This is a genomic window from Kocuria tytonicola (assembly GCF_003687175.1).
Lineage (GTDB): Bacteria > Actinomycetota > Actinomycetes > Actinomycetales > Micrococcaceae > Kocuria > Kocuria tytonicola.
Genome location: NZ_RDEX01000001.1, coordinates 455,268 through 569,620, shown reverse-complemented (window position 1 = coordinate 569,620; position 114,353 = coordinate 455,268). Strand labels below are relative to the sequence as shown.

Genomic DNA, 114,353 nt, shown 5'->3' with positions numbered 1-114,353 from the left:
CGCAGGGTGCGCTCCGCCCGGGCGACGTCGTCGCGCCAGGTGTCCCGGAGCATGCGCACGGACTGCAGGGCCACCGCGCACGCGAGGGGGTTGGCCATGAACGTGGGGCCGTGCATGAGGGCCCGCTGCTCGGAGTCCGTGATGACCGCGCCCACCGCCTCGGACACGAGCACCGCCGCGAGCGACATGTAGCCCCCGGCCAGCGCCTTGCCCACGCACATCACATCCGGGACCACGTCCGCCCACTCGCTCGCGAACCACCGTCCGGTGCGTCCGAACCCCGTGGCGATCTCGTCCACGATGAGCACGAGGTCCAGCTCGTCCGCCAGTTCCCGCAGCACCCGCAGGCACCGGGGGTCGTAGGTGCGCATCCCGCCCGCGCCCTGCAGCACGGGTTCCACGATGATTCCCGCGAGCTCGTCGCTGTGCCCCCGGGCCGTGGCGCGCACGTCCGCGATCCACCGCTGCACCGCCGCGTCGTCGGACTCCCAGGTCCGCCCGTCCGGGGTGGCCGCCGCGGGCGGGGGCGCCACGAACAGCTGCTCGGCCACGAGCCCCGAGAACTCGGCGTGCATCCCGCCCTCCGGGTCGCACACGCTCATGGCCCCGGTGGTGTCCCCGTGGTAGCCGCCGCGCACCGTGAGGATGCGGCGCCTCTCGGGGCGCCCCCGGGCTGCCTGGTACTGCACCGCCAGCTTCAGCGCGACCTCCACGCTCACGGACCCGGAGTCCGCGAAGAACACGTGCTGCAGCTCGGGAGGCGTGACCTCCACCAGCAGCTCCCCGAGCTCCACCGCGGGACGGTGCGTCAGACCTCCGAACATCACGTGCGAGAACTCGGTGATCTGGTCCACGGCCGCGCGATCCAGCTCGGGGTTGCGGTAGCCGTGGACCGCGCACCACCAGGACGCCATCCCGTCCAGGGCCTGCACCCGCTCCCCCTCCGGGGTCACGAGCGTGAGCGCCACGCCCTGCGCGGCCTCCACGGTGTACGGCGCGGGGCCGTCGAGCGCCTCGTAGGGGTGCCACAGCAGACCGCGGTCCCGCTCGGCAAGACTTTCCCCCGCAGGCATGTTGTCCGCCGTGCCGGGCTCAGGCATTCGGTGCCACCGACGTCCCGGCACCACGACGCCGCACGGTCGGGCTCAGCTCGAGCCTCACCCGGGTCTCGTCCTCGTCGCGCTCGGGACCGTCGCCGGAGCTCAGCAGGGCGGCGAGCGCCGGGGAGACCTTTGCGGCGGTCGGCACCGACGACGCCGCCGCGCCGCGTTCGGGAACCGTGCCGTCCGCATCACGGGAACCGCGGCTGGTCAGGCCGTCAGCGGTGGGAGCGGCTCCCTTCACGGACGCTTCAGCGGAGGCGTTCTCCCCACGGGGCGCGGCGCCGCTGTCGGCAGCCGTGGTGGACCCGTCAGCGGAGGAACCCACCCCGCCGGACACAGTGGCGCCCCCGGAACCGGGGGCCGAGCCGCACGCGGAACCGCACGGCGTCGTCGTCCGCTCCGCCCTGCCCTGCTCCGCACCGGCCCCGTGGGCGGCGCTTGCGGGCACGGCGTCGGAGGCCCGCTCAGCATCCGGGCGGGCGCCCAGGACGGTGAACCCGGCGTCGGCGATCATGTCCAGGTCCGCCTGCGCGGCCTGGCCCTCGGAGGTGAGGTAGTCACCCAGGAAGAGGGAGTTGACCACGTGCAGGGCGAGGGGCTGCAACGAGCGCAGGTGCATCTCGCGGCCACCGGCCATGCGGATCTCCTTGTCCGGGCACACGAAGCGCACCACGGCGAGGATCTTCAGGCACTTCTGGGGGCTGAGCTGCCACGTGCCGGCCAGGGGCGTGCCCTCGAACGGCATGAGGAAGTTGACGGGCACGGAGTCCGAGCCCAGGTCCCGCAGGGCGAACACCGCCTCGATGAGCTGCTCGTCCGTCTCCTTCATGCCCACGATCAGCCCGGAGCACGGGGAGAGCCCCGCGTCCTTGGCGCGCTCCACGGTGTCCACGCGGTCCTGGTAGGTGTGGGTGGAGCAGATGGACTCGTAGTTGGACTCGGCGGTGTTGAGGTTGTGGTTGTAGGCGTCCACGCCCGCGCCGCTGAGCGTCTCCGCCTGGCCGTCCTTGAGCAGACCCAGGCACGCGCAGACCTCCACGTCCGGGTGCTGCTCCTTGAGCGCCTCGACCGTGCGGGTCACGTTGCCCACCTCACGGTTGGAGGGGCCGCGTCCGCTGGCCACCAGACACACGCGGCTCGCGCCACCCTTGATGCCGTACTCGGCCTGCTCCACGGCCTGCTCGGGGCTCAGCCACGAGTACTTGAGGATGTCCGTTCCGGCGTTCAGACGCTGCGAGCAGTAGCCGCAGTCCTCGGCGCACAGCCCGGACTTCAGGTTGACCAGGTAGTTCACCTTCACGGTCATGCCGAAGTGCTCGCGGCGCAGCCGACCCGCGGCGGCCACGAGATCCAGCATGCCGGGGTCGTCGGTGTGCAGCAGCTCGAGGGCTTCGTCCGGGGTCACGGGGTGGCCGGCGAGAACGCGCTCAGCCAGCTCGGCGGGGTTCTTGAACATTGTTCAATTATTGAACGGTGTTCAGGAAAGTCAATTCTCGGTGCGCTCCGCGTGCCGCGCGCGACTCCGCCGACGCCGCTCCGCCGGGCCGGTGGGAATCCGCTCGGTAGAGTTTCCGCGTGACCCGCTCCGGGCACACGAGCAGGGAGGAACGCCGTGGCACTGGACCGCGCTCAGGTGGTGGATGCCGCGTGGCACATCCTGCAGACCTACGGCCTGGGTGACCTCTCCATGCGACGCCTGGCCCGGGAGCTGGGGGTGCAGCCCGGAGCGCTCTACTGGCACGTGGCCAACAAGCAGGAGCTGCTGGCGGTGCTGGCCCAGCGGATGGTCGGCCCGCTTGAGACCTCCTCGATTCGCCCCGCCGGAGCCGCGGGCGACGACGCCGCAGCCCTCCTCCTCGTCGCCCGGTTCCGTTCCCTGGTGCTCGCCGTGCGGGACGGTGCCGACGTGGTGAGCGTGGCCCACGCCCTGGACCCGCTGGGGATGCAGCCCGTGCCCCTGCTCGTGACGGCCCTGACCAGCCAGGGCAGGAGTCCGGAGAACGCCGAGACGGTGGCCCTCACGCTGACCCGCTTCACCCTGGGCTCCGTCACCGCTCAGCAGACCCGTGAGTCCATGGAGCTGCCCACCGCCACCATGAGGGAGGAGTTCGAGGCGGGCGTGCGCGCGATCCTGGCGTAGCGGCGTCGTCACCCCCGCGCACAGGCTGTGGGGTGGAGCAAGAGCGGACCGGCGGGGCGCCAAACGGCCTTTGCTCCGTCAGTGCAACGGGACGAGCAGGCCTGCGACACCCTCTCGCAGCAGACGTCAGTCACAGGGGCTGGCGTGCGGGCACTGTGAAGTGGAGCAAATGCAGCACGGCGGCCTCAAAACCGCATCTGCTCCGTTATTGCACGGGGGGGTCGGGGGGGCGGCAGCTCCGTTCCGCACCGGGCACGGGTTGCAGACGGGGGTGTCCCACTGGGCGGGCAGCGGCCAGAATGACCGCATGACCACCGATACACCTTTCACCCTGCGGACACCCACGCCCGAGGACACCCTGGAGATCGCGGCGGTGCACGTGCAGACCTGGCGGGAGACCTACGCGGGGCTGGTCCCCGAGCGATTCTTCGGTGACGCGGCCCGGCAGGCCCGGCAGAAGCTGTGGACCCAGCTGCTCGCGGACCCAGCCGTACGCAGGGGAATCCATGTGGCCGAGGCGAACAACGCGGTCATCGGATTCGCGGGCACCGGGCGCCCCGCTGAGCCGGACCCCGCCCGCGAACGGGCCCTCCGCATGCTCTACGTGCTCCGTGAGCACCACGGCACGGGCGTGGGGCAGGCGCTGCTCGACGCTGCGCTCGGTGACCAGCCTGCCCAGCTGTGGGTGGCGGAGGCCAACCCGCGCGCCATCCGCTTCTACCAGCGCAACGGCTTCCGCGCGGACGGAACCGACCTGGTGGACCCCGCACTGGAGAACCTGCGAGAGATCCGCCTGGTGCGCTGAGACAGGACCCCGCCAGGGGCAGAACAACACCACTCGCCCCTGGCCGCGTCCCGGCCACCGGGCGCCGCGCCGGGACCGGAACCGGGACCGCCGTCCAAGGTCGCAGGCGCACCACGCCGCCCCTCCGACGTCGCCAGCCGGGCCACTGGCACAAACCTGCTCCCGGACTGTCAACGGTCCTGCCGGACGTGACATGCGACTGCACGCTGCCGTGATGTGCCGGGCGATGAGTCCGCCGCGTGCCACACTGACCGTGATCAACATCACATGGCCAGCGGCAAGGAGCACGAGATGAGCACAGCGGACGGGGCAGCCCCGCCGGTCGACCTGGACCCCAACGACAACGCGGAGACCCGCAGCGGTCTCAAGCGCGTGGTGCTCGCCTCGATGGCGGGCACGGTGGTGGAGTGGTACGAGTTCTTCCTCTTCGCCACGGCCTCCACCCTGGTCTTCGGGCCGCTGTTCTTCGTGGACACGGGCAACCCGTTGGACGGGATCATCAAAGCGTTCCTGATCTACGCGGTGGGATTCATCGCGCGCCCACTGGGCGGCATCGTGTTCGGGCACTTCGGGGACAAGTTCGGCCGCAAGCACCTGCTGCAGGTGGCCATCCTCCTGGTGGGCACCACCACGTTCCTCATGGGCTGCCTGCCCACGTTCCACCAGGTGGGCTACTGGGCGCCGGCACTGCTCGTGGTGCTGCGCTTCGCGCAGGGCTTCGCCGTGGGCGGCGAGTGGGGCGGTGCCGTGCTGCTGGTCGCAGAGCACTCCCCCAACAAGGAGCGCGGCTTCTGGGCCAGCTGGCCCCAGGCCGCCGTGCCCATGGGCAATCTATTCGCCACCGTGGTGCTGCTCATCCTGTCCCGCACGCTGAGCGACGCCCAGTTCCTGTCGTGGGGCTGGCGGGTGGGCTTCTGGCTGTCCGTGGTGATCGTGGCCATCGGCTACTACATCCGCACCCGGGTGACGGACGCCGCCATCTTCACGGAGACCCAGGAGGAGCTGATTGAGGAGAAGGGCGCCTCCTATGGAGTGGCCGAGGTCTTCCGCCGCTACCCCCGCGGAGTGTTCGGCGCCATGGGCATCCGCTTCGCGGAGAACATCCTGTACTACATCGTGGTCACGTTCTCCATCACGTACCTCTCCACCCAGCTGAAGATGAACACCTCCAACATCCTGCTGCTCCTGCTGATCGCACACATCGTGCACGTGATCATGGTGCCGCTCGTGGGTCGGCTCTCGGACCGGGTGGGTCGCCGTCCGGTCTATGCCGCTGGCGCGCTGCTTGCCATGGGCTGGGCGTTCGTCGCGTTCCCGCTGTTCGACACCCGCAACCAGTGGTTCATTCTCTCAGCGATCATCCTGGGTCTCGTGATCCACGCGTTCATGTATGCCGGGCAGCCCGCCATCATGGCCGAGATGTTCCCCACCCGCATGCGCTACTCGGGCGTCTCGCTGGGCTACCAGGTCACCTCGATCGTTGCCGGATCCCTGGCCCCCATCATTGCGACGTCGCTGCTGCGCCGCTTCGACTCATGGGTCCCCATCGCGATCTACATCGCTCTCGCGTGCGTGATCACCCTCGTCTCGGTGCTCACGCTCCGCGAGACGAAGGGCGTGTCCCTGCACGTGATCGACGCCGAGGACCGACGCCGCCTGGACGCCGAGCGGACCGGGGCCACCGCTTCCTGAGCCGCACCGCAGCCCGGACCTCGACGTCGGGCCGGCACCACCCCTCGAACCGCACCACGGAAGGACCACCGTCATGAGCACCATCACCTGGATCGGCCTGGGCCACATGGGAGCCCCGATGTCCGCCAACCTCGTAGCAACAGGCCACGAGGTGCGCGGCTTCGATCTCAGCGAGGCCGCGATGGCCACTGCCCGTGAGGGCGGCGTACAGACTTTCACCACCATGGCAGAGGCCCTGGATGGCGCCGAGGTGGTGATCACCATGGTCCCCAAGGGCGAGCACTCTCGAGCGGTCTACCTCGGGGAGAACGGTGTCCTCGCCCTGGCTCCCCGGGACGCACTTCTGATCGACAGCTCGACCATCGACGTGGCCACCGCCGAGGACCTGCACCGCGCAGCGTCCGAGGCCGGCTTCGCCTTCGTGGATGCCCCGGTCTCCGGCGGCATCAGCGGCGCGGCGGCCGGAAGTCTCACGTTCATGATCGGCGGGGAGGACGAACCCGTCCGGCGGGCTGCCGAGATCGTGGAGCCCATGGCCGGCCGTGTGGTGCACACCGGTGCGGCGGGATCCGGCCAGGCCGCAAAAATCGTGAACAACATGATGCTGTTCATCTGCCTGGAGGCCTGCTCCGAGGGCTCCGTGCTCGCGGACCGACTGGGCTTGGACCCGAAGGTCTTCTGGGAGATCGCCTCGGCCTCCTCCGGCAACTCGTGGGCCCTGCAGACCTGGTACCCCGTGCCGGGAATGACGGACTCCGCAGCCGCGAACAACAACTTCGACGCCACGTTCTCGGCCGCGCTGGCCACAAAAGACATCGGGCTGGCGCTGGCCGCCGGTGAGCAGACGGGCGTGAACCTGCCCGCGGCGGAGGTCGTGGCGCAGCGCTTCCAGCAGCTCGTCACGGACGGACTGGCGGACAAGGACTGCAGCCTGATCGCCAAGTACGCCGCTCCGGACGGCACCATCCCCGGGTGGGACCCCGAGAAGGACTGACCCCCGCCGAGGCACCTCAACGCCCAGAACGAACGGACCCGCACGATCCTCGAACCGGGCGGGTCCGTTCGTTGTGCGGCACAGGTAGTTTCGGGGCGGCGCGCGTCCGACGCCGCCTTCTGACGGAACCGGCCACGGCTCGCCAGGACCCTCGATTGGCACGGTGCCGCCCGGGCAGCAGGGGTGACGGCGCCCACCGGAGCGGCCCGGCGGTGTCGTCAGGCCCCAGCGCCCACCACGAGCATGGTGGCGCCGAAGACCACACCGGAAACGAGCAGCACCACGGTGGTGTATCCCAGGATGTCCCGGATCTTGAGCCCGGCGATCGCCAGCAGGGGCAGGGCCCAGAACGGCTGGATCATGTTGGTCCACTGGTCGCCGTACGCCACGGACATGATGATCACGGAGGGGTCCACGCCCAGACGGGCCGCGGCGTCGAGGAGGATGGGCGCCTGGATGGCCACCTGGCCGCCGCCGGACGGGACGAAGAAGTTGACGAGCCCGGCGGACAGGAACGCGAGGAGCCCGAGGGTCTGCGGGGTGGCCACCGCGACGATGGAGTCCGAGAGCACCTGGATGAGCCCCGTGGCCGTCATGATGCCCATGATCCCGGCGTAGAGCGGGAACTGCAGCAGGATGTCCCCCACGTTCGCGGCGGCGTTCTTCACGAGAGCCATGACCTCGAACGTGTTGCGGGACAGCAGGAAGATCAGCGCCAGGAACATCCAGTTCACGATGTTCAGGGTCACGGTGCCGCCACCGGTGAAGTGGATGACCAGGTACGCCACGAGCGCCAGGCCCACGAAGAGGGTGGGAATCCGCGAGGCGTCCAGGCGGTCGGCCGGGGCCTCGATGGCGGGCTCGGGGATCTGCTGCTCGGACTGGGCGAGCGCCTCGGCGGTGATGGTGTGGGAGGCGGGCACCGAGCGCGGGGCCACGAGCCACAGGGCGAGCGCCACCAGCACCACGGTGGCCACCGCGGCCGTCATGTTCCACCAGGAGAACGTGGTCTCGGAGATGGGGATCACGTGCCCCACCTGCTTCTCGATGAACGACCCGGGGGTCGCGGCCGTGAGGGGGCCGGAGCCGGAGTAGCCCATGTGCCACACGACCATGCCGGAGAAGCCCGCGGCCACCAGCATGGGGAAGCTCACGGGCGCGCGTCGGCGGGAGAACTCCGCCGCGACCTCGCGCGCGAGGAGCCCGCCCACCACCAGGCCGAAGCCCCACGTGATGAGGCAGGCCACCGCGGACACCACGAAGACGAACACGTATGCGGCCAGCGCGGTGCGGGGAACGGCAGCGAGCCGTCCGAGCAGCGCCCGCACGGGCCGGGTGCTGGCCAGCGCGTGGCCCAGCAGCAGCACGAGCGCCATCTGCGTCATGAACTCCAGGAGCCCGGAGAGCCCCTTGCCCCAGCCCTCGACCACGGTCACCGGGCCGGCGTCCGTGAGGAGCAGCGCCATCACGCCCACCACCCCGGTCAGCACGATCGCGAAGATCAGGGCCGAGGGGATGAAGCGCTCCACCACGTAGTTCACGGGTCGCATGGCGCGGGCCAGTGCAGGTTCGGAGGCCGGTGCGGGTTCCACGGTCACGGTGCGGGCGGACGACGCCGCGGGGCGAGGGGCGCGCTCGGGAGAGCTCATGGGGTCACCTCGGGGGACGGGTCGGGATCGAATGGTGCTGCCCCAGACACTAGCGAACGTGACGTGCGTTACATGCGAGGCGCGCTGGATGCCGTCTTGACCCTCCCGGACGTGCGCGGCGCCGTGGCGTGGTGGTGCCCCAGGAACAGCAGGACGATCAGGGCCACGTCCACCACGTCCCCGCCGTAGTACATGAGCTGGGCTCCGACCCGCACGTCGTCGGCGGGAACCCCCACCGGAGGGTGCGCGTACAGCCACTTGGCCAGCACCGAGTGCGCGGCCATGAAGACCACGAGCACCGCGGCGCGCACCCGGAACGAGGACCTGTGGGGGTCCGGGTCCGGACCGGCAATGGCGGCCGTGAACACGTACCCGGCCAGGAAGATGTGCGCGTGGACCACCGCGTGCCCCAGCGCGGAGGCATGCATCCAGGGGAACAGCCCCGTGGTGTAGAGCAGCCACAGCCCGCCCACGTTGAGCACGGCGGCCACCACGGGGGTCGTGACGAACCGGAGGAGCGGGAACCGCAGCACCCGGGTGACCCGCCGCGCCGCCGCGGTGGACAGCCCGCGCAGCAGCACGCGCACCGGCGCTCCCAGCACCAGCAGCAGCGGGCCGAGCATCCCCACCAGCAGGTGCCCCACCATGTGGGCGGTGAAGCTCGCGTGGCCGGCCTGGGCCACGGGCCCCACGAGTCCCACCCCGGTGCACAGCAGGCCCGCGGAGAAGCTGACCGGTCGCCAGGGGCTCACGCGGCGTCGTCCGCGGCCCGCCCAGAGGGACCAGCCGTATCCGACGGCGCCGGCGGCCAGGAGCAGGAGGACGAGCCACTCGAAGGCCGACCACTCGGCCAGGGGCCAGGGCACCGGCAACCCGGACCCGGCGTGGCCGGACCCGTGGGCACCTCCGTGGTCCCCGGGTCCGGCGGGGTGCGCGTGTCTCGGGCCCGCCGCGAGTGCCTGCAGCGGGGACGCCGGGGGCACGGAAAGGCCCGCGAGCCACACGGCCGAGGCGGGCGTCATGCGCGCGGGTGGGCCCTGCCGCCCCGCCGCATCAGCACGTACCCCAGGAGGATCAGCAGCACCGCCGTGCCGTTCCACACGAGGTCGTAGGGCAGGAGGTCCACGCCGTAGCGGATCTGGTGGATCCCGAGCAGCTTGTGGTCCACGATGCCGTCGAAGAGCTGGAACGCCCCCACGCCCAGAACCACCGCACCCGCCCAGTACGGCCAGTGGACGCCGCCCCGGCGGCGCACGTCCGCGAGCAGGAAGAGCCCCCACACGGTGATGAACCAGCCGAACGCGTGGAAGAACCCGTCCGTCACGAGCGCCACCTCGTGCGTGGAGAGGTCGTAGAAGTGGTGCCACTGCAGGCCCAGGTGGAAGATGAACAGGTCGATCATGGCCGCCGCGATCCCGCAGCCGAACAGGAATCCCGACAGCCCCGCGCGCCTGCGGGTGCGGGCGGCGTCGGCGCCGGACGACGCGTGCGCTGCCGCGTGCTCGCCCGCCGGGGGTCCTGCGGGCGGCGTGGAGTGCGTTGCGGGCGTGGGTTCTGGGTGTGCCATGTCCCCTCCTGGAAGCTGTCCCTACCCGGCCCTCGGGGTTCGGCGCCCGGCCCGTACGAAGCCGAGCGGTGCCGCCCCGTGGGCCGCGTGACGTCATCAGCGTACTGAGCTGTCGAGCAGGGCGCACGGGGCCGCCCCGTTCTCAGCGGAGATGACCTCGGGCCGTGCCGGGGAGCCACGCGGCGGGGCCCGGGGCGCGCCGCGCCGCGCCGGGACACGACGCAGGGGGTGACCCGCCGCTCGGACGGGTCACCCCCTGGGGTGCACAGCGCCGCTGCACCGACCGTGCGGTCGCCGCAGCGGGATCCGCGTCAGCGGCTCAGCAGCAGCGCCTCGCCCTGACCACCGCCGCCGCACAGCGAGACGGCGGCCTTGCCGGATCCCCGCCGGGCGAGCTCCATGGCCGCGTGCAGCGCCAGCCGTGCACCGGAGGCCCCGATGGGGTGGCCCAGGGCAATGGCACCACCGTGGATGTTGACCTTGTCCATGTCCACGCCGAGGTCCCGCACGGACTGCACGGAGACTGCGGCGAACGCCTCGTTGATCTCGATGAAGTCCAGATCCGCCGCGGTCCACTCGGAACGGGACAGGGCGTGCTCGATCGCACGCGACGGCTGGGAGTGCAGGGATGTGTCGGGACCGGCCACCTGCCCCGGCTTGCCCACCACGGCAAGCCAGTCCAGGCCGTGCTCCTCCGCGTAGCCGCGCGTGGTCAGCACGAGGGCCGCGGCGCCGTCGGAGATGGGGCTGGAGTTGCCCGCGGTGATGGTGCCGTCCTTCGTGAAGGCGGCCCGCAGCTTGCCGAGCCCCTCCGCGGTGGACTCCGGGCGCACGCCCTGGTCCTCGGAGACGGTCACCGGGTCACCCTTGCGCTGCGGGATCTCGATCGGCGCGATCTCGTCCGCGAAGACCCCGTCCTGCTGCGCCCTGCCCGCGAGCTGGTGGCTGCGGGCGGCCACCTCGTCCTGCTCCTGGCGCGTGATGGAGCGCTCGGCGTTGCCCGTCTCGGTGAGCTCTCCCATGGGGATCTGCAGCTCCACGTCCACCAGTCCGTCGTGGGCCAGCGAGTCCGCGAGCGTCATGTCCCCGTACGCCTTGCCCTTGCGCGCTCCCAGGGCCAGGTGCGGCGCGTTGGTCATGGACTCCATGCCGCCGGCGACGACGACGTCCGCCTCGCCCGCGCGGATCATGCGGGCTCCCTCGGTCACGGCCACCAGCCCGGACAGGCACACCTTGTTCAAGCTCATGGCGGGGACGTTCAAGGGCAGCCCCGCGGCCACGGCGGCCTGCTTGGCGGGGTTCTGGCCGTTGCCGGCCTGCACCACGTTGCCCATGTAGACGTAGTCCACATCCTCGGGAGCCACCCCGGCACGCTGCAGCGCGTGCTTGATGGCGTGCGCGCCCAGGTCCACGGCGCTCTGCGAGGCCAGTGCCCCCAGCAGCTTGCCCTGCGGGGTGCGGGCCCCGTTGACGATCACGATGTCATTGGCGTTCTCGGTCACTGTTCCTCCTGAACGGGTACGGAATCGGGGGTCACGTCCACCAGTTCCACCCGGTAGTTCGCTTCGGTCTTCTCGGCCACTTCTGCTTCGGTCACGCCCGGGGCCAGGGTGCGCAGCACGAGCCCGGCGTCCTCGACGTCGAACACGCACAGGTCCGTGATGATCCGGTCCACCACCCCCACCCCGGTGAGGGGCAGGTCGCACTCGTGCCGGAGCTTCGGGGAGCCGTCCTTGGCCACGTGCTCGGTGAGCACGAGCACGCGCGGGGTGCCGGCCACGAGGTCCATGGCGCCGCCCATGCCCTTGACCATCTTGCCCGGGATCATCCAGTTGGCCAGGTCCCCCGTCTCGGAGACCTGCATGGCCCCCAGGATCGCCATCTTCACGTGCCCGCCGCGGATCATCCCGAAGGACGTGGCGGAGTCGAAGATCGCGGCCCCCGGCCGCAGCGTGATGGTCTGCTTCCCGGCGTTGATCAGGTCCGGGTCCTCGTCCCCCTCGTACGGGAACGGGCCCATGCCCAGCACACCGTTCTCGGACTGCAGCACCACGCTCACGCCCGGTGGCAGGTTGTTGGCCACGAGCGTGGGGATCCCGATCCCCAGGTTCACGTAGTCGCCGTCCGCCAGTTCCGACGCCGCAATGGCCGCCATCTCGTCCCGCGTCCAGCTCACGACGCCGCTCCTTCACTCTCGCGCGCACCCTGGGTCGCCGGTCGCGGGCGGGTGGTGCGCTGCTCGATCTCCTTGGGCGCCCCCGAGTACCGCACCACGTGCTGAACGTACACGCCGGGGGTCACGATGTGGTCCGGGTCCAGCTCGCCGGGGGCCACGATCTCCTCGACCTCCGCGAACGTGACCCGGCCGGACGCCGCGCACACCGGGTTGAAGTTGCGGGAGGTGCGGCGGTAGACCAGGTTGCCGTCCGTGTCCCCGCGCCAGGCGTGCACGAGCGCCACGTCCGCGACGATCCCGCGCTCCTGGAGGTACGTGCGGCCGTCGAACTCGGCGGTGGGCTTGCCCTCCGCCACGGGGGTGCCCACGCCGGTGGCGGTGTAGAACGCCGGGATCCCGGCACCGCCCGCCCGCAGCCGCTCGGCCAGGGTGCCCTGCGGGGTGAACTCCACCTCCAGCTCGCCCTCCAGGTACTGGCGCGCGAACTCCCTGTTCTCCCCCACGTAGGAGGACACGGCCTTGGCCACCTGCCGGTTCTCGAGCAGCAGCCCCAGCCCCTTGCCGTCCACGCCCATGTTGTTGGAGACCACGGTGAGGTCCTTCACGCCGCTCTCCCGCACGGCCTCGATGAGGTCCCGGGGGACGCCGGACAGCCCGAAGCCTCCCACCGCTATGGTCATGCCGTCCCGCAGGGTCTCGGCAAGGAGCCCCGTGACGTCCTCTCTGACTTTGGACATGGCCGCCCTTCCCGTTGTCTCCACCGTGTGATCTGCCTCTCAGGGTAGAGCAGTTCCCCTCCTGGTCAAAGATGGCGCGGACTCCGCCCGCCCGGCCAGGGGCGGAGGAGACGGTGGACGGGCGGGCGGCGTCGGCTCAGGACGCGGTCCAGCCGCCGTCCATCGTGTACGCCGCGCCGGTGACCATCCCGGCGAAGGGGCCGGCGAGGAAGGCGATCAGCTCTCCCACCTCCTCGGGCTCCACGAGCCGCTTGATGGCGGACTCGGTGAGCATGATCTTCTCGACCACCTCGTCCTCGGGGATGCCGTGGGTGGCCGCCTGGTCCGCGATCTGCTTGTCCACCAGCGGGGTGCGCACGTAGCTGGGGTTCACGCAGTTGCTCGTGACGCCGTGCGGCGCCCCCTCCAGGGCCACGGCCTTGGACAGTCCTTCCAGACCGTGCTTGGCGGCCACGTACGCGGACTTGAACGCGGAGGCCCGCAGTCCGTGCACCGAGGACACGTTGATGATCCGCCCCCACCCCTGCTCGTACATGTGGGGCACGGCGGCCCGGACCAGCAGGAACGGGGACTCCAGCATGAGCGTGAGGATCCGGTGCAGGTCCGCGGGGTCGACGTCCTGAATGGGTGCCACCTTCTGGATCCCCGCGTTGTTCACGAGCACGTCCACGTCCAGGCTCAGCTCCGCGAGGGCGGCGGTGTCCGTGAGGTCCACGGCCCACGCTTCCCCGGACACCTCGGCGGCGAGGCGCGCGGCGGCGTCGTGGTCGATGTCGGCAATGGTCACGTGCGCGCCGTGGGCTGCGAGCGCCCTGACGGCGGCGGCGCCGATGCCGCTCGCGCCGCCCGTCACGAGGGCCTTCCTGCCGGTGAGTGTGGCGTCGGTCATCGGGTGCTCCTTCACGCGGGTACGGCTTCCAGACGGAAGTATGCCCGGATTCCGCGCGCGGCGTGCGAGGTGCGCGCCGCGTAACATATACGATTTTGTACACGACGTGGGTGACGCGGTTCACATGCTCTCGTACACTCCGTACCAGAACGCTCGGTCGGTAAGTCCCCGAGCACCTCGCCACTGGCACCCCACGGACCCTGTCCGACGATCCTGGAGACACCGCATGGCATCCACCACCGCAGCGCCCGCGCAGGGCCACACCATGTCACGAGAAGAGCGCAAGGTCCTTGCGGGCACCCTCGTGGGCACCACCATCGAGTGGTACGACTTCTTCATCTACGCCCAGGCGGCCGCGTTCATCCTGGCCACCCACTTCTTCAAGCCCCTCAGCGCGGACAACCCCCAGCTGGCCCAGATCGTCACGTGGGCCACCCTGGGCATCAGCTTCCTGTTCCGCCCCCTGGGCGCCATCGTGGCCGGGCACATCGGTGACCGGTTCGGCCGCAAGATCACCCTGGTGATGACCCTGTTCGGCATGGGGGTGGCCACCACGCTCATCGGCCTGCTGCCCACCTACGGCCAGATCGGGGTGGCCGCACCCATCCTCCTGATCCTGCTGCGCGTCCTGCAGGGCTTCTCCGCCGGCGGCGAGTGGGGTGGCGCGGCGCTGATGTCCGTGGAGCACGCACCCGTGAACAAGCGCGGCCTGTTCGGTGCCTACCCGCAGATCGGCGTGCCCATCGGCATGCTCATGGCCACCCTGTTCATGTTCACGCTGACCACCACGCTCACCCCGGAGCAGTTCGAGTCCTGGGGCTGGCGCGTCCCGTTCCTGTTCTCCATCGTGCTGATCTTCGTGGGCTGGCTCATCCGCCGTTCCGTGGACGAGTCCCCCGTGTTCCTGGAGATGCAGCAGCGCGCCAAGGAGTCCTCCGCGCCCCTGGGCCAGCTGTTCCGCAAGAACCCCCGCGAGGTGGTCCTCGCGGCCCTGATCTTCGCGGGCAACAACGCCGCGGGCTACCTGGTGATCGCCTTCTTCGCGGCCTACGGCACCAAGGCGCTGCACATGTCCCGCCCGGAGACGCTCATCGCCTCCCTGGTGGGCGGCATCGGGTGGCTGATCTTCACCATGCTGGGCGGGTGGATGTCGGACAGGATCGGGCGCAGGCTGACCTTCCAGATCGGCTACGGCATCATCATCCTGTGGGCCATCCCCATGTGGTGGATGCTCAACACCGCGTCCCTGCCGCTGTTCGCGCTGGCCATCTTCATCCTGACCATGGGCCTGGGGCCCTCCTACGGTCCGCAGTCCGCGATGTACGCGGAGATGTTCCCGGCCCGCGTGCGCTACTCGGGCGTCTCCATCGGCTACGCCCTGGGCTCGATCATCGGCGGCGCGTTCGCCCCCATGATCGCCGAGCTGCTGCTGGGCCGCACGGGCCAGGCCTGGACCATCGGCCTCTACATCTCCCTGCTCTCCCTGGTCTCGTTCGTCGCCGTGTGCTTCGTCAGGAAGTCGGACCAGGGCAAGGACCTGCACGTGGCCGAGGTGCACGAGGAGTACGTGAAGTCCCACCCCGGCGAGATCGTGCCCCCGGTGGCCGGTGAGCCCGAGGACACCGCCCCCACGGGCACCACCCGGCACTGATCCGCACCCCGCACCCCGCGGGCGGCCCGCACGGGGCGGGTGACCCGCACGGGGCGTTCCCCGCTGGGTGATCCGCGGAGAGATGCCCCGCGACGGGGCGAACGCGCACCACGGACGGGCCCGGCATCCACAGCGATGCCGGGCCCGTTCGCCTCCGCACCGGATCCCGGAGCACTCCGCACCCGGCACCCCGCGCCCGGGCGGCACGTCACCAATTGACGTGGCTCACACGATCGGGGAACCTGAGCTTGAACGAACGGTCAGTTATTCCACACGGAGGAGACGCCATGTCCGAGATGCCGCAAGCCTTTCTCGTCGGAGGAGCCCGCACTCCCGTGGGCCGCTACGGAGGGGCCCTGTCCTCGGTGCGCCCGGACGACCTCGCCGCCCTCTGCATCCGCGCCGTCGTGGAGGACTCGGGCATCGACCCGGCACTCGTGGACGAGGTGATCCTGGGCAACGCGAACGGCGCGGGCGAGGAGAACCGCAACGTGGCCCGCATGGCGTGGCTGCTCAACGGCTACCCGGACACCGTTCCCGGCATCACCGTGAACCGGCTGTGCGCCTCGGGCATGTCCGCCATCACGATTGCCTCGCAGATGATCAAGTCCGGCGCGGCGGACATCGTGGTGGCCGGCGGCGTGGAGTCCATGTCCCGCGCCCCGTGGGTCATGGAGAAGCCCGCCACCGCGTTCGCCAAGCCCGGAGAGGTCTACGACACCTCGATCGGCTGGCGGTTCGCCAACCCCGCGTTCGTGGACGGCCCGCTGTCCCGCGACGGCAAGATGACCTACTCCATGCCGGAGACCGCCGAGGAAGTGGCCCGCGTGGACGGCATCTCCCGTGAGGACGCGGACGCGTTCGCCGCCCAGTCCCACGAGAAGGCGCTGGCCGCCATTCGCGCCGGGCACTTCGAGAAGGAGATCGTCCCCGTGGAGGTCAAGGGCCGCAAGGGCGCCGTCACCGTGGTGGACACGGACGAGGGCCCCCGCGAGGGCTCCACCACCGAGGTGCTGGCCAAGCTGCGTCCTGTGGTCAAGGGCGGTTCCGTGGTCACCGCGGGCAACTCGTCCTCGCTCAACGACGGTGCCTCCGCCGTGATCGTGGCCAGCGAGCGCGCCGTGACCAAGTACGGCCTCACCGCCCGTGCCCGTGTGGTGGACGGCACCTCCGCGGGCCTCGCCCCGGAGATCATGGGCCTGGGCCCGGTCCCCGCCTCGGAGAAGGTCCTCGAACGCGCCGGCTGGTCCGTGGGGGACCTCGGCTCCGTAGAGATCAACGAGGCCTTCGCCACCCAGTCCCTCGGTTCCATCCGCCGCCTGGGCCTGGACCCCGAGATCGTGAACCGGGACGGCGGGGCCATCGCCCTGGGCCACCCGCTGGGCTCCTCGGGCTCACGCATCGTCATCACGCTCATGGGCCGCATGGAGCGCGAGCGCGCCGGCAAGGGCCTCGCCACCATGTGCATCGGCGTGGGCCAGGGCGCCGCCCTGCTGATCGAGCGGGTGTGATCCGGCCGTGACGGACACGAGCTCCACCCACGACGACGCCGCACGCGACGCCCGTGCGCACGGCACCCCAGAGGCGTCGGCCCCCCACAACGGGAGCGCCATGAGCGGAGCCTCCACCGGCACCCCCGCAGGGAGCGAACCCCCCGCGCAGGCGACCCCCGAGGGCCGGACCCCCTCGTGGGCCGCGGACTTCGAGGCGCTGCGCGTGAGCGAGCACCCGGACCGCCTGCACGTGGCCCTGGACCGCCCGGAGGTGCGCAACGCGATCGACCAGGTCATGGTGGACGAGCTGCACACCGTGTGCGGGCACCTGGAGCGCGAGCCCAGGATCCTGGTGCTGAGCGGCACCCGCGTGAACGGCAAGGGAATCTTCGCCTCGGGTGCGGACATCGCCCAGCTGCGCGAGCGGCGTCGTGAGGACGCACTGCGCGGGGTGAACTCGCAGATCTTCGACCGGATCGCCAAGCTGCCCATGCCCGTGATCGCAGCACTGGACGGCTACGCCCTGGGCGGCGGAGCGGAGCTCGCGTGGGCGGCGGACTTCCGGATCGGCACCCCCCGCGTGAAGGTGGGGCAACCGGAGGCGGGGCTGGGCATCATCGCCGCGGCCGGCGCTCTGTGGCGGCTCAAGGAGCTCGCCGGGGAGGCCCTGGCCAAGGACATCCTCATGGCGGGTCGCATCCTGTCCGCCCAGGAGGCCCTGGACGCGCGGCTCATCACCGAGATCCACGAGCCGGACGAGCTGCTCGCCGCGGCGGACGCGCTCGCGGACCGGATCGCCGCGCAGGACCCGCTGGCGGTGCGCGTGAGCAAGCGCGTGTTCGCCATGCCCCGTGAGGCCCACCCGCACGTGGACGAGCTCGCGCAGGCCATCCTGTTCGAGTCCCAGGCCAAGTTCGACCGCATGCAGGCGTTCCTGGACTGCAAGAAGGAGTCGAAGAAATGAGCGAGAGCACCGCAGCAACCGTTCCCGGGACCGTGGGGGTGCTGGGCGGCGGGCGCATGGGCGCGGGAATCGCCCACGCGTTCCTGATCTCCGGCGCCCACGTGACCGTGGTGGAGGTGCACGCCCAGGCCGCCGAAGCCGCGAAGGAGCGCGTGGAGTCGGACCTCGCCAAGTCACTGGAGCGCGGGAAGATCGACGGCAACCTGGACGTGTGGACCGAGAACTTCGCGGTCAGCGTGGACTACACGGACTTCGCGGACTGCGAGCTGGTGGTCGAGGCCGTCCCGGAGATCTGGGACCTGAAGGTCTCGTCCCTGCAGAACGTGGAGGCCAACCTGCGCGAGGACGCGTGGCTCGCCTCGAACACGTCCTCGCTGTCCATCGACGGTCTCGCCGCCGAGCTGCAGCGCCCCGAACGGTTCTGCGGCATGCACTTCTTCAACCCGGTGCCCGCCTCCCAGCTCGTGGAGATCGTGGTGGGCGAGCGGACCGGCCAGCAGCTGCAGGACCTCACCCAGCAGTGGGTCGCGGGGATCGGCAAGACCCCGGTGACGGTCAAGGACGCACCCGGTTTCGCGTCCTCCCGCCTGGGCGTGGCGCTGGGCCTCGAGGCCATCCGCATGGTCGAGGAGGGAGTGGCGTCCGCCGAGGACATCGACAACGCCATGGTCCTCGGCTACAAGCACCCCGTGGGCCCGCTCGCGCTCACGGACATCGTGGGCCTGGACGTGCGCCTGGGCATCGCGGAGTACCTGGAGAAGGAGCTCGGCCCCCGCTTCGCTCCCCCGCAGCTCATGCGGGACATGGTGGAGCGCGGAGAGCTCGGCAAGAAGTCCGGCAAGGGCTTCTACGACTACTCCTGAGTGTCCCTCCTGGCCAGACCAGGAAAGCACGGCTGCGACCCGCTCCCCGGCACCCCCGGGCGGCGGGTCGCCCCACATCACGATTCGGTCACGCCTGATTGCAGTAGCAAAGACGGGTGGGCAGGGTGGGGGGTGTTGGCAGTCACACGGAACCACCCGAGAGGTGATCACGATGAACACCACCCAGCACACCCTCAAGACTCTTGCCGCCGTCGCAGTGGCCGCCCCGCTCCTCGTGGGCTGCGGGCAGGGCGGGCAGTCCGCCGAGGCGAGCACGCCGGCCACGTCGGGCGTCACGAGCGCGGCGGCGTCGTCCGCGCGGGCTCAGAGCCAGGCGGCACCCACGGCGGGCACCACCACCCCCGCCGCAGCCCCGGACGGCACCGCCACCGGCACCCCGTCCACCTCCCCGGGCGGCACGGGAGCCCCCGGAGCAGCCCTGCCCGCCGTGGATGACCCGTGCGCGGGGACCTGCACGGAGACGGTCCGCGTGCCGGTGAGGCACCCGACGTACGGGGCCATGGAGATCGTGGCCTACGAACGGGTCACCCAGCCGGACACCGCGCCCCAGGGCAAGCAGCCCAGCTACGCCGTGTACCAGGCCGGCAAGGCGGTGGGCTACGTGGCCTCCCCGCCCGAGAACCACGTGGTCTCGTTCGGCCCCGGCCCCGTGCTCGGCGACCAGACGTGGGAGGTGGCCGACGAGCCGAGGGACAGGTACGGCAACGTCTACCTGTCCGACGGCAGCGGTGTCACCGTCATCACCCCCTCCGCCGAGGGCTACGACTCGCACGGCACCATGCCCAACGTCAACCTCGTGCCCGACTACCCGTTCCAGCGCGCCGGGCTGAAGATCGACGCCGCCGGCGAACCCACGGTGGTGGTGCGCCAGGTGGACGAGAAGGGCACGGAGACGGGCAAGACCGTGAACTGGAGGTGGGAGGGCGGGAAGTTCGTGGCGCAGAAGTAGCCCGCCCCGGGCGCCCGGCCCGCCCCGGGACGGGGCGCTCAGCGCTCCACGAGGATCCCGTCCTCGTCCGCCCACAGGGTCTTGCCGGGGCGGAAGACCACACCGCCGAAGGTGACGACCACGTCCGTCTCGCCGTAGTCGTTGGGCGAGGACTTGCGGGGGTTGGTGCCCAGCGCCTTCACGCCGATCTCCAGCGTGCCGAGCTCCACGCGGTCCCGCACCGGGGCGTTGATCACGAGCCCGGCCCAGCCGTTCTCCATGGCGGTGCGGGCCACGTTGTCACCCAGTAGCGCGCAGTTCATGGAGCCCTGCCCGTCCACCACGAGCACCGCACCGTCCCCCGGGGTGGCCACGAGCTTCTTGACGTCCACGTTGGACTCGAAGCAGCGCACCGTGCGGATGGGCCCGGTGAAGCGGTGGACGCCGCCCACGGAGATGAACTGGGTGGTCACGGACTGCAGCTCGTCGCCGCGCTCGTCGTAGAGCTCGCACGTGGAGATGGTCATGGGTATGTCCTTTCGTCGTCCGGCCGGAGGCCGGGAGGGTTCCGTGGTGCCCGGAACCGGGATGGGTGCGGAGAGCGTCCGGTGCGGGCGAGGACGCAGGCAACGCCGGAGCCCTCCGCGGACCACCGCGCGCCGAACCCCGCGACGGTCTGCGCCACCGGCCACGATGCACGGCACGGGGACGCACGTTCAGGAACGGGCCGTGCGGCGTCGTCGTGGGGTGCCGCACCCCGCCGGGAACGGCGATCCGCCGCGATGCCGGGCTACGCGGCAGTAGGAACGTGATGGACGTTACGCGAGGTCCCCGTCCAGTTCAACGGTGGGCGCGTGGCGCTGCAGGAAGCGGAAGACCTCGGTCTCGTCCACCCCGGGGAACGCCCCGGCGGGCATGGCCGCGAGCATGTGCGTGGCGGGGCGGGCCGAGGGCCAGGCCTGCCCGTCCCACTGCTCGGCGAGCGCCGGGGAGGGCTGCTGGCAGCACGCGGGGTCCGGGCACGTGGAGGTGCGCCGGTAGGAGGTGGCGCGGCCGCGGAACCACTTGACGTGCTCGTAGGGCACGCCGAAGGAGATGGAGAACTCGCCGTGCTCGGAGCCCTCCACACGCGCCGAGCACCAGAACGTGCCGTGCGGGGTGTCCGTGTACTGGAAGTGGGAGAGCAGCCGGTTGGTGCCGGAGAACGCCTGGCGCGCGGAGAAGAACCGGCACGCCCGCTGGCCCTCCACCGCGCCGCTGTGGTCCGTGGGGAAGTGCAGGCCGTCGTTCTGCCAGGCCTTGTGGATGATCCCGGAGGAGTGCACCTTCTCGAAGTGCGTGGGGATGTCGAAGTGGTGGGTCATCAGGTTGGTCATCCGGTGCGCGGCCGTCTCGTGGGACACCGCGAACGCGTCCCGGAGGTCGTCCACGGACAGCTCGCGCTGGGACTTGGCGCGCGCCAGCAGGTCCACCGCGGAGGTCTCGGGGATCATCAGCGCCGCCGCGAAGTAGTTGGTCTCCACGCGCTGCTCCAGGAACTCGCCGTAGTTCGCGGGCCGGCGGTGCTCCAGCAGGTGGTGGCCCACGGCCTGCAGCAGCACGGACCACGGCGATCCCGCCCCCGCGCTGGAGGGCAGGTAGAACCGGCGGTTGCGCAGGTCCGTCACGGAGCGCGTGGAGTGCGGAAGGTCCGGGACCTGGTGGATCTCGAAGCCCACGTGCTCCACGAGCCGGGAGATGTGGTGCTCGGACAGCGGACCGCCCGTGTGCTGGATGGCCGTGAGCAGCTCCGCGGCCATGGTCTCGATCCGCTCGAAGTAGTTGTTGACCCCCTGCATGCGCGCGCGCAGCTGGGTGTTGGCGCGCCGGGCCTCCTCCGGGGTGGCGGCCTGCTCCTCGAGCCGCTGGCCGAGCTGCTGCTGCAGGGCCGCGAGCGCCTCCAGCGTCTCGGTGCTCATCCCCGGGCCCACGCGCACCGTGGGCAGCCCGAGGGCCGCGTACATGGGCCCGCGCTGCACGCGCTCCACCTGGATCTCCAGCTCCATACGGCGTGACGGCGCCTTGGACCCCAGCAGCTGCTCCACACCCATGTCCAGGGCACCGGCCAGGGCGGAGAGGGTGCTCAGCTTCGGCTCCCGCTTGCCGTTCTCGATCAGGGACAGCGCGGAGGGCGCCATCCCCACCGTGCGTGCGAGCTCCTCCAGCGTGATCCGCAGCCGCTTGCGCCGGTACCGGATGCGCCGTCCCAGCACGATCGGGTCGGTGGGGTCCCCCGCCTCGTCCTCGGGCACGGCGGATCCGGTGCGGCTCTGCGCGGCGGCCGCGGACCGTGCCCCACGACCACCGGACGACGACGCCGCCGCGCCACCGGGTGCCCCGCGGCCCGCCCCGCGGCCCGCTCCGGGGGCCGCCCCGCCCGGGGCGTGAGCGGCGGCGGACGGGGTGGGAGCGGCGTCGGGGGTGCGACGGCGCCTGCGGGGGCCTGTGGTGGGGGTCATAGGCCGAGTTTAGGACGATTTTTCTCATACGTGAAGAAAGTCATTTCTTCACACGGAAAACCCCTATGCGGGGATGCAGATCCCGGCAAAAGTAGAACTCATCAAGTTACCCGTGCGGAGCTTTCCCCGAGTCCGCCGGCTCGACCGATCGAAGGAGACCGAGATGAGCAACGACAGCAGCAACCTCCGCAGCGCCGCCGAACTGGCCCGTGACTGGGAGGAGAACCCCCGCTGGGCGGGCGTGACCCGTGACTACTCACCCGAGGAGGTCCTGCGTCTGCAGGGCTCGTTTCGAGAAGAGCACACCAACGCCCGGCGCGGCGCGGAACGACTCTGGCACCTGCTCAACTCGGAGGATTACATCAATGCTCTGGGCGCTCTGACCGGCAACCAGGCGGTTCAGCAGGTCAAGGCCGGTCTCAAGGCCATCTACCTCTCCGGCTGGCAGGTGGCCGGTGACGCCAACCTGGCGGGCCAGACCTACCCGGACCAGTCCCTGTACCCCGCGAACTCCGTCCCCCAGGTGGTGCGCCGGATCAACAACGCGCTCAAGCGCGCGGACCAGATCGAGCACGCCGAGGACGTCCACACCGTGGAGAACTGGATGGCGCCGATCGTCGCGGACGCGGAGGCCGGCTTCGGCGGACCGCTCAACGCGTTCGAGCTCATGAAGTCCATGATCGACGCCGGTGCGGCCGGTGTGCACTGGGAGGACCAGCTGGCCTCCGAGAAGAAGTGCGGCCACCTGGGCGGCAAGGTGCTGATCCCCACCCAGCAGCACGTGCGCACGCTCAACGCGGCCCGCCTCGCGGCGGACGTGGAGGACGTCCCCAGCATCATCATCGCCCGCACGGACGCCGAGGCGGCCACGCTGATCACCTCGGACGTGGACGAGCAGGACGCCGAGTTCATCACCGGCGAGCGCACCGCGGAGGGCTTCTACAAGGTCCGCAACGGCATCGAGCCCTGCATCGCCCGCGCCAAGGCGTACGCTCCGTACTCGGACCTCATCTGGATGGAGACCGGCACGCCGGACCTGGAGCTGGCCCGCAAGTTCGCGGAGGCCGTCCACGAGGAGTTCCCGGACCAGATGCTGGCGTACAACTGCTCGCCGTCCTTCAACTGGAAGAAGCACCTGGACGACGACACCATCGCCAAGTTCCAGCGCGAGCTCGCCGCCATGGGCTTCCGCTTCCAGTTCATCACCCTGGCGGGCTTCCACGCCCTGAACTACTCCATGTTCGACCTGGCCCACGGCTACGCCCGCAACCAGATGAGCGCGTACGTGGAGCTGCAGGAGCGCGAGTTCGCCGCCGAGGAGCGCGGGTACACCGCCACCAAGCACCAGCGCGAGGTGGGCACCGGCTACTTCGACCTGGTCTCCCAGGTGGTCAACCCCAACTCCTCGACCATCGCGCTCAAGGGCTCCACCGAGAGCGCCCAGTTCTGATCCGCACCGCGGTCACGAACTGACCCCGAACCCGTGGGGGTCGCGGCACGGTCACTGGGGCCGGTGACTCCGCGACCGCGACCCCCGCGTTCACGTCGTCCGGTGGAGGGGCTCCTCAGCCCTCCCACGGACGCAGAACCGCCCCGGCACCGCTCTCCAGCGGCGCCGGGGCGGTTCTGTGCCACCCGCCCGGCGCGTCCGGGCCCACCAGTCCGGCCGAGCCCACCGGTCCGTCCGGGCCCGGCGGCCCCGGGGAGCCCGCCGTGTCCCGCCCCGGTGAGGGAGCGGGCCCCGGCGGGGCCGCGTCACTCGCCCGGCGCGTCCTTGAGGTAGTTGGTGATCCGCACCGTGCACAGGCGGCGGCCGGTGTCGATGTGCGTGATGACCACCTCGTGGCTGGTCATGGTGCGGCCCAGCCGGATGGCGGTGGCCACGCCGCGCACCCGCCCGCTCGTGGCGGAGGCGTGGTGGGTGGCATTGATGTCCGTCCCCACGGCCACCTTGCCCATGGTGGAGCCGTGGATCACCGCGGCCCAGGACCCCAGCATCTCCCCCAGCGCCACGGACGCGCCGCCGTGCAGCAGACCCAGCGACTGCCGGTTGCCCTCCACGGGCATGGTGGCCACGATCCGCTCGGCGGACTGCTCCTCCACCTCCACACCCATCTTGCGGTCCAGCTCGCCCAGCTCGATGTTCCAGGGATCGAACGCCCTCCCCTCCTGCTCATCCGGCGACGCCGCGCGCCGTCCGTTCTCCACGCGTGCGTCCGCGGGGGTCGGGTCCTCGTGCATGGTCTGCTCCTTCGTTCCGTGTCTCTCGTCGTTGTCGAGCCGTTGCCGTTCCCGGCCTCCGCGCCGCCACGGGCGCTCCGTGGCCGCCACAGCTGCGCGGGTGCCGCCGACGGGGCCGTTCTCCCGCGAGCTCGCAGGGCGGGCGACGCCGCTCGGGTGCGTTCCGCACGGCAGGCCGCCGGGCGGCGTCGTGGGCCGGATGCCCGGGTGACGGCCATGGTGCCCCTGTGTGACCTAGGTTATCCTGGGGTCAATACTGACCGATCGTTCGGCTTGAGGCCGCGACCGTCCGGAGGACCCCGCGTGAGCACCCAGAACCAGGCATCCGAAACCCAGCAGCCGCAGCTCCTGCCCAGCTTCGTGAAGGGGCAGTGGTGGCGCCCGGAGGACCCGCAGAAGGTCGCGGAGGTGCGCGATGCCGCCACCGGGGAGCTCGTGGCCCGCGTGTGCGCGGACGGGATCGACACCGCCGGGGCCGTGGAGCACGCGCGCACCGTGGGGCAGGCGTCCCTGGGAACCCTGCGGATCCACGACCGTGCGCTGATCCTCAAGCAGCTCGCCCAGTACCTCGGGGAGCACAAGGAGGAGCTGTACGAGCTCTCCTACGCGACCGGTTCCACCGCCAAGGACCACCTGATCGACGTGGACGGCGGCATCGGCACCCTGTTCACCTTCTCCTCGAAGGGCCGCCGCGAACTGCCCAACGCGAACGTGATCGTGGACGGGCCCGTGGAGCAGCTCTCCCGGAACGGCTCCTTCCTGGGCGAGCACGTGTACACGCGGCTGCCGGGCGTGGCCGTGCAGATCAACGCGTTCAACTTCCCCGTGTGGGGCATGCTCGAGAAGTTCGCGCCCGCGTTCATTGCAGGGGTGCCCACCATCGTGAAGCCCGCGACCCCCACCGGGTACGTGACCGAGGCGTGCGTGCGGCTCATGCTGGACTCCGGCCTGCTGCCCGAGGGCTCCCTGCAGCTGATCTCCGGCTCCGCCCGGGACCTGCTGGACCACCTGGACGCCCGTGACCACGTGGCGTTCACCGGTTCCGCGGCCACCGCCCAGTCCCTGCGGGCGCACTCGAACGTCCAGGAGAAGGGTGTGCGGTTCACCGCGGAGACGGACTCCCTCAACGCCGCGATCATGGCGCCGGACGTCACCGAGGGCTCCCCCGAGTTCGAGGCGTTCGTGAAGTCCGTGGTCCTGGAGATCACCGCCAAGGCCGGGCAGAAGTGCACCGCCGTCCGCCGCGTGATCGTGCCCCAGCAGATGCGGGGGGCCGTGGTCGAGGCGCTCAAGGAGCGTGTGGCCGCGCGCGCCGTCGTGGGCGATCCCCGCGACGCCGCCACCACCGTGGGCCCCCTGGCGTCCGAGGACCAGTACTTCGAGGTGCTGCGTTCGGTGCGCACCTTGATCGACGCAGGGGCCCGTGTGGAGGTGGGTGGGCCCGAGGAGCTCTCCGCCGTGCCCCAGAACGGCGCGTTCTTCCCCGTCACCGTGCTCTCGTTCGACGACGCCCGCACCCCCGCCGTGCACGAGGTCGAGGCGTTCGGCCCGGTCACCTCCGTGCTCGGCTACTCGGGCGACGTTGCGGACGCCGTGGAGATCGCCGCGCTGGGCGGCGGCTCCCTGGTGGCCACCGTGTGCACCCACTCCCCCGAGCTCGCGGCGCAGTTCGCGTCCGGAATCGGCGCGTACCACGGCCGCGTGCTGTTCCTGGACCGCGACGACGCCAAGACCTCCACGGGCCACGGCTCCCCCGTGCCGCATCTGGTGCACGGCGGCCCCGGCCGCGCCGGAGGCGGCGAGGAGCTGGGCGGCGTGCGCGCCGTGAAGCACTACATGCAGCGCACCGCCGTGCAGGGCTCCCCGGACCTGCTGACCGGGATCACCGGCCAGTGGCACTGGGGCGCGGCCGCCAACACCGTGACCCGCGAGGACGTCGAGAACGGCACGGGCGAGCACCCCTTCCGGAAGTCGTTGCAGACCCTGCGGATCGGGGACCAGTTCGTCTCGGACCTGCGCACCGTGACGCTCGAGGACATCCTGGAGTTCGCGGAGAAGACCGGGGACACGTTCTACGCGCACACGGACGAGGAGGCCGCCACGGCCAACCCGTTCTTCCCGCGCCGGGTGGCCCACGGCTACCTGCTGGTCTCGTGGGCCGCCGGGCTGTTCGTGGAGCCCGCCCCGGGGCCCGTGCTCGCCAACTACGGGCTGGAGAACCTGCGCTTCATCACCCCGGTGACCTACGACGACGCGATCCGCGTGACCCTCACCGCCAAGAAGATCACCCCGCGCGTCACGGACGAGTACGGAGAGGTGGCGTGGGACGCCCGCCTGACCAACCAGAACGACGAGATCGTGGCCACCTACGACGTCCTCACCCTGGTGGCCAAGCAGTGGCCCACACCGGAGGTGTGAGCGGACGCCGAGCAGGACCGTCCGCAGCGACCTCGACAGCACGGAAGCCCCACGACATCGCGTCGCGGGGCCTCCGCCACCATCACCGCATGATCGCCAGCGTGGTGCCGCCCAGGTCCGGGGTGGGGCGGAAGCCCAGGGAGCGGTAGAGCTTCACCACGTGGCGGTTCCAGTCGGCGTCGTCCGTGGAGATGTAGATCTGGCGGATGTGGGACGTCTCGGCCAGCACCTCGGTGAGCAGCGCGCGGCCGATGCCACGTCGCTGGTGCGCCGGGTCCACCAGGAGATCCTGGATATAGGCCGCCGTGGCGCCGTCGCCCACCACGCGCGCCAGCCCCACGAGCTGGCCCGCGGCCCACGCGGAGAGCACCAGCCACGCATTCTCGATCATCGGCCCGAAGTCCTCCGGGCGCCGTGTGTAGGAGCTCCACCCCACGGCGTCGTACAGGCGGATCAGCGCGGCCCGGTCGAGGGTGCGGGTAGGTGAGATGTCCATGGGCACACCCTAGGCGGGTGCGCGGGCACGGCTCCGGCTACGCGCGCAGGCCCGCGAAGACCATGGTCACCACGGTGTCCGCGAGCTGGTCCACCGTGCCGGAACGCCCGGGCTGGTACCAGTCCACGATGGAGTTGACCATGCCCAGCATGAGGCGCGGCGCGGACTTCCCGGAGATGTCCGTGCGCAGCTCGCCACGCTCCTGCGCCTGGCGCACCAGGTCCTCCACGGTGTGGGTCAGGTGGCGACGCCGCTGCAGCGCCGCCTCCTCGACCTCCGAGTTCCCGCGCAGCCGCAGCAGCAGCGTCACGTACGGCATCTGCGCCACGAGCACCCGCACGGAGCCGTCCAGGATCTGCTCGAGCTTGTTCACCGGCCCGCTGCCGTTCGCGAGCACCTCCGAGAACACCGCTTCCAGCGCGTCCAGCGCGCGGTCCAGGGCCTGGCCCAGGATGGCCTCCTTGGACTCCACGTGGTGGTAGATCGCGGACTTCGAGATCCCCAGGTGCCTGGAGAGCGTGCCCATGGACGTGGCGTCGTAGCCGTAGCGGTTGAAGACCTCCACGCACACCGACAGCAGGGTCTCGCGGTCGTAGCCGGGACGGCCGCGCCGGGGTGCGGCAGCGGCGTCGTCGGCGGGGGCGTCGTCGGGGAGGAACTGCTGCTCGGTGGGCATGGACGCGGGCCTCGATCTTCCGGGGGGACGGGGTCTCCAGGCTACCGGCTCGTCACCTGGGCCCGTCCCCGCGGAGGACCGGGTGCCGCGCGGGACACTACTTGTCGCGGCGGTCGTACACGCGGCGCAGCTTGCCGGAGGAGCGCTCCAGGGTGCCGGGCTCGGCGATGTCGATCGCGGCACTGGAGCCGATCTTCGTCTTGATCTCGTGCTGCAGCCGGCGCCCGCCCTCCTGGGCGTCCTCCACCGTGGCGTCCTCGCGGCGCTCGATGTGGATGGTCATCTGGTCCATGCGGTTCGGCCGGGTGATCTCCAGCGTGAAGTGCGGGGACAGAGCCGGGATCTTCAGCGCGAGCTCCTCGATCTGCGAGGGGAACAGGTTCACGCCGCGCAGGATGATCATGTCGTCCGAGCGCCCCGTGATGCGGCCCATGCGCCGGTGACCGGGGCGGGCGGTGCCGGGCAGCAGCCGGGTGAGGTCGTGCGTGCGGTAGCGGATGATCGGCAGCGCCTGCTTGGTCAACGCGGTGAACACCAGCTCACCGGGGCGTCCGGTGGGCAGCACGGTGTCGTCGAAGGGGTCGATGATCTCCGGGCGGAAGTGGTCCTCCCAGATGTGCGAGCCGTCCTTCGACTCGCAGGACTCGCCGGCCACACCGGGGCCCATGACCTCGGACAATCCGTAGATGTCGCACGCGGTGATGTTGAACGTCTTCTCGATCTCGTGGCGCATCTCCTCCGTCCACGGCTCGGCCCCCAGCACGGCGTGCTTCAAGGAGGTCTCGCGCGGGTCCAGACCGAGTTTGCGGAACCCGTCCGCAATGGTCAGCAGGTAGGTGGGCGTGGAGAGGATGGCCTGCGGCTCGAAGTCGCGGATCAGCTGGACCTGCTTCTCGGTCTGCCCGCCGGACATGGGGATCACGGCGCACTTGAGCCGCTCGGCACCGTAGTGTGCACCCAGGCCGCCGGTGAACAGTCCGTAGCCGTACGCGTTGTGCACCTTGTCCCCCGGGGCGATCCCGGAGAGCCGGAAGCAGCGGGCCACCAGGGTGCCCCACGTCTGCAGGTCCTCCTCCGTGTACGCCACCACGGTGGGCTGGCCGGTGGTGCCCGACGACGCGTGGATCCGCCGGACCTCGGACATCGGCGTGGCCAGGGACTTGAACGGGTACGCCTTCCGCAGGAACTCCTTGTCCGTGTACGGGAACGTGGCGAGGTCCTCGAGCTCGTGGAAGTCGTCCGGGTGCACCCCGTGCTCATCGAAGAGCTCCTTGTAGGCGGTGACGTTCTCGTACGCGTAGTGCAGGGTCCAGTTCAGCCGCTCGGTCTGCAGCGCCTCGATCTGGTCCCGGCTCATCAGCTCCTCGGGATCCGGCTGCGATGGGTCCTGCGAGTCCACGGGGCGGTACGGGTTGGGCACGGAGCAGGTGGTCATGGCATTCACGCTTTCTGACGGCGGGGCACGGTGCGGCTGCGGCCGCGGAACTGGGCCACGAGCTCGCCGTCCGCGGTGGTGACGGTGATGTCGCACAGGCCGCTGCGTCCCGTGGTGGCGATCTGGCGGCCCTCCGCCACCAGGGTCTGCCCGGGCTGCGCGGAGCTGAGGAAGTTGATGTCCACGCCCTGCGCCACGGTCATGGTGGCGCCGTCCGGGTCCGGGTCGTTGCAGGTCATGGCGAAGCACGTGTCTGCCAGGGAGAAGATCATCCCGCCGTGGACGATCCCGAAGCCGTTGACCATCTCCTCCCGCACCACCATGGAGATCTCGCAGTGGCCAGGGTCCGCGCGCAGCACGGTGACGCCCAGCCACTCGGAGGCTCGGTCCCCCGTGAGGACAGGATGGTGTGGCACGGCGCGCTCCTCGAAACTTTTGTGAACGATCGGTCAGTAGACAACCCCGAAATGTGACGTGTGTCAATGAGTGGCGGCCGCGTTGCAGGGCCGCCGCCATTGACGGCCTCCTCCCCCGTGGGCGGAAAATGTGTTGACGGCCACACCGGGGGTCTATATTCTGAACGAGCGGTCAGTTATTATCGTCGGCAGCGTACAGAGTTCACCCTCCGCTCCCATCTCACCCGTGAACCGAGGACACACCATGACTGAGCAGACCACCACTGCGGACCAGGCGGCCACCACCGCCGAGCAGCAGCACTTCGAGCACCTCATCAGCGAGGACTCCCGCGTGGAGCCCCGCGACTGGATGCCGGAGGCCTACCGCAAGAGCCTGACCCGTCAGGTCTCCCAGCACGCGCACTCCGAGATCATCGGCATGCAGCCGGAGGCCAACTGGATCACCCGCGCCCCGAGCCTCAAGCGCAAGGCCGTGCTGATGGCCAAGGTCCAGGACGAGGCAGGCCACGGGCTGTACCTCTACTCCGCCGCGGAGACCCTGGGCACCCCGCGCTCCGTGCTCAACGAGCAGCTGCTCAGCGGCAAGGCCAAGTACTCCTCGATCTTCAACTACCCGGCCCGCACGTGGGCGGACATGGGCGCCATCGGCTGGCTCGTGGACGGCGCCGCGATCTGCAACCAGGTCCCGCTGTGCCGCGCCTCCTACGGCCCGTACGGCCGCGCCATGGTGCGCATCTGCAAGGAGGAGTCCTTCCACCAGCGCCAGGGCTGGGAGATCCTCTACGAGCTCTCCCACGGCACCGAGGCCCAGAAGCAGATGGCACAGGACGCCGTGAACCGCTTCTACGGCCCGGCCCTGCAGATGTTCGGCCCCCCGGACGCCGACTCCCCCAACTCGCAGCAGTCCATGCAGTGGAACATCAAGCGCTTCTCCAACGACGAGCTGCGCCAGCGCTTCGTGGACATGATCGTCCCGCAGGCCGAAGCCCTGGGCCTGACCCTGCCGGACCCGGACCTGACGTGGAACGAGGAGCGCGGGCACTACGACTACGGCCAGCTGGACTGGGACGAGTTCATGTCCGTGATCAAGGGCTCCGGCCCGTGCAACGTGCAGCGCATGAAGCGCCGCCGCGAGGCACACGCGCAGGGAGCCTGGGTGCGGGAGGCCGCCGAGGCCTACGCCCAGCGGCAGGCGCGCGAGGCCGCGGAAGCTGCCGCGGCGGCGTCGGCGACGGATGCCGAGGCCACCGAGGAATTCACCGTCGTGGCGGGCCGCGGCTCCGCCGAGCTGATCGGAGCCTGAGCATGAGCGAGAACCAGACTGGCAACTGGCCCCTCTGGGAGGTCTTCGTGCGCTCCTCGCGCGGGCTGTCCCACGTGCACGCGGGATCCCTGCACGCCCCGGACGCCACCATGGCCGTGCGCAACGCGCGTGACCTCTACACGCGCCGCAACGAGGGCACGAGCGTGTGGGTGGTCCCCGCGGACGCCATCACGGCCTCGGACCCGGACTCCAAGGGCGGGTACTTCGAGTCCGCGCAGGGCAAGAGCTACCGCCACGCCACGTACTACACCAAGAGCGAAGGGGTGAAGCACCTGTGAGCGCGTTCGCCTCCCACGACTCCGCCACCAAGCAGTCCGCGGGCGTCGCCATCACCGCCGAGGAGATCGCGGAGACGGGCGGCCGGGCCCCGGAGGCCGTGGCCCAGTACGCGCTGCGGCTCGGCGACGACGCCCTGATGCTGTCCCAGCGTCTGGGCTGGTGGATCTCGCGGGCCCCCGAGCTCGAGGAGGACATCGCGCTCGGCAACATCGCACTGGACCTGATCGGCCACGCACGGTTCCTGCTGACCTACGCGGGTTCGGCATGGGGCAAGACCGAGGACGAGCTCGCGTACTTCCGCAACGAGGAGGAGTTCCGCTCCGTGCGCCTCGTGGAGCAGGAGAACGGGGACTTCGGGCAGACCATCGCCCGCCAGCTGCTGTTCTCCTTCTACCAGTACGAGCTCTACTCGGCGCTGCAGTCCTCCACGGACCAGACGCTCGCGGCCATCGCGGACAAGGCCCTCAAGGAGGTGGAGTACCACCAGGACCACGCGGCCCAGTGGATCCTGCGCCTGGGGCTCGGCACCGAGGAGTCCAAGCGGCGCATCCAGGACGGGCTCTACTACATGTGGCCCTACCTGGACGAGCTGTTCGCGGACGAGCCGCTGCACGACGAGCTCGAGGGCATTGTCGTGCGCCCCTCCACGCTGCGCGAGCGGACCTTGGAGCGCGTGACCGCACTGCTGGCCGAGGCCGAGCTGGAGGTCCCGAACGTGGCCCAGGCGCGGCTGTCCGCGGCTCCGAGGGACGGCGCCTACTCCGAGTACCGCGGGTACATCCTCGCCGAGATGCAGTGGCTCGCCCGCCAGCATCCCGGCGCCACGTGGTGAGCACCGTGTTCTCCCGCGTTCCGCCCCGCTCGCTGCCGCCCACGGGTGGCGTGGCGCCCCGCGAGGTGCCCCTCGGCCCTTCGCAGCGACCGGACGATCCGCGCGACGCCACCCTGTGGGACGTCGCCGCCACCGTGTGCGACCCCGAGATCCCCGTGCTCACGCTCGAGGACCTCGGGGTGCTGCGGGACGCGGTGGCCGGGGAGGACGAGACGGTGGTGGTGATCACCCCCACCTACTCCGGGTGCCCCGCCATGGACACCATGGCCGCGGACCTCGAGGCCGCCGTCACCGCCGCGGGCTACGAGAACGTGCGCGTGGTGCAGGTGCTGCGCCCGGCGTGGACCACGGACTGGATGTCCCCCGAGGGCCGGGCGAAGCTCAGCGAGTACGGCATCGCCCCGCCCACCGGACGGACCGCCGCCGGGCACAACTCCGGGCCGGTGCGGCTGAGCCTCGCGGTGAAGTGCCCGCGGTGCGACTCCCTGCGCACGCACGAGATGACCCGCTTCGGGTCCACGTCCTGCAAGGCCCTGTGGGTCTGCGACGACTGCAAAGAACCCTTCGACTACTTCAAGGTGCACTGATCATGAGCGAAACCGCGGACACCTCCGCCCTGGAGGACGCCACCGAAGCCAGCGCGGGGGGCGGCAGGCGCCGCGCCACGTTCAACACCCTCACGGTCTCCGAGGTGCGCAAGCTGACCTCGGACTCCGTGGAGGTCACGTTCGACGTCCCCGAGGACCTCGTGGCGGACTACGACTACCTCCCGGGTCAGTACGTGGCCATCCGCGCCATGATCAACGGGCACGAGGTGCGCCGGTCCTACTCGATCTGCGCGGACCCCACCCCGGGCGAGATCCGCGTGGCCATCAAGAAGGACATGGGCGGCGTGTTCTCCACATGGGCCAACGAGCAGCTGGCCGCCGGGGACACCCTGGACGTGATGAACCCGCAGGGCGCGTTCACCTCCAAGGTCAACATCACCTCCATGAACGACCCCGAGAAGCTCGCGGAGAAGGAGGTGGCCAAGAAGCGCAACGTGCACCTGGTGGCCTTCGCCGCCGGTTCCGGGATCACGCCCATCATGGCGATCGCCCGCGCGCTGCTGCGCGCCTCGGACACCGCTCAGATGGACGTCGTCTACGCCAACCGCTCGTCCATGGACGTGATGTTCGCGGAGGAGCTGGGCGACCTCAAGGACAAGTACCCCGCGCGCCTGGCCGTGCACCACGTGCTCTCCCGCGAGCAGCGGATCTCCCCGCTGATGTCCGGGCGGATCGACCACGACAAGCTGGAGGAGCTGCTGGAGCACGTGATCCAGGTGGACTCCGCGGACGAGTGGTTCCTGTGCGGGCCGTTCGAGCTCGTGCAGCTGTGCCGGGACGTGCTCAAGGAGCGCGGCGTGGACGAGTCCCGTGTGCGCTTCGAGCTGTTCACCACGGGCAAGCCCACCGCACCCCAGGGCCAGCAGGGCCGCCCGGTCGTGGCGGACCCCAAGGGCGAGAACTACAAGATCGTCTTCACCCTGGACGGCACCTCCGCGCAGGTGGAGTCCCCGAAGTCCGCCGCGGAGACCGTGCTGAATGCCGCACTGCGTGTGCGCCCGGACGTCCCGTTCGCGTGCGCGGGCGGGGTGTGCGGCACGTGCCGCGCCAAGGTCACCAGGGGCGGGTTCGAGATGGAGGAGAACTTCGCGCTCGAGAAGGACGAGGTGGACGCCGGCTACGTGCTCACGTGCCAGACGCGCCCCACCTCGGACGAGCTGAGTGTGGACTTCGACGCCTGACCCACGTGCCGCCCTGTCGGCCGCACCGCTGCCCGGGTCCCGGCGCGCTGCCGGTGCGTGCTGCGGATTCCGCTCGCACCCACACCCCGCGGCAGCGCCGCCACGCACCCACGGCGACGACGCCGCACCGGCACCCGGGCGGCGCCGTCGCCGTCTCTGCCTGCCCACCCAGGCCACCGGCCCTGCCGCGCGCACGTCGCCCGGACCGCGCGGCCCGAACCGAAACCGCAAGGAGAACGCCGTGATCGAGCTGACCATCGAGGACGAGATCGCCCGCGTGGTGCTCAACGCGCCCCAGAAGATGAACTCGCTGGACGAGGACGCGCTGCGCGGGCTCGCCGCCGCGTACACCGAGGCGGAGGGGGCAGGGGTCCGTGCGCTGCTGCTCACCGGTGAGGGCCGGGGGTTCTGCGCCGGACGGGACATCTCCGGTGTGGACCCCGCCACGGACGACACCCAGGGGTACCTGGACGGGACCCTCGCACCCCTGCTGCGGCAGATGTCGAGCTTCCCGGCACCCACCTTCGCCGCGGTGCAGGGGGCGTGCCTGGGCGTGGGGCTGGGGCTGGCGATTGCCACGGACGTGGTCTACGTGGCGGAGAACGCGAAGATCGGCTCACCGTTCGCGAACCTGGGGGCCACGCTGGACTCCGGCGGGCACGCGCTGTTCACCGAGCGCCTCGGCGCGCATCGCACGCTGGACCTGATCTACACGGCCGAGCTGATGAGCGGCGCGGAGGCCGTGGCGGCGGGGCTGTTCTCCCGTGCCGTGCCCGCGGCCGAGCTCCTGGACTTCACCGTGTCCCGGGTGGAGAAGGTTGCCCGCGGTGCCACGCAGTCGTTCGTGGCGTCCAAGCAGCTCGTGGCGCAGATCCGGGACGAGCGGATCGGACTGTGGGAGTCCATGACCGCCGAGAACGCCGCCCAGACCGCACTGTGCGCCACCGCCGACTACCGCGAGGGCTTCAAGGCGTTCCAGGAGAAGCGGACACCGCGCTTCACCGGCAAGGGCTGACAGCGGAGGCTTCCGGGAGTTGCGCCGCTACTTTTGCTCCGTTGATGCAGCTTTTCACTGCCATGGGCTGCGTTTGCTCCGCTATTGCACCCTGCGGACCTCCGGGCCGCGTTTGCTCCGTTATTGCGGTGCCCGGCACCCCGGAGCTGCATCTGCTCCGACACTGCCGCGTGCAGGTTACCGGGCTGCATCTGCTCCGTTTCTGCAGCTTTCCGACGCCGCGGCCTGCACTTGCTCCGCCAGGCAGCAACTTCTGCGTGGGCGGGCGGGCGCACCCCGTGCCCTACGCTGAACCGCATGGCAGAGACCCGCGACAGCGAGACCGCACGGCGTTCCTCCGGGCGCACGGACCAGCCCCTCGAGGACGAGCTGGTCGAGGAGTTCCAGAACACCGTCCAGGAGGGTGCGGACCGGCTGCACCGCACCTGGCGAGCGCTGGTGGTCACGGGGCTGTTCGGCGGGATCGACGTGGGGCTCGGCATCATGGCCATGCTCGCCGTCATGGATGCCACCGGCTCCAAGCTGCTGGCAGGCACGGCGTTCGGCGTCGGCCTGCTGGCGCTGCGGCTGGCCCACTCCGAACTGTTCACCGAGGACTTCCTGCTGCCCATCAACGCGGTGGTCGCGGGGCACGGCACGTGGTGGTCCCTGCTGCGGCTGTGGGTTGTCACGCTGGTGACCAACCTCGTGGGCGGCTGGGCGTTCATGTGGGTGGTCGTGGCGGCGTTCCCGGACTTCTCCGCCACGCTCGTGGAGGTCGCCACAGGGTACGTCTCGGACGGCTTCGGCATGGAGACCGTGTGCCTCGCGCTGTTGGCCGGGTCCACGATCACCCTGATGACCCGCATGCAGCAGGGCACGGGCAGCGACATGATGACCGCCGTGATCTCGCTGATCGGCGGCTTCCTGGTGGTGGGCCTCGGGATGCTCCACGGCGCCCTGAACTCCATCGTGATGTTCGGCGCCATGCACGCCGGGTGGGACTACTCCTACCTGGACTGGCTCGGCTGGTTCGCGTGGGTGATCCCGTTCAACATGCTCGGCGGGCTGCTGATCATCTCGTTGCCCCGGCTCTTCCGCACGTGGGAGCTGCTCATGGCCGAACGACGCGGGGAGAAGATCTCGGGCGCGTCCTCCGGGGATGCCTGACCCCCTACGACGACGCCGCTCCGCCCACGTGTGCCCGCTGCGTCCGGACGGCGCCCCCTCCGGACGCGCAGCTCCCGTGGTGCGCCGCGACATGCGCCCTGGGACGCTGCGGGGTGGAGCAAAGGCACAGATCCGACCGCTGAACCGCATCTGCTCCGTTGTTGCAGCCGACCGAGAGCACGGGGCCGGCAGCAGAGGCCGACGCCGCCCCGGCCCGGTGCCGCGCGGGTGACGCCTGCCCCGCTCCGGCCCTCACCCGTTTAGCTGTCCGAAAAAGCCCCGCGCACCCGTGGAGCCGCACCGCGCGCGTGGTTAGCATGTGATCATGACAACTTCTGTGTTCGACCTCGACGCCTTCGACCCCTCGGTCCGCCCGCAGGACGACCTCTTCCGCCACGTCAACGGCACGTGGCTGCGCACTGCGCGGATCCCCGACGACAAGCCCGGCACCGGCGCGTTCGTCGAGCTGCGGGACCAGGCGGAGCAGGCGGTGCGCGAGATCATCACGGGCGCGAGCGCGGAGGGTGAGCAGGCGGCGTCGTCCGGGGAGCAGAGCGCGGAGACGAAGATCGCGCTGCTGTACCGGTCCTTCATGGACACCGAGCGGATCGAGGCGCTGGGCACCGAGCCGCTGCGCGAGGACCTGGACGCCGTGGCCGCGATCGACTCGCCGCGCGCGCTGTCCCGGTGGTTCGGCACGGCCATGCGCCGCGGTGTTGGTGCCGCGCTGGACATCGACCTGGACTCGGACCCGGGTGACCCGCAGCGCAACCTGGTGTTCGTGGGCCAGTCCGGGCTGGGCCTGCCGGACGAGGAGTACTACCGCGAGGAGCAGTACGCGCCGATCCGCGAGAAGTACCTGGCGCACGTCCAGAAGATGCTGGAGCTCGCCGGGTTCGACGACGCCGCGAGCCAGGCCCGCGCGGCCGTGGACCTGGAGACGCGCATCGCCTCCCACCACTGGGACAAGGTCACGGTCCGGGACCTCACCAAGATGTACAACCCCATGGAGTACACGGAGCTCGCGGGGCAGGTGCAGAACCTGGACTGGGACGCCGTGCTGGAGGGCGTGGGCCTGACGCCGGAGCACCTGGCCACCGTGGTCAACGCGCAGCCCAGCTTCTTCACCGGCCTGGACGGGCTGCTCACCCAGGACGAGCTGGAGGCGTGGAAGTCCTGGGCCCGCTGGCACGTGGTCTCCGCGCGCGCGGCATACCTCCCGGAGGCCTTCGTGGCGGAGAACTTCGCGTTCTACGGCACGGTGCTCTCCGGTACCCCGCAGCTGCGCGAGCGCTGGAAGCGCGGCGTCGGGCTGGTCAACGGGGCCCTGGGGGAGGCCGTGGGCAAGCTGTACGTCGCGGAGCACTTCTCCCCCACCGCCAAGGCCCGCATGGACGAGCTCGTGGCCAACCTGCTGGACGCCTACCGGGACTCCATCGAGCACCTGGACTGGATGACCGAGGACACCCGGGCGGAGGCCCTGAAGAAGCTCTCCGGGTTCACCCCCAAGATCGGCTACCCGGAGAAGTGGAAGGACTACTCCGCGCTGGAGATCCGCGGGGAGGACCTCGTGGGCAACGTGGTGCGGACCACCGAGTTCGCCGTGGCGGAGCTCGCACGCAAGGCCGGCAGGCCCGTGGAGAAGCACGAGTGGCTCATGACGCCGCAGACCGTGAACGCCTACTACCACCCGCTGCGCAACGAGATCGTCTTCCCCGCAGCCATCCTGCAGCCCCCGTTCTTCGACGAGGCGGCCGACGACGCCGTGAACTACGGCGGCATCGGCTCCGTGATCGGCCACGAGATCGGCCACGGCTTCGACGACAAGGGCTCCACGTGCGACGGCGAGGGCAAGCTGCGCAACTGGTGGACGGACGCGGACCGCGAGGCCTTCGAGGAGCGCACGGCCCGTCTGGTGGGCCAGTACGCGGCACTGTCCCCCGCCCAGTTCGGGGGCGCCGACGACGCTCCCCACGTCAACGGCGAGCTCACCCTGGGCGAGAACATCGGTGACCTGGGCGGCCTCTCCATTGCCTACAAGGCATGGAAGCGGGCCCAGGGGAAGATGACCACACCGGACACCGAGAGCATCGACGGGTACACCCCAGCGCAGCGCCTCTTCATCTCCTGGAGCTACGTGTGGCAGGAGAAGTCCCGGGACGAGGCCCTGCGCACGCGCATCGCCACGGATCCGCACTCCCCCGCGGAGTTCCGGGCAGGTCAGACCCCGCGCAACGTGGCGGCGTTCTACGAGGCGTTCGACGTCACCGAGGGCGACGGCATGTGGCTCCCCGAGGAGGAGCGCGTCACCATCTGGTAACACCCGCCCGCGCACGACGACGGCGGCCGACCACCTTATCGAGAGGGGGTCGGCCGCCGTGCGTCGCGGTCCGTGCTGGAGGGGGCGGACGCCCGGTCAGGTGTTCACCACGCCCTCGTTCACGATCTGCGTGAACATCACGCCCCAGAGGGTGAAGATCAGCACGAGCCACACGACCATGAGAACCAGCATGACGATGCCCACCCAGCCCAGGACCTTGCCCGCGGTGGCCCGGCCACCGAGCTCCTCCGCCTTCGTGGCCTGCCACAGGGCGAAGGGTCCGAGGAACGGGAGAACGGTGACGCCCAGGATCCCCAGGATGAGGGAGAGGTCGGTGCTCCTGGAGGCCTCGGCGTAGCGCTGGGCGTCCTGGGGGCTGCCAGGGACGTACTCCCAGCGACCGGCCGGCGGGGTGTACTGCTGCGTCTGCTGGCGGGCCCGGGGGTCCTCGGCCGACTGGTTGCTCGAGCTCACGATCTGGCCTCCGTGTGGTGGGGGGGGGAACGAGTCCAGCCATCCTCTCCCAGCCCGTGCCCAGGGACAAGGAGCCGCGGGGTCGGCAGCCTGCCGCCGACCGCCCCTCCAGCGCATACGATCGGGGAACAACCACCCCGAGGAGAACCGTGAGCGACCCCCAAGACCCGGCCGAGCGGCGTCGTGGTGCGCTGAGCGAGCGGCTGCTGCGCGGCGGAGCGGAACCCGACCCCCGCTTCACGCTGGCCAACGAGCGCACGTTCCTGGCCTGGATCCGCACGTCCCTGGCCTTCCTGGCGGGAGGCATCGCCGTGGAGGCGTTCACCGGCGACATCTTCGACGTGGCCGTGCGCACGTTCCTGGCAGTGGTGCTGCTCCTCCTGGGCATGCTGCTGAGCGCGGGTGCCGCCGTGCGCTGGCTCAACGTGGAGCGCTCCATGCGGCACAGTGCTCCCCTGCCGCTGCCCCTGATCGCGCCGCTCGTGGCCGTGGGCGGGGCCATTGCCTCGGGGGTGCTCGTCGTGGTGGTCCTGACCCAATGAGCCCCGCCCCGGCCCCGGCCGGTCGCGGGCACGAGGACCCCGGACTGCAGCCCGAGCGGACCGTCCTCTCCTGGGGCCGCACCATGCTGGCCCTGTGCACCGCGGCCGCCGTCTACCTCAAGTGGCTGCCCATGCACGGGGTGTTCGTGCTCTGCCTGTTCACCGTGGCCCTGTGCCTGGCCGGTGGCATCTATGCCACCCAGCGCTTGCGCTACCGCAGGTCGGCCACGGGAATCGCCGGGGAGCGGATCACGCCGGACGCGGTGTCCGTCCTCCTGACCTCCGGGGCGTGCGTACTCTTGGGGGTGCTGGGGATCACCACCCTGCTTCTTTTCTGAGGAGTTGTCGCCATTTCGGCGGCTGCTGCCGTGGAAACGACCCGTTCAACCGGCGAACACCGCATAATTGCGGTCAGTCGCAGCACACCTGCTCGGCACCGGACCAACACTTCCTGGGAGGACCCAGTGACTCCATCTTCGTCCGGTCGGGGACGCGCGGAGGCGGCCACCGCCCCGCCCCGCGCGAGTGATTCCCACCTCTCCGACCCGCAGCGCGCCCGTCATGACGGCCCCGACGACGGTTCGCTCCAGCGCACTCTGAAGTCCCGCCACCTGACCATGATCGCCATGGGTGGGGCCATCGGCACCGGCCTGTTCGTGGCCTCCGGCAACTCCATCAACACCGCCGGACCGGGCGGCGCACTGGTGGCCTACGCCGCGATCGGGCTGATGGTCTTCCTGCTCATGCAGTCCCTGGGCGAGATGGCCACGCACCTGCCCGTTGCGGGCTCCTTCGAGGAGTACTCCACCCGGTACATCAGCCGCTCCTTCGGCTTCGCCATCGGCTGGAACTACTGGTACAACTGGGCGATCACCGTGGCCGCGGAGCTGGTGGCGGCCGCCCTGGTGATGCGGTACTGGTTCCCGGACGTGCCCGCCTGGATCTGGTCCGCAGCGTTCCTGGTGATCCTGTTCGCCCTCAATGCGCTCAGCGCGCGCGCCTACGGCGAGGGCGAGTTCTGGTTCTCGCTCATCAAGGTGATCACGGTGGTGGTGTTCCTGGTGCTGGGTGTCCTCATGATCCTGGGGATCCTGGGCGGGCCCTCCCCCGGCTTCCACAACTGGACCGCGGGTGAGGCGCCGTTCGTGAACGGTTTCACGGGCATCATGTCCATCTTCATGGTGGCCGGCTTCTCCTTCCAGGGCACCGAGCTGGTGGGTGTGGCCGCCGGTGAGGCCGAGAACCCCGGCAAGACGGTCCCCAAGGCCATCCGCACCGTGTTCGTGCGCATCCTGCTCTTCTACATCGGTGCGATTGCCGTGATCGGTTTCCTGATCCCCTACACCGATCCCCACCTGCTGGCGAGCGAGGTGGAGGACGTCTCCATCTCCCCGTTCACCCTGGTCTTCGAGCACGCGGGCGTGCTGGCCGCGGCGTCCGTGATGAACGCCGTGATCCTCACCGCCATCCTCTCCGCAGGCAACTCGGGGCTTTATGCCTCAACCCGCATGCTCTACGCGCTGGCGAAGACCGGCAAGGCCCCGCGTTTCCTCGCCCGGGTCAACCGACGCGGCGTACCCATGTACGCCCTGCTGGCCACCACGCTGATCGGCATGTCCTGCTTCCTCACCACCCTGATCGGTGAGGGAGAGGCCTACGTGTGGCTCATCAACGCCTCGGGCCTGGCGGGCTTCATCGTGTGGATGGGCATTGCGTGGAGCCACTACCGCTTCCGCAAGGCCTACGTGCTGCAGGGCGGGGACCCCAAAGACCTCACCTACCGCGCCCGGTTCTTCCCCGTGGGGCCCATCGTGGCGCTCGTGATGTGCGCCATCGTGATCGTGGGCCAGGGCTACAGCATCTTCACCTCCGGGGACGTCAACCCCCTGAGCCTGCTGTCCTCCTACCTGGGCCTGCCGATCTTCCTGGCCCTGTGGCTCGGCCACAAGCTGGCCACCAAGGACAAGCCCGTGGACCTGCGCACCGCGGACGTGACCCCCGGGCACTGACCCCGGCACCCGGCGCGCCGTGGCACTGCACGGTGCGCGGGCGTCGTCGTACGACGGCGGCCGCGCACCCACCCGGGCCGCGCACCCACCCAGCCCGCTCATCCGCTGGGCTGCGCACCGGCCCCGGGGGAAACGTCCCGTCACAGGGGAACCGCCCCGCTCTCCCGGGGGAGAGCGGGGCGGTTCCGTGTCCGCGGGCGGACGGGTCAGTCAGCGATGAGGTCCCGCACCACGATGGTGTCGTCGCGGTCCGGGCCCACACCGATCGCGGAGATCCGGCACCCGGACATGGCCTCCAGCGCCTGGACGTAGTCCCGCGCATTCTGCGGCAGGTCCTCCAGGGCGCGCGCGCCGGTGATGTCCTCGGTCCAGCCCGGAAAGGTCTCGTAGACCGGCTTGGCATGGTGGAAGTCGGACTGGGTCATGGGCATCTCGTCGAAGCGCTGGCCGTCCACCTCGTAGGCCACGCACACCGGGATCTCCCGCAGCCCGGTGAGCACGTCCAGCTTGGTCACGAACAGGTCCGTGAAGCCGTTGATCCGGGCGGCCTGGCGCGCCATCACGGCGTCGTACCAGCCCGTGCGGCGCGGGCGGCCGGTGTTGACGCCGAACTCGCCGCCCGTGGTGCGCAGCCGCTCACCCATCTCGTCGAAGAGCTCCGTGGGGAACGGGCCCGCACCCACACGCGTGGTGTACGCCTTCTGGATCCCGATCACACGGGTGATGCGCGTGGGGCCCACACCGGAGCCCACGGACGCGCCGCCCGCAGTGGGGTTCGAGGAGGTGACGAACGGGTAGGTGCCGTGGTCCACGTCCAGGTAGGTGGCCTGGCCGCCCTCCATGAGGACCACCTCGTCCCGGTCCAGCGCCTCGTTGAGCAGCCGCGTGGAGTCCACGATCATGGGCGCCAGCCGGTCCGCGAAGCCCAGGAAGTACTCGGCGATCTCGTCCACCTCGAACGCGCGGCGGTTGTAGAGCTTCACCAGCAGCTCGTTCTTCTGCCGCAGGGCCCCCTCGATCTTCTGGCGCAGGATGGACTCGTCCAGGATGTCCTGCACGCGGATGCCCAGGCGCCCCACCTTGTCCATGTAGGTGGGACCGATGCCCCGGCCCGTGGTACCGATGGCGCGCTTGCCCAGGAACCGTTCGCTGACCTGGTCCAGCGTCTGGTGGTACGGGGCCACCAGGTGCGCGTTGGCGGAGATCCGCAAGTGGGAGGTGTCCGCTCCGCGCGCCTCGAGGCCGTCGATCTCCTCGAACAGGGCCTGCGGGTTGATGACCACGCCGTTGCCGATCACGGAGGTGGCGTTGGGGCTGAGGATGCCCGCCGGGAGGAGCTTGAGCTCGAACTTCTCCCCGCCCACCACCACGGTGTGCCCCGCGTTGTTGCCGCCGTTGGGCTTGACCACGTAGTCCACGCGGCCACCCAGGAGATCCGTGGCCTTGCCCTTGCCCTCATCGCCCCACTGGGCGCCGACGATCACGATTGCTGGCATGGAAGCACTCTCTATCCGGGTGTGGCCCGATGGGTGGAAGGAACCGAGAGCCAAGTCTACCCGGCGCCGTCCGCGGCGATCCGGTGGCCACGGTACTGAGTTCGGGGAACGGGACGGACCTCCGCGGGGCGCGAGATGGGCCGCCGGAACGGCGGCCACCACCGGGGGCCTGGCGGTCAGAGCCGGAGAACAGTAGCGGATGACCTGCTCAAACGTCCCGTGCCCACCGTTTCCAGGTGCAACACAGGGACTTTTGACGAAATCGTTGCTTTTCAATGATTCAGGGCTCAGGCTGAGGCCATTGTGATGCGCCTCACGGCATCCCCCGAATGTCAAAGGAAGACCCATGAATCACGAGACACGCCCCGGGCGAGGCAGGGCCGTCAAGACCTGCCTGGCCACCACACTGGGCCTCACACTGGCGCTGGGCACGGTGCTGCCGGCCAGCGCCGTGGAGATCCCACCCGCCCCCACCACGGATGACCTCAACCCCCAGAACCCCGACAACCTCATCGACTCCGAGCTGAAGAAGGCGGAGGGGCAGGTGGCGGTGTTCGTGCAGCTGAAGGGCCCCGGTGCGTTCGAGGCCACTCAACCGGCGGGCGTCCGCTCCGGGGTCCAGAACCCGGTGCAGGCCGCTGCGCAGGTCAGGGCCATCCGCCAGTCCGTGGACCAGGCCGCCACGTCCCTGGCCTCCGAGTCCCGGGCGAACCTCATGTACACCACGGCCAACGCGATGCGCGGCGCAGCCCTCAAGGGCGACGCCGCGCAGCTGCGTGAGCTGGCCAAGCGCTCCGACGTGGTCAAGATCTCCAAGATCGTCCCCAAGTACCGCAACAACGCGGGTTCGGTCATCGACACCAAGGCCCTCAACGCGTGGACCCAGACCGGCCAGACCGGCAAGGGAGTCAAGGTCGCCGTCATCGACTCCGGTCTCGACTACACCCACGCCGACTTCGGCGGGCCGGGCACCGCGGACGGCTACAAGAAGGCCAAAGCCTCGACCGACCTGCCGGCCAAGGACTCGGGTCTGTACGACCCCGCCAAGTTCCTGGGCGGCTACGACCTCGCCGGCGACGACTACGACGCCCGGGTGGCCAGCAGCACACCGAAGCCGGACACCAACCCCCTGGACTGCGAACTGGGCGGCCACGGCACCCACGTGGCCGGCACCACGGCGGGCTACGGCGTGGGCGCGGACGGCAAGACGTTCAAGGGCGACTTCACCAAGCTCACCGCCGAACAGGTGGGGAAGATGAAGATCGGCCCGGGCACCGCACCCGAGGCCCAGTTGATGAGCTTCCGCGTCTTCGGCTGCGAGGGTTCCACCAACCTGACCATGGAGGCGCTGGACCGCACCCTGGATCCCAACATGGACGGGAACTTCGCGGACAAGGCGGACATCGTCAACATGTCTCTGGGCTCCGACTTCGGACCGGCCGCGGATCCTCAGAACGACCTCATCGATGCCCTGTCCCGCCAGGGCATCCTCTCCGTGATCGCCGCCGGCAACGCCGGGGACTTCCACGAGATCTCCGGGTCCCCGGGCAGCGCCCGCTCCGCTCTGACGGTTGCCAACTCGCAGGGCAGCACCGCTGTGCAGGACAAGGCCGAGGGCCTCTCCCCGGACAGCGCCAAGGGTGAGCTGACCGGTTCCTACAGCGGCAGCTACGACTACCGGGGTGCCAAGCCCGAGGACCTGCAGGGTGACGTGGTGGCGGCACCCGCCGACAACAAGTTCGGCTGCACCCCCTTCTCGCAGAACTTCGCGGGCAAGTGGGTCATGCTCGACTGGGAGGACAACGGTCCGTTCCCGTGCGGCTCGAAGGTCCGCTTCGACAACGTGGCGGCCGCCGGCGGCAAGGGCGTCGTCCTCGAGTCCGACTACACGGTGGACCCCTCGGCCATCGCGGGCAACGCCAAGATCCCGGGGCTGCTCATGGGCAAGAAGTCCGTGGACAAGATCAAGCCCGCGGTCCAGGCCGGCGGGGCGAAGATCAAGCTGGCCCCCGAGTGGATCGGTGCCGCCCGGGCGGAAACCGGTCACAAGGACCAGGTCAACGACTCCACCTCTCGCGGCCAGCACGGCAGCAACGGCGTCATCAAGCCGGACGTCGCGGCTCCCGGCACGAACATCGGCTCCGCCGGTGTGGCCCAGGGCAACGGCGTGGCGGTCATGACCGGCACCTCGATGGCCACCCCGCACGTGGCGGGCATCGCCGCGCTGGTGCAACAGAAGCACCAGAACTACAGCGTCCAGAACGTCAAGGCCGCCATCATGAACTCGGCCGTCCAGGACGTGCACGCCGCGAACGGCAAGACCTCCGCCGTGGACCGCGTGGGCTCCGGCCGCGTGGATGCGCTGCGCGCCGTGAACCAGGACGTGATGGTCTACGACAAGGCGGACGCCTCGGTGGTCTCCTCGACCTTCGGGGTCACCGAGATCAAGGACGGCAAGGAGACCTTTGCCCGGGAGCTGGTGCTGGACAACACCGGCGCTGCCGCCCACACCTACAAGGTGCGCTTCGACGCCTCCACGGACGTCCCGGGAGTGACCATCTCCGCTCCCGCGTCCGTGACCGTGCCCAAGGGTGGCAAGACCACCGTCAAGGTGACGGCCACCGTGGACCGGGCGCAGCTCGAGAAGACCCACGACCCCTCGGAGGCCGTGACCCAGCTGGGTCTCGCACGCCAGTTCCTGGCCTCCGAGTCCGGCCGCCTGGTGCTGACCGAGAACGGGCAGGACATGCGCCTGCCCATGTCGATCGCCCCGAAGCCCGCCGCGGACATGCGCGTGGACAACGCCAAGCTGGACCAGTGGGACAAGGACGGCAAGACGTCCGTGTCCCTGAGCGGCACCGGGCTGGACCAGGGTGGCTGGAAGTCCGCCGTGGGTGCCTTCGAACTGGGTGGGAAGTCGGACCGTCTGGACTCCACCAAGCTGGCGGGCGGCAACTCCCAGTTCGCCGACCTGCAGTACGTGGGCGCCTCCTCCAACCTCCCGCAGCTGAAGGCGGAAGGCGGGGACGCCGCCAAGAACGGCATGATCAACTTCGGCATCTCCAGCTGGGGCAACGCTTCCACGATGAAGCCCGACACGGAGATGGAGATCGCCATCGACTCCACCGGTGACGGCCGGCCCGACAACTACGTGGCCCTGGGCCGAGTGGACGGTCTGGACTACCCGGTGGCGAACCTCTACGGCTTCGTCAACGGCGAGCTCAAGGTGATCGACCGCCAGCCGGTCAACGGCTCCTGGGGCGACACCGACACCAACACGTTCGACACCAACGCCGTGGTGCTGCCGGCCAGCGCCTCGAAGCTGGGCATCGACCCCGCCAAGAAGGACACCAAGCTGAGCTACCGGGTGGCCACGTACTCCGCGAACATCGACGGCGCGGTGGACCGCTCGAACACGATCAGCTTCAACCCGGTCAACCCCAAGGTGTCCTTCACCGGCGAGAAGTTCAACGACTCCCTGTTCACGGACCTGCCCGGCAAGAAGCTGACCGCGCAGCGCGGCTCGGCCACCGCCGAGGGCGAGGCCCTGTTCCTGCACCTGCACAACGGCACCGGTGACCTGGCCGGTATCCACAAGGGTGAGGACGGCGCCAAGGCCGAGGTGAAGCGCATCGAGCCGGCCGCGAAGGCCCCCGACACGCAGAACCCCATGTTCAAGGACGTCCCGAAGGACTACGTCTTCTACTCGGAGATCTCCTGGCTGGCGAACAAGGGCATCACCAAGGGTTGGCCGGACGGCACCTTCCGCCCCACCCAGGCTGTGCAGCGTGACCAGATGGCCGCGTTCCTCTACCGCATGGCCGGTTCCCCGCAGTACACCGCTCCCTCCAAGTCCCCCTTCAAGGACGTGCCCACCAACCACGTGTTCTACAAGGAGATCTCCTGGCTGAGTGAGCAGGGCATCACCAAGGGCTGGTCGGACGGCACCTTCCGCCCCACCCAGCAGATCAGCCGCGAGCAGATGGCGGCGTTCTTCTACCGGATGGCGGGCTCCCCGGCGTACACCGCCCCGAAGGTCTCCCCCTTCAAGGACGTGCCCACCCACCACGTGTTCTACAAGGAGATCTCGTGGATGAACAGCCAGGGCATCGCCAAGGGCTGGCCGGACGGCACCTTCCGTCCCACCCAGGCCGTGAAGCGCGACCAGATGGCCGCGTTCCTCTTCCGCTACGACCAGCTGAAGTAGGCACCGTGGGTGGGAGTCGGCCGCACCGCTGACTCCCGGTCGCCAAGGGCCCCGTTCCATCCACAGTGGATGGAACGGGGCCCTTGTTCGTGCCCTGCGCTGCGGGCGCACCGGCTTCCGGGGTCCCCGAGCGACGGCGCCCCCCTGCCCCGGTGCGGCGGCGCCCCGTCAGCGGCTCGACGGCGCTGCATTGGCCCGGGGGCTTGAGGCTCGAGGCTTGAGGCTTGAGGCTTGAGGCCGCAGCGTCCCGGTGACCCGTCAGCGGCCGTAGAGGGTGACCGCCTCGTCCCGCTTGGCCCGCACCGCCTCGGCGAATCCCGCCGGGACCCGCAGCCGCTCCAGGCCCACGGTCGCCATCTCCGGGCCGGCGTGGACCACGGACCAGCGGGAACCGGCATCGACCACGGAACGGTGCTTGACGTCGTAGTACCCGGGCTTGCCGCTGAGCGCCACACCCCGGGCCCCGTGCAGTGCACCCACCAGGTGGTGGTGGAAGCGCGTGGTCAGCCACACCTGGTGCGGGCCGAGGGTGAAGTCCCCGTCCCACGCGGCCTGGAAGGGGATGAAACCGTCCGGGGCGACGACGTCGCGCAGCCGGTCGTAGCCCACGTGATCGTCCCCGGGGATCGCCTCCAGGTAGCGCACGGACTCGCGGGGAAGGTCCCACTGCCGCAGCTGGGCCCTGGTGAAGTCCAGCATGCGCTCGAAGGCTCCTTCACCCAGGGTGTTGGACTGCACGCACACCACCACCTCGCTCGGCGTGCCCCCGGCAGCGCGCCGGTGGCGGGAACCGGCTCCCCGGTGCCCGGCGAGCATGCCGTGGGCGCGTGCGTGGCGCGGGTCCTCGGCCAGGAGGAAGGCGTCGTCGAAGCCCAGGGGAACTCCCGCGGCCTCCGCGCTGGGGCTGTCCCGCACGCTGAGGTGGTCCAGGTCCGAGAGGGGATCCCCGGCGAACGGCATGAGCCCCTGGCCGGTGGCGAACAGCCGTGCCCCGGTGAGATCGCGCACCGCGCGCATGGCCTCCACGATCCGCAGGTTCTTGGGCCAGTCCCGGTGCAGCACCCCGCCGCCCAGCAGGTGCAGGGTGCCGGCCGCGCGCAGGGCGAGCAGCCCGGCGTCGTACTTGGGGGAGCCGAGGTCCTCGACGAGGCTGCGCAGGGAGCGCTCCGAGCCGTGGTCCATCTCGTGCAGGGCGCGGAAGAGCGTGTTGACCACGTGCAGGCGCGGGTGGAGGCCGCGCAGCAGGGCCGTGACGGTCCCCGGTTCGCGCACGTCCAGCCAGACGTCCGTGGTGGGTGCGACCTTCGCGAGGTGGTTGACCCACGTGGCCGCGATCAGTTCGTCCCCGAAGTTCGGGAAGCCCGCCCACGAGATCAGGTAGACGGGGGGCTTGCGGGTGGGAGGCACGCGCCGGTGGTCCGGGAGGAGGTTGCGCATGGACGCAGGGTACCCGTGGGCCGGTGTGCCCGGACGAGGATGACGAGCCACCGCCCGGACGGAACAGCTCGGCGACGGCGCCGCGGCACGGCCCACGGGTGCGTCCCGCTCCCACGCGGAGCCGGGATGTGGCTGCCCCGGGTGAGTCCGCCAGGGCCCCGGGCAGCCGGTAACCTTTTCTCCCATGACCACGCCCCATTCCTCCCAGGACGCCGCCCCCGCCCACGGGTCGTCCAGTGTGACCCAGGGAGGCAACCGCGAGCACACCCCGCACGTGCCCCCGAAGCCCGAGCAGGGCAACTACCTCAAGCCCCGTCACCTGGTGATGATGGCACTCGGCTCCGCGATCGGCACCGGGCTGTTCGTGGGCACGGGGGCCGCGATCAGGACGGCGGGCCCCGCGGTGCTGATCTCGTACCTCGTGGCGTGCACGCTGCTGGTACTCGTGATGCGGGCCCTGGGCGAGATGGCGGCGGCGGACCCGTCCTCCGGGGCGTTCTCCACCTACGCGGGCAAGGCGCTGGGTCCCACGGCCGGCCGCGCGCTCGGGTGGCTGTGGTGGGCGCAGATCGTGGTGGTCGTGGCCGCGGAGGCCACCGCCGCCGCCCAACTCGTGACGGAGCTGTGGCCCGGCCTGCCCCAGTGGGCGTGGGCGCTGGTCTTCATGGTCGGGTTCACCGTGGTCAACCTGGTGCGCGTGGGCACCCTGGGCGAGGCCGAGTTCTGGTTCGCCCTGCTCAAGGTGGCCGCCGTGGTGGGCTTCCTGCTGGTGGGCATCCTCTTCCTCGTGGACGTGCTGCCCGCCCCCAGCCCGGGGCTGTCCAACCTCACGGCGCACGGCGGGTTCATGCCCAACGGACTCACGGGGGTGGCCTCCGCGCTGCTCGTTGTGGTCTTCGCGTTCGGGGGCACCGAGCTCGTCACCATTGCCGCGGCGGAGACCGAGGACCCACAGAAGAACGTGGCGGATGCCATCCGCACCATCCTGGTGCGCATCCTGATCTTCTACGTGGGCTCCGTGTCCGTGATGGTTCTGGTGCTGCCGTGGAACAACGAGGGCCTCTCCTCCAGTCCCTTCGTGGCAGTCCTGGCGGAGGCCGGGATCCCCGGCGCGGACGTCCTGATGACCGTGGTGATCATCCTGGCGCTGCTCTCGGCGCTGAACGCCAACATCTACGGCAGTTCGCGCATGCTCTTCTCCCTGGCCCGCCGCGGCTCCGCCCCGCGCCTCCTGGGCGCCACCACGGACCGCGGTGTGCCCCGCGCCGCCGTGGTCACGTCCGTGGTGTTCGGCTTCGTCGCGGTGGTGCTCAACTACCTGTGGCCGGAGACCGTGCTGAATGCGATGCTCAACCTGCTCGGCTCCACGTGCCTGGTGGTCTGGGGCGTCGCGCTGGTCTCCCAGATCATTCTCCGCAGGCGTGCGGACCGCGCCGGGGTCTCCTCACCACTGAAGATGTGGGCCTTCCCGTGGCTGTCCTACGTGGCCCTGGCACTGCTCGCGGCCATCGTGGTGCTGGGCCTGCTGGACTCCGCGGTGCGCATCCAGTTCATCGCCACGTTCATCCTGGTCTGCCTGATCGCGCTGGCCTGCAAGCTGCTCATCCGGGGTGACGACGACGCCGCGGCGCCCCGGAGCGCGACGTCCGTCGAGGACGACGTCGCACCCCGGGTCTAGCGGAGCATCACCCGGCGGCAGGCAGATCCGGGAAGGCCGCGGCCACACCCGGCGAGTGGAGCCGGCCGGCGCGGGTCGAGAGCCCGGTGGCGAGAGCGGCGTCGTCGGCCAGGGCGGCGTCGATGCCGCCTGCGAGGCGCATGACGTACGGCGTGGTGGCGTGCGTGAGCGCCTGCGTGGCCGTGACGGGGACCGCGCCCGGGAGGTTGGCCACGCAGTAGTGACGGATGCCGTCCACGGAATACACGGGGTCGTGGTAGGAGGTGGGCTGCGTGGTCTCGAAGCAGCCACCCTGGTCCACGGCCACGTCCACCATGAGGGCGTGGGGCTTGAGCAGGGGCAGGTGCTCGCGCCGCACGAGCTTGGGTGCGGCGGCGCCGGGGATGAGGACGGAACCCACGACCACGTCCGCGCGCGGCAGCTCCTCCTCGATCCGGTGGGCGTCGCTCATGAGCACGCGGGCGTTCGGGAACAGCGCATCGAGCTGGCGCAGGCGGTCGCCGTTGGCCTCCAGGATGGTGACGTCCGCGCCGGCGCCCACCGCGGCCCGGGCGACGTGCTCGCCCACCGTGCCGCCGCCGATCACCAGGACCGTGGCGGGCACCACGCCCGGCACGCGGCCCAGCAGGATGCCGGGCCCGCCCGCGTGGAACTGCAGGTGGTGCGCGGCGTTCGCAATGGCCAGGCGCCCCGCGATCTCGGACATCGGGCGCAGCAGCGGCAGTGTGCGGCCCACGCGGACGGTCTCGTAGGCGATGCCGGTGACGCCGCTGTCCAGCATGGCCTCCGTGAGGGGCCTGCTCGCGGCCAGGTGGAGGTAGGTGAAGAGGGTGAGGTCCGGGCGGAGGAAGCCGTACTCGGGGCCCACCGGTTCCTTGACCTTGACCAGCAGCTCGGCCCGGGCCCAGGCGTCCTCCTGGGTGGTGAGCCGGGCGCCGGCGGCGGTGTAGTCGTCGTCGGAGAAGCCCGCGCCCAGACCGGCGCCCTCCTCCACGAAGACCTCGTGGCCCTGCGCCGTGAGGGAGGTGACCATGGTGGGCGTGAGGCCCACGCGGGCCTCCTCGGGCTTGATCTCGCGGGGTACGGAGATTCTCATGAGTGCGTGCTCCTTAATGGGGCGCGCGTACCCGAGGGGATGTGCTCGGGCTCGGCGGTGAGCCCCGTGCGGTGTCCCCATTGTCTCGCGCGGCACCGGGCGCTGCCAGGGAGCGCGCGAACATGACCGGGCGCCCGTCCTCGTGAGGTCGGGCGCCCGGGAGTGCGGTCTGAGGCTCAGCGGGCCTGGATCTGGGCGGCGGCCTCCGGGTCCGAGTCGTTGAGGAACTTCTCGATCCGCGCGGCCTCGTCCGTCTCGCCGATCTGCGCGGCGGCCTGGCCGAGCGCGGCGAGCGCCCGCAGGAACCCGCGGTTGGGCTCGTGGGCATAGGGCACCGCACCGTGGCCCTTCCAGCCGTGGGCCCGCAGGGAGTCCAGGCCGCGGTGGTAGCCCACGCGCGCGTACGCATAGCCCTCCAGGGTGCGGCCGTCCGCGAGCGCCTCCTCCGCGAGGATCGCCCACGGCAGCTGCTCCTTGGGGAACGCGGCGGCGAGGTCCTCGGCCTCGTCCCCGGCCTCGAAGCGCGCGGTGAGCTCCTGGTTCTCCTCCAGGTGGGTGGGAGCGGGTTCGTCCAGCAGGTTCTTGCCGAGCAGTGCCACGGTGGTTCCTTTCCACGGTCGTGCGGGGTTCGCTGCCACTGTACGCACGGCGGACGACGCCGCTCCACAGCACAGCGGTGCCCCGCACGACGTCGTGCGGGGCACCGGGTGTGGCGCGGAGCGGGACCTACTTGATGGAGGTGCCCGCCGAGCCGAGGTTCTGGCAGGCCTCCACCACGCGGGCGGCCATGCCGGCTTCGGCGTCGGCACCCCACACGCGGGGGTCGTACTTCTTCTTGTTGCCGACCTCGCCGTCGATCTTCAGGACGCCGTCGTAGTTGCTCAGCATGAAGCCGGCCACGGGGCGGGTGAACGCGTACTGGGTGTCCGTGTCCACGTTCATCTTGATCACGCCGTAGGACACCGCGTCCGCGATCTCCTGGGCGGTGGAGCCGGAGCCGCCGTGGAACACGAGGTCGAACGGGCGGTCCTTGCCGATCTGCTTGCCCACCTCGTCCTGGATCTCCTTGAGCAGCTCCGGGCGCAGGCGCACGTTGCCGGGCTTGTAGACGCCGTGGACGTTGCCGAAGGTCAGGGCGGTGATGTAGCGGCCCTTCTCACCGGCACCGAGCGCCTCGATGGTCTTCATGCCGTCCGCCACGGTGGTGTAGAGCGAGTCGTTGATCTCACCGACCACGCCGTCCTCCTCGCCGCCGACGGCGCCGATCTCCACCTCCAGGATGATGTGCGCCTTGTTCGTGCGCTCGAGCAGCTCCTGGGCGATCTTCAGGTTCTCGTCCAGGGCGATCGCGGAGCCGTCCCACATGTGGGACTGGAAGATGGGGTCCTCGCCGCGGGCCACGGCCTTCTCGGACTCGGCCAGCAGCGGGAGGACGAAGCCCTCGAGCTTGTCCTGCGGGCAGTGGTCGGTGTGCAGGGCGATGTTGACGTCGTACTTCTTGGCCACCTCGCGGGCGAACGCGGCCATGGCGAGCGAACCGGTGACCATGTCCTTCACGGAGGATCCGGACCAGTACGCGGCGCCACCGGTGGACGCCTGGATGATGCCGTCCGAGCCGGCCTCGGCGAAACCGCGGATCGCGGCGTTGAGCGTCTGCGAGGAGGTCACGTTGATGGCCGGGTACGCGAAGCCCTTCTCCTTGGCCCGGTCGATCATCTCGGAGTAAACGTCAGGGGTTGCGATGGGCATGGAGTGCTCCTTCTTCTGGGTTCCCGATGCACGGTTGGACCGTGGCCTGAGGCCTCTTCCCAGTCTAGTGCGCGGGTCTGCTCACGGGCCGGGAGGGCACCGGGAACCGCAGTGATTTCCTGGGCGGGGACCAGCCGCGGACCGGGGCCGAGTGGCTCCGGTCCGCGGCGTCAGCTCCGGTCAGAGCCGCCAGCACGAGCTGGTCTGAGGGATGCCGTTGAAGCGGGCGTCCAGGTAGGCGAGCATCGAGGGGATGCCCTCCACGTAGCCGCCCAGGTGGGTGGGTGTGGCGAGGGTCTGCATCGAGACGTTGCTCCCGGAGGCGCACCAGTCCTTGGCGAGGTTACGTCCCGCCTGGTAGGGCACGACGTCGTCGGTCAGGCCGTGCGCGATGCGCACCGGGACGCGCGGGTGGCGGCCCGCCGCGCCGTTGGTCTGCTCGTCCAGGTACGCCTTCAGCTCAGGGTCACCCAGCAGCTGGGAGAACGAGCGGCCGTCCGTGGTGAGCTTCGTGGAGCGCACCAGGGCCTCCCCCAGGACGGTGCCGATCACACAGCTGTCCTGTGCCTTGTCGTAGCGCCGCTGGCCGTCCGCGTTGAGCTTGCCGCGCACGTCCACCCCGGAGTCCTGGGCGGCGCCCATCACGTAGAGGGACAGGCCCGTGAACAGGGTGGAGTCGATCTTCTTGCCGGTGGCGGCCAGGCCTGCCGGGGGCGCACCCACCCACGCGCTCTTGAGCTGCAGCTCGGGCGCGTACTCGGAGGCACTCTCCACTGCCGACGCCGTGGCCCCGCCGCCCTGCGAGTACCCCACCGCGGCCACGGGGGTGGTGGCGTCCATGCCCTTCACCCCGAGGCGTTGCGCGGCACGCACCGCGTCCAGGACGGCGTGGGCCTGGTCCACGCGGTTCATGTAGGTGTGGGTGCCCTCGGTGCCCAACCCGATGTAGTCCGGCACCACCACGTTGTACCCGGCGTTGACCAGCCCGGAGACATTGATGCCCTCGTAGTTGGTGCCCATGGCGAGCTGGCGGGAGGGCGCACACGAGTCACCCATGCCCTGGGTGCCCGGGGACAGCACCACGAGCGGGCGCGGGCTGGACTTGCGCCACGCGTTCTTGGACTGCAGCACGGTGCCGCTCGCGGGCACGGCCTGGTTCTTGCTGTTCGTGGTCTTGTACATGACGCGCGTGGCGGACGCATTCGGCTTGATGAGCTTCACCGGGTCTACGTAGAAGGTGGAGGGCTCGGAGCGCACCACGTCCCCGTTGGTGGCCGGCAGCTGGGCCGGGGTGCTGTAGAAGTCCGCGTCCGTGGAGCCGCGCAGCTTCTGCAGGGCGTCCTCACGGGTCACGTCCCCGCGCGTGAGGCCCTCGTCCTTGAGCACCTGGTCCTGTTCGCTGCGGGGCAGCTCGGAGAAGCCCCCGTCCGGGGTGGTCTCCGCGTGGGCGGGCTGCAGTCCTGCGAGCAGCAGCCCGGCGCCGAGCGCCAGCGCACCCGCCGATCGTCGAAGGGGCAGGGGCCGTGTGGTCGATCGTGACATGGTCGTGTGACCCTTTCGTAGTGTGATGCGACTCACAGGACCCTACGGTAACTTCCCACCCCTGGCCATAGCCGCTCGGGCAGGCCTGCCCGCAACCCCCGCGCCGGTGACGTGGCACGACGCCGCCTCTCCCCACCGCCCGCACGCCACCATCCGCCCGTCCTGGGCGCGACGCACGGGCCATCCGCCGGTTCCAGTGCCACCGTCTGCATGTGCTGATGGTGAAGTAAGTACGGCCACTGACGTCCCAAAAATCCCGCTTTTCTTGTGCTTTCTGCCCCGGGGGCATGGAGGCATGACCTCGACACAGACCGCCGCCCCGTACCTCAACCCCCGCGCCGCCCAATGGCGTACATCCGCCACGACGGCCTGCGCCCTCGGCCTGCACCGGAGCATGACCGGCTACGCCCCCACCACCCTGCGCGAGCTGCCCGGGCTCGCGCGGGAGCTCGGCGTGGGCCGCGTGGTCGTGAAGGACGAGTCCGACCGGCTGGGACTGCCGGCGTTCAAGATCCTCGGGGCGTCCTGGGCGGTGTGCCGCGTCGTCGCCCGGCGCATCGACCTCCCCGCCGCGCACCTCACCGTGGAGTCCCTGCGCGCCGCGCTGGACGCCGCCGGCTCCCCGGAGCTCACCGTCGTGACGGCGACGGACGGCAACCACGGCCGCGCCGTGGCCCGCATGGCCTCGATGCTGGGGCTGCGGGCGCGCGTGTACATCCCGCGCGGCGTCGGCGAGTCCGCCGTCCGGGCCATCGAGGCGGAGGGCGCCCCGGTGCTGCCCGGCGGGCCCACGTACGACGACGCCGTGGCCACCGCCGCCGCCTCGGCCACCGGCCCCGACCAGTTGCTGGTGCAGGACACCTCCTGGCCCGGCTACGAGGAGGTGCCGCGCTGGATCGTGGAGGGCTACACCGCCCTGTTCGCGGAGGCGGACGAGCAGCTCGCCGCCCTCGGAGCCCACGGCGCGGACCTGGTGGCCTGCCCGGTGGGTGTCGGAGCACTCGCCCACGCCATGGTGGAGCACTACCGGGGCACCACCCGCGGCGGCGCGGCACTGCTGACCGTGGAGCCGCGCACCGCGGACTGCGTGGCCCAGTCCCTGAAGGCCGGGGAGCCCGTCACCGTGGACACCTCCGCCCACACGGTGATGGCCGGACTCAACTGCGGGACCCCCTCCGGCATCGGGTGGCCCGCACTGCGGGACGGCGTGAGCGCGGCCGTCTCCGTGACGGAGGAGGAGTGCCGCCGCGCCGTGGCCGACCTGCAGGAGCTGGGGCAGGACTCGGGACCGTGCGGAGCGGCGTCGTTGGCGGGGGTGCGGGAGCTGCTGGCCACCCCCGGTGCCCGGGAGGAGCTGGGGCTGGACGGCGGCTCCACCGTGCTGCTCATCAGCACGGAGGGCCTGAGCGCCAACCCCCTGCCCGCCGCGTGACACACTGACCGGGACCGTTTCCCACGAAGGAGGTCCGCCGTGCTGAATGCGGACCGGCTCAGGATCCTGGCCGAGCTCAGCCGCCGTGGCACGCTGCGCGCCGTGGCCGAGTCCCTGTCCTACAGCACGTCCGCGGTTTCCCAGCAGCTGCACCAGCTCGAGAAGGACGTGGGGGTCCCGCTCGTGGCGCGCGCGGGACGACGCCTCGTGCTCACGGACCAGGGCACGGTCCTGGCCGCACACGCCCGCACGATCCTCGCGGACATGGAGCGCGCGGAGGCCGATGTCCTCGCCGCCGGCACCGAGCCGCGCGGCACGGTGACCGTGGCCGGGTTCCAGTCCGCCGCCGTGACCCTGGTGCCCGCCGCGCTGAGCGATCTGCACACCCGGCACCCCGGGGTGGACGTGGTCTTCCGGCTCGGGGAGACGGACGAGGCGCTCGCAGCCCTGCCCGGTGCGGGCGTGGACGTGGTGCTCGCGGAGAGCTACCCGGGGGCGGTCGTCCCGCCCGCGCCCGGTGTGGTGCTGGTGCCGCTGCTGCGCGACCCGCTGCGGCTGGCCGTGGGGGCGGAGCGCGCGGCGTCGTTGGACCAGGAGGGGGACGTCCTCGCCCAGCTGGCCGACGCCGCGTGGGCCGCCGACCCGGAGCACACCCCGCCGCGCGCGTGGCTGGGCGAGCAGTGCCGACGCCGCGGCTACGAACCGCGCGTCACGTGCGTCTCCGAGGACCTCGCGGTGCAGGCGGCGTTCGTGGCGGGCGGTCACGCGGTGGCCGTGCTCCCGGAGCTGGCGCTGGACTCCGCCCCCGAGGGGATCGTGACCCTGCCCCTGGGCGATCCCCCGCCGTGCCGCACGGTCACGGCGGCGTGGCGGGAGAGTGCGCGGAACCACCGCGCGGCCCAGGCGGTGCTGGAGGCGCTGCGACGGGCGGCTGACGCGGTCGCGGGACCGGGTGCGGCACCGGTGCGGACACCCCGCACCGTTCCGGAGCGCTGACGGTCGATGATGAGAGCCCCGGGCCCGGGGTTCGCGTCAGCGCGGTGGGCCCGCGCCATCCAGCGCCGTGCTGCACCCTGCCGCGCCATGCCCCCCCCCCGCGCCGTCTCGTGCCGCGCCCCACCCAGCGGTGATGTGCCGTGCCGCGGCGGGCTGCTCAGTCCTCCGCCACCCGCTGGCCGAAGACGTGCCGCCGGATCCAGGCGTGCATGGTCACCGCGGCGGCCGCGCCCGCGTTGATGGAGCGGGTGGAGCCGAACTGCTCGATGGCCAGAACGGCATCCGCCCGCGCCACCAGCTCCTCCGAGACCCCCGGGCCCTCCTGGCCGAACACCAGCACGCAGTGCTCGGGGAGGTCGAACGTCTCGATCAGCTGCGAGCCGGGGACGTTGTCGATCGCGAGCACCGCCAGCCCCTCCCCGCGGGCCCAGTCCATGAACTCGGCGACGCTCGCGTGGTGGCGCACGTGCTGGTAGCGGTCCGTGACCATGGCCCCGCGGCGGTTCCAGCGGCGCCGCCCGATGATGTGCACCTCCCGCGCCAGGAACGCGTTCGCGGTGCGCACCACGGAGCCGATGTTGAAGTCGTGCTCCCAGTTCTCCACCGCCACGTGGAACGCGTGCCGCCGGGAGTCCAGGTCCGCGATGATCGCGTCCATGCGCCAGTAGCGGTACCGGTCCGCCACGTTGCGGCGGTCGCCCTCGCGCAGCAGCTCGGGGTCCCAGTGCTCCCCGGTGGGCCAGTCACCCTGCCACGGGCCGACCCCGACCACGCGGTCCGCAGGCGCGGGTCCGGGGCCCAGGGGCTCGCCCGGCGCCCGGTGGGCCGCAGCGGCGTCGCCCTCGGCCGACCGTGGGCCGGACACGTGCGAGCGGTCCGGGTCAGTCAAGCCCCAGCTCGTCCTTGGAGTAGGCGTACAGGCACGGGACGCCCGCGGTCTCCTCGATGCGCTCCTTGGCGCCGGTGCGGCGGTCCACGATCACGGCCACGGCCACGACGTTCGCGCCCGCCTTCTGCAGCGCCTCCACCGCGGTGAGCGCGGAACCGCCCGTGGTGGAGGTGTCCTCCACGACCACCACGTTGCGGCCCACCACGCTGGGGCCCTCCACCTGGCGGCCCATGCCGTAGGACTTCTGGGCCTTGCGCACCACGAACGTGTCGATCGCCCGGTCCTGGTCCCCGGCGGTGCGCATGATGGCGTTGCCCACGGGGTCCGCGCCCATGGTGAGGCCGCCGGCGGCGTCGAACGCGATGCCCGCCTCGTCCAGCAGGCCCAGCATCACCTGGCCCACGTACCGGGAGGCCTCGTGGTGCAGGGTCACCCGCCGCAGGTCCACGTAGTAGTCCGCCTCGATGCCGCTGGCCAGCGTGACCCTGCCCCGCACCACGGCGAGGTCCTTGATGAGGTCGCGCAGGTGCTCGCGGGCGGTGTCCAGGTCCACGGGGGTGAAGTCGGTGCTCATGGCTCCAGCTTACGGGGCGGCAGGCCAGGACAGCGGGGACGACGACGCCCGGTCACCCCGCGCGGGCCCCCGCGGCCGCCACGGTGCCGGGTTCCGGGAGCGGCCCCGTGGCGGGGCCAGGGCGAGACCGCACACCCGCCCCGCGGGGAGGTGCCGTGCCCGCGGACCCGGCGCAGCGGCGTCGTCAGCGCGGGTCTCAGCCCAGCCGGCCGCCGGACTCGCGCAGGTAGCACGCCGCGCACAGCGACTCGTAGGTCACGGCCACGCCGTCGATGGCCACTTGGTCCCCCTCGAAGACGAAGTCCTCGCCCACGCGCCGCGTGTTGAACAGGGCCTTGCGGCCGCAGCGGCAGATGGTCTTGAGCTCCTCGAGCGAGTGGGCGAGCTCCATGAGGCGCTCGGAGCCCGGGAACGAGCGGGTGCGGAAGTCCGTGCGGATGCCGTACGCCATCACCGGAACCTCCAGGAGCACGGCGATGCGCAGCAGGTCGTCCACCTGCTCGGCTTCCAGGAACTGCGCCTCGTCCACCAGCAGGCACGCCACGGGCTGGGCCGCCACGTGCTCGAGCAGGGCATCGGGGTCATCACCCAGGGCATGACGCTTGAACAGGCCCATGGCGCTCTCACCCGGCGGAATCAGGAAGTCCACCGTGCGGGTGACACCCAGCCGGGAGAGGATCTGGTCCTCGCCCTTGGTGTCCACCTGGGGCTTGGCCAGCAGCACGCGCTGCCCGCGCTCCTCGTAGTTGTAGGCGGCCTGGAGCAGCGCCGTGGATTTCCCGGAGTTCATCGCGCCGTAGCGGAAGTAGAGCTTGGCCACGGTCGGTCAGTCTATCGGCGCCGCGGCCACGACCCCGCCCCGCCCCGCCACCGCGGGGACGACGCCGCAGGGCCGGGTTCCGCGGCCCCCGCACCGGGTGCGTCGGGCCACGCACCCGCCCGCGCGGGAGGCTGTCTGCGAGGCCTCAACCACGCGACGTCGCCCGCAGCCACGCGTCCGACGGGCGCGGCCAGCGCTGCACCCGGCCGTCCTCGGTGCGGACCTCCACGGCGTAGTCGAGCGCCTCGGCGTCCGGCGTGAACGGCAGGTGGGCCGTGTGCTCGCCGTTGAGTGCGGTCTCCGGCATGGGGGTGCGGGTGGTCTGCGTGCCCCCGGTCCGAGCGGCGTGGGGCTCCCGGCTCAGCAGCATCACCGCCTTCACCCGGGTGCCGCCGCAGCCCTCAGCGCGCACGCGCACCAGGGAGGGGTTCTCGGGCCCGGGGCGGCGCACGGAGACGTGCACCATCCTCGGGTCGAACACCCCGCGGACCCGGCAGTGCAGCACGTCCCCGTCCCGCCAGCCGGTGGGGCCCGGGTTGCGCGGGTTGCGCACCGCGTGGGGCTCCTTGTCGACGGAGAACGTGTACCCGCGGACCTCGTACCCGGGCATGGCGGCACGCCACTGCTCGAGGGCGGTCTCGTCCTCGGGGATGCCGTAGGACGGCACGTAGACGATCTTGTTGAGGATCACGGAGTTCACGTAGGGCGCCAACCCGCCGTGGGGGCTGATGCCGGTGTCCATGCGCAGGATCTCGAAGGGACGCCCGTACCGGGTGAGCAGGGGTTCCAGGTGCTCGGTCACGATCGCGTCGTAGCGCTCCCGCAGCGGGTGGTCCGCGGGCGGGCGCAGCACCAAAAGCCGCTCCTCGTCCAGAACCTTGAGCAGGCAGTCCGCGTGCTGGATGCCCCAGTTCTCGTAGTCGGGCAGCACCACGTGCTCGCTCATGCCCGTGGCCGCGGAGGCGTCCTGGCGCACCTCGTCCCACGTGGCGCCGTCGAACGCGTTCTCCGCGGCGAGCACCTCGGTGCTGAGGAGCATGTCGTGCCCGTCCGAGAGCACGTTGCCCCCGGTGAAGGCGTGCGGGAGCCGCTCGAACGGCAGCCCCAGGGCCCTCGCGAGGGCGGGCTGGGCGCGCTGGTCGAGCGGTTCGTACTCCAGGGCCGCGAGAGGCGCACGGTCCGCGGTCTCCAACGGCGCCCCCGGCTCGTGGGCGGTGAACGGTGTGGCGTACACGTACCGCGGGCCCACGCACCACAGCTGCCCGTGCTCGTCCATCACGGGGTGCGGGCCCCAGTCGCGCACCCACACGGCGTCGTCGCCCTGCGGGGCGCGCACGAACGTGACCCGGTCCGGGGCCACACCCTGGGACGCGAACCACGCGGCGGCGTCGGTCTCCGAGGCGGAGTCCGTCACGAGGACCCACAGGTGCTCGTCCAGCGCGAGGTCCCGCAGCAGGGCCCCGGGCAGCGCCGCGGGCCAGGTGACGAAGGCCCCGAGCGCGGGCTCCCATTCGGCAACGAGTCGTTTCTTCACAGTGCGGCCTTCCGAAGCGGTCGTCGTGCGGTTCGACGGAGGGATCGGCCACAGCGGCGCGACGCCCCGGCGCCTGAGCACCCCTCGACCTTACAGGCGCCGCCCGCTCCCGGGGGAGCGGGCGGCGGGACCGTCACCGAGGACCTCAGACGCGCGGTCGGCCGGTCGGCGAGTGGCGGCGCCGTCCCACGACCACCAGGACGACCGAGCCGATGATGAACATGACCAGGGGAATGACGGAGCCCTCCAGGCCGAAGGGCCCGCCGGTGAGCAGGGCGGAGCTGGCCTCGTCCGGGGTGTAGTGGCCCACGGCGGTGCCCACGCGGGTGTGGGAGACGGGAGCCCCCCACAGGTTGCCCTGGCTCCAGTTCCAGACGGTGTGGAAAGCGCAGGCACCCCACAGGCTGCCGGAGACCCACACCCAGAGGCCCAGGAACACGGAGACGCCGCAGAGGTTGGCCCAGGCCACCCAGGTGAGACCGCCGTTGGCGCCGTGCAGCACGGCGAACACCACGGTCTGGACGACGATGGCCGCCACCAGGCCCCAGCGGGGTGCCACGGCCTGCATGAGGTAGCCGCGATCCGCGATCTCCTCGGTGGAGGCCTGGATGGCGAAGCCGATGAGCAGCACCAGTGCCGGCAGCAGCATGCCCCACGTGGGGGTGCCGAGGGTCGCGGTTCCCATGGCCACGTTGACCAGTACGGTGACGGTGGTCATGACAAGGCCCAGGGCCGCCCCGAGCACGACGCCGCGGCCCAGCCCACCCCGGAAGCCGAGGGAGGAGACGGGACGCTTCTCCTTGAACTTCACCCAGGCGAAGAACAGCAGCATGGGGATCAGGAAGGACGAGGTCAGCAACAGCTGCCCACCGAACGAATCCGTGGGCAGCATGGTGGCGAGGGGCGCCACGGGAAGCTGGCCGAGAAGCATGATGAGCAGCGTGACCACGATCGCCAGGATCGGGCCGGTGGGGCGCCGGGCTTCGGACATGCCCTCCAGCGCGGGACGGGCGGGGCGGGACCGCAGGGGCGGTTCCGTGCTCCGGGCACTTTCAGCGGGGGATGCGGGCATGGTCTGCTCCTGAGTTGTCGGTGACACGGCAAGTACTCGACGCTGATCATAGAGGACCGGCGCCCACCATCCCCAGGTGGCGCGGGTGAGGCAGAGCAGCGCGCCGGACTGGTCTGTGAGCGCCCCCCTCAGAAACCCGCCTCGCAGGTCAGGCCTCCGCGTCCGCCTGCCCGGTCGCGGACCTCTTCCGGCGCGCCGCGAGGCCCGCGAGCAGCAGCGAGACGAGGGCGACGCCGAGCATCGTGACGGCCCAGGCCCAGGAGGCGGCGGAGGCGGGGAAGGCGATGAGCGCCGTCGTCAGCGCGCCGGCGAGGAACTGGGTGGCGCCCAGCAGTGCAGAGGCCGCACCCACGTTCTCGATGGCCGAGGACATGCACAGGGACATGAACGCGGGTTCGCACGCCCCCAGGCCCAGCAGCCCGAAGCCCACGCCGAGGGCCAGCAGGAGCAGCGAGTCGGTGAAGAGGGCCGCGGCGGTGGAGAGGACGCCACCGGCCACCATGACGAGCACGCCGAGCACACCGAGCCTGCCCGTGCTCATCCGGTACGCCAGCCGGTGGCCCATGACCGCGCCCAGCACCGAGGCGATGCCGGTGACCCCGAAGATCATGCCGAACTGCGCCTGCCCCACCCCGTAGTGGCCCTGGTACACGTAGGAGGCCCCGCCCAGGTAGCAGAACAGGTAGACGAAGCTGCCGGCGAGCGCCCCCAGCGGCAGCAGCATGCGCCACGAGCCCAGGTGCCCGGCGTACGCGCGCAGCACGGGGCCGAAGTTCAGGGCCACCCGCCGCTGCGGCGGCAGCGACTCCGGCAGCCACCGGAGCACCACGCCCAGTGCGGTGAGCCCGATCAGCGCGAGCACCAGGAAGACCGGGCGCCACCCGAAGAACTGGCCCACCCAGCCGCCCACGGCCGGGGAGATCATGGGCACCACCGAGGTCACGGTGACGAGGACCGCGAAGGCCTGGGTGGCGGCGTCGCCCGTCACGCGGTCCCGCACGGCGCTGTTGATGACCACGAACGCCATGGCGGCACCCGCGCCCTGCAGCATGCGGGCGACCACCAGGACGGCCATGCTCGGGGCCGCCGCCGCCAGCAGGCAGCTCGCGATGAACACCGCGAGGCCCAGCAGCAGGGGACGACGCCGCCCGAACGCGTCCGTCACGGGCCCCGCCACGAGCTGCCCGGCACCGAGCATCACGAGGTAGCCGGTGAGGGTGAGCTGCACGGTCCAGGACGGGGCGGCGAAGTCAGCGCCGATCTGGGGAAGAGACGCGAGGTACATGTCGATGGCGAACGGCCCCACGCCCAGGACGGCGGCGAGGGAGAGCAGGAAGGAGCGCGAGGCCCCGTCCTGGGCCGTGCTCTCCTGGGAGGTGTCAAGGGTGGCTGTCATGGCGGCGCTGGCCTTCTCGCTGTCTCTGCCCGCACGGCGGGTGGCACGGGACGAGGATATAGCATAGTTGTACGCTCGTACTAGTTTTTGGAGTGATGACCATGACCGGCACCCAGGCCCGCGCCGTGGAGCGCCGGGCGGACATCCTCGCCGCCGCGTGCGAGCTGCTGGCGCGCGGCGGGACGGCCGCCGTGACCCACCGCCAGGTGGCCGAGCGGGCGGGTGTGCCCCACGGCTCCATCCGCTACTACTTCGCCACCCGGGACGCCCTGCTGCGCGCCTGCGTGGAGGACATCGAGACCCGCCGGGACGCCGAGGCGCAGCGCGTCCTGCGGGAGGCCGCCGAGGACGCCGCCCGCCCGGACGCGGAGCTCACCGCGCACCGCATGCTGCGGGTCATCACCGGCAGCGCCCTGGGGGACGAGGACCTGCGGGGCACCCTGTGCTGGCTCGTGGACACCACCCGGGAGAACGCGGAGCTCGCCACCGTGCTGGCGGCGGAGCGCGTGCGGCTCGAGGCGCAGGCCCGTGAGCTGCTCAGGCTCAGTGGGCGCACCACGATTCCCGCGGAGCTGGTCATCTCCCTGGGCGAGGGGGTCATGTTCAAGCTGCACGTGGAGAACAGGACGGACATCGCCCGCCAGACGGTCGCGGCCATGGCCGAGCTCATGACGCTCCGGGGCGAGTGAGCAGCACCGGAGTTCACGAACCGTTCACCCGGGGGTCGGGGTGCAGCCACCTCCTGCTGACACACTTCGCCACCCGGTTGGCCCCGGCCCTTCCCCGTGCGCTCCAATGGTGGTGATGTCGACTCTCAGCGTCTCCCTCATCCTGCTGGCCGCCGTGGTGCACGCCGTGTGGAACATCCTCGCCAAGGGGGTCCGCGGCAACGGAACGCTGTTCGTGTGGTGGTACGGGCTCGTCTCGGCAATCGTGCTCGTTCCCGTGAGCCTGCTGGAGCCCGGCGCGTGGCAGTCCTGGGGGTGGCCGCTCGTGGGCGCTGCCGTGGTCTCCGGGCTGCTGCACACCGTCTACGGGATCGCCCTGCAGACCGGCTACGACCGCGCGCCCCTGGGCGTGGTCTACGCCGTGGCCCGCGGCACCGGGCCCATGATCACGATGTTCGTGGCGGTGCTGCTCCTGGGCGAGCAGCTCTCCCTCACCGCCGCGGCGGGCGCCGTCGCGGTCCTGGTGGGCGTGGCCGTGGTGGCCACGTTCGGCACTCCCACCTCCCCTGCCGCCGCCTCCTCCGAGGACGACGCCGCGGCCGCCGGTGGCGCTGCTGGCGACACCGCCGGGGGCAGCCCCTCCGCACCGCACGACGACGCCGCACCCGCCCCGAGGCGCGGCTCCGCCCTGACCGGCGTGCTCTGGGGTGCCGCGGTGGGTGCGTGCATTGCCGGGTACACCCTGTGGGATGACCACTCGATGACCGCCCTGGACCTTCCGCCCGTGCTGTACTTCGCGCTCACCTCCGTGGTGCTCGTGCTGACCCTGACCCCCAAGGCGTGGCGGCAGCGGGAGCAGATGGTGGAGTCCTGGAGGCTGGACCGGGGGAAGGTCGTGTCCGTGGGGCTGCTGTCCCCGCTCGCGTACATCCTGGTGCTGTTCGCCATGCAGTCCACGCCGGTGGCGCTGGTGGCACCGTTGCGGGAGTCGAGCATCGTGGTGGGTTCACTGCTCGCCTGGTGGATCCACAAGGAGAACCGCCTGGTCCCGCGGCTCGTCGGCTGCGCGGCGGTGCTCACGGGGATTGCGCTGATCAGCGCCTGAGACGCGAGGGCCGGGACCGGGACCGGGGCGACCGTGCGACGTCGCCAGGCGGACAGCGCAGGGAGCGCGCCCCGCGCACGGAAGAACTTGCCGCGGCATGGAATAAGGCTCCCGCCCGATCCCGTTGAGTCGGACATGACCACGATGAAGGCACAGACCTATCAGCAGTACGGCGACCCGTCCGTCCTGGAGCTCACCGACCAGCCCCTGCCCAAGGTGGGGCCCGGCGAGGTCCTGGTGCGGGTCAAGGCGGCGGGGATCAACCCCGTGGACTGGAAGGTGATGTCCGGCGGGCTGGACCCCGTGATGAACGCACAGTTCCCGGTGGTTCCGGGCTGGGACGTCGCCGGTGTGGTGACGCAGAAGGGCTTCGACACCCCCGGCGTCTCCGAGGGGGACGAGGTGATCGCCTACGCCCGCAAGGACTGGGTCCACGGCGGCACGTTCGCGCAGTACGTCTCCGTGCCCGTGCGGGCGCTCGCCCCCAAGCCGGAGGCCATGTCCTGGGAGGAGGCCGGTGGCCTGCCGCTCGCGGGGCTCACCGCGTACCAGGTGCTCACCCGGCTGGGCCTCGCGGAGGGCAAGACCGTGCTGATCCACGCGGCCTCCGGCGGGGTGGGCAGCATGGGTGTGCAGATCGCCAAGGCGTTCGGCGCCCGCGTGATCGGCACCGCGTCCGCCAAGAACCACGACTACGTGCGCGAGCTCGGCGCCGAGCCCGTGGAGTACGGCGAGGGCCTCGCGGAGCGCGTGCGGGAGCTCGCCCCGAATGGCGTGGACGTCGTCGCGGACTTCGTGGGCGGCGTCCTGGAGGACACCCTGGCCGTGCTCGCCGAGGGCGCCCAGCACGGCTCCATCGCGGACCCCTCGGTGGCGGAGAACGGCGGCCACTACCTGTGGGTCACCCCGGACTCCGAGCAGCTCACCGAGCTCGCCCGCCTGGCCGACGCCGGCAAGCTCGCCGTCCGCGTGGACCGCACATTCCCGCTCGAGCAGCTCCCGGAGGCGTTCGCCGCAAGCCAGGAGGGCCACGCCGTGGGCAAGATCGTGCTCACGGTCGACTGAGCTGCATCCTGCTCCCCGGGGGCCGCGCCGACCTCAGCGGCACGACCCCCCCGGGGCCCCGCGCAGGTCAGGACCTCGGGGTTCTGATGGCCACATGACGATGCCTCGTCACGGGTGGACCGTGACGAGGCATCGTCATGTGCGGGACCGTGCGGCGTCATCGCCCGGGGGTGCCCGTCTGGGGCGAGGCAAGCGCGCGGCAGCGCGGATCAGCGCGGCGCCATGCGCAGCGCGCCGTCCATGCGGATGGTCTCGCCGTTGAGGTAGTCGTGCTCCACGATCATCCCGGCCAGCTGCGCGAACTCCGCGGGCTGCGCGAGGCGGTGCGGGAAGGGCACGGACTCGGCGAGCGCGGAACGGAAGTCCTCGCCCACGCTGCCGAGCATGGGGGTGTCCACGATGCCGGGGGCGATCGTCATCACGCGCACACCCTTGGAGGAGAGGTCGCGCGCGGCGGCAATGGTCAGGGAGTGCACCCCACCCTTGGACGCGGCGTACGCGGCCTGCCCGATCTGCCCCTCGAACGCGGCCACGGACGCGGTGTTGATGACCACGCCGCGCTGCCCGGCCTCGTCCACGGGCTCCTGGGCGGTCATCACCTCGGCGGCGAGCGCGAGCACCGTGAACGTGCCCACCAGGTTGATGCGCACCACGCGGTCGAACAGCGCGAGGTCGTGCACGCCGTTGCGGCCCACCACGCGCGCGGAGGGCCCGATGCCGGCGCAGTTCACCACGGTGCGCAGCGGGGCGATCTCCGCGGCCCGGGCGACGGCGGCCCGCACCTCGTCCTCGTTCGTCACGTCCGCGGCCACGTACGCGAGCCCCTCCACCTGAGGAGCCTTCTCGATGCCGCCCGGCAGGTCGATGCCCACCACGTGCGCGCCGAGCGCGATGAGCCGCGCCGCGGTGGCCGCTCCCAGCCCGGAGGCCGCTCCCGTGACGATGGCCGAGGTTCCCGTGATCTCCATGCTCGCTCCTGCGCTCGTGCGTTCCCGGCGTCGGACGACGCCGCGTGGTTGCTGTCCCGGCCGATCGTACGGGCCCGCGCGGAGTTGTTCACGTCACAGCCGTTCCTGGATTGCAGGGGCAGACTGCAGCGGGCACCCATCCGCTGCGGGATCCTTCCGACCGTGCCGCGCGGTCCGCTCATGGCGGGCGGGTCCGCAACGTCCCTCGACCCTCACTGCAGCGCCTTGCCGTGCGGAGCGCACTCCCCAGCGAGACCCGACCGGCACGTTCCCTCGACCCCTCGATATTTCCCGTGACACGGACCACATCTCCACGCATTCCTGCAGTACCTTGGGGGAAAGTTCGCCCCCGGACCCCTGGCAGCCGCATGGTCACCGTGCCGCTCGCGGTTCGCCAGCGCGGCACCGGGGCCTGCACCTGGAACGAGGAGCCCATGAGCGAGTCCACCGCACCCGAGCAGTCCGTCACCGAGCGCTTCCGCGCCGCCCGGGACCAGCTGGTCCGGCTGCGCACCGATCTGGACGCCGCGCACGCCGAGTTCGAGTGGCCGCGGTACACACACTTCAACTTCGCCCTGGACTGGTTCGACGCCCTCGGTACGGGCGAGGAGGCAGACCGCGAGGCGCTGGTGATCGTGGAGGAGGACGGCACCCAGACGCGCCGCACCTACGCCGAGCTCTCCCGGCGCTCCTCCCAGCTGGCCACGTGGCTGCGGGAGCAGGGCGTGCGGCGCGGGGACCGGGTGATTCTCATGCTCGGCAACCAGGTGGAGCTGTGGGAGACGATGCTCGCGTGCACCAAGCTCGGTGCGCCAATGATTCCCACCACCGTGATGCTCGGGGAGAACGACCTGCGGGACCGCGTGGACCGCGGCAATGCCTCCTGGGTGGTCACCTCCCGCGGCAACGCCCTGAAGTTCGCGGAGGTCCCCGGGGACTTCACGCTGGTGGTGGTCCCGGACCAGCCCGACCACCGGGTGCGCCCGACCTCTAATGCCTTCGCCTCCCCCGCCATGGACCCGGCGCACGACGACGCCGCCCCGGCCGGCTCCGCGTCCGCCGCCGAGTCCAGCTCCGGGTCAGCCCGTGAGGGCGCAGCCGCGAGCACCCCGAACGGTGCGGCGGGCGGGGAAGGCGGCGCAGCGACGTCGTCGTCCGGAGGGTCGGAGCTGGAACCGATCGGCGGGCACCGTGTGCTGGACTACGCGCGGTCCTTTGACGGGCCGGAGACGTTCGAGGTGCTGGAGCCTTCCCCCGCGGACGCCACCCTGCTGCTGTACTTCACGTCCGGGACCACGTCCCTGCCCAAGCTCGTGGAGCACACCAACACGTCCTACCCGGTGGGGCACCTGTCCACGATGTACTGGATCGGCCTGGAGCCGGGGGACGTGCACCTGAACGTGGCGTCCCCGGGGTGGGCCAAGCACGCGTGGTCCAACTTCTTCGCGCCGTTCATCGCCGGGGCCACCGTGTTCCTCTACAACTACACGCGCTTCAACGCGGTGGCGCTCATGGACCAGATGGAGCGCGAGCACGTGACCTCGTTCTGCGCGCCGCCCACGGTGTGGCGCATGCTCATCCAGTCGGACCTGGGCCACCTCAAGAACCCGCCGCGCAAGACCGTGTCCGCCGGGGAGCCGCTGAATCCCGAGATCATCTCGCGCGTGAAGGCCGCGTGGGGCACGGACATCCGGGACGGGTTCGGTCAGACCGAGTCCTCCCTGCAGATCGCCAACACCCCGGGGATGCCCGTGAAGCCCGGGGCCATGGGCCGTGCGCTGCCGGGCTACGACGTGGTGCTGATCGACCCGAACACCGACGAGGAGAACGAGACCGAGGGCGAGCTGTGCCTGCGGCTGGACCCCCGGCCCGTGGGGCTCACCCCCGGCTACTACGGGGACCCGCGGAAGACGGCGGACGCGTTCCGGGACGGCGTCTACCACACGGGTGACGTGGTCTCCCGGGACGCCCACGGGGTGTTCACGTACGTGGGCCGCGCGGACGACGTGTTCAAGGCGTCCGACTACCGGCTCTCCCCGTTCGAGCTGGAGTCCGTGGTGATCGAGCACCCCGCCGTGGTGGAGGTGGCCGTGGTTCCCTCCCCGGACCCCATCCGCCTGGCCGTGCCCAAGGCGTACGTGGTGCTCGCGGACGGCCACGAGCCCACCGCGGAGACCGCCGAGAGCATCCTGCACCACTGCCGGGTCAATCTCGCGGCCTACAAGCGCATCCGCCGCCTGGAGTTCGCCGAGCTGCCCAAGACCATCTCCGGCAAGATCCGCCGCGTGGAGCTGCGCCGCCGGGAGGCGTTGCTGCACCCGGACACGCTGGAGGGCGCTGGTACGACGCCGGGCGGGCCCGAGGCGGCGGCGAAGGGTTCCGGGTCCGGCGAGTCCGTGGAGTACGCGGACACGGACTTCCCGTCGCTGCGGGGTGAGTGAGGGGCGGGGCGCCCGTTCCTGCGGCGCAGAGCCCGGATACTTCGAGCGCAGAACTCAACCAGCAGTCGCGGACCTTCACCGTGGAGCAGAGGACCAGGGAGGACCCATGGGCCACGGGCACAGCTTTTATCACCGCGCCTGCGACGTCGCCGCCGGGGAGGACATCGTGGGCATCACCGTGGCGGGGGATGGACGGGTGGCACTGGAGTACGGCGAGTTCCCGGAGAACCTGCGATGCAACTGGGCGGGGTTCCTTTACGACCTGTCGCTGACCCCTGCAATGCTGGACGACCTGTACCCGGACCTGCGGGTCGTCTCGGCGCGTCTGCATGAGGGGTACGGACACGTCGTCGTGTCGGGCGGAACCGCGCGGCGTGAGTACCGGCGCGAGATCACGCCCGTGGACCGCGGGCCCGCGGCCCTCGAGGTCGTGCCCTTCGACCCTACTGTCGAGCCACAGAGCATCAGCCACTTCTGGGACGGTTCGTCTCCAAGCGGCTTCATAGAAGAGCTGAGAGGCAACTTCCCCGATGGGGAGCCCCTGGGGCCGTACCTGAGCTCGGTGTGAGCGCCGCGCCTCCCGGCCGCCGAAGGATAGCGCCGGGCGTAGGCTGGCCCGGCGTCGTCGTCCCCCGGTGACGACGACGCGCACAGCCCCCGCTTCGAAAGGCCCCCGTGAGCACGACCGCGCCCGTCAAAACCCCCGAGACCGCCACCCCCGAGAAGCGCCTGGGCTGGGCGGGGCTCGCGCTCACCCTGGGGATCCTGGTGGCCGGGCTGATGTGGGCCAAGTGGCTCCCGTACGACCTCAAGGCCCACAAGCTGGCTGAGACCGGCGTGTGGGACGGGAAGGCGATCTTCGGCGCGGCCGGATCCACGCCGTCCCTGCAGGGCGCGTTCGACTTCACCGTCGTGTACCTCAAGGCCGTGTGGAAGGCCGCGCTCGTCGCCCTCCTGGTGGCCGCCGCGCTGGAGTCCCTGGTGCCGCGCCGCTGGCTGCTCCGGGTGCTGAGCCGCAGGACCTCCTGGGGGCAGGGCATCTCGGGAGCGCTGCTCGCTCTGCCCAGCATGATGTGCACGTGTTGCACGGCCCCCGTGGCCATCGGCCTGCGCCGCTCCGGCGCGCCCGCGGGCGCGACCGTGGCCTACTGGCTGGCCAACCCCCTGCTCAACCCCGCGGTGCTCGTGTTCCTGGGGCTCACCATGCCCTGGCCGTTCGTGACCACGCGCGTGGTCGTGGGCGTGGTGGTGGTCCTGGTCGCGGCCGTGCTCGTGAGCCGGCGCTTCTCCACGGTGCAGGTGGAGACGCCCGACGCCCTGCCCGCCGATCCGCGGACCTGGGGTGAGATGCTCGTCCGCTTCGGGAAGGCCCTGGGCCGCTACCTGGTGGTCCTGGTCCCGGAGTACGTGGTGCTCGTCCTGCTCGTCGGGTTCTTCTCCGGGTGGCTCTCGAACGTTGCCGTCCTGAGCCAGCACGCCGGGCCGCTCGCCCTGCTCCTGGTGGGTGTGATCGGTGCGGCGCTGGTGATCCCCACGGGCGGCGAGATTCCCGTGCTCGTGGGTCTCACCGCCGCGGGGGCCAGCTATGGCGTCGCCGGGGTCCTGCTCATCACCCTGCCCGCGCTGAGCATCCCGTCCATCGTGATGGTCGCCCGCCACTTCGGGGTGCGCACCACACTGCTGGTGACGGGGTGGGTCGTCGTGGGCGGTCTGCTCGCGGCCGGGTTGCTCACGGTCCTGACCTGACGACGCCGCTTACTCCCTCCCCGTGCGGGCTCGCCCCCGGCGCACCCCACCCCGTGCCCCGGCCACGCACCCCGGGTATCGTCCCTCGCATGGACGATTCCAGCGCAGGAGCCCTCATCGGCATCGTCATGTCCGTGGTGGTGCTCGGCATCCTCTTCATGGTCACCCGCATGGGGGCCAGCGGGGAGATGGGACGGAACGGCGCCGTGGGCATCCGCACCAAAGCCACGAAGCGCAGTGACGCCGCCTGGCGCGCAGGTCACGCCGCAGCCCTCCCGGTGGCCAGAACCGCGTGTCTGGCGATCCTCGTTCTCGACCTGGTGTGTCTGGCCCTGGTCTTCCTGGGCCCCGCGGGGCTGGTTCCGTGGCTCGGGGTCATCCCGTCGGTGGCCATCCTGGCCGCCGCGGTTCCCCTTGTTCTCGCGGCCAAGAAGGGTGCCGACGGCGCCGCCTGAGTCCCAGCGCCGCACTCGCCGTGCGGTGGCGGCGGCGTCGTGATCCGGAGCGGCCTGTCCGGGCGGGGCGCGGCGTCGTCGTGGTCCGGGACGGCGCGGCAGGATCAACCCGCGGCGAGGGCGTAGATCCCGCCCAGGAACACCACCCCGTAGGCGGAACCCGCCACCAGCTGCGGCCACGTGTGCGCGCCCAGGACGCGGCGGCTCACGCAGACGGCCACCGCGACCGGGACGAAGAGCAAACCCCACGGCCCCCACGCCAGGGGCAGGATCGCCGCGGTGCCGCCCATCATCATGCCGTGCACCGAGATCTTCCACCACGGGCTCACCAGGGCCACCACGGCGCTGGCCGCGAGCGTGGCGGTGAGCAGGCCCGTGATCTCCACGGGCCCGTGGAACGCGAGGTTGACGGCCAGGAACGCGGCCACCAGCAGGAACGTGCCGGCCATGACCGGGCGGCGGTGCTCCTTGACGCTCACGTGGTGGTCGGTGAGCACACCCCGGCGCGCCAGCACCGTCACCGTGGCGAGCGAGACCCCGCAGACCGTCAGCGCCGCGGCCACGCCCCACAGCAGTGCCCCGACGCTCCCGTGCGCGGTCCACGGCAGGACCACCAGCAGCGCGGCCAGCACGAGCGGCGCCTGGAAGACCTCGCTGAGGACCACGGCCCAGGCAGGGTCCGGGCGTAGCGGCGGCGTCGTCCCGTCGTGGTTGGTCACGCGCGGCCCGTCAGAAATCGAGCGTCTGGTACGTCTCGTGCTCGTTGCTCTCCAGCGCGGGGAGCGCCTGTCCCACGCCCCAGCGGGCGAAGTGCTCGGAGTTCACGTGGGCTGTGAAGGCGTCCTTGTCCGTGTAGACCTCGAAGATGCGGAACACGGCGGGCTCCTCCGGGCTCTGGTACGCCTGGTAGTAGAGGTTGCCGGGCTCCTGGCGGGCCGCCGGGGAGAGCTGGGCGAGCGCGTCCCGCACGGTCCCTTCCTCGCCGGGCTTCGCGGTCCAGGTGGCGCTGCAGACGAAGGCCATGGGGTGTCCTCTCTCGACGTCGACGCCGGGCGGTCACCGGCCCGGCTCATGCTACCGATCCGCGTGGGCGGGGTGTGGTGGGCACCCCTCCGGGCTGGCGCGGTTCGGCAGGGAGGGCTCCGAGCGGCGTCGTACCGCGGGCCCGCCTTCGGTGGCTCAGCCGGCGACCGCAGCGGGCGTGGAACCGCCGACCGCGCCCGGTCCTGCGGTGCGGGACCGGCGCTTCCTCCGCCCCCCGCCGTCCACGATCCGCGAGCCGGCGAGGTCGCCGGTGACGTTGCACAGGGAGCGGATCATGTCGAGGAAGGCGTCGATGCCGGCCACCAGGGCCACCGGACCGAACGGCAGACCCGCCTGGGTGATGGCGAGCGAGAGCATGATGAGTCCCGCCCCGGGCACACCCGCCGTTCCCACGGAGGCGAGCACCCCCACGAGGGCCACGCTGACCAGTTCCGTGAGGCTCAGGTCCACCCCGGCGACGTTCGCCACGAAGATGACGGAGGCCCCCACGTAGACCGCGGTGCCGTCCATGTTGATGGTGGCGCCCAGGGGCAGCGTGAAGCCGTAGACACCCTCGTCCACGCCCATCTTCTCCGCCGCGCGCATGGACACGGGCAGGGTCCCGCTGCTCGAACGCGTCACGAAGGACATGAGCATGGGCTCCTTGGCTGCGGAGAAGAACCGGCGGAGCGAGTGGCCGAACAGCAGCAGGAGCACGCAGTACAGCAGAACCTGGACGGCCACCCCGCCGTAGACCGTGGCGGTGAGCATGGCCAGGGGCGCCACGGCGTCCACGCCCGTCTCGCCCAGGGTGACGGCCAGCAGCGCGAACACGCCGATGGGCGCGTACTCCAGGATCCCGCGGATCGCGATGAAGGTGACCTCCGCGCCCGCCTCGAAGAACCGGCGCATGTTCTCACCGAGACCGGCCAGCCGCTCGTCCTCGCTGTTCCGCAGGACGCCCAGGGCCAGCCCGAAGACCAGGGCGAAGAACAGGACGGCCAGCATGTCCCCCTCGACCATGGCGCTGAGGGGGTTGGTGGGCACGATGTTGATCAGCACCTCCTTCAGAGGAGGTGCCTCCTTCGGTTCCGCCCCTGCACCGTCCGGCAGCACGAGTCCCGCGCCGGGCTGCACCAGGGAGGCCAGCGCGAGCCCCAGGGTGATGGCTACCACGGTGGTGAGCATGTAGTAGACCATGATCTTCACCCCCACGCGGCCGAACTGTCCTGCACTGCCGGACGACACACCGACCACCAGGGTGAACACCACCACGGGAACGACCATCATCTGCAGCAGCCGGAGGAAGACCGTCCCCAGCGGCTCGATGACCGCGATGTCCGGACCCACCAGCAGACCCACCACAGCACCCAGCACCAGGGCGATGGCGAGCTTGTAGATCAACGGGAACGCCAGATAGCGCCGCCACCAGCTCCGGTTCTTCTCGGCAGACACAGTCACAGGTCCTTTCGTCGCCCCGGTTCGGGGCAGGCAGGGCAGGGCCATGGCCTGCTATCACACGGTGGGCCCCTCACGGTGGCCCCGGTCACGGTAGCAGGGGCCGGGTCCCCTCCTGCCCAGGGCATCGGAACGGGCGAGGTGTCATCCCGGGAACCCGCGGTGGGCACCTGGGGGATCAGACGCCTGTCATCGACCGACGGAACGCACTGACCGCTTGGCTGTTGTTTTCCGCTGCACGTGCCGGGAAAATCAACACACCACGCGTCGACGGAAGAAGGGGCGGTATGACGACCAAACCCACCATCCGCATGTTCAACGAGTACGGATGCCCCTGGCCCTTCTGGGGAGAGGGTGGCCTTCTGGCTGAGGAGGACTTCCAGCTGCCACCCGACCTCGCTGCGGACATCCTGGTCTGGACCCGGAACTTCGACGAGCACTTCGACCCCTTCGAGGGCCGGCCCACGGAAGAGCAGCGCGAGGCCCACCGTCGTGAGGGCGAGCGCCTCGCGGAGCGGGTGCAGGACGCGGTGGGCCCGGGAATCAGCATCGACTTCGACGCGTGGGAGTCGGCCGCCGGTGGGCCGGACCGTCCCTGGTGGAAGCGGATCTTCCGCTCACGCGTCGAGCGCGCATGAGAACCCTGTCCGCCTGATCGCGTAGACGCTTCATCCCTGCCGCGGAGCCCCACGGGACTCGCCTGCATCCCCCACCTCCGCGGTCTCGCCCCGTCCAACCGTCAGGATGGAGGGCATGATTCGGATCGAGCACCTGACCAAGCGCTACGGCGGGTTCACCGCGGTGGACGACATCTCGTTCACGGCGCAGCCCGGCCGGGTCACCGGGTTCCTGGGGCCCAACGGCGCGGGCAAGTCCACCGCCCTGCGCATGCTCACCCACCTCACGCCCGCCACGTCCGGCAGCGCCCTGGTGCTGGGCCGCCGCTACGAGGACCTCCCCAACCCGAGCCGCCACGTGGGCGTCATGCTCGACGCCGCCGCCCAGCACCCCGGGCGCACCGGCCGGGAGGTGCTGCAGCTCGCGGCCACGATCACCGGGATGGGCCGGTCCCGTGTGGACGAAATGCTGGACCTGGTGGGCCTGGAACGCTCCGAGGCCTCCCGCCGGGTCAAGAACTACTCCCTGGGCATGCGTCAGCGCCTCGGCCTCGCGGGGGCGCTCATGGGCCGCCCGCAGGTGCTCGTCCTGGACGAGCCGGCCAACGGCCTGGACCCGGCCGGCATCCACTGGATGCGCGGGCTGCTGCGGGACTTCGCGGACCGGGGCGGCACCGTGCTGCTGAGTTCTCACCTGCTGCACGAGGTGGAGCTCATCGCGGACGACCTCGTGATGATCGGCCACGGCCGCATCGTGGCGCAGGGCCGCATGACGGACCTGCTCACCACCCGCCCGGGCTGCGTGGCCGACGCCGAGGACCGGACGGCCTTCGCGAACGCGCTGAGCGCCGTCGGCATCTGCTTCTCGGGACGCACGGACGGTGCCGCGGAGATCGAGGCCGACGCCGCCCGCGTGGGTCGCGTGGCCCTCGACGCCGGGGTGCCCCTCACCCTGCTGCGCCCCGCGGACAGCACGCGCCTGGAGGACATGTTCCTGCGGCTCACCGCGGACACCGCCCGCGGCGGGCCGAGCGAAAGCACCCCGCCCCAGAGCCTCCCGTCCCAGAGCCTCCCGTCCCAGCACACCCCCGAGCAGGATGCGCCCGCCCGCACGGCCCCCGCCCGAGAGGAGACCCGCGCATGAGCACGGCACCCACCACCCCGAAGACCGCGGCGCCCTGGACGCAGCCCCAGCTGGAGGGCCGCGGGCTCTCCTTCCTCACCCTGCTGCGCGTGGAGCTGCGCAAGCAGGTGGACACCCGCGCGGGCCGAGGCCTGCTGATCGCCATCGGCGTGCTCACCGCCCTCGTGCTCGGACTCACCACGTGGATGACCCGCGAGGAGGGCGCCGAGCTCCCCGGGCTCTTCGTCCTGACGATGACGCCGCAGGGGTTGCTGCTGCCCGTGCTGGGGATCATCACGGCGTGCAACGAGTGGAGTCAGCGAACCGCCCTGATCACGTTCACCCAGGAACCCCGCCGACTCCGTGTGGTGCTCGCCAAGCTCCTCGCCGCGCTGGTCCTGGGAACGGTGGCCTTCGCGGCGGCGTGGGTCCTGGCACTGATCGCACACCTGATCTCGGCCGGTCTCTCCGGCAGTCCCGTGAGCATCGATTCCGATTCCGGGCAGCTGGCGGGCCAGTGGCTCACCCAGATGCTCGCACTCTTGCAGGGTGTGGCATTCGGCCTGGCGCTGCTGTCCGTACCCCTGGCGATCGTCGCCTACTTCGTCCTGCCGACCCTGTACTCGGCAGTCGCGCTGATGGTGCCTGCCCTGCGGGATCTCGGCGCGTGGGTGAACATGACCGCAGCCTCCTCTCCGCTCATGGAGGGCGTAGACCTCACCGCCACGCAGTGGGGGCAGCTGGGCACCTCCTCGCTGCTGTGGATCGGCCTGCCCCTGGTGATCGGCATCTGGCGGGTGCTCACCCGCGAGGTGAAGTAGGGTCCGAGCGGGGGTCTTCCCAGACCCGGGAAGCGGCCCGCTCCATCCGCACCACCCGGTCCGCGAGCTCGGCCACGTCCGCGCCGTCGTGGGTGACGACCACCGCCGTCCTCCCCGCGAGCACCCGGCGCAGCACCGCGCGCATCCGGGGCCGGGCGGCCACGTCCAGCGCGCTGAGGGGCTCGTCCAGCAGGACCACCCGGGGTTCCGCGGCCAGCACGCGCGCGATGGCCACCCGCTGGGCCTGACCACCCGAGAGCTCGTCCGGGTGCCGGTCCGCGAACTGCTCCGCCCCCACCTCCCGCAGCCACACCAGCGCACGACGCCGCCCTTCCGCCCTCCCGGCACCCCTCGCCCGGGGGCCGAACGCCACGTTCTCCAGGACACTGAGGTGGGGGAACAGCAACGGCTCCTGGGCCATGAGAGCCACCCCGCGGCGGTGGGCGGGAACCCACACGGGACGCTCCCCCGAGCCGCCGCTCACCATGCACCGGAAACCCACGTGCACGCTGCCGTGGTCCGGGGCGATCAGGCCCGCGACCACGCCGAGCACGGTGGACTTCCCCACCCCGTTCTCCCCGAGCAGCGCCACGGTCTCCCCCGGTTCCACGGTGAACTCGGCGGCCACCCGCCGCTGCTCCTGGGCCACCGCCACCCGCAGCCCGGTGACCTCGTGCGCATCCTTCGTCAGGACCTCGGCGGAGCTCGAGGACGACGGCGCGTCGTCGGGTCTTCGCGGAACGCCGCCTTCGCGGGGACGTCCGGCGTCGGCGCCTTCACCGGGTGCACGAGTCTCGGCAGCACCGCGATCCGCCTGCGCAACAAGCGACGTCCCGGGACGGCCCCCAGGCGCCGGGTCCCCCGCGGGTGAACTCTCAGCGCCGGGGGCGACACCCGTCGGGGCGTCGCCCCCGAGCCGTTCCTCACGGCCGTGACCAGTCACCTCATGCGTTGCGTCGCCCGGGGCCTCGGCGCGGTCCCGCTCGAACCACCCGGTGAGGTTGCTGCGGAAGCCGGCGCCGCGGCGTCGTCGTGCGGGGGTGCTGAGACCCACGACCAGCAGCGCGACCAGGACGAGGAGGAGGGAGAGAGCCACGGCGGCGTCCGGGTCCGTCTCGCGCTGGAGGTAGATCTCCAGCGGCAGGGTGCGGGTGACGCCCTCCAGGCTGCCCGCGAACGTGAGCGTGGCGCCGAACTCCCCCAGGCAGCGGGCGAACGAGAGGGCCGCGCCGGAGAGCACCGCGGGGAGGGCCAGCGGGAGGGTGACGCGGAAGAGCGTGCGCGTGGGGGATGCCCCCAGCCCGGCGGCGACCTGTTCGTGGCGGGTGCCCGCGGTGCGCAGGGCACCCTCCAGGGAGACCACCAGGAACGGCAGGGCCACGAACGTCTGCGCGAGCACCACGGCCGCGGTGGAGAACGCGATGTCCACGCCCAGGGCGGCGAGCGGACGGCCCAGCAGGCCCGTGCGGCCGAACGTGTAGAGCAGGGCGATGCCGCCCACCACCGGGGGCAGCACCAGCGGCAGGAGCACCAATGAGCGCAGAACGGTGACCGCGCGGGCGGTAGAGCGTGCGAGCACGAGTGCCAGCGGGCACCCCAGCACCATGCACAGCGCCGTGGAGACCACCGCCGTGCGCAGGCTCAGGGACAGCGCCGCGAGCGAGGACTCGCTGGTGAGCAGCTCCTCCAGGTGCACCCAGTCGATGCGCAGCAGCAGGCCCACCAGCGGCAGGAGGATCAGCAGTGCCCCCAGCACGGCGGGCAGCAGCACCCACCGCGGTGCGGCGGAGAAACCGCGCCTCACGGTGCGCCGAAGCCCGCGTCCACCAGGACCTTCTGACCGCGCTCGCCGGTGACCAGGTCCACGAACTCACCGGCCAGTTCCGGGTTCTTTGCCTTGCCCAGGGCCACGATGGGGTACGTGTTGACTGCCTCCCCCGTCCTGGGGATCTCGATGCTCTTCACCGCGTCCACCGCGGACTTCGCGTCCGTGACGTAGACGATTCCGGCGTCCGCCTGGCCGCTGGTGACCTTGCCGAGCACGTCCGTGACCGCGTTCTCCTGGCTGACGGGCTGGAGCGTGACACCGTTGGCCTTCTCGATCTCCTGGGTCGCGGCACCGCACGGCACCTCCGGGGCGCACGTGACCAGCTTGACGTCCTGGTCCACCACGTCCTGGAAACTCTCGATCCCCGCCGGGTTGTCCTTCGGCACCACGAGCGTGAGCACGTTGGTGGCGAAAACCTGTGGCTCGCCCTTCGTGAGGCCCGCCTCCGTGAGCTTTGCCATGTTCTTCTGGTCCGCGGAGGCGAACACGTCCGCCGGCGCACCCGCCGTGAGCTGCTGCACCAGGCCCGAGGATCCGCCGTAGTTCACGCTCACGTCCACTCCCGGGTGGTCCTTCTCGAAGTCCTCGGCCAGCGTGTCGAAGGACTTGGTCAGGGACGCCGCCGCGGACACCCGCAGGGTCTTCTCCCCGCCCCCGCTCCCGCTTCCGGCGGACGACGCCACCGCGCCCCCTCCCCCGCTCTGCCCACCGCAGCCGGTGAGCACCAGGGCGCTCAGACCCACCGCGGCAGCGAGTGCCGTGAGGCGCCGACGGGCCGGCCGACCGGTCCCCGACTCGTGCCTGTTGCTCAGCACGTGCGCCCCTCCGTCTCCACGATCACCGCGGTGGACTTCACCACGGCCGTGGCCACGGACCCCGGTTCCAGCCCGAGGTCCTGCACCGCCTCCGTGCTCATGAGGGACACGATCCGGTGCGGTCCGCACTGCAGCTCCACCTGGGACATCACGCGGTCCGAGGTCACGGCCGTCACCAGCCCCACCAGCCTGTTCCGGGCCGAGCTGCCCACCTTCGCGGGGTCCTCGGGATTCACGGCGTTGCGGCGGACGAGCTGCGCGAGCTCCGACCCGTCCACCACGGTGTGCCCCGCGGGGTTCTTGTGCCCGGTGAGCGCACCCTGCTCGATCCACCGCCGGACGGTGTCGTCGCTGACGCCCAGGAAGGTGGCCGCCTGGGCCACACGGAGAGAGGTCATGGGCACACTTTATCCGCAGCTGCGGATGCCCCATCGGCTTTCGACCGCACATGCGGGTAGGTGGCCCGTGAGGGTGCCCACCTCTCCCCTCCGCCTCTGCGCAATAACGGAGCAAACGCACCAGAACCGCTCGATTTCTGCATCTGCTCCGTTATTGCAACCGCGCTCCGGGCAGCACGACGGCGCCGCTCCCGGGTTTCCCCCGGAACGGCGCCGTCGGTGCGTGTCACCGGGCGGGCACCACCCCGCGCGGTTCCCTGCTGGTGCTCACTCGTGCGAGAAGTTCGGCTTGCGCTTCTCCGTGAAGGCTGCCATGCCCTCCTTCTGGTCGGCCGTGGAGAACAGCCCGTGGAACACCCGGCGCTCGTACTGCAGCCCGGCGGCCAGGGTGGTCTCGTACGCGGTGTTGACCGTCTCCACGGCGTGCTGGGCCACCGGCTTGGACATGCTCGCGATCTTCCCGGCGACCTCCAGCACGGTGTCCATGAGGGAGTCCGCGGGAACCACGCGGGAGACGAGCCCGGAGCGCTCGGCCTCCTCGGCATCCATCTGGCGACCGGTGAGGATGAGGTCCATGGCCTTGGCCTTGCCCACCGCGCGGGTGAGCCGCTGCGTGCCGCCCATGCCCGGGATGACGCCCAGGGTGATCTCGGGCTGGCCGAACTTGGCGGTGTCCGCGGCAATGATCATGTCGCACATCATGGCCGCCTCGCAGCCACCGCCGAGCGCGTAGCCGGCCACCGCGGCGATCTTGGGGGTGCGCAGCCGGGCAAAGGTGTCCCACGCGGAGAAGAAGTCCTCGCGGTACATGTCCGAGCCGGTCTTGGAGGCCATCTCCTTGATGTCCGCGCCCGCGGCGAACGCCTTCTCGGAGCCGGTCAGCACGATCGCTCCGATCTCCGGATCGCGGTCCAGCTCGGTGGCCGCCGCCACGAGCTCGGTCATGGTCTGCACGTTCAGCGCATTGAGCGCCTTGGGGCGGTTCAGCGTGATCACGCCCACGCGTCCCTCGCGGCGGACCAGGATGGTTTCGTAGCTGTTTTCGCTCATGCGGCCAGCATCTCACGACGCCGCTGTGCCCCGCCTCACACGCGCGGGCGGCGGTCCCCGCGGAGGCGACCCAGCGGCGTCGTGGGCCGGGGGTCCGTCACACCCTTGAAACACGCGCTCGATACGATGACCGCATGCGTGAATTGCAGGCACAGATCATTGCCGAGCTCGGCGTCTCCCCGCAGATCGACCCGGCGCAGGAGGTGGCCCGGCGGGTCGACTTCCTGTGCGACTACCTCCGGGCGACGCACACCAGGGGCTTCGTGCTGGGCATCAGCGGCGGCGTGGACTCCACCCTGGCCGGCCGACTCGCGCAGCTGGCCGTGGAGAAGCTGCGCGAGGACGGTGTGGCCGCGGAGTTCGTGGCCATGCGCCTGCCCTACCGCACGCAGCAGGACGAGGACCACGCCCAGGCCGCCCTCGCGTTCATCGCACCGGACCGGGTGATCACGTACGACGTCGCTCCGGCCGTGGACGGGTTCGAGGCCGCCTACGCCGCGGCGACGGGCGAGCAGCTCACCGACTTCACGCGCGGCAACACCAAGGCCCGCGTGCGCATGACCGCGCAGTACGCGGTGGGCGGGGACCACAGCCTGCTGGTGATCGGCACGGACCACGCCGCGGAGTCCATCACCGGGTTCTTCACGAAGTTCGGGGACGGCGGCGCGGACCTCCTGCCCCTGGCCGGGCTGGACAAGCGCCAGATCCGGCAGCTGCTGGAGCACCTGGGGGCGTCGGAGCGGCTCGTCGGCAAGGTCCCCACTGCGGACCTGCTCAACGACAACCCCGGCCGCACGGACGAGGACGAGCTGGGCCTCACGTACGAGGACATCGACGACTACCTGGAGGGCAAGGACGTCCCCGAGCAGGTGGCGGAGAAGCTGGAGCAGATCTTCCTGCGCTCCCGCCACAAGCGCACCGTGCCGGTGACCCCGGCGGATGCGTGGTGGCGGGAGGGCTGAGCCTGCTGGCGCCCGGGCGAGCCCCGCCGCGGAAACACATCAGCGAACCCTCGCAATCACAAGTAGGGTGATAGTTGCGTCCTCGTGAGACGACGTACCCCTATCGAAGGAGAATTCACCATGCGTAAGACCGCAGCTACCGCCGCTCTGTCCCTGGCCATCCTGTCCGGCCTGTCCGCCCCGGCCATGGCCGCCACGGAGAGCCCCGCTCCCGCCTCCACCCAGCAGGAGGACGAAGGCCACGGCAACGCCGGCCTGTGGGGCCTGCTCGGTCTCGCCGGACTGGGCGGCCTGCTGAAGAAGAACAAGACCGTCCACACGGACCGCACCCACGATGCCCGGCCCGCCGACCGGACCCACACCGCCGGCTCCACGGATCGCGGCCACACCACGGGCACCACCAACGTGGACGGCGCCGACCGCGCCGGTCGCTGATCGACACTGAGTTGCGCAGTTTCTGAGATCCGGAACTGCACCTAGGGGTCCACCCGGTCACGGGCGGGCCCCTAGCCTGTTTCTGGGAGCGCCGTCCCGCGCGGGTCCGCGCGGATCCGCCCCCGCGAACTGCGCTGGAGCGGCCGGGAAAGGTCCGGATGGAAAGGGCGCGGCCATGAGACCCTTCCGGGGCGGCGCGGGGTGCGGCGGGTCAGGACGCGGCCGGCGACGTCACGCCAGCAGGGTTGTCCCGGTAGCGGCGGTTCCGGACGGCCAGCAGTCCACCGGCCAGCACCGCCGCCAGCACCGAGGCGGTCAGGACGGCCACCTTGGCCTGGTCCCCGGCCGCAGCGGCCGGGTCGAAGCTCAGCTCGGAGATCAGCAGGGAGACCGTGAAGCCGATGCCCGCGAGCAGCGCGACCCCCAGCAGGTCGATCCACTGGAACGAGGCGTCGAGCTTGCGCCCCGTGAGCTTCGTGGTGAGCCACGTGGCACCCATGATCCCGAGCGGTTTGCCCACCACGAGGCCCGCAATGGTGCCGAGGGTGACCGGGGCCGCGAGCGCCGTCGTCAGCCCGTCCCAGCCGCCCACCGCCACGCCCGCGGAGAAGAACGCGAAGACCGGCACCGCGAACCCAGCGGACAGGGGCCGGACGCGGTGCTCCAGATGCTCGGCGAGTTCCACCGGCTCCCCGCTCGCCTTGGCCCCCATGACCGGAACCGCGAAGCCCAGCAGGACGCCCGCCACCGTGGCGTGGATCCCGGCCTCGTGCACCAGAGCCCACGTGACCGCGGCCAGCGGCACCAGGATGACCCACGCGGCCCAGGTGCGGCGGGCGAAGAAGCGCGGGAACCGGTGCGTCACGAGACCGAACACGGCCAGCGGGACGAGCGCGAGGAGCAGCGGCAGCACGTGCACGTCGTCGGCGTAGAAGACGGCGATGATCGTGATGGCGAGCAGGTCGTCCACCACGGCGAGCGTGAGCAGGAACAGCCGCAGCGCGCTGGGCAGGTGTGAGCCCACGATCGCGAGCACCGCCACGGCGAACGCGATGTCCGTGGCTGTGGGGATGGCCCAGCCGCCCAGGGTCTCGGGGCCCGCCAGGTTGACCGCCGCGTAGATCAGCGCGGGCACGACGACGCCGCCCACGGCCGCCGCGATCGGCACCGCCGCCTTGCCCAGGTCCCGCAGGTCACCGGCAACGAACTCGCGCTTGAGCTCAAGGCCCACGAGGAAGAAGAAGATGGCGAGCAGACCGTCCGCGGCCCAGGTGCCGAGGCTGAGGTTCAGGTGCCACGGCTCGTAACCCACCTTGAGGTCCCGCAGGGCGAAGTAGTTGTCCGCAAAAGGAGAGTTGGCCCAGAGGATCGCGAGGACGGCGGCGACCACCAGGAGAACACCGGCCACGGTCTCCTCGCGGAGGAAGGCCAGCAGGCGGGAGAGGCGCGAGGGCTTCCGGTTCTCCGGGGCGTTCTCGGGAGAAAGGGTCTGGGCGGCACCTGCAGAGCCGTCGGCGGCGAGCGCATCAACGGCGCCGGACGTGTCCAGGGCAGGAGTGAGCGAGGAATGAGGGGGCAAAGGGGCCTCCGGGAGTCGACGGGCAACATGAGATTTCCGCCGACCAGACTTCCCGGCACACCAGCCATCAAGGGTAGCAGGTGGGGGTTGCGGGCACTCGGGGCGGTCACCCGGCACAGCCACCAGGCCGGGGCGGACCAGGGTCCGGGGCGTGGCCCGGACGGGGCCACGCCCCAGGATTCCCGGCACCTGACATGCGACCCCTGGGTGCGTACGGTGGGCAGATGCTCAAGCGGAAATCGGTGGGTTACCTGATCCAGGGATCGGTCATGCTGGCCCTCTTCGTGATCACCATCATCGGCGCCAGGGAATCGTGGCTCCTCATGACAGCGGAACTCTTGTTCGCGTTCATCTTCTTCCGCAGAGCATGGCAGGAACGTCGAGCGGAGACCGCCGCCGATCAGAACAGGGCCGAGCGCGAAGCACAGGACCCCACCCGCCCGTGAGAGCGGTGCCAGGGGCTCGGGCGATCGCGGCTCTACGACCCCGTTCCAACCATTGGCCCATGGAAAGGTCTGACTCTCGGGCGTGGGCGGGCATGGATGAACTACTCAGCCCGATTCCGGTAACGCCCCCAGAGCCAACCGGAGCGGCCAACCATAAGACTGGCTCCCCACAGGAGCAGGATCACGGGTGGAATCAGCGTCATCATGGGCGGTTGGTCCACGACCGTCATTGCACCGCCGACATTGCGCCAGGTGCACGTGTGGCCCAGCGGCACCCAGCTCCACCCCGGTTCGCCGAACACCGATCCTCCGTCCGCGAGTTCACAAGAGGTCGGCCCAGAATAGACAAGGCGCTCCGCAATCAGTGCCGCCATCCAGAGCAGCGTCGCGGCGAGCCACAATATCCATCCTGTGCGCCGGGCGCGCGTCATGGGAACGTTCCTTGCCATCCGCTCATCCTCACTGCGGGCCTACGAACCGGGACCATTTCCAGGGCGCATTCCTCGATGCAAACATTGTGTCCAGCTCTAGCATCTGCCGCTGAGCGAGGACTGGTCGTGCGACAGCCCCTTCCCCTTCACCGCCCCTGGCTACACTGGCCCCAGTGACACGGGGTGCCGTTGCCCGTTCCCTCGCTCGCGCGCTCGATGCAGCGCACCGCGGGGACCGCCGCGGCTGAGATGACACCCGTCGAACCTGTCCAGTTAGTACTGGCGAAGGGATGTCACGGTGGCTCCGCGCAGGTGGTGCACCGCGTTCTTCGCCGTGAGCCACACAGGAGTGAGCATGCGGATCGACAACACCATCGTCCTGGTCACCGGAGGCGCCCGTGGCCTGGGGGAGCACCTCAGCAGGGCGTTCGCGCGGGAGGGCGCGCGCGTCGTCGTCAACTACCACGCGAGCGAGGACCTCGCCCGGGCGCTGGTACGTGAGCTCGGGGAGGACCGGGCACTGGCGGTCCAGGCGGACGTGCGGGACGCGCAACAGGTGCGGGACATGGTCGCCCGGGCGCGGGAGCACTTCGGGGCGCCCGTCACGGTGGCCGTGAACAACGCGCTGGTGGACTTCAGCTTCAACGGGGACGCCCGCCCCACGCTGGAGGACCTGACCGCGGAGGACCTGACGCGGCAGTTCGAGGGTGCCGTGGTGGGTGCCCTCAACGTGATGCAGGCGGTGGCCCCCGGCATGGCGGAGACGGGCCGCGGGCGCATCATCAACATCGGCACCAACCTCTTCCAGAACCCCGTGGTCCCCTACCACGACTACACCGCCGCGAAGGCCGCCCTGCTCTCCCTCACGCGCACCGCCGCCAAGGACCTGGGCCCGCAGGGCATCACGGTGAACATGCTCTCCGGCGGCCTGCTCCGCACCACGGATGCGAGCGCCGCCACCCCGGACGAGGTCTTCGACGTCATTGCCGCCGGCACTCCCCTGGGCCGCGTGACCACCCCCGAGGAGTTCGCGGACACCGCCCTGTTCTTCGCCTCGGACTGGTCGCGCGGGGTCACCGGGCAGAACCTCGTGGTCGACGGCGGACTGGTGATGGACTGACATGACGGCATCCTCCGAGCACGACGACGACGCCGCGCCGGGTCCCGCTGCCACGGCGGGTTCCGCGGCGCGTCCTGCCGCGGCCGACGACGATCATTCCCCGGGCACGCGCGCTCGGGCCGCGAGCGGTGCGGACACGCAAGACCGCTCCGGCCGCCGACTGCACCTCAACGCCTTCCTCTACGGCACGGGCCACCACCAGGCGGCGTGGCGTGCACCGGACTCCGCGGTGCACCGGCTCACGGACATCGGCTACTACGAGGAGCTGGCCCGGACGGCGGAGCGCGGCCTGTTCGACGCCGTGTTCTTCGCGGACGGCCACAGCGTGGGGGACGTCTCCGGCGGGCCCCACTGGTCCCTGGAACCGCTGACCGCACTGTCCGCGATGGCGCGCGTCACCGACCGCATCGGCCTGGTGTGCACGGTGTCCTCCACCTTCTTCACCCCGTTCCACGCGGCCCGGATGCTGGCCTCCCTGGACCACATCTCGGGCGGGCGCGCGGGGTGGAACGTGGTGACCTCCATGTGGGACGCGGAGGCCCGTAACCACGGTTACGAGGCCATGCCGCCCAAGGACGAGCGGTACGAGCGCGCCCGCGAGTTCGTGGCGGTCGCCCGCGCCCTGTGGGCCAGCTGGGACTCGGACGCAGTCACCGCAAACCGGGACGGCCAGTGGGCGAACCCGGCCAAGCTGCACCCGGTGCACCACCAGGGCAAGCACTTCCTGGTGGACGGCCCCCTCACGGTGCCGCGCTGCCCGCAGGGTGAGCCGGTGCTCTTCCAGGCGGGAGCCTCGGGGCCCGGGAAGGCCCTGGCGGGGGACGTTGCCGAGGGGATCTACGCCGTGGCCTACGACCTCCCGGCAGCCCAGGGGTACTACGCGGACGTGAAGTCCCACGTGGCCGCAGCGGGCCGGGACCCGGACTCCGTGGTGGTCATGCCCGGTCTGGTGACCTACGTGGGCCGCACCCACGAGGAGGCACGGGCCAAGCAGGAGCGCGTGGACCGGCTCCTGCCGGTGGAGCAGTCACTGGCGCAGCTCTCCACGTTCGTGGAGCAGGACTGCTCGGGCTGGGACCTGGACGCGCCCGTCCCCGACCTGGCCCCGCTGGAGGAGTTCACCGGACCGCAGGGCCGCTACGGCACCATCCTGCGCATCGTGGAGGCCGAGAACCCCACGGTCCGCCAGCTGCTCGGACGCCTGGCCGCAGGCGGCGGGCACTGCACCATGGTGGGCACCCCCGAGTCCATCGCGGACCGGATGCAGGAGTGGTTCGAGAACGGCGGCGCGGACGGCTTCAACCTCATGCCGCCCGTGCAGCCGGACGCCCTCACGGACTTCGTGGACCTCGTGGTCCCCGAGCTGCAACGCCGCGGCCTGTTCCGCACCAAGTACACCGCCACCACCCTGCGCGGGCACCTCACGCAGGCCTGACGCCCCACCCCACGACCCTCGGGATCAAGTGCAGAAATTGCCGCTCTGGGGCTGATCGGCGGCATGATCTGCACTTGATCCCAGTGAGAGGGCGCGCGGGTGAGGGTGGCAGGTGACGGGGCAGGGGTAAGGCGAGGGGTGTCGGTGGCACCCAGGGTGGTGACGGGCGTGGGGAAGCCGGCCGTGCGGCGTCGTCGGGCCCCACGAACCCCGGTCTCAAGTGCAGCAACTGCCATTTTCGGGCCGATCGGCGGCACTATCTGTACTTAATACCGCGATGAGAGACGAGGGGCGCGGAACGGTCAGAGCAGGGGGCGCAGGGGAACCAGCAGGACCTCCGCGACCCGCGCCATGGGGTGGCGCTCACGCCACCGCGGGGAGGTGAGCTCCTCGCAGTGCTCGCTGTCCGACAGGAAGACCTTCTCCATCTGCGCCGCGAAGTCCGGGTCCACGATCTCCACGTTGGTCTCGTAGTTGAAGGACAGGGAGAGGCGGTCCAGGTTGGCGGTGCCCACGGTGGACCACTCGCCGTCGATCGTGGCGGTCTTGGCGTGGATCATGCACGCGCCGTAGAGCAGGATGGTCACCCCGCCGCGCAGCAGCTGCCCGTAGAACCCGCGGGAGACCCAGTCCGCCAGGATGTGGTTGGAGTCCTTGGGGACCATGATCCGCACATCCACCCCGCGGGCGGCCGCGTCCAGGAGGGTGTCCAGGATCTGCTGGTCCGGGATGAAGTAGGGGGTGTTGATCCAGATGTGGTGCTGGGCCCGGTCGATCGCGTTCATGTACATCTCGCGGATGGGGTACACGATCTGGATGGGCAGGTTCGCGTTCACCCGCACCTCCGGGTCCCAGCTCTTGGGCGCAATCCACTCGATCGACGTGCCCGGCTCGCGGTCCTCGTTCCACACCGTGGCCACCGCGTTGCGCAGCCCCCACACCGCCGGGCCGACCTCCCGGACGTGCGTGTCCCGCCACTGCCGGGAGTACAGGGAGCCGATGTTGAACCCGCCCACGAAGCCGATCTCGTCGTCCACCACCAGGATCTTGGAGTGGTTCAGCCCCGAGAACCGCAGGGGCCCCTTCCAGAACGGGCGGCGCAGGAACGGCATCCGGAACACGTTGACCTTGCTGTCGAAGCTGTAGAAGGTCCGCGGGACCACCAGGTTGGCGAAGCCGTCGTAGATCACGAACACGTCCACACCGCGCTCGGCCGCACGGTTCATGGCGTCCAGGAACCGCTGGCCGAGCTCGTCGTTCTTCCAGATGAACGTCTCCATGTGGATGGCCCGCTCGGCGCCCTCGATGGCTTCCAGCATGTCCTCGTACACGTCCTGACCGGAGGTGTACACGGTCAGCGCCGAGTCCTGCACCTGTGCGGTGTACGTGCCGGGGCGGGGAGCATCACGCTGCTTGCGCCCGCGCTGCTTCCACCAGTCGATGCCCGCGAGCGACGCCACCACCACGGCCTGCGCCCCCAGCAGGGACCCGGCACCCACACCGGCGGCCTTGAGGAGGATCCGGTGTTCTCTGATCTCGGACAGCACCCGCGTTGCGCTCATGGGCTCACACTACTTGGCCCCCACCACCCCGCGGGGTGCCGCGCCGGGTGGCGGGTGGGAGCACGTGGCGCGCGGGCGCGGCCCCGCCGCGTGACGGGCCCACCACGTGAGCGGCCCCGAGCGGCGTCGTCCAGGGACCGGACCCGCCCAGCCTCCTGGAACGGGCGGGCGGCAGGCCGGGGACAGCGCCGTCGTCGGGGCCGGGAACCGGGTGCCGCGCCGGTTTCTCCCCCGGCCCGCGGGGTGGCTACGGTGGTCCCCATGAGAATCGCCACGTGGAACGTGAACTCCATCCGCGCCCGCGCAGACCGCATCGAGGCGTGGCTCGACCGCTCGGACGTGGACGTCCTGGCCATCCAGGAGACCAAGGCCAAGGACGAGAACTTCCCGTGGGAGCTCTTCGAGTTCGCGGGCTACGAGGTGGCGCACTTCGGCGTGAACCAGTGGAACGGCGTGGCGATCGCGTCCCGCGTGGGCCTGAAGGACGTGGAGCGCACGTTCCCGGACCAGCCCTCGTTCGGCAAGCCGGGACAGGAACCCGCGCAGGAGGCCCGCGCGATCGCGGCCACGTGCGACGGCGTGCGCGTGTGGTCCCTCTACGTGCCCAACGGCCGCGGCCTGGAGGACCCCCACATGCCGTACAAGCTCGAGTGGCTGAAGGTGCTGGAGGGCCACGCCAAGCAGTGGCTGCAGGACGACCCCGAGGCGCAGATCGCCCTGGTGGGCGACTGGAACGTGGCCCCGCGGGACGAGGACGTGTGGGACATCCAGCTCTTCCAGGAGGGCGGCTACACGCACGTCTCACCGCCGGAGCGCGCCGCGTTCCACGCCTTCCTCGAGGACGCCGGCTACCGGGACGTCGTCCGCGAGCGCCACCCCGGCCCCGGCGTGTACACCTACTGGGACTACACGCAGCTGCGCTTTCCCAAGAAGGAGGGCATGCGCATCGACTTCCAGCTGTGCTCTCCGGCGCTCGCGGACCGCGTCACGGACGCCTGGATCGACCGCGACGAGCGCAAGGGCAAGGGCGCCTCGGACCACGCGCCCGTCGTGATCGAGATCGACTGACGCCGTGCCCCTCCTCAACGCGGGCAGCGCGTACCGCAGCATCACGGGCCCGCCCCACCGGTTCGCGCTGCGCGTCTACGTCCCCCAGCAGGAGCTCGACGCGGTCTACGCCCCCGGCATCACCCGCGCCCTGGACCCCTTCACCGCCGGCGTGCACGAGCTCTCCGAGCAGCTGGCCCGCCTGTGCGACACGTCCCAGCCCCTGCTCCCGCCCGCCCAGGACCCGATGTGGCGCATGCCGTTCTCCACGGCTCCCGCGGGTGCGCGGCGGCTGGGCGGTTTGTCGGGCGGTGGCGCGCCGGGGCTGCGGGGGGCTTCGGCAGGTGGCGCCCAGGGCGTCGGAGCGTCGGGCGGCGATGCCTCGGGCAGTGGCGCCCCGGGAGGTGGTGCCTCGGGCGGCGGTGCGTCGCAGAACGGCCCATCCCAGAACGGCCCGCTGCAGGACGGCGCGCCTCGTGTGCCCGGCACGCCACCCGTCCCGGCTCCTGCGGGGGACTTCCCCGTGTTCCACCCCACCCAGCGCCTGCGCCGCTCCCTGCGCCTGTTCACGGCCGCCGAGAACGAGGACAGCGCCCAGCTGCTGCCGCTGCTGGTCCCCGAGGGCCAGGTGGACGACGCCGCCCGCGCCACCTCCCGGGAGAGCTTCCTCCCCGTCTACACCCGAGAGTCCTCGTACGTGGTGCCGCTGGCGTGGTTCGCCGCGTTCGCCCCCGAGGACCGCGTGACGTCCCGGCACTCCGGGCACGAGGTGCACCGGCTCGTGGCCCCCGCGGACGCCGCCGCCCGCCGCGCCCTCCGGGCCGCGCAGACCGTCGACGACGCCGGACGGGCCGTCTCCGGCGACGCCCCCGAGGAGGACCTCCCCGACGAGGCCCGGCAGGCCGCCGCGTTCGCCCACGACCTCACCCGGCTGGGCCGCTGGCTGGACTCCTTCAGCCCCGCCTCCCTGGTGAGCCTGGACTACGGCGCCCTGGCGGACCGGATCCAGCCGGACGAGTCTCCGCAGGACATGTCCGACGCCGTGGAGCTCCTCCGCGAGGGGGACTTCGGGTCCGCCACTGCGGCGCTGCGCCGAATCTTCATGCGCTGGGCCCCGCTGGCGCAGCTGCAGCAGGCGAACTGAGGAGCGCCGTAGCGAGGCTGCTGTGGTGCCCTGATGCCCTGATGCCCTGATGCCCTGATGCCGCATTTACTCCGTTATTGCAGATTTCGCGGCACTGCGGTGCATTTGCTCCACCAGAAACCACTGCAGAACCTGTGGCACCGCCCCCACCCGCTTCGCCCCTGCCCCTGCCCCGCTCCCTGCCCGCCCGCTCGGTCCGTTGCATCTGCTCCGTTATTGCAGAATCCGGTGCGCTGGCGTGCACTTGCTCCACACGACAGCATGGAGATCAGCCCAGTGTGCGGCGGAGACGGGCCAGCCATGTCTCCCGCCTGGCCGGGTTGCGGAGATCGTCCCAGGTGAGCACGGTGACGTCCCACCCCGCGTCACGCAGGAGGGACAGGCGGTACATCTCATCCCGGTACTGACCAATCTCCTGCGCATGCACGGCGCCGTTGTACTCGAGGGCGACCCGAGCGCCAGGCCATGCCAGGTCGAGGATGAAAGTGCGACCTGCCACGTCCACCGCGTGATTGAGTGCGGGCTCGGGCAGACCGTGACGGTCGATGACCAGGCGGGCCAGAGTCTCCGCCGGCGACCAGCAGGGGGATCGGGCATCCCGCCACGCCCGGTGCAGCCGAATGACCCCGCGGGCGTGAGGAGGGAGGGACTGCAAACACTCTTCCAGATGTCCTCGGGAGAACGTCAGGGGTTGTGAGGTCCCCAGAACGCAGAATCGAGTGGAGAGCAGCGCGTCCAGACAGGCCGTGATGCGCCACGGCGGGAGTATCAGGGCAAGCCGGGCCAGGGATTCCAGGGGATGGGCGATGCGGCTCCCCCACGGCCCCTCGAGATCCGGGAGGCCGTGCGACTTGGCGATTCTGATGCCTTCCTGCTGCGACTGGACCCGGTGGTCCGTCCACAGGAGCTCCACTCGCTGCTGCGCGGCAACGAGACCGTCGGCCGCAGACCGCGGGGCCACCTGCTTCCTCGGCTGTCGCCCTCGGCTGAGAACACCGAGCACCCACGGCTCGGTCCCGCCCACGGGGAGTCGTAGCAGCTCCAGCCCCCGCACACCGCTCACCACGAGCCCAGCCTGAGGACCGCACAGGTGCTTCTGCAGGAGAACTGCGCGCTCCACGTCCGTGAGCGGCTGGTCCTGGAGCACCCACAGTCCTCGTGCGAGTCGCTGGATGCCCGGTGCTCCGAGCAGCTGGGAGGCCCGGCCACCCGCTTCTGAGGTGCTCACCACCGCGGGTTCGGAGGGGAACGGAACGGGTCGCTGCTGGTAGAACACCATGACCGGACTCTAGGAAAAATCGCTCCTGAGCGCGGCGGGTTGTCCACAGCCCTCGCCGGACGCCCGCGGAGGTTCCCGGACGCCGTCGGCCGGAGCAAATGCGCCGGAGAGGCCGGAAATCTGCAACAACGGAGCAAATGCAGCGCGGCGTTGCCCGAGCAGGTGAGCCCACGCCTCGGCAGATGTGGCTGCGGACATGGCGGTGGCGGGCGTATTGCGGTCCCTGGTGTGGTTTCTGGTGGAGCAAATGCAGCGCGGCTCACTCACAACAGCATTAGCGGAGCAATTGCAACGGGGCATGGACGCGGGGCGGGAGCGCCGGTGGGTAGCCTGGGGCGGTGACTTCTTCCCAGACCGTCTTCTGCGCCCCGTCCGGTTCCGAGTGGTGGCGCGACGCCGTCATTTACCAGGTCTACCCGCGCTCCTTCAAGGACTCCAACGGTGACGGCATGGGTGATCTGGGCGGCGTGACCCAGAAGCTCCCCTACCTGCAGCGCCTGGGCGTGGATGCCGTGTGGCTCTCCCCGTTCTACCTCTCGCCGCAGCACGACGCCGGGTACGACGTCGCGGACTACCGCACCGTGGACCCCCGCTTCGGCACGCTCGAGGACTTCGACCGGATGCGCGAGGAAGCCCAGCGCCTGGGGCTGAAGGTGATCGTGGACCTGGTGCCCAACCACACCTCCGAGGACCACGAGTGGTTCCGGGCCGCTCTGGCCTCCGCACCCGGCTCCCCCGAGCGCGAGCGCTACATCTTCCGCGACGGCACCGGCGAGAACGGTGAGCAGCCGCCCAACAACTGGAACTCCGTCTTCGGCGGACGTGCGTGGACCCGGGTGCCGGACGGCCAGTGGTACCTGCACCTCTTCGACTCCTCCCAGCCGGACCTGAACTGGGAGAATTCGGAGGTCTGGGAGGAGTTCCGCGCCATCCTGCGGTTCTGGCTGGACCGCGGCGCGGACGGCTTCCGCGTGGACGTGGCCCACGGCATGATCAAGGCGGACGGCCTCCCGGACTGGGACGAGCAGGTCCACATGGTGGAGGGCACCACGGAGGACGACGACGCCCCGGCCACCGGCACCGCGCAGGCCACCTCCTCGGCGGCCACCGCCCAGGACACCCTCGGCCCGGAGACGGTGGGCACGGAGCAGGGCACCTCCCCCACCGGCGACTCCCCGACGGACACCCCTCTCGCCGCCGCGCCCGGCCCCGAAACCGTGGGCGCCGAGCAGGGGGCGGCCTCCGGCGTGGAGGGTGCGGGCGGCGTCGTGCCCGGCGACGACACCGGGGAGCCCGAGAAGACCATGGACACCGGCCCGTACTTCGACCAGGAGGGCGTGCACGAGATCTACCGCGACTGGCACCGCATCCTGGAGGAGTACCCCGGGGACCGGATGCTCGTGGTGGAGGCGTGGGTGGGCCCGCCGCCGCGCCTGGCCCGCTACGTACGCCCGGACGAGGCGCAGCAGGCCTTCAACTTCGACTTCCTGGTGGCGGGCTGGCACCGGGACCGGATGCGGAACGTCATCGACGACTCCCTGCGTGCCAACTACGAGGTGGGTGCCCCCTGCACCTGGGTGCTCTCCAACCACGACACCGTGCGCCACGCCTCCCGCTACGGGCTGGGCTCCCGCACGGCGTACCCCAACGGCATCGGGGCGCAGGACGAGCAGCCGCTCCACGGCCAGGGCCTGCGCCGGGCCCGCGCCGCGGCGCTGGTGGAGCTCTCCCTGCCCGGTTCCGCGTACGTCTACCAGGGCGACGAGCTGGGCCTGCCGGAGCACACCGCGCTTCCCGACGACGCCCGCGAGGACCCCGCGTTCCACCGCACCGGGGGCGCGGAGCTGGGGCGCGACGGCGCTCGCGTGCCGCTGCCCTGGTCTCCGGTGGGCGAGGGGCTGGGCTTCGGTCCGAACCCGTGGCTGCCGCAGCCGGAGTCTTTCAACGGGATCACCGTGGACCACCAGGAGGGCGATCCGCAGTCCACGCTGAACCTGTACCGGCGGGCCCTGCGGCTGCGCTCGGAGCTGGGGCTGGGCACCGCGGACTTCGCGTGGCACCCGCTGAGCGAGGACCGGGCCAACGTCCTCGCCTACATGCTGAGCACGGCGGACGGCCGCACGGTGATGGTCGCGGCGAACCTCGGGGAGGACGCCGTGGGCTTCGAGGAGCTCACCCGCGGCACGCAGCTGCTCACGAGCGGGCAGGACGCCGTGGTCACCGGCCGGCTCACGGTGGACAGCGCGGTGTGGCTCGCCCTCTGAGCCTCAGCGCGGGGACGCGGTGGCGCAGTGGGACTGCAGCCAGGCCTCTGCGGGCGCCAGCGCCTCGTGGACCTGCACGACCTCGGCCGGCTGCAGGGTGTCCCCCGCGTCCGCGAGGACCTTTCCGGCCTCCGCGAACGCGGGACGCACGGCGGCGGGCAGCTGGTCCTGCAGCTCGGTGAGGGACTCGCGGGCCTGGCGCACGGCGTCGTCGTCCGGGTGCTCGTCCTCCGCGTCGCCCGTGAGGGGGAGCAGCTCCAGCCCGCTGTAGGCCTCGGCGACGTCGAAGCAGGACTGCGTGTCCACCGGGGCGCCGGATGCGCTGGCCCCGGAGGGCGTGGGGGTGGGCGTCACGGGGGAGAGCTCGATCGCGGTGCTCCTGGTGGGGTGCTGCCCGCATCCGGTGAGCGCCAGGGAGAGGACCAGGGCGGCGAGTCCACCGAGCATGCGCCTGCGGTGCGTCATGGCGGCGCCCCTCCCGGTCGTGCGCGCGGCCCGCGCGCTGGTTCTCGTGGGCGGCCGGGTCCCCGGCACGGGGCCGCCCCGGAGACGCGGCACCGGAACGCCCGCGGTGGGGGACGGTACCGCCAGCAGACCCCACGGTAGAGCCGCAACCTCGGCGCAGGCTGAGGGTGCGGGGCGAGCCCACGATGTGTGGCCCGGGTGGACGAGTGCCCGCCGCGGCGGAGGAACGGGGCCAGCAGAACGGCCCCCGGACGGCACGAGCGGCCCCAGGGGCCCGGACAGCAAAGAACCCCCGCGTGTAGAAGCCACGCGGGGGTTCAGTGGCTCCGACCGGCGTCGATCCGGTGACCTTACGATTTTCAGTCGTACGCTCTACCAACTGAGCTACAGAGCCAGGCACTCCCGGGAGCAGAACTCTCGGTGATATGCCGCGACGGCGCGAAAAGTTGCCTTTTCATCGCCGTCTGAGCGACCCTGACGGGACTTGAACCCGCGACCTCCGCCGTGACAGGGCGGCGCGCTAACCAACTGCGCTACAGGGCCTTGGTTGTTTCCAACGAGTGGATATCCTACCAGGTCCAACGCTTCGCTGTGCAAATCGAGCGCCTGGCGGGCTTCCCCGTGGAAAACGTACCCCCAACGGGATTCGAACCCGTGCCGCCGCCGTGAAAGGGCGGTGTCCTAGGCCGCTAGACGATGGGGGCCAGAACCTCGTCCGGGCACTGCGCAGGCAGCACGGACGATGGACCTCCAGTAGCTTAGAGCCAAAGACCCCGTTCCACAAACGGTCGTGGTATGGGGCGGTGCGGCGCCACGGGCTCTCAGACCGCCACGTCCGGGCGGTCCCCCAGCCGGGGATCCTCGAACCGCGGGACGATCATCGCGGGCCCGGTGCAGCTGTGGAGCACGCCCTGGGAGGTGGAGCCCAGCAGCATGCCCGCGAAGCCACCGCGGCCCCGGGTCCCCGTGACCACCAGCTGGTTCTGCGCGGAGCGCGCCACGAGCGTGTCGATGGGCGCCCCGTCCACCAGCTCGCCGGTGATCTCCAGCCCCGGGAAGTGTCCGCGCAGCCAGGCCACGCACGCCTCGAGCGCCGCGCGGACCTCTCCGCGCAGGTCGTCGAAGTCCACCGGCGAGGGCAGCCAGGCGTAGGACGCGGTCTCCGACGGCGCCGCGCACACCACGTGCAGGGGCACCCCCAGCTGCTCGGCCTCGTCCGCGGCCCACAGCATCGCGGAGCTCGCGTGCGCGGAGCCGTCCGAGCCCACGGTCACGCCGTCCACGAAAGCCCGGTGGCGGCCCACGTTCTCGCTCACCCGGTAGTCGATCCCCCACTGCAGGGGAATGATGCCCACGGGGCAGTGGGCGTGGGCGGGCACCGCGGTGGACACCGAGCCCAGCAGGCGCCCGAGGAACCCGCCGCGACCGCTCGATCCCAGGACGAGTAACTGCGCGTGGCGGCTGAGCTCCACGAGCACCCCGGAGGGGTCCCCGGCCTCCACCGTGGAGAGGACCTCCACGTCCAGCTCTGCCACGCGGCGTCGGGCGTCCGCCACGAGCTCCTGGACGGCGCGGTTCACGGCGGCGTCGTCGAACGCGGCGTAGCCCACGTCGAAGGTGGAGCCGCCGACCATGGGGACCGTGTAGGCGGCGACCACGTGCAGCGGTGCGTCGCGGCGGCGGGCCTCCCGGGCCGCCCAGTGCAGGGCGCCCAGGCTCTGCTCGGAGCCGTCCACCCCCACGACGATCTCGGACTCGCGTGCGCTCATGGTGTTCCCTCCCGGACCGCGGACTGCTGCTTCCAGCCTAGCCCCGGCGGTGCCGATGGGAGGGGCGGCAGTGAGATGATGGGAGCGCCTGGAACCAGGGGATCGACGGCGCCTCGCCACCGCCCCCCGCCGCGCAGCCCTCCGCACCCGAGACGGGTCGCGGCGCGCACCGGACAGCAGCCGAGGGGGCACCCGTGCCCCGGAACGGAGACGGACCGTGAGCACACACGAAGCATCGGACGGGACCATGCCTGCCCGGGTCAGGGGCGGCACGTGGCGCTCGTGGGGCGGCAACCTCAGCGCGGAGCCCGCCGTCACCGTGCGCCCCGCGGGCTCGGACCAGGTGCTGGCCGTGCTGGCCGACGCCGCCCGCACCGGACTGCGGGTGCGTCCGGCCGGTTCGGGCCACAGCTGCAGTCCCCTGGTGCCCACCGGGGACGCCCTCCTGGACACCTCCGCCCTCACCGGTCTGGTGTCCGTGGACGAGGAGCACCAGCGCGTCACCGTCTTCGCCGGGACCACGCTGCAGGAGCTGAACCTGGTGCTGGAGGAGCACGGGCTCGCACTGGCGAACCTGCCGGACTCCTCCCACATGACCGTGGGCGGCGCGATCGCCACGGGAACGCACGGCACCGGCCTGGGCCAGCCGTCCCTGGGTGGCCAGGTGATCGGGGTCAGCATGGTCACACCCGGCGGTGACGTGGTTTCGTGCTCCGAGTCCCACCGCCCGGACCTGCTCGCGGCGGCCCGCACGCACCTCGGGGTGCTGGGCGTGCTCGTCTCGGTGACCCTGCAGTGCGTGAACGCGTTCCGGCTGCACTGCGCGGAGTTCCGCGAGCCCCTGGACCCCCTGCTGGACACCCTGCAGGAGCGGATGTCCGCGGCGGACCACGTGGAGTTCTCCTGGATGCCTGGCACCACCACGGCCCACACCCGCATCCTGAGCCGCCTGCACCGGCTCCCGGACGAGTACACCCGCCCGGCCTCCCCGATCTCCCGTGCCCTGCGCCGCGCGGACGACGCCGTTCTGCGCACCTCCCTGACCGCCGGCCTGGGCCGCGTGGGGAACCTGCTGCCGCGCGCCGTGAACGGGCTCAACAGGATCGAGTCCCTCGCGGAGAGCTCACGGCGCTACACGGACGTCTCCTACCGGGTGTTCACCGTGGCCCGCCCCGTGCGCTACGTCTCCGCCGAGTACGGACTGCCCCTGGAGAACACGGTCCCCGCCTTCCGGGAGCTGCGCACGCTCGTGGAAGCCCACGGCTACGACCTCTCGTTCCCGCTGACCGTGCGCTGCTCCCCGCCGGACCCGGCGCTGCTCTCCCCCGCCGCGGGGCGGTACACGGGCTGGATCAACCTGCGCCAGTACGGGAAACGGCCCCGCCAGAGCTTCCTCACCGCGGCCGAGCAGATCCTGGTGGACCACGGTGGCCGCCCCCACTGGGGCACGCTGCACACCCGCACCGCCGCGGACCTCGCCCCCTGCTACCCGCGCTGGGAGGACTTCCTGGCGGCGCGCGCGGAGCTGGACCCCGAGGGGCTGCTGCTCAACGAGCACACGCGCACCCTGCTGGGGGTCTGAGCACCGGGGCCGGGGGCCCGCCACCACATGCCCGACGCACCGTCCCACCGGCCACCAGGGGACGGTGCGTCGTCGCGGGGTGCGCCCCCGGCCGGCGCCTGCCCGGTGGGGCTACTGCCCCGCGCCGCTGCGGGACACGGAGATCATCTCGTCCCGCTCCACCACCTTGACGCGTTCACGGGGGTTGCCCTCGGCGTCGTGGGAGGACTGCCCCAGGCTCTGCTCGTACTCGTCCAGGGCCAGCCAGCCGTCCCACGTGGTGTACGCGACGCCCTTGCCGTCCAGCAGCTCCACCACGGCCTGCGGGTCCGGGTTCTCGGGATCCGCGAGCGCCGCCCGGTCCTCCACCAGGTGGGTGACGGTCTCCAGGGCGTCGGACTTGGTGGCGCCGATCAGACCCACGGGGCCGCGCTTGATCCAGCCGGTGGCGTACACGCCGGGGACGGGAGCGCCGTCGGCGTCCACCACACGGCCCTCCTGGTTGAGGATCACGCCGCGTTCGGGGTCGAACGGGAGCTCGGGCAGCGGCGAGCCCAGGTAGCCGATCGCGTGGTAGACGGCCTGCACCGGGTACTCGGTGTACTCGCCGGTGCCCGTGACGGAGGCGTCCCCGTTGAGCCGGGTGCGCTCCATGCGGATGGCCCGGACCTTGCCGTCCTCGTCCCCGAGGATCTCGTCCGGGGTCTGCAGGAAGTGCAGGTGCAGCCGGCGGGAGGCCGTCCTGGGCGAGTCGTCCTCGCGCCACTTCTGCAGGGTCTTCATCATGACCTTGGTCTGGTTGTTCTCGGTCATCGCCTTCTCGGAGGCCTCGTCGAACTGGAAGTCCTCGTCGTAGACCACGATGTCCACGTCCCGGGACTTGGCCAGCTCGCGCAGCTCCAGCGGCGTGAACTTGATCTGGGCGGGGCCGCGGCGGCCGAAGATGTGCACGTCCGTGACGGGGGACTCCTTCAGCCCCTGGTACACGTTGCCCGGGATCTCGGTCACGAGCATGTCGTCCGCGTGCTTGGAGAGCACCCGTGCCACGTCCAGGGCCACGTTGCCGTTGCCGATGACCGCGATCTCCTTCGCGTTCAGGGGCCACGTGCGGGGGTAGTCCGGGTGGCCGTCGTACCACGCCACGAAGCGCGCGGCGCCGTAGGAGCCGTCCAGGTCCGCACCGGGGATGTCCAGCGGAGCGTCGTTGACCGCGCCCGTGGCGAAGATGACGGCGTCGTAGTGCGTGAGGAACTCGCCCAGGGTGAGGTCCTTGCCGTACTCCACGTTGCCGAAGAACCGGATGTCCCCGCGGCCCAGGATGGAGCGCAGCGCCGTGATGATGCCCTTGATGCGGGGGTGGTCCGGGGCCACGCCGTAGCGGATGAGTCCGAACGGGGTGGGGTAGCGGTCGAACAGGTCCACGCTGACCTCGAGCTCGCCCTCACGCACCGCGTCGGTCTTGGTGAGCATGTCCGCGGCGTAGATCCCGGCCGGTCCGGCGCCGATCACGGCCACGCGCAGCGGACGCGGGGAGGAGGGGGTTGTCACGGTGGTGATTCCTTTCGACGCGCACGCGGGATGGGCGTGCTGGCAGGGACTGGGATCAACGGTAGTGAACCGTGGTCAGTCTTGCCTAACCACGGCTCCGCCCACGGCGGGCGGGCAGGGGACCGGAGCCCGCGGGCGCGGGGTGGGACAGCGGCGTCGGCGTAGTATTTCTACACAAACGCCCCCACCTGTTTCCCAAGGTGCCCCGCGCGCACCCACCCGTGAGGATCCGCATGTCGTCAGCCACCCCGCCCACCACTCGCAGCGAGCCCCGTGGCGGGCTGGACCGCTTCTTCTCCATCACCCGGCGCGGCTCCACCGTGGGCCGGGAGGTCCGCGGCGGCGTGGCCACGTTCATCGCCATGAGCTACATCGTGGTGCTCAACCCCCTGGTGCTCGGCCACGGCCCGGACGGTGCGGGCAACGTGCTGGGCGGCGAGCGCGTGGCCGCCATGACCGCGCTGGTGGCCGGTGTGCTCACCATCCTCATGGGCGTGTGGGCCAAGTCCCCGTTCGGTCTGGCCACGGGGCTGGGGGTGAACGCGTTCCTGGCCGTCACGATCGCCACCAACCCCGGGCTCACGTGGCCGCAGGTGATGGGCCTGGTGATCTGGGCCGGTGTGATCATGGTGGTGCTGGTGCTCACCGGGTTCCGCACCGCCGTGTTCAACGCGGTGCCGGACTCGCTGAAGACGGCCATCGTGGTGGGGATCGGGCTGTTCATCGCGCTGATCGGGTTCGTGAACGCAGGGTTCGTGCGCCGCATCCCGGACGCCGCCCACACCACGGTGCCCGTGCAGCTGGGCGTGGGCGGTGAGCTGTTCGGCTGGCCCACCCTCACCTTCGTGGTGGGGCTGCTGCTGACGGTCGCCCTCATGGTGCGCAACGTCAAGGGCGGGATCCTGATCTCCGTGGTGCTGACCACCGTCCTGGCGCACGTCCTGGAAGCGGTCTCCCCCAGTGGCTCCTCGGTGGACGACCCGCACGGGTGGTCGCTCGTGGTGCCCGCCACCCCCGAGAGCCTCTTCGCGGTCCCGGACCTCTCCCTGCTGGGCTCCGCGGCTCCGATCGACGCGTTCCGCCAGCTCGGGGGGATCGCCTGCCTGCTGCTGGTCTTCACCATCCTGCTGTCCATCTTCTTCGATGCGATGGGCACCATGGTGGGGCTCTCCCAGCAGGCCGGCCTGGTGGCGGAGGACGGGCAGATCGAGAACATCAACCGCGTGCTGCTCGTGGATGCCGTGGGTGCCGTGGCGGGTGGCGCGGGGTCCGTGTCCTCCAACCAGATCTTCGTGGAGTCCTCCACGGGCATTGCCGAGGGTGCCCGCACCGGGCTGGCCAACGTGGTCACCGGTGCGCTGTTCCTGGCCGCCATGTTCCTCACACCGCTGGTCAACGTGGTGCCCTTCGAGGCCGTGGCCCCCGCCATGGTGGTGGTGGGCTTCCTGATGGCCAAGAACGTGGTGGCCGTCGACTGGAACGACTGGGGTGTGGCCGTCCCCGCGTTCCTCACCTTCGCGGTCATGCCCTTCACGTACTCGATCGCCAACGGCATCGGCGCGGGCTTCGTCTCCTACGTGTTCATCCGCCTGGTCCAGGGCCGTGCGAAGGACGTGCACCCGCTCATGTACGTGGTGGCCCTGGCGTTCGTGGCGTTCTTCGGGATCGGCGTGATCGAGGGCTGGGCGGGCTGATCCCGCTCCCCCGACGACGCCGCCGCGCGCCGCCTGGCGTCACACCCCCGGCCCCTCCGGCACCGGGTCCGCGGGCTTGTCGTGCCACGGGCCGGTGTCCCCCGCGAGCTCACGGCACCACGCCGTGTCCTTGTACTGGGCCGGCAGGGAGCCGCCGAGCAGCTCGCGTCCCAGCGCGGCGGCGTCGGCGGACCCGGCAGCAGGAAGCGGTGCGTGGGACGCCGCGAGCACCACGTTGCCGTAGCGACGGCCCTTGAGCATGGCGGGATCCGCCACGGCGGCCACGTGCTCGAAGACCTCCAGCAGCGCCGCGATCTCCGCGCGCGCGCCCTTGAGGTTGCGGGTGTCCCCCACGTTCAGCAGGTACAGCCCGCTCGGGGCGAGCACCCGGTCCACGTGCCGCGCGAACTCCACCGTGCGCAGGTGCCCCGGGGTCTGCTCCCCGGCGAAGACGTCCCGGATCACGACGTCCCGCGAGCCCGCCGTGAGGGACTCCGTGACCGCGCGCGCCTCCCCCGGGCGGATCCGCAGCAGCGGTGCGCGGGGCAGGTCCAGCCACTCGCGCACCAGGGTGGCCAGGGCGGCGTCGAGCTCCACGACCACCTGGCGCGCCTGCGGGTAGCGCCACGCGAGGTAGCGGGCCATGGTGCACGCCCCGCCGCCCAGGTGCAGCACGCGCAGCGCGGTGGGGTCCAGGTGGGCGCAGACGTGCTCCTCCAGCACCGTGGAGAACCAGCGCATGTACTCGAACTCCAGCTGGTCCGGGCGGTCCGGGACGATGTGCGAGGACGGCACCCCGTTCACCCGCAGCACCCACGCGCCCGGCACGTAGGCGTCCTGCTGCAGCTCCACCGTGCCCGTGTCCGTGACCCAGGTGCGCTCCATGAGGCCCGGTGCGTCCGACGACGCCGCTGCGCCGGCTTCCGCCCGCCCGTCCCGCTTCGAGTTCTTGCCGTGCTTCTTCCTGCTCACGGGGTGGGCAGCACCGTCACGACTGGGGCGCGGTGTCCGCGGCGCCGGACGTGATGCCGCGGCGCTCCTGCGAACGGCCGAGCTCGTGGCTGTGCAGCGCGGACTCCAGGCGTTCCAGCTTGCCCGTCAGCTCCCCCGTGTGGCCCGGGCGGATGTCCGCCTTGAGCACCAGGGACACCCGCGGACCGTACTCCGCCACTGCCGCGGTGGCCTCCTTGACCACGGCCATGCACTCGTCCCACTCACCCTCGATGGTGGTGAACATGGAATCGGTGCGGTTGGGCAGCCCGGACTCGCGCACCACGTGCACGGCTGCGGCCACGGCGTCGTGCACCGAGGCGTCCGGGTTGTCCCCGCCACTGGGCGAGACTGAGAAGGCGACCAACATGTGACCAGTGTGGCACCGGGGTGGCGGGAGCGCGACCCCCGGCGTGGGGTGTGGAGTTCCTAGACTGGGGGCACCACCGGTCGACCACGCAAGGGAGCACGTTCCATGACCCAGGGCATCTACATCTCCGCCATGACCCCGCTGAGCGGCAAGACGCTGGTGGCCCTGGGCCTCACGGACACCATGTTCCAGCGCACGGACGCGCTGGGCTTCTTCCGCCCGGTCTTCGACGGCGCGGCACCGGAGGAGGACTCCGTCCTGCAGCTCATGAAGCGCACGTTCGACCTCCCGGACTCCCGCTGCCGGGGCGCGGTCTCCCTGGAGCGCACGCGCGAGATCCTGGCGTCCGGAGAGCACGACGAGCTCGACTCCGAGGCCATGGCGGTGTACTCCGAGATGGCGCGGGAGTGCGACGTGATCGTGGTGGACGGCACGGACCTGGTGGCGCACAACGCGGTCACGGCGGAGTTCGACCTCAACGCCCGCCTGGCCAACAACATGGGCTGCTCGGTGGCCGCCGTGATCAGCGCGCACGGGTCCGGGCGGGTCGAAGACGTGCTCAACGCGATCGACGTGACCCGCACGGAGCTGCGCCAGGCGGGGTGCGACATCTACGCCGTGATCGTGAACCGCGCGGACCCCGCCCAGGCGGAGCAGATCAGGCGGCAGGCCAAGCCCGGCAACCACAATCTCCCGGCATACGTGATCCCGGAGATCCCCGCGATCTCCAACCCCACCGTGGCGGAGCTCGTGGACGCCCACGGCTACGGCGCGGCCGTCAACGCCAGCTCCCTGGACCGCGACATCAAGGCCGTGAAGGTGGCCGCGATGACCGCCGGGAACTTCCTGGACCAGATCGCGGACGGGGACCTGGTGATCACCCCCGGGGACCGGACGGACGTGGTCTCGGCGACCCTGGCGTCGTCGTTGGCCCCCACGCTCCCGGCACCGGCCGGAATGCTGCTGACCGGCGGCTTCCAGCCCACCGGCGCGGTGGCGTCCCTGCTGAGCGCAGCACCGTTCCCCGTGCTCAGCACCGAGCAGGACACCTTCACCACGGCGCAGGCCGTGGCCTCCACGCGCGGCACCCTGGCCGGGGCGCACTCCCGCAAGATCGCCGCGGCGCGCGGCGCGTGGGCCGAGTACATCGACAGCGACGAGCTCTCCGGGCGCCTCACCCTCCCCCGCCCGGTCCGGCGCACGCCGCTGCGGTTCCTGCACGAGCTCGTGGAGTCGGCGCGCGCGGACCGCAAGCACATCGTGCTGCCCGAGGGCGACGACCCGCGCATCCTGCGTGCCGCCGAGCTGATCCACCGCCGCAACTTCTGCGACCTCACGGTGCTGGGCGAGCCCGACGCCGTCCGCACGCTCGCGCAGTCCGAGGGCATCGAGCTGGACTTCGACGCCGAGGACCTGAACCTCGTGGACTTCCAGCGCGACGACGCCCTGCGCAACCGGTACGCGGACGAGTACGTGCGGCTGCGCGCCCACAAGGGTGTGAGCAAGGACCAGGCGCTGGAGCGGATGACGGACGGCTCATACTTCGGCACCATGATGGTCCAGGTGGGGGACGTGGACGGGATGGTCTCCGGTGCGGCCCACACCACCGCGAACACCATCCGCCCGGCCCTAGAGTTCGTGAAGACCCGCGAGGGCGTGAACATCGTCTCCTCGGTGTTCTTCATGCTGCTCGCGGACCGGGTGCTCGTGTACGGCGACTGCGCGGTGAACCCCAACCCGGACGAGCAGCAGCTCGCGGACATCGCCCTGGCATCGGCCCAGACCGCCCGCGAGTTCGGCGTGGACCCCCGCGTGGCCATGCTCTCCTACTCCACCGGCGGCTCCGGCTCCGGCGCGGACGTGGAACGGGTGCGCGCCGCCACGGAGATCGTGCGCTCCGCGGACCCGGACTTCGAGGTGGAGGGCCCCATCCAGTACGACGCCGCCGTGGACGCCTCGATCGCCAGGTCCAAGCTCCCCGGTTCCCACGTGGCGGGGAAAGCCACCGTGTTCGTGTTCCCGGACCTGAACACCGGCAACAACACCTACAAGGCCGTGCAGCAGTCCGCCGGCGCCGTGGCCGTGGGCCCCGTGCTGCAGGGGCTGCGCAAGCCCGTGAACGACCTCTCCCGCGGCTGCACCGTGGACGACATCGTCAACACCGTGGCCATCACGGCCATCCAGGCGCAGACGCTGTAGCCGCCCCGGGGCGCGGCAGCACCGGCGAACGGCCCCCGAGAGGCCGCGGCGCGGCGTCGTCGTCCGCCACGGCGTACTCCACCGCCGAGACCAGGATCCTCCACAACCCGCGGCGTCCGCGCCGCTGAAGGGACACACCATGCTCGTGCTCGTCGTCAACTGCGGCTCCTCCTCCATCAAGTACCAGGTGCGGGAGGTCACCCCGGAGGGCTCCGAGCCCAGCACCTACACGTCCTCCATGCCCGCGATCAACGAGAACGTGCCGCTGGCCACCGCCACGGCGGGCATGGCCGGCGGCGAGGTGGTCACCAAGGGGCTGATCGAGAACATCGGCACGTCCGAGATCGAGGACCACACCCAGGCGCTCGAGATCCTCGCGCAGCGCCTGGACGAGGAGCTCGGCGGGCGCACCATTGACGCCGCGGGCCACCGGGTGGTGCACGGTGGCGAACGCTTCTCCGCCCCCGTGCTGGTGAACAACGAGATCATCCGGGCCATTGAGCGGCTCGCGCCCCTGGCCCCGCTGCACAACCCCGCCCACGCGCTGGGGCTGCGCGCCATCCAGAGGACGTACCCGGGCATGCCCCAGGTGTGCGTGTTCGACACCGCGTTCCACCGGACCATGCCGGAGAAGGCCTGGCGATACGCCGTCCCCGAGGACTGGTACGAGATGCACGGGATGCGCCGCTACGGCTTCCACGGCACGTCCCACGACTACGTCACCGGCAAGGCGTGCGAGTTCCTGGGCATCCCGCGGGAGCAGTTCAACGCCGTGGTGGCCCACCTGGGCAACGGGGCCTCGGCCACCGCCATCCGCGGGGGCCGCTCCTTCGACACCTCCATGGGCTACACCCCCCTGGCCGGGTTGGTCATGGGCACCCGCAGCGGTGACCTGGACCCCTCCGTGGTCACCGCCATGCTCGAGCGCAACCCGGAGATGAGCGCCCAGGAGATGAACCGGATCCTCAACAACGAGTCCGGCCTGCAGGGCGTGTGCGGGGACTCGGACATGCGCGCCGTGCAGCAGCGCGCGGACTCCGGGGACCAGCGGGCACAGCTGGCCCTGGAGATGGCCGCGTACCGGCTGGCCAAGTACGTCGGCGGCTACCACGTGGCCGTGGGCGGGGCGCAGGCGCTGATCTTCACCGCGGGGATCGGGGAGAACTCCCCCGCGTTCCGCGCCCTGGTGTGCGACCAGCTCGGTGCACTCGGCATCACCCTGAACCCGGCGCTCAATGAGCACCCCGAGGGGGACGTGGCCCGCGTGAGCGCACCCGGTTCGGCCATCGAGGTCCTGGTGGTGGCCACGGATGAGGAGCGCGCCATTGCCGAGGCCACCGCGGCACTGGTGTGGGAGCGCGTGAAGAACTGAGGCGCCGGTGCCGGGACCGGGGAGCGCTGTGACGGTCACCCGGCGGTCTCCCGGCCGGCCCCGGTTCTGGTTCCACGGCGGCGGCCGGTGCTGGCGCTGCCTCTGCTTCTGCTTCTGCTCTTAAGTGCAGCTCATGCCGCCTACTGAGCGGTAGGCGGCATGAGCTGCACTTGAAACTTGGGGAGTCCCGCGGACCGGCCGGTCAGCGGGACTTGGTGACCGGTTCCTCCGCGGACCACGGGAACACGATCCACTCGTCCGTGGACTTCCAGGAGAAGTCGGGGCGAACCTCCGAGCGCGGCTTCTCGTAGATCACGGCGGAACGGCACTCGGCGCCGTAGCCGCGCAGCAGTTCGAGGACCAGCGCGAGGGTGCGCCCGGAGTCCACGACGTCGTCCACCACCAGGACCTTCTTGTCGCTGATCGACTCGGTGTCCAGCATGGGCGCGAGCAGCACCGGGTCCGGCAGGGTCTCGTGGACGTCCGTGTAGAACTCGACGTTCACGGCGTCGGAGAGCTTCACGCCCATGGCATAGGACAGGGCGCCGGCGGGCAGCAGACCACCACGGGCCACCGCGATGATGATGTCCGGCTCGAAGTCCGAGTCCACGATCTGCTGGGCGAGTTCCCGGCTGGCAACGCCGAACCCCTCCCAGGTGAGGATTTCCTTGTTGTCCAGTTCGGTGGAGTCCGCGTGAAAGGCCATTCCCGTAGATTAGTCGGTTTTCGGGTCCCGGGCGCGCAGCACCGGCCCGGCGGCACGCGGGCACAGCCCCGGCCCGGGCGCCCACCCGCCTACACTGTGCGTGAGTCCACGTCTCCGTCCCCACCGAGGATCTCCATGTCCAGCAGCGCGCCGTCCGTCCTGTCCGATGAGCGGGGGTCCCGCCCCGAGGACGAACGGCTCGGCGCCGGGCGCACCGTGGTCTACGCCGTGCAGCACATCCTCACGATGTACGGCGGGCTCATCGCCGTCCCGCTGGTGGTCTCCAGTGCCGCGGGATACGACGCCGCCACCACCGCCCTGCTCGTGGCCGCGGCCCTGTTCGTGGGCGGGTTCGCCACGTTCCTGCAGGCGTGGGGGCTGCCGCGGATCGGATCTCAGCTCCCGCTCGTGCAGGGTGTCTCCTTCACGGGCATCGCCACGATGCTCTCGGTGCTCGCCACGGGCGGCGGCATCCAGTCCGTGATGGGCTCCATCATGGTGGCGTCCGCGTTCGGCTTCCTGGTGGCCCCCTTCTTCGCGCGCGTGCTGCGTTTCTTCCCTCCCGTGGTGACGGGCTCCATCATCACGACCATCGGCATCACCCTGGTGCCCGTGGCGGCGTCGTGGTCCATGGGCGGGAACGAGAAGGCCCCGGACTTCGGCGCCCTGCCCAACATCGCCCTGGCCGGGTTCACCCTGCTGGCCGTGCTGCTGCTCTCCAAGTTCGGCGGCGCGGTGCTCTCCCGGCTGGCCATCCTGGTGGCCATCGTGGCGGGCACGCTGCTCGCCTGGGCCCTCGGCATGGCCGACTTCTCACACGTGGGCGACGGCGCGTGGGTGGCCCTGCCCTCCCCGTTCCACTTCGGTGCGCCCACGTTCCACCTGGCGGCGATCGCGGCCATGGCCATCGTGATCCTGGTGAACATGGCGGAGACCACCGCGGACATCCTGGCGCTGTCCGAGGTCACGGGCTCCCGCATCAACTCGGCCCGCATCGCGGACGGGCTGCGCGCAGACATGCTGTCCTCCGCCGTGGCCCCCGTGTTCAACTCCTTCACGCAGACGGCCTTCGTGCAGAACGTGGGTCTCGTGGCCATCACCAAGGTCAAGAGCCGCTACGTGGTGGCCCTGGGCGGCGTGTTCATGGTGCTGCTGGGGCTGCTGCCCGTGCTCGGCCGGGTGATCGCCGCCATCCCGCTGCCCGTGATGGGCGGTGCCGGGTTCGTGCTGTTCGGCACGGTGATGTCCTCCGGCATCCGCACGCTGGCCCGCGTGGACTACCGCGGCGGCATGAACCTCATCATCGTGGCGGTCTCCCTGTCCTTCGGCATGGTGCCCATCGTGGCCCCGGACTTCTACGCCGCGTTCCCGTCCTGGGTGGGCATCATCTTCTCCTCCGGGATCTCCTCCGCCGCCGTGGCGGCGCTCGTGATGAACTTCTTCTTCAACGAGCTGAGCGTCCACAAGAGTTCCACCGAGGCCATGGGAATGGGCACCGTGGGTCTGCGCGTCCTGTCCCCGCGGGAGGCCGGTGCCCTGCAGGACGGCGACCAGTTCGTCGACGGCCGCCTGCTGGACGCCCAGGGGCGGGAGATCCCGTTCGCGACGTCCCAGGAGCAGTACGAGTCCGTGCGCGAGCGCATCAACGCGGGCGAGCTGACCTCCCTGGACGACATCCGCCGCGCCCTGGACGACTAGCGCACGACGCCGCAGCCCCACCACAGAGCGCCCCGCCCTTCCCTGCCCGCCCCGCCCTGCCCCGCACGCCGCCTCTCCCCTCCTCGCAATTGCTCCGTTGGTGCAGATTTCAGGGCCGAAATCGGCAATAACGGAGCAATTGCAGAGGGGTCCGGGCGCCCTACCCCCTCCTCCTGCCCCCGCAATTGCTCCGCTGATGCAGATTCCAGGGCCGAAATCGGCAACAACGGAGCAATTGCACGGGGGTAACAGGGGGTAACGGGCGGGATGGGCAGGAGGTAGGAGGATGAAGGGGGGCGGCAGGGGCCGGTCAGCTCAGCGGCGCACCCGGTGGTAGGCCGCCGCCACGTCCTGCGCACGGGGCAGGGCCAGGTGGCCCGGGTGGCCGCGGTGGTGCGCGAGGGCGTCCAGACCCTCACGGACCACCCGCTCCAGGGCGGCATCCACCAGCTCGGTCAGAGGAGTGCGGCCGTCCGCGGTGCGCTCCACCTCGTCCAGCAGCCGCGCGATCGCCTCGGTCTGGGAAGCGTCCACCAGCTGGCTGAGGGCGGAGAGGTCCACGTGCTCGCGGCCCAGCTGAACGGTGTCCAGTCCCCTGGCACGCGCCGGTTTCTCCCGGTCACCACGCCAGCCGGAGCCGCGCGCCGCTCCGCCTCGGCTGCCGTACCCGCGGCCACTGTGGTCACTGCCACCGCCGCGTCCACCGTGGGCGCCGGATGCACCCCCGGAACCGGACCGGGCGGCGTCGTACCCCGAGGCCGCGGCGGGGCCGGCACCCGGGTGGGGTGCCGCGCCCGGGACGTGCGGGCGGATCTCCCCGAAGGTGCCTGCCGGGCGCATCCCCTCGGGGCGCGGGAACTCGTGCACCACGCGGGCGGCGCGGTCGGTGACGTCGTGCGCGTGGTAGGCGTCCATGGCGATCACCAGGTCCGCGACGTCCAGGAACGCGCCGGACCCGCCCGTGACCAGGATGGAGGAGACTCCACGCTCGGCGTAGAGGGCGCCCACCCGGTCCACGAACGGCGTGATGGGCTCGCGGTCCCCGGGCACCATGGCGCGCATGCGTTCGTCCCGGACCATGAGGTTGGTGGCGCACGTGTCCTCGTCCAGCAGCAGCACCGCCGCCTCCGCCTCGACGGCCTCCACGGTGGCGGCGGCCTGGGACGTGGAGCCGGAGGCGTTGGACGTGCTGAAGTCGCGGGTGTCTGCGCCGGTGGGGAGGTTGGTGATGAACGGTGAGACGTCCGTGTGGGACACCGCCCGCCCGTCCTCCGCGCGCACGGACACGGCACTCGGCAGGGTGACCACGCGCTCGCGACCGTCGCCGGGGACGTGGCTGTAGACCCCGCGCTCGAGCGCCTGCAGCAGGGTGGACTTGCCGTGGTAGCCGCCGCCCACGACCACCGTGACGCCCTCCGGGATGCCCATGCCGCTCACCGTGGAGCCGTCCTCGAGCTCGAGCTCCACCCGCAGCTGCTGCGGGGACTCAAACGGCACGGCTCCGTGGGCGAGCGGTTCGTCCCGGTGACCCGAGGCGCGGGGCAGCACGGCGCCGTCGGCCACGAACGCCACGAGTCCGCGCTGGGGCAGCTGGGCACGCAGGTGCTGGGCGTCCAGGTGGGCGGTGACGTGGGCCTCCAGTGCGCGCGCGTCCAGGTTCTTGTAACGCAGGGCGCGCTCGACGACGTTCGGCAGCACCTCGGTCAGCAGCCGTTCGGCCGCGCGCCCCTTGATGCGACGGCCCGCGGCGGGCAGGGCGATCTCGCAGCGCACCTCCACGGCTCCCGGGTCAGCGCTCGACGACGCCGCACGGCCGGCCCCGCGCCCCCGGTCCCCCGTTCCGGCGTCTCCCGTCCGGTGCATCCCGGACTCGCGTGCCGAGGCGGGATCCGCCGCATTCCCGGGATCCGGCACGATCACGGAGGAGCGTTCCAGGATCTCCTGGCCCGTGCACTGGATGGAGATCCCACCGGAGTCCTTGCCCCCGCGCGGCCCCAGCTCACGGGCGGCGCGCGCGAACTCGCGGGTCAGGAAGTCCCCGGCGGCCACCCGCCGGTCCCGCGTGGCGATCACCGCGGCGGGGATCCCGGAGACGTCCAGCGGCAGGCGCACGCGTGCCAGGGACGGCGGCGCGTACGGGTCCGACTGCACGCGGTCCAGGACCAGCTCGGCATCCCCCAGGCGCCACGAGCCCTTGAGCTGCTTGTAGGCGCCGTAGCTGCTGCCGTCCAGGCGGCGGAGGGTCTGGGCGAGGTCCGTGCGGGGTGTGCTCATGGGTCCATGGCACCACATGTGCCGGGGGCATGGCACGGTCAGGGCTCGACGGACCGCGGACCGACCCAGCTGGGCGCGGGGCGCTTTGAGCGCTGGGCGTTGCGCAGAAGCCTTCCCGCCGGGACGGGCACCCCGATGGGAACCTGCGGCCGCCCTCCAGTCCCGCGCTCAGCCCGTCCTGGGCCCTGCCGCCTGCACCCGCCCCAGCACCACCGCCGCCACGAAGCACAGCACGTACGCTCCGGCCACCGCTGCCCATCCGGCGGTGAACGCCCCCGTGAGATCCACGAGCTGACCGACCACCACCGGGCCCAGCGCGAAGCCCAGGTACATGCCTGTGGCCACGAGCCCGGACGCCACACCGATCCGTTCCCGCGGCACGGCGGCCACGATGCCCGAGTTGATCACCACGTTCGCCGCCAGGGGCAGCGCGGCGTGGAAGGCCACGCCCAGCCACATGAGCCAGTGCTGCTGCGTGGTCTCCGCGAGGACCAGCAGCACGAGCCCGGCGATCCCGCCAAGGCTCATGAGCTGGATCAGCGGCGCGGGGCGCCCCAGCCGCCCGGACACCCGCCCCCAGCCGATGCGGCTCCCGATCCCGATCACCCCCATGACACCCAGCAGGACCCCCGCCACGGTCACGTTGTACCCCATCGCCCGCACCGCGAACAGGGACGCGTACACGTTCACGCCCTGCGTCCCCACCGCGTTCAGGAAGGACGTCACGGTGAACAGCCACACCGCCGCGGGCAGCTTCCCGCTGGACGACGACGCCGCCGCGCCAGCTCCCGCGCCCGCCCGCGCCTCTGCTGCCGGGCGGCTCTCCGGGCCCGACGCACCCGGAGTGGTGGGGCCGGGGAGCGCGGGCCGGGACGCGAGCGGCGGCGTCGGCGTCGTGGCGGGGTAGGTGATGGCGCGGCGCTGCAGGCGCGTGACCACGAACCACCCCGCGAGCAGGGCGGGAACGCACAGCGCCGCCCCGAACAGGGCCGCACCGCGCCAGCCGGCGGCCGCGCCGATCACGGGGAACGTGAGCCCGGAGACCAGCAGGCCCACCTGCACGCCGGACTGCTTCCAACCCATCCACGTGGCGCGCTGGGACAGGGGCACGTTCCGCGCAACGATCCGGTTGGTCACGGGGTTGGAGAAGGACTGGGAGACCCCGGCGATCAGTGCGGAGACCAGCAGCACGGCGTAGGACTGCCACGTGGCGCTGAGCAGGAACGCGGCGAGCACCCGCCGAAGATCAGGGCGAGCTGCACGCGGGTGTCGATGCGGTCCGCGAGCACACCGAGCACCGGCGCGGTGATCCCGGCCAGCAGGAACACGGCGGTGATGATGTACCCGTACTGCCCCTCGGTGACCCCGTAGCTGTCCACGATGGTGGCGCTCAGCGCCCCGACCCCGTAGTTGAACACGGGCCCGGCGGCCATCGCGGCCATGAGCACCGCGAGCAGGATGCCCGGGGCCCTACGCGGTGCCGCGGGTGTGGAGTGGGTCATAGCGGTTCACCCTAGCGGCGTGCCCGGCCCGCCACGCCTCGGCGCCACCCCACGACACTGCGCCCGCACCGCCTGGCCGCCCTCCAACGGGTCCAGCCTGGGGGAGCGTCGTGGCGGTTCCGCGTGTCGCCCTGCCGTCGCTGCGGCGCGCCTGTCGTGATGCCGCCGCCCCGCTGCCCGGTGCCGGTGCGGAGGACTCACGTAGGCTCGTGGCAGCGAACACGCAGCACCACGGAAGGCGGCCGTCATGAGCGACTCACTGGATCCGGGGCTCGCACACGCCCTGCAGGAACCCGCGCGGATGGTGCGCGCCGATCCCGGGCAGCTGGAGGCCGTGCGCCGTGCCGGCACCCCTGCCCAGGCGGAACTGATGCGCCGCGCCTCGGACGCCGCCTCCGTGGAGGACCGGTACGCCGCGGCGGCCATGCTCGCCGCTCTTTTCAACCACCGCGGCCCGCTGGACCAGGCCGCCCACGGCTACGGCGGCACACCTCCGACCGAGCTGCTCGACCTCGCGGACGTCCCCGCGTTGCGCCCCGCCCTGCGGCAGACGCTGTCCTCACCGGTGCGCACGGGTCTGCTGGAGTGGGCCACCACGGCGGACCCCGCGCGACCTCCCCTCGAACTCGCCATGGCCGCCCGTGATCTGGGGCTCGACGACGCCGCGGTGCTGCGTTCCGTGGCCGACCGCGCGGACCAGGTGGCCCGCCAGGACACCTCGGGCGCCCACCGTGGCCCGCTCGTGCGCTTCTCGGAGGTGCTGCGCCAGGCCGCGGACGCGGAACCGGAGGGCGCGGTACCGGGCGACGCGGCGTCGTCGTCCGCCAGGCCCGCCGCGCAGGAGCCCACGTTCGCAAGCGGCCCCGCCGTGACCACCACGGGCATCCCGGCCGCGGAGCTGCTGGACGACGACGAACGCGACGCCCCGGCCACCGGCTCCCGCTATCCCGGTGAGGGCGTGCCCGTGCGCGACTCCATCGCGGGCCCCGGCGGGATCGGCACCTACGACACGCCCCGCTTCCCGCAGCCGGACAGCGACCCCCGCGCCGCGGACGACGACGCCGCCCGCCCCGGCACCGCGCCCGGCGGCGGGTGGGGCGGCGGGGACCGCCCGGGCCCCGACTCCTACGGCCCGGGCGGTCCGCCCCGGCAGCCGTCGACGAACGACCTCTACTACGGGGCGGGCAGCGAGCGCTGGGCGGACCGGGATCCGAACAGCGAGGAGTCCCGCGCGGAGGACCGCCACGCGGGGCGCAACCTGGCGATCGTGTTCGCGGTGATCATGGCGATCATCGTGGTGCTGGTGATGGTGCTCTGAGGCCCGACCCCGCGGCGTCGTCCCCCGCGGGTAGCGTGGCTCGGGTGACTACCGAGCAGACGGAGACCGGATCCTGGCAGCACGGCGTGGTGGTGCGCG

At 71.2% G+C, this 114,353-nt stretch carries 100 protein-coding genes, 3 tRNA genes and 1 riboswitch (2 of these 104 cut by a window edge); of the genes, 51 read left to right on the top strand and 52 right to left on the bottom strand.

Annotated features, from left to right (window positions below):
* Together bioA and bioB are read right to left on the bottom strand one after the other, a co-directional pair.
* Positions 1-1,100 carry the 5' portion of an adenosylmethionine--8-amino-7-oxononanoate transaminase gene (bioA, locus tag EAE32_RS02535; protein ID WP_121864084.1) on the bottom strand. 316 nt of this gene lie to the left of the window's left edge, so only the first 1,100 of its 1,416 coding nucleotides appear in the window; the start codon lies at positions 1,098-1,100; its stop codon lies beyond the left edge, outside the window.
* Positions 1,093-2,559, bottom strand: coding sequence for a biotin synthase BioB (gene bioB / locus EAE32_RS02530; RefSeq protein WP_121845769.1), 1,467 nt, complete (start codon positions 2,557-2,559; stop codon positions 1,093-1,095). The genes bioA and bioB overlap by 8 nt, the downstream gene beginning before the upstream one ends.
* A 156-nt stretch (positions 2,560-2,715) precedes the next feature.
* Between bioB and EAE32_RS02525 the strand changes: the two genes are divergently transcribed.
* The 4 genes from EAE32_RS02525 to mmsB all read left to right on the top strand — a co-directional run bounded on the left by EAE32_RS02525 (position 2,716) and on the right by mmsB (position 6,734).
* Positions 2,716-3,243, top strand: coding sequence for a TetR family transcriptional regulator (locus tag EAE32_RS02525; protein WP_121864083.1), 528 nt, complete (start codon positions 2,716-2,718; stop codon positions 3,241-3,243).
* A gap of 307 nt (positions 3,244-3,550) precedes the next feature.
* Positions 3,551-4,048 carry a GNAT family N-acetyltransferase gene (locus EAE32_RS02520; RefSeq protein WP_121864082.1) on the top strand — a complete coding sequence of 166 codons (498 nt, stop codon included), beginning with the start codon at positions 3,551-3,553 and terminating at the stop codon, positions 4,046-4,048.
* 291 nt (positions 4,049-4,339) lie between these two features.
* On the top strand, positions 4,340-5,740 hold the full coding sequence (locus tag EAE32_RS02515; protein ID WP_121864081.1) for an MFS transporter: 1,401 nt from the start codon (positions 4,340-4,342) through the stop codon (positions 5,738-5,740).
* 73 nt (positions 5,741-5,813) lie between these two features.
* The gene (gene mmsB / locus EAE32_RS02510) at positions 5,814-6,734 is read left to right on the top strand and encodes a 3-hydroxyisobutyrate dehydrogenase (RefSeq protein ID WP_121864080.1); all 921 of its coding nucleotides are present in this window, start codon (positions 5,814-5,816) and stop codon (positions 6,732-6,734) included.
* A 218-nt stretch (positions 6,735-6,952) separates the two neighbouring features.
* Here mmsB and EAE32_RS02505 read toward each other — a convergent pair whose 3' ends face one another.
* From EAE32_RS02505 to EAE32_RS02475, 7 genes are all read right to left on the bottom strand, one after another.
* On the bottom strand, positions 6,953-8,383 hold the full coding sequence (locus EAE32_RS02505; RefSeq protein ID WP_424321728.1) for a short-chain fatty acid transporter: 1,431 nt from the start codon (positions 8,381-8,383) through the stop codon (positions 6,953-6,955).
* A gap of 68 nt (positions 8,384-8,451) precedes the next feature.
* On the bottom strand, positions 8,452-9,405 hold the full coding sequence (locus EAE32_RS02500) for a cytochrome c oxidase assembly protein (RefSeq protein WP_121864079.1): 954 nt from the start codon (positions 9,403-9,405) through the stop codon (positions 8,452-8,454).
* Positions 9,402-9,950 carry a DUF2243 domain-containing protein gene (locus tag EAE32_RS02495; RefSeq protein ID WP_121864078.1) on the bottom strand — a complete coding sequence of 183 codons (549 nt, stop codon included), beginning with the start codon at positions 9,948-9,950 and terminating at the stop codon, positions 9,402-9,404. The genes EAE32_RS02500 and EAE32_RS02495 overlap by 4 nt, the downstream gene beginning before the upstream one ends.
* A 311-nt stretch (positions 9,951-10,261) precedes the next feature.
* The gene (locus EAE32_RS02490; protein ID WP_121845774.1) at positions 10,262-11,452 is read right to left on the bottom strand and encodes an acetyl-CoA C-acetyltransferase; all 1,191 of its coding nucleotides are present in this window, start codon (positions 11,450-11,452) and stop codon (positions 10,262-10,264) included.
* The gene (locus EAE32_RS02485; RefSeq protein WP_121845775.1) at positions 11,449-12,126 is read right to left on the bottom strand and encodes a CoA transferase subunit B; all 678 of its coding nucleotides are present in this window, start codon (positions 12,124-12,126) and stop codon (positions 11,449-11,451) included. The genes EAE32_RS02490 and EAE32_RS02485 overlap by 4 nt, the downstream gene beginning before the upstream one ends.
* Complete coding sequence (locus tag EAE32_RS02480) at positions 12,123-12,863, bottom strand: CoA transferase subunit A (protein ID WP_121845776.1); 741 nt, start codon at positions 12,861-12,863, stop codon at positions 12,123-12,125. Before EAE32_RS02480 ends, EAE32_RS02485 begins: the two co-directional genes overlap by 4 nt.
* Before the next feature lie 136 nt (positions 12,864-12,999).
* The gene (locus tag EAE32_RS02475; protein WP_121864077.1) at positions 13,000-13,752 is read right to left on the bottom strand and encodes a 3-hydroxybutyrate dehydrogenase; all 753 of its coding nucleotides are present in this window, start codon (positions 13,750-13,752) and stop codon (positions 13,000-13,002) included.
* Between the two features lie 226 nt (positions 13,753-13,978).
* On the opposite strand from EAE32_RS02475, the gene EAE32_RS02470 reads away from it, so the two are divergent.
* The 5 genes from EAE32_RS02470 to EAE32_RS02450 all read left to right on the top strand — a co-directional run bounded on the left by EAE32_RS02470 (position 13,979) and on the right by EAE32_RS02450 (position 19,693).
* Positions 13,979-15,403: an MFS transporter gene (locus tag EAE32_RS02470; RefSeq protein ID WP_121864076.1), complete on the top strand. Its 1,425-nt coding sequence runs from the start codon at positions 13,979-13,981 to the stop codon at positions 15,401-15,403.
* A gap of 287 nt (positions 15,404-15,690) precedes the next feature.
* Entirely contained in the window at positions 15,691-16,914 is a 1,224-nt protein-coding gene (locus EAE32_RS02465; protein WP_121864075.1) for a thiolase family protein, read from the top strand.
* Between the two features lie 7 nt (positions 16,915-16,921).
* Positions 16,922-17,860, top strand: coding sequence for an enoyl-CoA hydratase/isomerase family protein (locus tag EAE32_RS02460; protein ID WP_243635545.1), 939 nt, complete (start codon positions 16,922-16,924; stop codon positions 17,858-17,860).
* Positions 17,857-18,723, top strand: a complete 867-nt coding sequence (locus tag EAE32_RS02455) for a 3-hydroxyacyl-CoA dehydrogenase family protein (RefSeq protein WP_121846708.1) — start codon at positions 17,857-17,859, stop codon at positions 18,721-18,723. Before EAE32_RS02460 ends, EAE32_RS02455 begins: the two co-directional genes overlap by 4 nt.
* Before the next feature lie 172 nt (positions 18,724-18,895).
* Positions 18,896-19,693 (top strand): hypothetical protein, encoded by a 798-nt coding sequence (locus EAE32_RS02450; RefSeq protein WP_121864760.1) that lies wholly within the window; start codon positions 18,896-18,898, stop codon positions 19,691-19,693.
* A gap of 38 nt (positions 19,694-19,731) precedes the next feature.
* Here EAE32_RS02450 and rraA read toward each other — a convergent pair whose 3' ends face one another.
* Together rraA and EAE32_RS02440 are read right to left on the bottom strand one after the other, a co-directional pair.
* The gene (gene rraA / locus EAE32_RS02445; RefSeq protein ID WP_121845805.1) at positions 19,732-20,199 is read right to left on the bottom strand and encodes a ribonuclease E activity regulator RraA; all 468 of its coding nucleotides are present in this window, start codon (positions 20,197-20,199) and stop codon (positions 19,732-19,734) included.
* 291 nt (positions 20,200-20,490) lie between these two features.
* Positions 20,491-21,963, bottom strand: a complete 1,473-nt coding sequence (locus EAE32_RS02440; protein WP_121864074.1) for a helix-turn-helix domain-containing protein — start codon at positions 21,961-21,963, stop codon at positions 20,491-20,493.
* Between the two features lie 370 nt (positions 21,964-22,333).
* On the opposite strand from EAE32_RS02440, the gene aceA reads away from it, so the two are divergent.
* Positions 22,334-23,620 (top strand): isocitrate lyase, encoded by a 1,287-nt coding sequence (gene aceA / locus EAE32_RS02435; protein WP_121845807.1) that lies wholly within the window; start codon positions 22,334-22,336, stop codon positions 23,618-23,620.
* 305 nt (positions 23,621-23,925) lie between these two features.
* Here the strand turns inward: aceA and EAE32_RS02430 are convergent, their stop codons facing one another.
* On the bottom strand, positions 23,926-24,411 hold the full coding sequence (locus EAE32_RS02430) for a hotdog fold thioesterase (protein ID WP_207803846.1): 486 nt from the start codon (positions 24,409-24,411) through the stop codon (positions 23,926-23,928).
* 303 nt (positions 24,412-24,714) lie between these two features.
* Here EAE32_RS02430 and paaZ point away from each other — a divergent pair, with 303 nt between their 5' ends.
* A complete protein-coding gene (paaZ, locus tag EAE32_RS02425) occupies positions 24,715-26,829 on the top strand; it encodes a phenylacetic acid degradation bifunctional protein PaaZ (protein ID WP_121864073.1) in 2,115 nt (704 codons plus the stop codon).
* Positions 26,830-26,911: 82 nt separating this feature from the next.
* Here paaZ and EAE32_RS02420 read toward each other — a convergent pair whose 3' ends face one another.
* The 4 genes from EAE32_RS02420 to EAE32_RS02405 form a co-directional block, all read right to left on the bottom strand.
* On the bottom strand, positions 26,912-27,325 hold the full coding sequence (locus EAE32_RS02420; protein ID WP_121845809.1) for a GNAT family N-acetyltransferase: 414 nt from the start codon (positions 27,323-27,325) through the stop codon (positions 26,912-26,914).
* Between the two features lie 37 nt (positions 27,326-27,362).
* Positions 27,363-28,001 (bottom strand): TetR/AcrR family transcriptional regulator, encoded by a 639-nt coding sequence (locus EAE32_RS02415; protein ID WP_121845810.1) that lies wholly within the window; start codon positions 27,999-28,001, stop codon positions 27,363-27,365.
* Between the two features lie 97 nt (positions 28,002-28,098).
* Positions 28,099-29,436, bottom strand: a complete 1,338-nt coding sequence (locus EAE32_RS02410; protein ID WP_207803845.1) for a phenylacetate--CoA ligase family protein — start codon at positions 29,434-29,436, stop codon at positions 28,099-28,101.
* A gap of 5 nt (positions 29,437-29,441) precedes the next feature.
* A complete protein-coding gene (locus tag EAE32_RS02405; protein ID WP_121864071.1) occupies positions 29,442-29,852 on the bottom strand; it encodes a PaaI family thioesterase in 411 nt (136 codons plus the stop codon).
* A gap of 244 nt (positions 29,853-30,096) precedes the next feature.
* Between EAE32_RS02405 and paaA the strand changes: the two genes are divergently transcribed.
* The 8 genes from paaA to EAE32_RS02365 all read left to right on the top strand — a co-directional run bounded on the left by paaA (position 30,097) and on the right by EAE32_RS02365 (position 38,560).
* Entirely contained in the window at positions 30,097-31,155 is a 1,059-nt protein-coding gene (gene paaA / locus EAE32_RS02400; RefSeq protein WP_121864070.1) for a 1,2-phenylacetyl-CoA epoxidase subunit PaaA, read from the top strand.
* 2 nt (positions 31,156-31,157) lie between these two features.
* Positions 31,158-31,454, top strand: coding sequence for a 1,2-phenylacetyl-CoA epoxidase subunit PaaB (gene paaB / locus EAE32_RS02395; protein ID WP_055082364.1), 297 nt, complete (start codon positions 31,158-31,160; stop codon positions 31,452-31,454).
* Positions 31,451-32,287 (top strand): 1,2-phenylacetyl-CoA epoxidase subunit PaaC, encoded by an 837-nt coding sequence (gene paaC / locus EAE32_RS02390; protein ID WP_121864069.1) that lies wholly within the window; start codon positions 31,451-31,453, stop codon positions 32,285-32,287. Before paaB ends, paaC begins: the two co-directional genes overlap by 4 nt.
* A gap of 65 nt (positions 32,288-32,352) precedes the next feature.
* Positions 32,353-32,874 (top strand): 1,2-phenylacetyl-CoA epoxidase subunit PaaD, encoded by a 522-nt coding sequence (gene paaD, locus EAE32_RS02385; RefSeq protein WP_165860474.1) that lies wholly within the window; start codon positions 32,353-32,355, stop codon positions 32,872-32,874.
* Positions 32,875-32,876: 2 nt separating this feature from the next.
* Complete coding sequence (gene paaE, locus EAE32_RS02380; protein WP_121845815.1) at positions 32,877-34,076, top strand: 1,2-phenylacetyl-CoA epoxidase subunit PaaE; 1,200 nt, start codon at positions 32,877-32,879, stop codon at positions 34,074-34,076.
* 241 nt (positions 34,077-34,317) lie between these two features.
* Complete coding sequence (locus EAE32_RS02375) at positions 34,318-35,091, top strand: enoyl-CoA hydratase/isomerase family protein (protein WP_121845816.1); 774 nt, start codon at positions 34,318-34,320, stop codon at positions 35,089-35,091.
* A 297-nt stretch (positions 35,092-35,388) separates the two neighbouring features.
* Positions 35,389-36,240, top strand: a complete 852-nt coding sequence (locus EAE32_RS02370; protein ID WP_121845817.1) for a formate/nitrite transporter family protein — start codon at positions 35,389-35,391, stop codon at positions 36,238-36,240.
* 325 nt (positions 36,241-36,565) lie between these two features.
* Positions 36,566-38,560: a M13 family metallopeptidase gene (locus EAE32_RS02365; protein WP_121845825.1), complete on the top strand. Its 1,995-nt coding sequence runs from the start codon at positions 36,566-36,568 to the stop codon at positions 38,558-38,560.
* 96 nt (positions 38,561-38,656) lie between these two features.
* Here EAE32_RS02365 and EAE32_RS02360 read toward each other — a convergent pair whose 3' ends face one another.
* Positions 38,657-39,034, bottom strand: coding sequence for a DUF4190 domain-containing protein (locus EAE32_RS02360; protein ID WP_121864068.1), 378 nt, complete (start codon positions 39,032-39,034; stop codon positions 38,657-38,659).
* A gap of 149 nt (positions 39,035-39,183) precedes the next feature.
* On the opposite strand from EAE32_RS02360, the gene EAE32_RS02355 reads away from it, so the two are divergent.
* From EAE32_RS02355 to EAE32_RS02345, 3 genes are all read left to right on the top strand, one after another.
* On the top strand, positions 39,184-39,576 hold the full coding sequence (locus EAE32_RS02355; protein WP_121864067.1) for a YidH family protein: 393 nt from the start codon (positions 39,184-39,186) through the stop codon (positions 39,574-39,576).
* Positions 39,573-39,914: a DUF202 domain-containing protein gene (locus tag EAE32_RS02350; RefSeq protein ID WP_121864066.1), complete on the top strand. Its 342-nt coding sequence runs from the start codon at positions 39,573-39,575 to the stop codon at positions 39,912-39,914. Before EAE32_RS02355 ends, EAE32_RS02350 begins: the two co-directional genes overlap by 4 nt.
* 126 nt (positions 39,915-40,040) lie before the next feature.
* Entirely contained in the window at positions 40,041-41,585 is a 1,545-nt protein-coding gene (locus tag EAE32_RS02345; protein WP_121845821.1) for an amino acid permease, read from the top strand.
* A gap of 206 nt (positions 41,586-41,791) precedes the next feature.
* On the opposite strand, the gene EAE32_RS02340 is transcribed toward EAE32_RS02345, so the two are convergent.
* Positions 41,792-43,081 (bottom strand): adenylosuccinate synthase, encoded by a 1,290-nt coding sequence (locus tag EAE32_RS02340; protein WP_121845822.1) that lies wholly within the window; start codon positions 43,079-43,081, stop codon positions 41,792-41,794.
* 346 nt (positions 43,082-43,427) lie between these two features.
* Between EAE32_RS02340 and EAE32_RS02335 the strand changes: the two genes are divergently transcribed.
* Positions 43,428-47,288 carry a S8 family serine peptidase gene (locus tag EAE32_RS02335; RefSeq protein WP_121864065.1) on the top strand — a complete coding sequence of 1,287 codons (3,861 nt, stop codon included), beginning with the start codon at positions 43,428-43,430 and terminating at the stop codon, positions 47,286-47,288.
* 258 nt (positions 47,289-47,546) lie between these two features.
* On the opposite strand, the gene EAE32_RS02330 is transcribed toward EAE32_RS02335, so the two are convergent.
* Entirely contained in the window at positions 47,547-48,725 is a 1,179-nt protein-coding gene (locus EAE32_RS02330) for a polysaccharide pyruvyl transferase family protein (RefSeq protein ID WP_121845886.1), read from the bottom strand.
* A gap of 184 nt (positions 48,726-48,909) precedes the next feature.
* Here EAE32_RS02330 and EAE32_RS02325 point away from each other — a divergent pair, with 184 nt between their 5' ends.
* Entirely contained in the window at positions 48,910-50,403 is a 1,494-nt protein-coding gene (locus EAE32_RS02325; RefSeq protein ID WP_121845887.1) for an amino acid permease, read from the top strand.
* A 7-nt stretch (positions 50,404-50,410) separates the two neighbouring features.
* Here EAE32_RS02325 and ald read toward each other — a convergent pair whose 3' ends face one another.
* The 4 genes from ald to EAE32_RS02305 form a co-directional block, all read right to left on the bottom strand.
* The gene (ald, locus tag EAE32_RS02320; RefSeq protein WP_121864064.1) at positions 50,411-51,499 is read right to left on the bottom strand and encodes an alanine dehydrogenase; all 1,089 of its coding nucleotides are present in this window, start codon (positions 51,497-51,499) and stop codon (positions 50,411-50,413) included.
* A gap of 176 nt (positions 51,500-51,675) precedes the next feature.
* Positions 51,676-52,098 carry a DUF3151 domain-containing protein gene (locus EAE32_RS02315; protein WP_243635543.1) on the bottom strand — a complete coding sequence of 141 codons (423 nt, stop codon included), beginning with the start codon at positions 52,096-52,098 and terminating at the stop codon, positions 51,676-51,678.
* Positions 52,099-52,225: 127 nt separating this feature from the next.
* The gene (fbaA, locus tag EAE32_RS02310; RefSeq protein ID WP_121845892.1) at positions 52,226-53,248 is read right to left on the bottom strand and encodes a class II fructose-bisphosphate aldolase; all 1,023 of its coding nucleotides are present in this window, start codon (positions 53,246-53,248) and stop codon (positions 52,226-52,228) included.
* Positions 53,249-53,428: 180 nt separating this feature from the next.
* Positions 53,429-54,790 carry a lipase family protein gene (locus EAE32_RS02305; RefSeq protein ID WP_121864062.1) on the bottom strand — a complete coding sequence of 454 codons (1,362 nt, stop codon included), beginning with the start codon at positions 54,788-54,790 and terminating at the stop codon, positions 53,429-53,431.
* A 295-nt stretch (positions 54,791-55,085) separates the two neighbouring features.
* Between EAE32_RS02305 and EAE32_RS02300 the strand changes: the two genes are divergently transcribed.
* Together EAE32_RS02300 and EAE32_RS02295 are read left to right on the top strand one after the other, a co-directional pair.
* Positions 55,086-56,222, top strand: coding sequence for a diaminopropionate ammonia-lyase (locus EAE32_RS02300; protein ID WP_121864061.1), 1,137 nt, complete (start codon positions 55,086-55,088; stop codon positions 56,220-56,222).
* Between the two features lie 39 nt (positions 56,223-56,261).
* Complete coding sequence (locus EAE32_RS02295) at positions 56,262-57,218, top strand: LysR family transcriptional regulator (RefSeq protein ID WP_121864060.1); 957 nt, start codon at positions 56,262-56,264, stop codon at positions 57,216-57,218.
* Between the two features lie 157 nt (positions 57,219-57,375).
* Here EAE32_RS02295 and EAE32_RS02290 read toward each other — a convergent pair whose 3' ends face one another.
* The 6 genes from EAE32_RS02290 to EAE32_RS02265 form a co-directional block, all read right to left on the bottom strand.
* Positions 57,376-58,020: a TrmH family RNA methyltransferase gene (locus tag EAE32_RS02290; protein WP_121864757.1), complete on the bottom strand. Its 645-nt coding sequence runs from the start codon at positions 58,018-58,020 to the stop codon at positions 57,376-57,378.
* A 79-nt stretch (positions 58,021-58,099) separates the two neighbouring features.
* Complete coding sequence (pyrE, locus tag EAE32_RS02285; protein WP_121864059.1) at positions 58,100-58,681, bottom strand: orotate phosphoribosyltransferase; 582 nt, start codon at positions 58,679-58,681, stop codon at positions 58,100-58,102.
* 196 nt (positions 58,682-58,877) lie between these two features.
* On the bottom strand, positions 58,878-59,501 hold the full coding sequence (locus EAE32_RS02280) for a thymidine kinase (RefSeq protein WP_121864058.1): 624 nt from the start codon (positions 59,499-59,501) through the stop codon (positions 58,878-58,880).
* 145 nt (positions 59,502-59,646) lie between these two features.
* Positions 59,647-61,035 (bottom strand): agmatine deiminase family protein, encoded by a 1,389-nt coding sequence (locus EAE32_RS02275; protein WP_121864057.1) that lies wholly within the window; start codon positions 61,033-61,035, stop codon positions 59,647-59,649.
* A 145-nt stretch (positions 61,036-61,180) separates the two neighbouring features.
* Positions 61,181-62,107 carry a CPBP family intramembrane glutamic endopeptidase gene (locus EAE32_RS02270; RefSeq protein ID WP_121864056.1) on the bottom strand — a complete coding sequence of 309 codons (927 nt, stop codon included), beginning with the start codon at positions 62,105-62,107 and terminating at the stop codon, positions 61,181-61,183.
* A 148-nt stretch (positions 62,108-62,255) separates the two neighbouring features.
* Positions 62,256-63,503, bottom strand: coding sequence for a multidrug effflux MFS transporter (locus tag EAE32_RS02265; RefSeq protein ID WP_121864055.1), 1,248 nt, complete (start codon positions 63,501-63,503; stop codon positions 62,256-62,258).
* Between the two features lie 101 nt (positions 63,504-63,604).
* Here EAE32_RS02265 and EAE32_RS02260 point away from each other — a divergent pair, with 101 nt between their 5' ends.
* The 3 genes from EAE32_RS02260 (at position 63,605) to EAE32_RS02250 (ending at position 66,341) form a co-directional block, all read left to right on the top strand.
* On the top strand, positions 63,605-64,192 hold the full coding sequence (locus EAE32_RS02260) for a TetR/AcrR family transcriptional regulator (protein ID WP_243635542.1): 588 nt from the start codon (positions 63,605-63,607) through the stop codon (positions 64,190-64,192).
* Positions 64,193-64,307: 115 nt separating this feature from the next.
* Positions 64,308-65,276 carry a DMT family transporter gene (locus tag EAE32_RS02255; protein ID WP_121864053.1) on the top strand — a complete coding sequence of 323 codons (969 nt, stop codon included), beginning with the start codon at positions 64,308-64,310 and terminating at the stop codon, positions 65,274-65,276.
* Between the two features lie 144 nt (positions 65,277-65,420).
* Positions 65,421-66,341: an NADP-dependent oxidoreductase gene (locus EAE32_RS02250; protein WP_207803871.1), complete on the top strand. Its 921-nt coding sequence runs from the start codon at positions 65,421-65,423 to the stop codon at positions 66,339-66,341.
* A gap of 209 nt (positions 66,342-66,550) precedes the next feature.
* Here EAE32_RS02250 and EAE32_RS02245 read toward each other — a convergent pair whose 3' ends face one another.
* Positions 66,551-67,309 (bottom strand): SDR family NAD(P)-dependent oxidoreductase, encoded by a 759-nt coding sequence (locus EAE32_RS02245; RefSeq protein WP_121864051.1) that lies wholly within the window; start codon positions 67,307-67,309, stop codon positions 66,551-66,553.
* 434 nt (positions 67,310-67,743) lie between these two features.
* Between EAE32_RS02245 and EAE32_RS02240 the strand changes: the two genes are divergently transcribed.
* The 4 genes from EAE32_RS02240 (at position 67,744) to EAE32_RS02225 (ending at position 71,951) form a co-directional block, all read left to right on the top strand.
* Positions 67,744-69,750, top strand: coding sequence for an AMP-binding protein (locus tag EAE32_RS02240; protein WP_121864756.1), 2,007 nt, complete (start codon positions 67,744-67,746; stop codon positions 69,748-69,750).
* A 106-nt stretch (positions 69,751-69,856) separates the two neighbouring features.
* Complete coding sequence (locus tag EAE32_RS02235; protein ID WP_121864050.1) at positions 69,857-70,318, top strand: hypothetical protein; 462 nt, start codon at positions 69,857-69,859, stop codon at positions 70,316-70,318.
* A gap of 107 nt (positions 70,319-70,425) precedes the next feature.
* The gene (locus EAE32_RS02230; RefSeq protein ID WP_121864049.1) at positions 70,426-71,496 is read left to right on the top strand and encodes a permease; all 1,071 of its coding nucleotides are present in this window, start codon (positions 70,426-70,428) and stop codon (positions 71,494-71,496) included.
* Positions 71,497-71,585: 89 nt separating this feature from the next.
* Positions 71,586-71,951, top strand: coding sequence for an SdpI family protein (locus EAE32_RS02225; RefSeq protein WP_121846240.1), 366 nt, complete (start codon positions 71,586-71,588; stop codon positions 71,949-71,951).
* 104 nt (positions 71,952-72,055) lie between these two features.
* Here EAE32_RS02225 and EAE32_RS02220 read toward each other — a convergent pair whose 3' ends face one another.
* The 3 genes from EAE32_RS02220 to EAE32_RS02210 all read right to left on the bottom strand — a co-directional run bounded on the left by EAE32_RS02220 (position 72,056) and on the right by EAE32_RS02210 (position 74,435).
* On the bottom strand, positions 72,056-72,670 hold the full coding sequence (locus tag EAE32_RS02220) for a hypothetical protein (RefSeq protein ID WP_243635541.1): 615 nt from the start codon (positions 72,668-72,670) through the stop codon (positions 72,056-72,058).
* Positions 72,671-72,680: 10 nt separating this feature from the next.
* Positions 72,681-72,974 (bottom strand): putative quinol monooxygenase, encoded by a 294-nt coding sequence (locus EAE32_RS02215; protein ID WP_121864048.1) that lies wholly within the window; start codon positions 72,972-72,974, stop codon positions 72,681-72,683.
* Positions 72,975-73,130: 156 nt separating this feature from the next.
* Positions 73,131-74,435: a dicarboxylate/amino acid:cation symporter gene (locus tag EAE32_RS02210; RefSeq protein WP_121864047.1), complete on the bottom strand. Its 1,305-nt coding sequence runs from the start codon at positions 74,433-74,435 to the stop codon at positions 73,131-73,133.
* 284 nt (positions 74,436-74,719) lie between these two features.
* Here EAE32_RS02210 and EAE32_RS02205 point away from each other — a divergent pair, with 284 nt between their 5' ends.
* The 3 genes from EAE32_RS02205 to EAE32_RS02195 all read left to right on the top strand — a co-directional run bounded on the left by EAE32_RS02205 (position 74,720) and on the right by EAE32_RS02195 (position 76,993).
* Positions 74,720-75,070 carry a hypothetical protein gene (locus EAE32_RS02205; RefSeq protein WP_240625157.1) on the top strand — a complete coding sequence of 117 codons (351 nt, stop codon included), beginning with the start codon at positions 74,720-74,722 and terminating at the stop codon, positions 75,068-75,070.
* Positions 75,071-75,185: 115 nt separating this feature from the next.
* Positions 75,186-76,193 (top strand): ABC transporter ATP-binding protein, encoded by a 1,008-nt coding sequence (locus EAE32_RS02200; RefSeq protein ID WP_121864046.1) that lies wholly within the window; start codon positions 75,186-75,188, stop codon positions 76,191-76,193.
* Positions 76,190-76,993 carry a hypothetical protein gene (locus EAE32_RS02195; RefSeq protein WP_121864045.1) on the top strand — a complete coding sequence of 268 codons (804 nt, stop codon included), beginning with the start codon at positions 76,190-76,192 and terminating at the stop codon, positions 76,991-76,993. The genes EAE32_RS02200 and EAE32_RS02195 overlap by 4 nt, the downstream gene beginning before the upstream one ends.
* Here EAE32_RS02195 and EAE32_RS02190 read toward each other — a convergent pair.
* From EAE32_RS02190 to EAE32_RS02175, 4 genes are all read right to left on the bottom strand, one after another.
* Positions 76,974-78,797, bottom strand: a complete 1,824-nt coding sequence (locus tag EAE32_RS02190) for an ABC transporter permease (RefSeq protein ID WP_121864044.1) — start codon at positions 78,795-78,797, stop codon at positions 76,974-76,976. The genes EAE32_RS02195 and EAE32_RS02190 overlap by 20 nt on opposite strands.
* Entirely contained in the window at positions 78,794-79,636 is an 843-nt protein-coding gene (gene modA, locus EAE32_RS02185; RefSeq protein ID WP_424321727.1) for a molybdate ABC transporter substrate-binding protein, read from the bottom strand. The genes EAE32_RS02190 and modA overlap by 4 nt, the downstream gene beginning before the upstream one ends.
* Positions 79,630-80,034, bottom strand: coding sequence for a TOBE domain-containing protein (locus EAE32_RS02180; RefSeq protein ID WP_121846454.1), 405 nt, complete (start codon positions 80,032-80,034; stop codon positions 79,630-79,632). Before EAE32_RS02180 ends, modA begins: the two co-directional genes overlap by 7 nt.
* A 267-nt stretch (positions 80,035-80,301) precedes the next feature.
* Positions 80,302-81,084, bottom strand: a complete 783-nt coding sequence (locus EAE32_RS02175) for an enoyl-CoA hydratase (RefSeq protein WP_121864043.1) — start codon at positions 81,082-81,084, stop codon at positions 80,302-80,304.
* A gap of 134 nt (positions 81,085-81,218) precedes the next feature.
* On the opposite strand from EAE32_RS02175, the gene nadE reads away from it, so the two are divergent.
* Both nadE and EAE32_RS11855 read left to right on the top strand, forming a co-directional pair.
* A complete protein-coding gene (gene nadE / locus EAE32_RS02170; protein WP_121864042.1) occupies positions 81,219-82,046 on the top strand; it encodes an ammonia-dependent NAD(+) synthetase in 828 nt (275 codons plus the stop codon).
* A 120-nt stretch (positions 82,047-82,166) separates the two neighbouring features.
* Positions 82,167-82,481, top strand: a complete 315-nt coding sequence (locus tag EAE32_RS11855) for a hypothetical protein (RefSeq protein ID WP_206059887.1) — start codon at positions 82,167-82,169, stop codon at positions 82,479-82,481.
* Positions 82,482-82,692: 211 nt separating this feature from the next.
* On the opposite strand, the gene nhaA is transcribed toward EAE32_RS11855, so the two are convergent.
* Positions 82,693-83,916, bottom strand: coding sequence for a Na+/H+ antiporter NhaA (nhaA, locus tag EAE32_RS02160; RefSeq protein ID WP_243635638.1), 1,224 nt, complete (start codon positions 83,914-83,916; stop codon positions 82,693-82,695).
* Between the two features lie 368 nt (positions 83,917-84,284).
* Between nhaA and EAE32_RS02155 the strand changes: the two genes are divergently transcribed.
* The 3 genes from EAE32_RS02155 (at position 84,285) to EAE32_RS02140 (ending at position 87,492) form a co-directional block, all read left to right on the top strand.
* Positions 84,285-84,506 (top strand): hypothetical protein, encoded by a 222-nt coding sequence (locus EAE32_RS02155; protein ID WP_124035152.1) that lies wholly within the window; start codon positions 84,285-84,287, stop codon positions 84,504-84,506.
* A 600-nt stretch (positions 84,507-85,106) separates the two neighbouring features.
* A riboswitch (TPP riboswitch) is annotated at positions 85,107-85,245 on the top strand.
* 47 nt (positions 85,246-85,292) lie between these two features.
* Positions 85,293-86,057 carry a 3-oxoacyl-ACP reductase gene (locus EAE32_RS02145; RefSeq protein WP_121864040.1) on the top strand — a complete coding sequence of 255 codons (765 nt, stop codon included), beginning with the start codon at positions 85,293-85,295 and terminating at the stop codon, positions 86,055-86,057.
* Position 86,058: 1 nt separating this feature from the next.
* Positions 86,059-87,492 carry an LLM class flavin-dependent oxidoreductase gene (locus EAE32_RS02140; RefSeq protein WP_121864039.1) on the top strand — a complete coding sequence of 478 codons (1,434 nt, stop codon included), beginning with the start codon at positions 86,059-86,061 and terminating at the stop codon, positions 87,490-87,492.
* Positions 87,493-87,794: 302 nt separating this feature from the next.
* On the opposite strand, the gene EAE32_RS02135 is transcribed toward EAE32_RS02140, so the two are convergent.
* On the bottom strand, positions 87,795-89,054 hold the full coding sequence (locus EAE32_RS02135; protein ID WP_121864038.1) for a phospholipase D-like domain-containing protein: 1,260 nt from the start codon (positions 89,052-89,054) through the stop codon (positions 87,795-87,797).
* Positions 89,055-89,315: 261 nt separating this feature from the next.
* Between EAE32_RS02135 and EAE32_RS02130 the strand changes: the two genes are divergently transcribed.
* Positions 89,316-90,122: an exodeoxyribonuclease III gene (locus EAE32_RS02130; protein WP_121864037.1), complete on the top strand. Its 807-nt coding sequence runs from the start codon at positions 89,316-89,318 to the stop codon at positions 90,120-90,122.
* A gap of 4 nt (positions 90,123-90,126) precedes the next feature.
* Complete coding sequence (locus EAE32_RS02125) at positions 90,127-91,245, top strand: DUF8083 family protein (protein WP_121864036.1); 1,119 nt, start codon at positions 90,127-90,129, stop codon at positions 91,243-91,245.
* 268 nt (positions 91,246-91,513) lie between these two features.
* Here EAE32_RS02125 and EAE32_RS02120 read toward each other — a convergent pair whose 3' ends face one another.
* Positions 91,514-92,524, bottom strand: a complete 1,011-nt coding sequence (locus EAE32_RS02120; RefSeq protein WP_243635540.1) for a hypothetical protein — start codon at positions 92,522-92,524, stop codon at positions 91,514-91,516.
* 338 nt (positions 92,525-92,862) lie between these two features.
* Between EAE32_RS02120 and EAE32_RS02115 the strand changes: the two genes are divergently transcribed.
* Complete coding sequence (locus EAE32_RS02115; RefSeq protein WP_121864035.1) at positions 92,863-94,788, top strand: glycoside hydrolase family 13 protein; 1,926 nt, start codon at positions 92,863-92,865, stop codon at positions 94,786-94,788.
* Between the two features lie 3 nt (positions 94,789-94,791).
* Here the strand turns inward: EAE32_RS02115 and EAE32_RS02110 are convergent, their stop codons facing one another.
* The 5 genes from EAE32_RS02110 to EAE32_RS02090 all read right to left on the bottom strand — a co-directional run bounded on the left by EAE32_RS02110 (position 94,792) and on the right by EAE32_RS02090 (position 97,022).
* The gene (locus EAE32_RS02110; protein WP_121846028.1) at positions 94,792-95,253 is read right to left on the bottom strand and encodes a hypothetical protein; all 462 of its coding nucleotides are present in this window, start codon (positions 95,251-95,253) and stop codon (positions 94,792-94,794) included.
* 321 nt (positions 95,254-95,574) lie between these two features.
* Positions 95,575-95,647, bottom strand: a tRNA-Phe gene (locus EAE32_RS02105).
* Between the two features lie 75 nt (positions 95,648-95,722).
* Positions 95,723-95,796, bottom strand: a tRNA-Asp gene (locus EAE32_RS02100).
* Positions 95,797-95,884: 88 nt separating this feature from the next.
* Positions 95,885-95,957 (bottom strand) — tRNA-Glu (locus tag EAE32_RS02095).
* 117 nt (positions 95,958-96,074) lie between these two features.
* The gene (locus EAE32_RS02090; protein ID WP_121864034.1) at positions 96,075-97,022 is read right to left on the bottom strand and encodes a universal stress protein; all 948 of its coding nucleotides are present in this window, start codon (positions 97,020-97,022) and stop codon (positions 96,075-96,077) included.
* A 217-nt stretch (positions 97,023-97,239) separates the two neighbouring features.
* Here EAE32_RS02090 and EAE32_RS02085 point away from each other — a divergent pair, with 217 nt between their 5' ends.
* Positions 97,240-98,604, top strand: coding sequence for a D-arabinono-1,4-lactone oxidase (locus tag EAE32_RS02085; protein ID WP_240625097.1), 1,365 nt, complete (start codon positions 97,240-97,242; stop codon positions 98,602-98,604).
* Positions 98,605-98,715: 111 nt separating this feature from the next.
* On the opposite strand, the gene EAE32_RS02080 is transcribed toward EAE32_RS02085, so the two are convergent.
* On the bottom strand, positions 98,716-100,140 hold the full coding sequence (locus tag EAE32_RS02080) for an FAD-dependent oxidoreductase (RefSeq protein ID WP_207803869.1): 1,425 nt from the start codon (positions 100,138-100,140) through the stop codon (positions 98,716-98,718).
* Between the two features lie 224 nt (positions 100,141-100,364).
* Here EAE32_RS02080 and EAE32_RS02075 point away from each other — a divergent pair, with 224 nt between their 5' ends.
* Positions 100,365-101,825, top strand: coding sequence for an NCS2 family permease (locus EAE32_RS02075; protein WP_165860436.1), 1,461 nt, complete (start codon positions 100,365-100,367; stop codon positions 101,823-101,825).
* 39 nt (positions 101,826-101,864) lie between these two features.
* On the opposite strand, the gene EAE32_RS02070 is transcribed toward EAE32_RS02075, so the two are convergent.
* Positions 101,865-102,797: a spermidine synthase gene (locus EAE32_RS02070; RefSeq protein ID WP_121864031.1), complete on the bottom strand. Its 933-nt coding sequence runs from the start codon at positions 102,795-102,797 to the stop codon at positions 101,865-101,867.
* Positions 102,798-102,813: 16 nt separating this feature from the next.
* Positions 102,814-103,185 carry a thiamine-binding protein gene (locus EAE32_RS02065; RefSeq protein ID WP_121846034.1) on the bottom strand — a complete coding sequence of 124 codons (372 nt, stop codon included), beginning with the start codon at positions 103,183-103,185 and terminating at the stop codon, positions 102,814-102,816.
* Between the two features lie 105 nt (positions 103,186-103,290).
* On the opposite strand from EAE32_RS02065, the gene pta reads away from it, so the two are divergent.
* Positions 103,291-105,384 carry a phosphate acetyltransferase gene (gene pta / locus EAE32_RS02060; RefSeq protein ID WP_121864030.1) on the top strand — a complete coding sequence of 698 codons (2,094 nt, stop codon included), beginning with the start codon at positions 103,291-103,293 and terminating at the stop codon, positions 105,382-105,384.
* Between the two features lie 139 nt (positions 105,385-105,523).
* Positions 105,524-106,756, top strand: a complete 1,233-nt coding sequence (locus EAE32_RS02055) for an acetate/propionate family kinase (protein ID WP_121864029.1) — start codon at positions 105,524-105,526, stop codon at positions 106,754-106,756.
* Between the two features lie 202 nt (positions 106,757-106,958).
* On the opposite strand, the gene EAE32_RS02050 is transcribed toward EAE32_RS02055, so the two are convergent.
* A complete protein-coding gene (locus tag EAE32_RS02050) occupies positions 106,959-107,462 on the bottom strand; it encodes a phosphoribosyltransferase (protein WP_121846037.1) in 504 nt (167 codons plus the stop codon).
* A 135-nt stretch (positions 107,463-107,597) separates the two neighbouring features.
* Here EAE32_RS02050 and EAE32_RS02045 point away from each other — a divergent pair, with 135 nt between their 5' ends.
* Entirely contained in the window at positions 107,598-109,160 is a 1,563-nt protein-coding gene (locus tag EAE32_RS02045; protein ID WP_121864028.1) for a nucleobase:cation symporter-2 family protein, read from the top strand.
* 315 nt (positions 109,161-109,475) lie between these two features.
* Here the strand turns inward: EAE32_RS02045 and EAE32_RS02040 are convergent, their stop codons facing one another.
* From EAE32_RS02040 to EAE32_RS11935, 3 genes are all read right to left on the bottom strand, one after another.
* Positions 109,476-111,434 (bottom strand): ABC-ATPase domain-containing protein, encoded by a 1,959-nt coding sequence (locus tag EAE32_RS02040; RefSeq protein ID WP_121864027.1) that lies wholly within the window; start codon positions 111,432-111,434, stop codon positions 109,476-109,478.
* 168 nt (positions 111,435-111,602) lie between these two features.
* A complete protein-coding gene (locus tag EAE32_RS02035; protein WP_243635539.1) occupies positions 111,603-112,670 on the bottom strand; it encodes an MFS transporter in 1,068 nt (355 codons plus the stop codon).
* The gene (locus EAE32_RS11935; protein ID WP_243635538.1) at positions 112,604-112,936 is read right to left on the bottom strand and encodes an MFS transporter; all 333 of its coding nucleotides are present in this window, start codon (positions 112,934-112,936) and stop codon (positions 112,604-112,606) included. Before EAE32_RS11935 ends, EAE32_RS02035 begins: the two co-directional genes overlap by 67 nt.
* A 247-nt stretch (positions 112,937-113,183) precedes the next feature.
* On the opposite strand from EAE32_RS11935, the gene EAE32_RS02030 reads away from it, so the two are divergent.
* The gene (locus tag EAE32_RS02030; RefSeq protein ID WP_121864026.1) at positions 113,184-114,254 is read left to right on the top strand and encodes a hypothetical protein; all 1,071 of its coding nucleotides are present in this window, start codon (positions 113,184-113,186) and stop codon (positions 114,252-114,254) included.
* A gap of 44 nt (positions 114,255-114,298) precedes the next feature.
* Positions 114,299-114,353: the 5' end (the start) of an excinuclease ABC subunit UvrA gene (locus EAE32_RS02025; protein ID WP_121864025.1), read on the top strand. Its footprint extends 2,609 nt past the window's final position; 55 of the gene's 2,664 nt are visible here — the first part of the coding sequence; its start codon is at positions 114,299-114,301; the stop codon falls past the right edge of the window.

Excerpts from the sequence above, each read along its gene's own strand:
- bioB (WP_121845769.1), bottom strand. The coding sequence starts at position 2,559 with ATGTTCAAGAACCCCGCCGAGCTGGCTGAGCGCGTTCTCGCCGGCCAC.
- EAE32_RS02520 (WP_121864082.1), top strand. The coding sequence starts at position 3,551 with ATGACCACCGATACACCTTTCACCCTGCGGACACCCACGCCCGAGGAC.
- EAE32_RS02515 (WP_121864081.1), top strand. The coding sequence starts at position 4,340 with ATGAGCACAGCGGACGGGGCAGCCCCGCCGGTCGACCTGGACCCCAAC.
- mmsB (WP_121864080.1), top strand. The coding sequence starts at position 5,814 with ATGAGCACCATCACCTGGATCGGCCTGGGCCACATGGGAGCCCCGATG.
- EAE32_RS02505 (WP_424321728.1), bottom strand. The coding sequence starts at position 8,383 with ATGAGCTCTCCCGAGCGCGCCCCTCGCCCCGCGGCGTCGTCCGCCCGC.
- EAE32_RS02500 (WP_121864079.1), bottom strand. The coding sequence starts at position 9,405 with ATGACGCCCGCCTCGGCCGTGTGGCTCGCGGGCCTTTCCGTGCCCCCG.
- EAE32_RS02495 (WP_121864078.1), bottom strand. The coding sequence starts at position 9,950 with ATGGCACACCCAGAACCCACGCCCGCAACGCACTCCACGCCGCCCGCA.
- EAE32_RS02480 (WP_121845776.1), bottom strand. The coding sequence starts at position 12,863 with ATGTCCAAAGTCAGAGAGGACGTCACGGGGCTCCTTGCCGAGACCCTG.
- EAE32_RS02475 (WP_121864077.1), bottom strand. The coding sequence starts at position 13,752 with ATGACCGACGCCACACTCACCGGCAGGAAGGCCCTCGTGACGGGCGGC.
- EAE32_RS02470 (WP_121864076.1), top strand. The coding sequence starts at position 13,979 with ATGGCATCCACCACCGCAGCGCCCGCGCAGGGCCACACCATGTCACGA.
- EAE32_RS02465 (WP_121864075.1), top strand. The coding sequence starts at position 15,691 with ATGTCCGAGATGCCGCAAGCCTTTCTCGTCGGAGGAGCCCGCACTCCC.
- EAE32_RS02455 (WP_121846708.1), top strand. The coding sequence starts at position 17,857 with ATGAGCGAGAGCACCGCAGCAACCGTTCCCGGGACCGTGGGGGTGCTG.
- EAE32_RS02450 (WP_121864760.1), top strand. The coding sequence starts at position 18,896 with ATGAACACCACCCAGCACACCCTCAAGACTCTTGCCGCCGTCGCAGTG.
- rraA (WP_121845805.1), bottom strand. The coding sequence starts at position 20,199 with ATGACCATCTCCACGTGCGAGCTCTACGACGAGCGCGGCGACGAGCTG.
- aceA (WP_121845807.1), top strand. The coding sequence starts at position 22,334 with ATGAGCAACGACAGCAGCAACCTCCGCAGCGCCGCCGAACTGGCCCGT.
- EAE32_RS02430 (WP_207803846.1), bottom strand. The coding sequence starts at position 24,411 with ATGCACGAGGACCCGACCCCCGCGGACGCACGCGTGGAGAACGGACGG.
- EAE32_RS02420 (WP_121845809.1), bottom strand. The coding sequence starts at position 27,325 with ATGGACATCTCACCTACCCGCACCCTCGACCGGGCCGCGCTGATCCGC.
- EAE32_RS02415 (WP_121845810.1), bottom strand. The coding sequence starts at position 28,001 with ATGCCCACCGAGCAGCAGTTCCTCCCCGACGACGCCCCCGCCGACGAC.
- EAE32_RS02410 (WP_207803845.1), bottom strand. The coding sequence starts at position 29,436 with ATGACCACCTGCTCCGTGCCCAACCCGTACCGCCCCGTGGACTCGCAG.
- paaA (WP_121864070.1), top strand. The coding sequence starts at position 30,097 with ATGACTGAGCAGACCACCACTGCGGACCAGGCGGCCACCACCGCCGAG.
- paaB (WP_055082364.1), top strand. The coding sequence starts at position 31,158 with ATGAGCGAGAACCAGACTGGCAACTGGCCCCTCTGGGAGGTCTTCGTG.
- paaE (WP_121845815.1), top strand. The coding sequence starts at position 32,877 with ATGAGCGAAACCGCGGACACCTCCGCCCTGGAGGACGCCACCGAAGCC.
- EAE32_RS02370 (WP_121845817.1), top strand. The coding sequence starts at position 35,389 with ATGGCAGAGACCCGCGACAGCGAGACCGCACGGCGTTCCTCCGGGCGC.
- EAE32_RS02365 (WP_121845825.1), top strand. The coding sequence starts at position 36,566 with ATGACAACTTCTGTGTTCGACCTCGACGCCTTCGACCCCTCGGTCCGC.
- EAE32_RS02350 (WP_121864066.1), top strand. The coding sequence starts at position 39,573 with ATGAGCCCCGCCCCGGCCCCGGCCGGTCGCGGGCACGAGGACCCCGGA.
- EAE32_RS02340 (WP_121845822.1), bottom strand. The coding sequence starts at position 43,081 with ATGCCAGCAATCGTGATCGTCGGCGCCCAGTGGGGCGATGAGGGCAAG.
- EAE32_RS02335 (WP_121864065.1), top strand. The coding sequence starts at position 43,428 with ATGAATCACGAGACACGCCCCGGGCGAGGCAGGGCCGTCAAGACCTGC.
- EAE32_RS02330 (WP_121845886.1), bottom strand. The coding sequence starts at position 48,725 with ATGCGCAACCTCCTCCCGGACCACCGGCGCGTGCCTCCCACCCGCAAG.
- EAE32_RS02325 (WP_121845887.1), top strand. The coding sequence starts at position 48,910 with ATGACCACGCCCCATTCCTCCCAGGACGCCGCCCCCGCCCACGGGTCG.
- ald (WP_121864064.1), bottom strand. The coding sequence starts at position 51,499 with ATGAGAATCTCCGTACCCCGCGAGATCAAGCCCGAGGAGGCCCGCGTG.
- fbaA (WP_121845892.1), bottom strand. The coding sequence starts at position 53,248 with ATGCCCATCGCAACCCCTGACGTTTACTCCGAGATGATCGACCGGGCC.
- EAE32_RS02305 (WP_121864062.1), bottom strand. The coding sequence starts at position 54,790 with ATGTCACGATCGACCACACGGCCCCTGCCCCTTCGACGATCGGCGGGT.
- EAE32_RS02300 (WP_121864061.1), top strand. The coding sequence starts at position 55,086 with ATGACCTCGACACAGACCGCCGCCCCGTACCTCAACCCCCGCGCCGCC.
- pyrE (WP_121864059.1), bottom strand. The coding sequence starts at position 58,681 with ATGAGCACCGACTTCACCCCCGTGGACCTGGACACCGCCCGCGAGCAC.
- EAE32_RS02270 (WP_121864056.1), bottom strand. The coding sequence starts at position 62,107 with ATGCCCGCATCCCCCGCTGAAAGTGCCCGGAGCACGGAACCGCCCCTG.
- EAE32_RS02265 (WP_121864055.1), bottom strand. The coding sequence starts at position 63,503 with ATGACAGCCACCCTTGACACCTCCCAGGAGAGCACGGCCCAGGACGGG.
- EAE32_RS02260 (WP_243635542.1), top strand. The coding sequence starts at position 63,605 with ATGACCGGCACCCAGGCCCGCGCCGTGGAGCGCCGGGCGGACATCCTC.
- EAE32_RS02255 (WP_121864053.1), top strand. The coding sequence starts at position 64,308 with ATGTCGACTCTCAGCGTCTCCCTCATCCTGCTGGCCGCCGTGGTGCAC.
- EAE32_RS02250 (WP_207803871.1), top strand. The coding sequence starts at position 65,421 with ATGAAGGCACAGACCTATCAGCAGTACGGCGACCCGTCCGTCCTGGAG.
- EAE32_RS02245 (WP_121864051.1), bottom strand. The coding sequence starts at position 67,309 with ATGGAGATCACGGGAACCTCGGCCATCGTCACGGGAGCGGCCTCCGGG.
- EAE32_RS02240 (WP_121864756.1), top strand. The coding sequence starts at position 67,744 with ATGAGCGAGTCCACCGCACCCGAGCAGTCCGTCACCGAGCGCTTCCGC.
- EAE32_RS02235 (WP_121864050.1), top strand. The coding sequence starts at position 69,857 with ATGGGCCACGGGCACAGCTTTTATCACCGCGCCTGCGACGTCGCCGCC.
- EAE32_RS02225 (WP_121846240.1), top strand. The coding sequence starts at position 71,586 with ATGGACGATTCCAGCGCAGGAGCCCTCATCGGCATCGTCATGTCCGTG.
- EAE32_RS02215 (WP_121864048.1), bottom strand. The coding sequence starts at position 72,974 with ATGGCCTTCGTCTGCAGCGCCACCTGGACCGCGAAGCCCGGCGAGGAA.
- EAE32_RS02205 (WP_240625157.1), top strand. The coding sequence starts at position 74,720 with ATGACGACCAAACCCACCATCCGCATGTTCAACGAGTACGGATGCCCC.
- EAE32_RS02200 (WP_121864046.1), top strand. The coding sequence starts at position 75,186 with ATGATTCGGATCGAGCACCTGACCAAGCGCTACGGCGGGTTCACCGCG.
- EAE32_RS02195 (WP_121864045.1), top strand. The coding sequence starts at position 76,190 with ATGAGCACGGCACCCACCACCCCGAAGACCGCGGCGCCCTGGACGCAG.
- EAE32_RS02180 (WP_121846454.1), bottom strand. The coding sequence starts at position 80,034 with ATGACCTCTCTCCGTGTGGCCCAGGCGGCCACCTTCCTGGGCGTCAGC.
- EAE32_RS02175 (WP_121864043.1), bottom strand. The coding sequence starts at position 81,084 with ATGAGCGAAAACAGCTACGAAACCATCCTGGTCCGCCGCGAGGGACGC.
- nadE (WP_121864042.1), top strand. The coding sequence starts at position 81,219 with ATGCGTGAATTGCAGGCACAGATCATTGCCGAGCTCGGCGTCTCCCCG.
- EAE32_RS11855 (WP_206059887.1), top strand. The coding sequence starts at position 82,167 with ATGCGTAAGACCGCAGCTACCGCCGCTCTGTCCCTGGCCATCCTGTCC.
- EAE32_RS02155 (WP_124035152.1), top strand. The coding sequence starts at position 84,285 with ATGCTCAAGCGGAAATCGGTGGGTTACCTGATCCAGGGATCGGTCATG.
- EAE32_RS02145 (WP_121864040.1), top strand. The coding sequence starts at position 85,293 with ATGCGGATCGACAACACCATCGTCCTGGTCACCGGAGGCGCCCGTGGC.
- EAE32_RS02140 (WP_121864039.1), top strand. The coding sequence starts at position 86,059 with ATGACGGCATCCTCCGAGCACGACGACGACGCCGCGCCGGGTCCCGCT.
- EAE32_RS02135 (WP_121864038.1), bottom strand. The coding sequence starts at position 89,054 with ATGAGCGCAACGCGGGTGCTGTCCGAGATCAGAGAACACCGGATCCTC.
- EAE32_RS02130 (WP_121864037.1), top strand. The coding sequence starts at position 89,316 with ATGAGAATCGCCACGTGGAACGTGAACTCCATCCGCGCCCGCGCAGAC.
- EAE32_RS02120 (WP_243635540.1), bottom strand. The coding sequence starts at position 92,524 with ATGGTGTTCTACCAGCAGCGACCCGTTCCGTTCCCCTCCGAACCCGCG.
- EAE32_RS02110 (WP_121846028.1), bottom strand. The coding sequence starts at position 95,253 with ATGACGCACCGCAGGCGCATGCTCGGTGGACTCGCCGCCCTGGTCCTC.
- EAE32_RS02090 (WP_121864034.1), bottom strand. The coding sequence starts at position 97,022 with ATGAGCGCACGCGAGTCCGAGATCGTCGTGGGGGTGGACGGCTCCGAG.
- EAE32_RS02075 (WP_165860436.1), top strand. The coding sequence starts at position 100,365 with ATGTCGTCAGCCACCCCGCCCACCACTCGCAGCGAGCCCCGTGGCGGG.
- EAE32_RS02065 (WP_121846034.1), bottom strand. The coding sequence starts at position 103,185 with ATGTTGGTCGCCTTCTCAGTCTCGCCCAGTGGCGGGGACAACCCGGAC.
- pta (WP_121864030.1), top strand. The coding sequence starts at position 103,291 with ATGACCCAGGGCATCTACATCTCCGCCATGACCCCGCTGAGCGGCAAG.
- EAE32_RS02055 (WP_121864029.1), top strand. The coding sequence starts at position 105,524 with ATGCTCGTGCTCGTCGTCAACTGCGGCTCCTCCTCCATCAAGTACCAG.
- EAE32_RS02050 (WP_121846037.1), bottom strand. The coding sequence starts at position 107,462 with ATGGCCTTTCACGCGGACTCCACCGAACTGGACAACAAGGAAATCCTC.
- EAE32_RS02045 (WP_121864028.1), top strand. The coding sequence starts at position 107,598 with ATGTCCAGCAGCGCGCCGTCCGTCCTGTCCGATGAGCGGGGGTCCCGC.
- EAE32_RS02040 (WP_121864027.1), bottom strand. The coding sequence starts at position 111,434 with ATGAGCACACCCCGCACGGACCTCGCCCAGACCCTCCGCCGCCTGGAC.
- EAE32_RS11935 (WP_243635538.1), bottom strand. The coding sequence starts at position 112,936 with ATGACCCACTCCACACCCGCGGCACCGCGTAGGGCCCCGGGCATCCTG.
- EAE32_RS02030 (WP_121864026.1), top strand. The coding sequence starts at position 113,184 with ATGAGCGACTCACTGGATCCGGGGCTCGCACACGCCCTGCAGGAACCC.